The sequence below is a fragment of the Paenibacillus sp. FW126-R14 genome (genome assembly GCF_058789495.1).
The window spans coordinates 1-115343 of the sequence record NZ_JBYTBS010000006.1; the positions used below are offsets into that span (position 1 = coordinate 1).

Sequence of the window (115343 nt, forward strand, 5' to 3'; positions counted from 1 at the left end):
ACGACAATAGCCCCCCCCCTTCGCAGAACACGAATAAAAAAACCGCAGCCACCCGGCTGCGATTTCTTCCCCTACCCCTGCTCCTCATCCACCACAACCGAATCACGAATCTGTTCAAAAGAAACAGGCGTATAATCCAATTGCTCCACACTCACATTGTAATATTGGCGCCCTTCGTATTTCTGACCATGAATATGGCCGTGAACATTGACATAGGGCATTTGTTTATTCATGTACATAGGCTCATGCGACAGGAAAAAGAAGTTCATATAAATGAGCGGATACTCGCTCACTTCATCGAACCCGGCGTCCAGCCACCAGGATCTCGATCTCCCCCGATCGTGATTGCCGAGGATGAGAATTTTGTACCCGTTTAGCTGCGAAACGATCTCTTTTGTACGTTCTTTGTTCAAAAAAGAAAAATCGCCTAGATGAAAAATTTTATCCTCTTTGCCAACGACAGCATTCCATTTTGCGATCATAGTCGCTGTCATTTCATCTGTGTCTGCAAAGGGTCTGTTTTCGAAATCAATGATGTTCTTATGACCGAAATGATGATCTGATATAAAAAAGGTTGCAGGCACAGTATCTCCATCCTTTACTTGCTTTATTATCCAAGAGCTTTCCCGCGGCTTCTCCAAGCGTACGACCATACTAAGGTACATAAGGGCAAAGCCCAAAGAAACGGCGCATATCCAACATAGTGCTCAACAGGCACCCCAACGATCGTTCCACATACGATAGCCAGCATGTTCCACGGAATCATGGCAGCTAGAATGAGACTCGAATCAGCAACGACTCTGGCAAGCTGGCTGCGCGGAAACCGTTCCTCCCAGAAGGGGAGCAAGCTCCTCCCTGACATCATAATCGGCAAGGTTTGCGTGCAGGAAACAAGACCAAGTCCCAATCCGAATAAGGAGGTTCGAAACGTTGCCGAGAACAAGGAGGCGGAGCGTCCTCCCAACAGCTTTTGCATATAGGACTGCAGAACACGATTTTCCTCCAAAATACCATTGAAAGCTCCCGCAAGTCCAATAAGGACAATTAACTCGACCATGTTGGACAAGCCTTTGGTTTGCAAAGAATCGAATAATATAGAATGATAGCCAAACCACATCGCATGCAGCCACTCATACCAGGTAACCCCTTGATAAATGAAACCAATCCCAATCGCCGAAGCTATGGACAGGAGAAAACCGTTCCTCGTTTTAAACCTTAACAGAATCGAAAGAAGCAAAAGAATAACTGGCAATAAGAGCCAAATGCTATAGGTAAAACCCGTGCCAAACTGCTGCTGCAGCCATGCTTTTTCACCATGATGCCATCCCCCTTTTAGATCGGAGAACAAGAAAAAACCAAAGGTGAAGCCTCCGGCACCGATCGTGGTGGGCAGCAAAGCTTTAAACAAGTCTTTTACAGAAACACCGGTCGAAGAAGCAACAAGACGATTGGCACTTGAAAATGGCGACGTCCGATCGCCGACAAAAGCACCTGAAACGAGAGCGCCGGCAACCATCGGCAAAGGGATTTGCAGCAGCAACGCAAGACCGATCAACGGGATTCCGACTGAACTAAGCGTCCCCGTGGATGTACCAAGCAGCATCGAAATACACGCTGACAGCACAAAAGAAAACGTAAGAAAATAACTGGGATCCACAATGCGAAGCCCCAAATCGATCATATAAGGGATCGTCCCGCTAGCCGTCCACGTAGGGATCACGACGCCGACCAAGGCGAGAATCCAAATAACTTCTTTGGTATGTTTAACCCCCTCCCACATGCTTTGCAGGATGTTCCAAGGCGCGGCTCCGCCCCGCCATACAAACAACACTAAGGTTGACAGCCCGAAGGCAAAGCCAATCGCTAAAGCAAGGTGAAGCGCATATGCGGCCGCGAGTCCAAGAATGGTAATGATGATGGTTACGCCAAGCTGTCTATTCGTTAACATGTAGTTTTATCCCAGCATCCTTCGAATCGTTTTGAGGGTCTCGTTGATCGCCTGCTTGAGCGGTTGCGGCTCCCCTTGATAGGGATGAACCGAACCAAAGGTGTGATTCCCCTCAGGGATTCTGATCCATTGGATGGCCGGATTCTGCTCAATCAACTGCTGGGAGCCACGAATCAAGCGCTCTCCGTCTTCCGTACCTTGAATTAACGCGATTGGAAATTCAGCACCGCTAATCCGGTTGACAATATGGAATCTCTCGCTGTTACGCTCCATATCTTCCAGTATTTCAAGGTCTAACGGCATATTTTGCTTCGTGCGCCCGTTTAACGTGTGCGTTCTGCCCGTTCTGCGCATCTCTTCTTTATTCTCTTCTGTCAGCAGATCAACATTTGCAACGCCATTCCAACTGATAACACCGGCGATTCGTTCAGGATGATCGAGTGCATAAATCAAACATACGCCAGCTCCTCTGCTGTGTCCCAAAAGCAAGATTGGCTTCTCGTCGTCTCCGGACATGCTTGCCATACGACCAATCTCCTTCACGACTGCGTCCAGATCTTCCAAATCCTTGGAGTATGTATCCCGGGCAAACTTCTCAAGCTCCGTAAATTGGAGCAAGTCTTCCCCAACGCCATTGTGAGAGAAGTTGATGGACATCACATTCACATCTGCTGCCAACGATTGCGCCACATGGGGAAACATCCCCCAGTCTTTGAAACCTTTGTATCCATGGCAAATGACGATTGTCCCTAGAGCCGGCTGTGACGCAGCTTCATAGTAATCCCCTCTGACCGTGCGATTCTCCGCTATATGTAGTTCGAACGCCTTGCCTTCATTTAGCTGCATAAATTTCCCTCCCTTTCTTGTATGGCTATATTTTAGCACAAATGCATTTCGGACAGCATGTCCCTGCGGATTGTTCATAAATTTAAGGCAAATAGTAAAAACTTGACTATGGCGTCTCAGACTGTCCCTTACGGTGTGAATCGCTCTAAATACAATCCAGGAGGAAGCTTACCTATGCATCATACCCGAGCAACTCGCTTGCTCCGAACGATGATTTGCACCCTGTTGCTTTCAGTGCTATCCGTTGGTGTGTTAAGTCCGATGAACGAAAGCTTTGGCCGAGTCTACAGCACTCAAGAAACTGGCAACTCAAATACTTTCTTGCTGGTGGTCAAATCATCGCCACATGCAGCCTACCGAACAGAAGCATCCTTTCAAAATAAAAAATTGCAGCGAGAGCTTGAGAAAATAACGGCAGGCCCTCCCTATGCCGAAGCTTTGCTGCCGGATACCACCCTGACGTATGCCCAAAAAGGGCAGACGCAGAACTACGGTGTCACGGTAAACGGGGAATTGGTTGATCTCATGACGAAATCCACCATTGCACTGTCCTCCGGTACGCAGGACGCCCTCCGTCTGGAAGTCAGCGCCCTACGCGCCAAGCACTATGGCGAAATTCTGACATGGGAAGACGCAAGCAAGGTCATCCCTAAATATAGCAAGTTCACGATTACCGACGTGGAGAGCGGCCTCAGCTTCGAAGGACAGCGCCGCGCAGGCTCCAGCCACGCGGATGTTCAGCCGCTGACGAAGACCGATTCCGCGACGCTCAAAACCATCTACGGCGGCGCCTGGAGCTGGGACCGCAAAGCGGTCCTCGTGAAGGTTAACGGCCGCACGCTGGCCGGCTCCATGCACGGCATGCCGCATGGCGGAGACGGCATCCCCGGAAATGACTTCAACGGTCATTTCTGCATTCACTTCCTCGGGAGCGTCACGCACGGCTCCCGCTCCTCTGATCCGGCGCACCAGGTCATGGTGCACCGCGCCGCAGGCTTGCTGACGTCCTACATCAGCAAGCTTTCGCCTTGGGCGCTGATCGACGTCTGGATCAGCGGAGCGAACCAAGGTGACCTGCAGCTGCTGCAGGTCACTACAGGGCAAGAGCAGGCGGTGCATGTGCGCAGCATGCGCCGCCTGTCCAAGTCCGTGGAGCGGGATGTCTCCCAGCTCCTGGAGCTTGAGACCGCGGTCGACGTTACGGTTACACCGGCACGTGCTTCCGCGCCAGCCCACAGGCGTGTGCTCTTTCGGCTCGAAAGAGCGTCGCTCGATTCGCGCTGGTACATTCGCAGCGCGGTCATACAATGACAGAAAGCCCGTCATCTCCCCTTTCACATGAGATGACGGGCTTTCTTTTCTTATTGCAGCGGCTGGCCGGAAGCTTTCCGCAGTTCATTCGCCAATCGGTGGAACTCCGCGCGAGCCGGGAGCGAGGTCGTGGCATCGTAGCCGGCGGAAAGAAAAGGAATCATCACATTGGCATCTTTTGGTGCAAGCGGATACGTAACCGGCGTTGTTGCTGTGCTCCACCAACCTTCACTGCCATAGGACTCATCTTGATCGATTTGGATGCCATTCGCAGAAACATCGTTCAAATATTGATAAATGTGAATAAAAGAGGATTTCGCTCCGCCGCTCCAGGCATAGGTTTGCCAAAAATGCGAGCAAGCCCCCGCATTCCTAACGGCTTCCATCACCGCATAAGAGCCATATACCCCTGTGGTATAATCCGGTGTCGCCTCGCTTGCCCCTTGGATATATGCAATGACAGTCGCCATTTGGGCGCTTGTAGCATCAAAATCGACTGCAAAATAAATACAGCTTCCTGCAGGTTGTCCCAGCTGATCAGCCACCTGCAACGCAGCAGCGCCGTCAGCCAGTCCCGCGGTCCTTCCGCCAAGTGCCCGATCTGCCGTTGTTTCGAAGACGGATACGATTTCCAATCCTGCTTGGCTGATCGCTTCCGCTTCGCTCTTCGTTAATGCCTTGCTCCCGCTCGGAACGAGATATCTGGCCACAAACGAGTAGCCATCCTTGACGAAAGTAGCGGCGGTTTGTGCCGTTAAAGGTGTTGAGCAATCAAAACCTTTGGTCACTTTCTATCACCTAATTTCTACTAGTTTCCTACATCATATGCTCGTAGAAAATAGCTGCTACACATCTAATGAGTTACTTATCAAAGGAAAGCAAAAAAGGCCCCTACCTATGAAGGTAAGAAGCCTCTTGTTAAGGGTTAAGCTTTTGTACGGTTCCGAATCGTTTGGCATTTCTGGCGCGCGCACGCTCGATCTCAACGTCCCGGTTGCGCGGCTCCGCATTCGTTACAAGCGAATCCATCAATTGACGTGCAGCCTGCGCCACCTCGTGAACCGCTTGGTTGAACGCTTCCTCGTTCGCCTTCGAAGGCGCGGCGAAACCCGAAATCTTTCTCACGAATTGTAGAGAAGCTGCCCGAATTTCATCATCCGTTGCAACAGGATCAAAATTAAACAGCGGCTTAATATTTCGGCACATCACAAGCAGCTCCTTTTTCAAAATGGCGGGAAGGGTTAGGTGATTTAATTCCTTCAGTTTAACTTATCTACATATGTTTGTAAAACTCAAACCCCCGCCTTATCGGCTTGAACACTATTTTGCAGTGGCTGTAAGCTGCGCTTTTTACTTCTAACCGATAGGATGAAACAAATGAACAAGACTAGACACGCCAGCGTATACGGATAATTGACATCCAAGTCGAATAAAAAGCCAGCTGCAATAGGTCCGGCAATATTCCCGAGACTAGTAAAAGCAGAGTTCAGCCCGGCCACGTAGCCTTGCTGATCCTTAGCCACCATTGACATTTGCGTACTGATAGCCGGTCGTAAAATATCGATTGCCAGAAATACAATAAAAGTAACGGCAAAAATCATCCAAAATTGGTGAACGAATAGCGTCAGAAAAATAAACAAGCCTGCAAAGAAAAGACAAACGGAAATGACCCGCCGCTCCCCGAAACGGTTCAAGATCCAGCTGAAGGCCGTAACTTGAACCACGGCGCCAGCGATGGACCCGAATGTGATGATAAAGGCGATATCCTTTGGCTGAAACCCGAATTTCCGATCCACAAACAGCCCAAAGATCGTTTCAAAATTAGCAAGTCCGAACGACATCACGAAAACGATGATTAAGCCTAAAAAATAAGGCTCTCTATAGGCGTACCTCAATTGAGATAAAAGCCCTCTTTTTGGAGCTTCAAACGGTGGTGTATCTGATGCATTCTCTTGTGCAGGAAGCGACTCCCGAAGAACTAGCATGGTGATGCATGCCGCGAGAATCCCCGCCGCCGCCGCGAAATAGAAGGGCATGCGGATACCGAATTCAGCAATATAACCGCCAATGCCCGGTCCAATAATAAAGCCTGTTGTAATTGCTGCTGTAATATACCCCATCCCTACCGCACGCTCTTCCGGTGTCGTGATATCTGCTGCGTAGGCCATAACGGCCGGCATAATCATTGCCGCACTGATGCCGCCCAGCATCCTCGAAGCAAAGAGCAGGCTAGGCGAGCTGGCTAATCCAAACATGACCTCAGAGACAGCGAACACCATCATGCCGATCACAATCATTCTTTTTCTGCCGAAGGAATCGGCCAAACGGCCGGCGAGCGGCGAACAAAGAAACTGCGTCAGCGAAAATGCGGCGACCAACAGGCCGATAATCCCTCCTGTAATGCCCAGACTCTCCATAAACTTAGGCATAATAGGGATGACAAGTCCTATTCCGGAAAAGACCAGAAGCAGATTAAGCATGAGTATGAATAAAGCTCCCTGATGTTTTGTCAATAATTTCATTTCTAATATCCTCCCATTCCGATAATACTGAATAAATATTCAGGATTATAATAAAAAAAAGGGGCTAACGTGCCGGCTTGGCAATGCCCTGCAGAAACACATCCATAGCCGACCGATAAGCCGCTAGCGCTTCCTCACGTTCCATTCTTCGGCTATGTTGACTTAGCCCAAGCAGCAGACTGTCCAAAATAATCGCAAGAGTGGACACATTCGTAATTTCAAATTCATGATGATCGATCCCCGTCTGGAGCAACTGCCGATTAAAGTCAATATAGCCTTTGACCATTTCGTTAATCCGCTCCTCCACTTCCGGAGCTTTCTCTGCATTATTGAAGAACTCATCCGCGGCCTTCGTTAACGGATGACTCAGTTGATCATGCGCCAAATGCTCGGCCATGCCATATAATTTATCGGTTATGGTAAGGTACTGCTTTTCCTTGACCAACCAAGTCCTATCCCATTCCCTGTTCCAATCTTCAAGCAAGAATAAGAAAAGCCCTTCCTTGTTCTTGAAATGATAATAAATGTTACCGGCACTGCACCCGGCAGCTTTTACAATGTCTTCAATTGCGGTGGCTTTGTAGCCTTTTTGAGCAAATAAAGCCTTTGCCGCATCGGCGATCTTCCTCTTTGTTTGCTCGGTTTGCTGCTTCTTTTTATTCACACATGCTTCACCACTTTCCAGCTGACAGAACTTTAAATAATACTGAACATTTATTCAGTATTATAAGTGATAATTGAAGTCTTTGCAAACTCTTGTAAATGTGCACAAGCCCCTCAATCTCCACTTTGTATAAGTAGTAGAATGAGAGGCTTGCTTAATGTCCGAAAATAATAAAAAACCCTTATTTATCAAGGGTTTCCGTGCTATGGGCCCAGAGGGACTCGAACCCCCGACCAATCGGTTATGAGCCGACCGCTCTAACCAACTGAGCTATAGGCCCTAATGAAATTTGGTTGCGGGGGCAGGATTTGAACCTGCGGCCTTCGGGTTATGAGCCCGACGAGCTACCGAGCTGCTCCACCCCGCGTCATGTGTGCCGCTCAACAGCGACAAAAATAAATATACACTAAGCGCGAGTGGTAAGTCAAGCGTTAATTTTTAGAAGTCACGCAGAAATTTACGTATTGTAACGAACGCCGAAACGTCCCTTTTTCGACTTGAATACTTCCACTTCTTGCGGGCATTCATACCCATAAATCCACCAGTCTTCTTCCATTCTTTTCGCCAAACAGCCCGCTTGAAACTTGGAATCATATAATTTGGCCCAATATATCCAGTTCATCGCAATCACTCCGTTTTGTTTAAACTGATAATGCTATCTTATCCAAAATGAAACGGACTTATGAGTTCGTCGGAACTGACAGGAAGATGCAGCTGGCAAAACGATAAAAAAACCGCTTAGACTGTGCTTTCGGCACAAATTCCAAGCGGTTGTCTACGCATGCAGCTATTGTTTAAAAGAGGTCAGCAGCCGTTTAACGGTTTCTCCATATTCGTTTGTGAAGGTCTCATAAATTTTGACTTGAATCGGATAATCCAATTGACCGGATCTCACGTTGAAATCCATCGTATTCGTCCCACTGTGCAATCTTCCTTCGCCGGCCAAATCCTGCGTCGTTTTACCAATCGGATTTCCGACATTATCAAATATTTCAAAGGAAAGCTTGTTGTTATACTTATCGACTGTAACCAGTTCATCCGGTTTGATGTCCAGCTCCAGCTTCAATTTGTAGTCATAAGTCAAGGCAGCCAGATATAGCGCTGTAATGCTCCAGTCCTTAATTTTGATTTCATATGGATACACCTGAATAGCATTGTTCGTCATATCATTTTTCTGAACGGGCACTTTTGCCGTAGCCAGCAATGATTTGTATGTTGTATCTGAGCTTGTTTGTTGGCTGTAGAGATTCATTTTCAAGCCCTCGCCGGTTTCTGAGGCCGGAAGAGCATACGAGTAGCTGACAACATAGGAGGCCTTAGGAACGACGCTCAGAGCTGTAGCTGCCTGCCTTTTGCCGCCGTAAGCATATCCGTCTTTACTGACAAGCTCGGTTTGAATGGCCGGAATCGGGATCGGACGATCGCTGTTATTCGTCAATTTAAACTTGGCAATTGCCGTGTTGAAACCGTCGTCTTCATTATTTGTAATATGGAGCTCTACTAGCGATACATCGACATTGGACGGTACGAATTTGTTCGTCGAATCCAATTTGACAGGCGTGCCCAGCGTGTAGGCTGGAGCTGGAATGACGCCTTGCGTCGCTGCCCCAATCGGGAGCAGGATGTTCGCGCGCCCTACGCGGTACGTTTCCTCTTGAAACTTGCCGTCGCCCAGCGCCGTGACAAAGCTTTCCGGAGACACGACGTTCAAACTGGTGAATTCTGTGTCCAAATCGGTAGGGATGACGACATGGATATACTTTTTCTCACCCGGGTCAAGCACAACGGAAGCTTCGGCGCGGTTGCCGGAGTATACCGTGCTCTCCGTCCTGCCGTCGATTCCGAAATTCGGGACCGTTTGGCGTTCATTCGTCGGGTTTACGACTTGAATTTGCACGACGGTTGACACGCCTTTGGCTGTAATTTCCTTATGGATATCCACAGGGATGAATCCAATCGGGGACTTCAAGGAAGGCAGCGTGAAAGGCTCTCCCCATTTGAGGAGGGCGGATGATTTGGTAATCGTGCTGTCACTGCCATTCCACACCAGCGCCGCGTCAACAGGGACGCTTAGCAGTGTCGTTTCTTTTTTCGGATACACTTCCATATCAACATCAACAAAGCTAAGCTCACTTAGTTCAGCGTCATCGCTGCGCTCTACAGTACTCAAGTAACTGAGCTCTTGCTGCGATTTTGGTTGGATGGATTTTGGATTTTTGGCGCTTGGCTGTAGTGTATATACGGTACCATCCGCCATGCTGGCGCGTATTTCAAAATCAGGCACTCGAGTCACTTTGCCGCTTGTATTTTTAATCCGAATGACTGCGCCAAGCTTCGTTGAATTGGATTCATGGTCATTGAGCATGCTTTTGATCTCAACTTCAACGTTATTTGTCAGGACATAGCTCGTAATTGTGCTTGTTTGAGCAAAAGCAGCCGGGCTCACACTCTCCGCCGCCCATGCAGGAAAAGAAGCGGTAGTTAAAAGTGCAGCGGATAGTACAATGGTGGCCAGCGATTTCTTCATTTTCTTATTCACGTGGTTCTCCTCCTTGAGCTCATGTTAGTTGCTCACTTTAATTTTATCTCCATCTTTCAATTGGTGCTGTCCGGATGTAACGAGCATTTCGCCTTCTTTAACGCCGGATAACACTTCTTGATTCGTTTCATTTAAACGTCCAAGCTCAACCTTGCGCTTTTGAACCGTTTCCCCGTTCACGATGTAAACAAAGCTGTCTCCGCCTTCGCGAACGATGCTAAGACTCGGGATGACAGGCACGATTTGCTCGTCATCTTTTGTAAGCTCGACTTGAGCCTTGGATCCGGGCTTCAGCTGGCCATCCGGATTCGGAATTTCAAGCTCCAGATCGTAAGCTTTGGATTGCCCGTTTATCACATCGGATAAATACGTTACTTTGGCGTTGGCTTTATCTGTAGCCCCTGGAATGTAGAACGTTAATTCGCCTTTGCCGCGTACGAGATTGGCGGAAGCTTCGGTCAGCTGGGATTTGATTTTGACCGGATTCGTTTGCTGCACTTCACCGACACGGCCGCCCGGGGCTAACGTTTGGCCTACTGTTATGTTGAGATCCGTTAATACACCGGATGCAGGCGCTTTTACTTCGAGATTGCTAAGCGTTCTATCGATATTCCGTGCGCTAACTTGTGCAGATTCCAGGCTAGTTTCCACTTGCGCTAGTGAATTCGTCTCTTGCAATGTTTTCAGAGATCTACGAGCGCTCTCCAAATCTTTCTTCATATTCGTAAGTGCTGTTTCTGACTGCTCCAATTGCGTTTTGGTAGCTGTTCCTAGATCATAATCATTGCGAACCCTGTTATACGCTTTCCCTAGATCGCTAACTGCTGTTTCCAATTTCGAAACCCCGTCTTTGGCATCCGCGATTCCATTTGCTGTCTTTTGCTTAGCTTCGACAAGTCCTGCCTGAGCTCCTTTGATGCTCACAGCATTTAAATCTTTTTGAATCAACACATCCGTCGGATCCAAGCGGAAGAGTACATCGCCCTTCTCTACTTTATCTCCGCGTTTCTTTACTATTTCGATAACTTCCCCGCCCGACTTCGCCACTACATCCAATTGAACGGATGAAACAACGTCTCCTACTTGTTCAATCGGATTGCCAATTTTCTGCTTCGCAATTTTAGCCGTTTTCACAACTTTAACCCCTTGCTCGGCAGAGGCTGCCGGTGTGGCGCTGGGGCTTGCTGCCGGTGTGGCAGAACATCCCGCGGCGATCGCCGCGCTTAGCGCGACGACACCGAATAACTTGACACTTTGCTTAATCGTAAACAACTGACGTTTCATATTCGATTTCTCCTTTTCCCCTGTTCAGCTTATTGAAGCGCAGATGGTGCTTGCTCCGATTGAATGGAAGACGACTTCCCTTTTCTTTTGAACCAGCGGCCTTCTCTTTTCTTAAATAAAATCTCGTACATGATAGGCACGATAACTAATGTTAATAGAGTTGAAGTCGTAAGACCGCCAATAACGACGACAGCTAATCCTTTGGAAATGATCGTTCCTTTCGATAAGCCAAGTCCTAATGGCAGGAGGGCAATGATCGTTGCGCCAGCCGTCATAATGATAGGTCTTAAACGTGTAATCCCTGCCTCGATAAGGGCATCGCGAATGGAATAATTTTGCTCTCTTAGCTGCTGCACACGGTCTACAAGTACAATCGCGTTCGTTACGACGATACCGATCAACATGAGGAATCCGATCAGTGACGTAACATTGATGGATTCTCCGGTAATAAGAAGTCCTAGAAGCCCCCCAATCGCCGCAAGCGGCAGGGAGAACAGAATGGCTAACGGCGCTCTTGCGTTTCCGAACGCAATAACCATTACAATGTAAACTATGAAAATGGAAGCAAAGATAGCAATGAACATCTGCATGAAGCTTTTGTTAATATCATCGGAAACCCCTTTGACTTCACGGGAAACGCCCGATGGCAGCTCCAGCTTCGCCAATTCAGCGGTTATTTTTTGGCTCACGCCGCCTTTATCGGTGCTTTCGATTTTGGCTCTGACACTTACGATTTGCTCTTCATCTTCGCGGCTTATGCTGTTTGGTGCGTCAATTTGCGTTATACGTGCAACTTCATTCAACTGAATGGTTTGACCCGTTGGCGTTTTGATCAAGAAAGTGCCTAATTTATCAACGGAGTTCTTATAGACGGGATTCAGCATAACTTTGGTCGCATACGTGACATTGTTAAACTTCAAATCTCCGAGCTTCTCTTCCGCAATCCAGGAGTTAACCGATTGTAAAATTTGCGCGGAGGAAAGATTGTATAAACGCGCCTTGTTCTGATCGACCGTAATCTCAACTTCGGTTTTGGAGTCGCTCAAGCTGTCTTTAATATCGTTAAGCTCAGGGAATTCTTTCAGCTTATCTTTTACCATCTGAGCGGCTTGCTGGAGATATAACTGGTCATCGCCTTTTAGCGCATAGGAGAAATCTGCGCCTGTAGAAGTTGGCGGCCCTCCGGTAAACAACTGGATATTGACATCCGATCCGGGCGGCATCAATTTCAGCATATCTTCCTTGTACGTTTTGACGGCTTCCGTCGCATCTGTAGCAGGAGTTAGTTCAAAGAACATCATCGCTCGATAAGCATACCGGTCGCTGGTTTGGTTATAACCGACTAGCGATTCGATATATTTGAATGCAGGATTGCCCAATTTGTCTTTATGCTGCTTCAACTCTTTTTCGAGCTCTTTGGATTTCTCATTCATCATCTCTAGGGATGTTTCGCGCGGCATCTTAATTTCGATTGCGCCTTGTTTGACAGCTTCGCTGTTCGGCATGAATGCCACAGCCAGATTCGGTACGGTAATTACAATAGAAAGAATAAGTGCTACTAATGCAATCAACAGCGTTTTGATGCGGTTATTTAAAGACCAAATGATCGCTTTTTTGTACTTTTCACCCATAGGACCGACATGATGTTCGTCGTGATGGGTAAGTTTATTGGATTTAAGCACCATCAGCTTCGCCAACATCGGAATGACGGTCAAAGCAACAATCAAAGAAGATAACAAGGCTACAACGAGTGTAATGGCAAAAGGACGGAATACTTCGCCGACTACCCCGCTCACGAACCCGATCGGTCCGAATACACCTACCGTTGTAATCGTAGAAGACGTAATCGCACTGGATACTTGTTTCGTTGCCAACCGGATAACCGATTCATTGCGCTGCTGAGCGACTTGCAGTTGGCTGTAAATATTTTCGATAACGACGATACTGTCGTCCACGACCCTACCGACGGCGATCGCCATGCCTCCGAGCGTCATAATATTCAGGGAAATGCCCAGCGGCCCCATGACTAATAACGTGACGAGAATGGAGAGCGGGATGGAAACGAGTACGATAAGCGTCATACGTATATTACGGAGGAACAGCAAGATCATAACGGAAGCAAGAATTGCGCCTAATCCGCCTTCCTGTACCATACCATGGATAGAATCTTTAATATCGTTGGCAGAATTATAAATTTTGTGGAATTTCACGCCAGGCAGCGTCTTCGCCCAGTCTGACATTAATTTATCTGCACTGTCTGCAAATTCAACGGCATTCGCCGCTTTTGTTTTGTACAATAACACACCGATAGCCGGTTTATCGTCTAATCTGGCAATAAACTTGGACTCGCTGATGGCTTCAACCTTGGCAATTTGCTTAAGGAGCAGCGTATCGCCGGTTTTTGAGTTCACTTTTAAATTATCCAGATTGTAAATGGTATCCATTTCGCCCTTCACGCGAACCATCTGCTGATTTCCGTTGAAATCCACAGTACCCGCGGGGCTTGAAACTAATGCCGCTTTAATCATGCCTGAAACGTCTGCAGGCGTTAATCCATATTGGTTAATCGCAGGAGCATCCAGCTTAATCGTAAGCACCGCATCCTGATTGCCGACAGAATCTACATGGTCGATTCCTTTTAGTCCATTGAAGCCGGGAAGAATTGTGTTTTTGTAAGCATTATCGAGCTCTGCCTGGTTCATTCCCTCATCGCCGTAAACGGCTAAGTAGTAAACCGGTTCGGAAGCGAAGCCTGCCGTTAATACTTTAGGCTTTTCGGAGCCTTGCGGAAGCTTCACATTGGAGATGAGACTTTCGACGTCCTTTTTCACATCTTCAGGCTTCTTGTCTTGCTCCAGCTCCAAAATAATTTGTGAGTAATTGTCCTGCGAGCTTGAACTTAATGTTTTTAGCCCGTCTAATCCGGCAACCGCCTTTTCCAGCGGTTTCGTAATTTCGTCTAACACATCCTTCGGAGGGGCTACGTATGTAGTACTTACGATGACGACCGGAAACGTAATATCCGGGAAACTTTCTACTTTGAGCGTCGTTGTGGAATATGAGCCACCCACGACTAACAGCAGCATGAGGATGAAAATTGCTGCTACATTTTTCATTGAAAACTCGGTTAACTTGATCATTCTCACTTCTCCCCTATCACCAGCTTTAATACTCTGACACTCACTCAACCATCATACTTGGAATTTCTTAACAAAACATAAATTTTTTCCGAAAACTTTGTGTATTTTCGCGGCCTGGATTTATTATATATCGGCAAATGGATAAAAACAGGTGAGCGAAGTCATATTCCAGTCATAATTTGGGTCATATGGACGGCAATCTCGTTATGACTTCTTATGACCGGACACGAAAAAGGGCTGCTCATAGATCTTTGAAGACCGTTTGAGACAACCCTTTGGTGTATGCTTAATCCGTCGTAATAAACCATTCCGCTTTCTGTGAAGCAAGCAGTTTTCTCTGCCCTTGGAACTCATCATACACACTCAGTGTGTATTTCTGCAAAAATTTGGTGTTATAAATGAGACCCGGATCCGGGATCGCGATTTTGAAATTCTCTCTCTTCCCAAGCCGTATTTTCGTGTCTTCATCGGCTGTAGAATCCCCATTGAAAACGTCAAAGTCTTTGAAATCGAACTTTTTCTCAAAACGTTTGATACCGCCGCCATCCTCAAATACAAGCAGCAAATTATGGCCTTCCGTATTAATTTCAGTCAGCTTCTCTTTCGTTAACTCATAATTGAATCTAAGCGTAAAGACGTTATCTTCAATTTTGGTCCCGATTTTATCAATGGAAATGTTATAAGGGAATAAGTCCACATTTTTAAGCGTAGTCGCCACTGTCTTGCTTTCCGTTGGCAGCCAGTACGCAACCGGATTTACATAAGCGTCAGCGACCGTTTTGTCGCCTTCCGACAACTTGCCATCCGTAACGGCTTCCCCAAGAAGCAAATTCATGTTCTCGGTCGAGAAACCTTTCGGCACAGGCGCCCATACATGAAGCAGCGCTTTTCCCGATGGGGAGATTTTATTCTTCACTTCCGCAACGGAAGCCGGGAATACCGTTCCGTCTGACGAACGGAAATTCGCGACAAGCTTGGCCGTGTTCGTAAATCGTTTCTCCAGGTTCGTCACTTCGACCATAGCGGAATACATAATGCTTGTTTTGTCCTCGTAGGTGGATACATTCCGAATCCCATACTTCGCTTTGCGTCCAACATCATTGGTCGAGTAGGACTCGCCAAGACCAACGAAAGGAACCGATTGAAGCTCCGCTTGCGTAGAAAACTCCAGAACGTCTGTCGTTGCAGCACTGCTATTGTCCGTCCCTGCAGCTGGCGCGTCTCCCTCTTTTTCCTGCAGCACCAGCTTCACGCGGGAGAATTCATACGTATACGGCAATTTCCCCGCTAATTGGAGATTAACGTTCGTGCCTGCTCCAAGTCCAATCACTTTAGCTGTTTGGATCAGTTTGGCCTCGATTTTGACCGCATCGTCCAGCAGGAAATATCCGGTTAAATTCGGGATTGGCAGTGACTCATCCCCTTTGTTGCTTAGAACCAAATCCGCCGTCAATAAATCTTGATCCTCCCAAGGCAACCGATGAAGGCCGCCAAGCTGAACGGTGTAAACACCCGACTTATTGGTGAAAGAATACTCTTTGCCAATCGATCCGCCTTCCTGGGACGAAACGGCCGGCAGTTGGAAATTCGCTACGGCGACATTCAGCTTCAAATCAGCGATCGTTTCCGCAATGGACAGCTGCCATGCATCCGCGGCTACCGCCACGGGAATGGATCCGGAAAGTTGAATTTCCTTGCTTTCCTTTGGATTGATCTTCAAATCCTTGAGTCCTTTAGCTTCTAACGGGTACAGCAGCCCGTCCGGCGTCCGTATCGAGAATAAGTACGAGGGAATAGTGACGCTGTGATTGCCTGCATTCTCTAAAGTCAGATACACCGTAGGAACATGATATTTCTCATTCTTGTTGCTGACATACTTTTTAATTGAAGCATGTACCTCGACTCCGCCGACAGAGATGATCCCTGCGCGATCAGCTGAAGTGACATCCGTGTAATCATTCGGTACAGCAACTTCCCCAAGCACCTGCTCGAAATTGGTTTGACTAAAGTCCCACTTAATAAACTGGACAACGAGATCCTGCAGGTTTGTACTTGGATTCACGGTTGCATAGAACGTTAAATCGGTTGTTGAACCGGGAGCTACCCGGTTCTTATCCTTATCGGCAGGCAGCAAGCGCGCTGAGAATTGATTGCCAGATTTGCTTTTCAGCCTTGCCCAGTAATCGATAAATTGCAGCTCGCTGCTCCCTTCATTGTGAATCGTAATCGTGAATGTCGCGATCTTCCCGCTCTGATCGGGCAGAACGTGAATTTGCTTCAATTCAAAATAACTGCTTTTTGTAATCGGCACCTTACCTACCGCCGTCGCAACGACAGCCGGACTGCCGTCTGCCCAAACGGGCGTTATGGCGCCAAATGCCATCGTGGCAGACAAGGCAATGGTGGCCACGTATTTGTAGCCAAACTTGATGTTCATGGTGTGGATGGCCTCCTTCATCGTTTAACTAGCTTCGTATGGAACGTCCTGCTTATCCGGCAGGCACTGCTTGAATCATAGGATTTCCTGGTTCACCCGGATTTTCTTTCATTTGTTTCAGCATCGCGTCACCCTGGGTCTGCCATACTTTGAGCCCTTCGCGTGCAGTCGTTTTCCCTTGCAGAACACTGTTAAACTGCTGGCGTCCAATTTCCTGTACTTGATAAATATTCGGCTTGTCGCGGTAAATTTTGAAGCTGTTATCCATCGGCGCAGGAGTCACATTGTAAAATGCTTCCATATGGAAATCCATACCATCTTTAGGCTTCAAATATTTGGAACGTGCTACCAGGTTATAAGAGCTGTGTGATTTCAGCTTAGCCCAGTCATCGCCGTTCACGAATTTAATGAATTTCCAGGCATCGTCCGGATTTTGCGCCTTCGCGTTAATCCCCATGATGCCATTCATATAAATTGACCCGCCAACGCCTTTAGCCTCAGGATGGGAAGGAATCGTAACGACATCCCAATCAATCGGCGTGTATCCTTTATAACTCGCAGCGTTTTTATTTGCACTGGCAATCTGCTGAATTTGACCATAATTAATAATTCCCATCGCTAACCGGCTCGACATGAAATCGTCATAGGCAAAAGGATTCTCTTGATTGAATTGGCGATTCATCCCCTTTTGAGGATCCATCAGCTCAGGAAATACGTTATCTTTTTGCAGCTGCGCCATTTTCGTCCAAACTTTCTCCCACTGATCCGTATCCACCGTCATCTTTTCTCCGGCGTCATCAAACATCTTTAACTGAAGCGGAGCTGTGTACATTTGCATGCCATAGAACAAGTCGCCTTGCGCTTGCGTGGAGAATGAGAAGCCGTTAATGCGGTTATCCCCTTCACCTTTGGTAAGGCGTTTGGAAAGATCAAAAACTTCATCCCACGTCATGCCGTCTTTTGGGAAATCAACGCCGGCATCCGTAAACATTTTCTTATTATAAATGAGTGCGGAAGAGGAGAATGTTGGAGCAAGGGCATACAGTTTGCCGCTGCCCGCATTCTTGATGCCATCGATCACGGCAGGTACGATTCCTGTCGTATCGAATTTATCTTTCGTAATGAGCGGATCCAGCTGCGACAGCATGTTGCTTTCGATGATATCCGGCAGCTGCTCGAAGCCGACCATGACGACATCCGGCGGATTATCGCCTTGCATGACCTCTTTCAGCTTTTCCATCGGGTCCGGCATTTTCTCGCCCGGTTTCATACCGCCATACCGATATCTGTCGTCCATAGTTGGAATCATTTCAATCTTGATATTCGGATTGGCGAACTCAAACACTTCCGTAAATTGCTGTCTGAAATATTCGTCATCGCCGAAGCCCATCGATGTGGCGATTTTCAGCACTCTTTCCTGTTTGTCATCGGATTTCTCGCCTTTCGTACAAGCAGCGGCCAGTGGAACGACCATCGCCAATGTCAAAGATGTGGCGAGCATTTTGCGCGTTAATAATTTCATTTGGATTTACCCCCGTCAGCAATTAAATGCAATTTAGTTTCCTCTACAGCAGATATGGCTTTTGGTGCTTTAATCATGATTTTTTCACCGTCAAACTCCATCGTCGCTTTGCCCTCGATTTGCAGGGCGTTCAGATAAGCCTTCGGCACTTGCAAGCGTCCGGCACGATCCAACACAACAAACTCTTCATGATCCTCGTTCGCGAGTCCTCCGGCCATACGGCCTTCGCCGTCAAGCGACGGACTCCGGGCGATAAACTCCGAGCTGGTCATCCCATCCCGGATGGCAACGACCCGGCCCACTTTGCCGGCAATGGATAAATCATGCGTGACAATGACAATCGTCACGCCTAATTCTTTATTCAATCGCTGGAAAATAGATAGGATCATATCCGCTGTTCTCGAATCTACGGATCCTGTCGGTTCATCGGCGAGCAGCAGCCTTGGCCGGTTAGCGAGCGAAATGGCAATGGCCACGCGCTGCTGCTCCCCTCCCGACAGTTCCTGAAGCTTGTTATTCAACCGGTGGCCGAGTCCCACCCATTCCAGCAATTGCTTGGCATAGGCAGGATCATAATTCCCGCTGAGCATCATTGGCATTTCCACATTTTCGAGCGCGGTCAAGTAAGAAACGAGATTGCGCGCATTATTTTGCCAGATGAAGCCGACGGTATGCCGCTTGTATTCGACCAATTGTTTATCGGTGATTTTCAATAAATCCCAATCTCCGACCTTTACTTGGCCTGCGGAAGGACGATCCAGACCGCCCAAGATGTTTAGCAAGGTAGATTTGCCGCTTCCGCTGTTCCCGATAATCGCCATAAGTTCGCCGGCATCAACCTGAATGTTCAATCCTTGCAAAGCGACAACTTCAATTTCGTCTGATTTATAAATTTTGACCAAGCCCTCGCAGGTAATCATTCTATTTCTCCTCTCCGAGCTTCACGGCCTGATGAACCCGCAGCCTTCTAATGTGCAAGAACAGCAGTAAAGCTCCTGTTGCCATCATGAAAGCTACAACGAAATAGAGCTGGTACGTATCTTTGGAATCGAAAACGACCCGAAAAGGCGGTACCTGAGTCTTCACATTCTGAGACGTTTGCAGGAAAGGCAGGAAGAAATAGCTCGTCAACTTACCGATGGCAATGCCCAAAGCGATGGATAAACCTGCTGTAAAACCTTGCTCGAGCAGCAGCATGCCCGTCAATTGCTTGCGGGAAAGGCCCATGGCGCGAAGCACCCCGAACTGTACGACACGGCTCGATAAATTAAAGAACCAGTACAGCATGTAGCCGATTAAAGACACTAGGACCGATACGAGGAAGCCCAAGCTTAGAATTCCAAACACGCCGCCCCTAGCCGGAAGCTTATTCTGGACAATGAGTTCGTTGCGAACATCCTTGACGGAAGCCAGCTCGATCCCTTTCGCTTGCAAAGCGGTTACGATCGGCGCTACTTTCGCGTCCGGTTTCATTTTCAACCAAACCTCGTAAGGAACCATGGGCGCTTGATCGTACACATAGTCCAGATTCGTAATGAAAAATGGCATCTGATCCGGATACTGACTCGGCCAGTATGGTAGAATGCCGACAATGACAAATTCCACAGGCTGCTGGCTTAACGTTATGGATAGCAGATCTCCGGCTTTCAGCGAATACTTGCTTGCATAATTAGAAGGAATAATAACGGCCTGCTCATAGCTGCCAAGCAAATTCAAATATTGATGCGGCGGAGCCGGAAATAGATCAGGCCGGAACCATCCGACTTTGGCAAAATCAACGTTATCAATGCCCATGACCAACCCTTGGCCGGTCGATTTCCCTGACACGACGACATTTCCTTTGGTTTGCAAAACTCTTGCCGCAGCTTGAACGCCCTCTAGTTCCCGGAACACCTGAAACGGCGGCTCTACGTAGCGAATCTTCGAAGGCGTTCCTTCTCCGGGATTACCGCCTCCCTGGCCTCCTTGCCCACCGTTGCCCCCGGAGCCGCCATTGCCGGAACCTCCATTCCCGCCATTGTTGCCGCCATTGTTGCCGCCATTGTTGCCGCCCCCACCGCCTGAGCCTCCTCCTTGATTGCCGCCATTCGGATCCTTTGGCAGTTCATCGGAGAAACCTTCCCACACGGTTTGCAGCACAACGTCCGTTCCATATTGGTACAAGGTTCTTTCCGTCGAATTCAGATCAATCGTGCGTGCAGCCGAGGAGTTGTATACGCCGAGTCCCAACGTTAGGATCAGCAGCAGCATCAGCGGATAGTACGCTTTTGCTGAACGGGACAGTTGCACAAGCGTTAAATAGAGCGGTACGGGAAGAAATCTCCGCCCGAGCCAGCCAAACAAACGCAGCAGCCACGGGAAAATGCGCAGAAAAAACAGCCCCAGAGCAAAAATTGATAGTGCAGGCACAAAGAACAACAGCGGATGCACCTGAAGCTGATCGGTTGTCAAGCCCGTTTGTACGGACAATACTTGACGCTGATCGAATAAATAAAAGCCATAGCCCACAACGCCAAGCAGCATGATGTCCAGAAACCAGCGCTGCCAAAGCGGCGATCGATCGGATCGCGCAAGGAGCTGCTTGTAGTTCACGATGGAAGCTTTTGCGAACATAATCGCAGGAACCACACTCGCAAGAATCGCGATCAGCACAGCAAGCCCGCCATAGAGCATTGCTTCTTTCGTAAAGCTGACAGGAATCGACTTCCGGTCGACAAACGTTAGGAAACCGCTGGAAGAGCCGATGCTCTTGGCCATGAACCAGCCCATAAACGGTCCGACCACCAGCGCAACGATTCCTAGCGACAATCCCTCCAGAAAATAAATCCCAATGATCTGTTTCGTACTGCCGCCCCTGCTTCGCAGAGTCGCAATAACGCCACGCTGCCGGTCAAGCGATTGTCTCGCATTCATGACAATGTAATAGAAAACCATCGCAATCATTGGAGCAGCCAACGTGAATAACAGGATCTGCATCTGCAAGCTTTGCGCCTTGAATTCGGACAGCATCGGCTTAAACGAAACATCGACCTTCGTATTTTTGAGTTTCTGATACAGATTAATATCCAGCCTCTCCAGACGGTGGTCCAGCGGCGACAATTGGCTCGTTTGAATGTCGCGCAGATCGAATGCATAATACCAATTGGCCAATTGCAGAGGAATTTTCTTCTCTGTTAATAACGTCTTCATAAACACATCGTCACTTACGATAAGTGCGTTGATTAACCCTTCCAAGCCTTGGAACCAGTAGGCATCGGTGTCATTTTTCGGCTTAAAGGAACCAACAATTTTCACTTTCAGCAGTTGGCTTCCGCTTGCTCCGGAGACGGAATAGTTAAACACGTCGCCGATATGCAAATCGTTTCGGTACAAAGCTTCGTCCAGTACAACGGCTTCCAGAATGCCGTTTTGCACTTGGTTCGAAGCCATTTGTCCGCTTGACCAATCCACGTGCTCATTCAGACTGCTCCATGAAGTAAGCGTCATTTGCCGGCGTTTGCTGGGATCCACTTTCGAAGCGTCGACGGGAGTAATTTGGGCTCCCTTGATCGTGTAGCTTTTGGCAAACGTTTGGACCGGAAATCCGATCTCCTTGGGAATTTCGTCCCCTATGTAGACATTGACGTCTTTCAGCTCGTCTAACCCTGCACGTTCCGTCCCAACCGCTTGATAACGCATGAGCAGAGAGCCGGCAGGGAGTCCGCTGCTCTTCTCTTCAAGCGATTTGGCCACGACGCGCTTCAGCGATCCGTCCGCATACATCGGTATGCTCGTCGTGAAGGCAACAGCCATAATCAATCCAAGCAACGTGCTGAGGGTCAGCCAGCGGGTATTCCACATTTTCCGAAATAAAAACCGCAGCATCGGGATTGACATTAGCGACCCACTACTTTCTGTCCGGCGGTAAGACCTTTCACAATCTCCACATCCGTTGACGTCTGTTGACCGATTTCCACATCGACTTCCTTCTTATTCCCCTGGCTGTCAACCACTTGCACATAATTTCGTCCGGAATAGGATCGAAGGGCTGCCAGAGGAATCGTTGTCGCATTCTCTTTTCTTTGCGTCACAATCGTCACACTGAGCGGAGTTCCCCGGTTAAGCCCTTTTGGAAACTCATCCAATTGAACGACTAAATATTGGTCGATCGACTCCTGCTTGGTTTCTTGTCCGCCCCACGGGTAGCCGCCATTATTATTATTGCCTGCTGCTTGCGGATTCGGCAGCTGCTTCACTTTCCCTTTGTGCTGACCGGCAGAATTAATGTCCACTTGGACTTCCATGCCGACAGCCACTTTCTTCGCATCGTCTGCGCTGATGCTTGCCGCTACCGTTAATTCGTTCAAATCCGCCAGCGTAGCAACGGACTCATCCGACTTCACCGTATCGCCTTTCTTCGCTGTAACCGTAACGATCGTCCCGCTGAACGGCGCGAGAAGCTTCGCTTTACTTACCTGCGTTTCCAGCTTGGTCAGCTCTTCCCGCTTCAGTTCAAAATCAATCTTCGCCTGCTCAATCTGCTCGGGCGTCATTTCATCCGCCTTCCGCAGCGTTTCGATCATCGTCAGCTCATCTTTGCGGGTTTGAAGCTTCTTCCGCTTCAAATCGCTTTCCATATCCGAGAGATCCAGCTCAGCAACAGGCTGTCCCTTCTCAACGGTATCTCCGTTCTTTACAAGAATGGCGCTGATCCGTTTGGAAGTCATATCTTCGGAAAAGAACAGCTTCTCTTCCTGCAGCGCCATCAATCGGCCGCTCCCCCTTACTTTCGACTCGAGCGTTTCCGTTTTCACCGTATATTCGGGCTTCTTGGATAGCTTAGGCGGATTGATGCTGGGAAGCGCTTCTTCCTCCTGCTCCTTCGGGAGCAGCGAACAGCCGGAAGACAATAAAAGTGTAGTACTTACAAGTAGTGCAGTTACGGGCTTCCTCCAGCTAGGAGACGAATTTCCCGTCCACCATTTCGTAAACATGATCGGCAACCTCCAAAATAGTAGGGTCATGGGTCGTCATACAAATCGTTACTTGTTCCGTTGCAATCATATTTCGAAAAACGGACATGATCTGTGCCCCCATTTGGGAATCCAGTTCTGCTGTCGGTTCATCGGCCAAAATGAGCGACGGCTTGTGCGCAATCGCCTTGGCGATCGCAACACGCTGCTGCTCACCCCCGGATAACTCAAACGGACGGTGGTGCATGCGTTTGCCAAGTCCGACGAGTTCGAGACAGTAAGCAACTCTTTCTTTCCACTGCGATCGCGGAACACCCGCCATACGCAGCGCCAGCTCTACATTTTCCCAAGCAGATAACAACGGCATTAAGGCAAATGATTGAAAAATAAAGCCGATTTCTTTGCGCCTGACCAGCGTTCGCTCATTATCGCTGCCAAGATGAAAGGCATGGTTCAGGAACATGATTTCCCCCTCATCCGGCTGATCGAGTCCCCCAATCAAATTCAGTAGCGTCGTTTTCCCCGAACCTGACCGGCCTTTGAGCATAACAAGCTGAAGCGGCTTCAGTTCCATCTCAATTCCCTTCAGTACATCCAACCGCTCGCCGCCGACTTGAAAGGATCGCTGCACCCCGGTTACCGTCAACAGCGGCGAATCGAGATGTACCCGCGTAGGCACGTGAATCTCGTGGGGGATCACCTCTTCCATAGCTGGCGCTTCTGATGTGTTTCTTTTGCGAAACCAATTAGCCATATGGCACTTCTTCCTTTCCTTACCAAATCAGCTGTATGATAAATTAGACGGTACATGTTTTCAAAAAGTTACACGAAACTGAAAATTTCCTGAAAGTTTTTTGCGAGCACATGTATGAATCTATCAAAATATACTATTAATTTGAAAATATTGCCATACAACTTTATTCCTATTTCTTACAAATTATTAAATTACATATTAAATTCTATTGTTTTCAGTATAAAATAGCCCTATTGATTCTTTCTAAACGGATTATTAACAAAGTATTAACCTCCGATTGCAGGATTTCCCCCCAATTTGGGGAAGTTAAAAGGAGCAACGTTATTAGAATTGCTAACAAAGAAGGAGAATACCGACATGATTGAAACGATCAAAACCTATTTGGATGAGCAAAGAGATCAACACATAGAGGAATTGATGCAGTTCCTGCGCATTCCAAGTATTAGTGCTGTTGCCGAACACCAACCCGATATGAAGCGTTGTGCGGAATGGACGGCTGAAGCCCTTAAACAAGCCGGACTTGAGAACATTGAAATTATGCCGACTGGCGGTCATCCTGTCGTTTATGCCGACTGGCTGCATGCGGAGGGCAAACCGACGGTGCTTATCTACGGGCACTATGACGTTCAACCGGCCGAACCGCTTGAGCTGTGGGAAACGCCTCCTTTTGAACCCATCGTTCGCGATGGCAAGCTATTTGCCCGGGGCAGCACGGATGATAAGGGTCAGCTTTTGCTTTATGTCAAAGTGGTTGAAGCTTTCTTACGCACACAGGGCAGTCTGCCGGTAAATGTGAAATTCTGCATTGAAGGCGAAGAAGAAATTGCGAGTAAGAACCTGCCTCCATTTGTAGAAAAGTACAAAGATAAATTGCAAGCCGACGCCATCACCCTTTCGGATACGCAAATGCATGGACCTGGCAAACCGGCGCTCATGTATGGCCTGCGCGGTCTGGCCGGCTTTGAAATTACGATCGATGGGGCGAACAGCGACCTGCATTCGGGGTTGTACGGCGGGGCTGTCCAAAATCCGATTCACGCTTTGTCCAAGCTGCTGAGCTCGTTTCATGATGCCGAAGGCCGTGTAGCCGTTGCAGGCTTTTATGATCGGGTTATTGAACTGTCGGAGAAGGAGCGCGAAGCGTTTACACAAGTGCAGCCCGATGAAAACAAGGTGCGGGCGGATTTGGAAGTCGAGGCGTTATATGGGGAAAAAGGATTCTCGTTCTACGAACAAACAACATCGCGACCGACATTGGAAATCACTTCCGTAAGCGGCGGCTTTCAAGGAGAAGGCATTAAACCGATCATCCCGAACCGGGCTTCGGCCAAAATAGCTTGCCGCCTCGTTGCGGCGCAAGTACCGGAAGAAATCATGGATGCTGTTGAAGCGCATATTCATGGGCAAAATCTGCCAGGCGTCAAAGTTACGCTGGACCGTCAGCTGCGCGGCAATCCGTTTATTACTCCGATCGATGAGCCTGTGATGGTTGCAGCTGCGGAAGCTTACGAGGATGCCTATGGCGTATGGCCGGTGTACACCCGAAGCGGAGGATCGATACCGATCGTCGAAGTGTTGGGACGCGTGCTTGATGCCCCCGTTGTTCTGCTCGGCTTTGGCTTGCCTGGCGAAAACCTGCATGCGCCCAACGAGCATTTCCATTTGGCCAATTGGGATAAAGGAACAGAAACGATCAGCCGCTTTTGGTTGAAGCTTGCCGCACAGAATAACTAAGCATGGAGGATTGAGCCGCCCTATGAGCACATCAAATTTATCCCTCCGCGACGCCAACTTGGAAGATCTCGCGGAAATCGTACGCATCTATAATTCAACAGTCGCAGGGCGCATGGTTACCGCCGATACGGAGCCGGTTACGCCAGCAAGCCGCGAAGGCTGGTTTCACGAACACTCCGCCGATTTCCGGCCGCTATGGGTACTGGAAAACGGCAGCGGAATATGCGGTTGGCTTAGTTTTCAATCCTTCTATGGCCGTCCGGCCTATAATGGTACGGCGGAAATCAGCATTTATATCGACGAAGCATCCCGCGGCCAAGGGATTGGCCGATACCTTATGGAGCAAGCTTTAGCTGCTTGTCCAAAGCTAGGTCTTAAAACGGTGCTTGGCTTTATTTTCGGCCACAATGAACCAAGTTTACGGCTTTTCCGTAAATTCGGCTTCGCAAATTGGGCGCATCTGCCGGGAATTGCCGAGCTGGACGGCATCGAACGAGACCTTATTATTCTTGGAAAACGGGTAGGTTAAAGTACAATAACAAATAGCGCTTCTCCCGCTTGCTAACGATCCTGTATCGCAGCTTAGACGGGAAAAGCGCTATTTCACATTCAAGCTTTGCAGATCCGTTTAATTTTTGTCCACAACCGCCTCAACCTCGATCTCAATCATCAATGCAGGATCAATCAAAGCTTTCACTTCGACCATCGTCGCCACTGGCTGCACATCACGGAAATATTCCCCATGCGCCCTGCCGAACTCTTCCCACAGCGAAATATCCGTTACATACATACGGGTACGTATTACATCCGACATCCGGGCACCGAGCTCCGCAAGTGCTTGCTCGATCGTCTGAAGCACAAATCGCGCTTGCCCGTAGGCGTCGCCGGCGCCAACCACCTCGCCATCCTTCATCGCCGTCGTTCCCGCTACCTCAATGCGGTCTCCTACCCGAATCGCCCGGCAATAACCGACAGTCGGCTCCCAAGGTGAGCCTGTGAATACTCTCGTTCGACTCATAAATCAGTCAACTCCCCATTTTTATACATAAGATGCTAGTTTCGCGCGCAAGCCTTCCGTCACCGGCAGTAGAGGCAGCCGTAGGGTACCGGATTCAATGATCCCTTGCTGCTCCAGCAGCCATTTGATGGGAGCGGGGTTCGGCTCTTGGAATAAAAGGCGGATCAGTGGAAGCAATTCTTCAAAAGTCTCCCTGCTTTTCTCGTACTGTCCAGCCAGAAAGTGACGGTAAAACGCAACAAACCGCTCTGTCTCCACATTCGCCGAGGCGCTCATGACACCTCTGGCTCCCGATTGAAGAGCCTCAAAAAGCAGTGAATCTTCACCGCATAATACCGGCTTCGAGCCCAACCGGCTAAGCTCAGCAACCAACTGCGTGTTCGGCGTGCTGTCTTTCATCCCAATCACTCCCTCAAGCTCGAGGATCGCTCTTACGGTATCAAGCTCTAGCTTCACTCCTGTGCGGTGCGGGACTTCATATAAAATCACCGGCAGGCCAACGCTTGCTACCCGGCGAAAATGCTCAATAATGCCTTGCTGGCTTGGCTTATTATAATACGGCACCACGACCAAAGCTGCATCAGCGCCCAGTTTCCCCGCTTGCTCCGTTCTGCGCACCGTCGACAGCGTATCATTCGTACCCGTACCTACGACAAGGGGAACACTTACATTCGAAGCCTCTCTGGCAGCCTGTGCCGCCGCAAACAAAACGCCAAGCTCCTCACTCAGAATCGTCGGCGATTCTCCCGTCGTCCCGTTCACGACCAGTCCATCCACCTCATCCTGAAACAAGTTATAGGCTTGATTATAGAAAGACGCTGCATCCACCTCGCCTCCTTCATCGAAAGGTGTAACAATGGGTACATAAACGCCATTCAAATCTCTTTCTTTTAACATTTGTGCCATCTCCCCGCTAGTTTTATGATGTACATACACTTTAGCATGGAACATCACATCACAGTTAGCTATAATAAATGATAATACTCATCAATATTTTTGATAAAAGTGAGGGGGACTCTCATGGACTTAACGTACTTCCGGACCTTTCGGGAGGTTGCCCGCAGAAAGAGCTTTACAAAAGCTGCAGAAGAATTAGGGTATGCACAGTCTAGCATTACGATGCAAATTCAGAAGCTGGAGCGCGAATATGGCGTCTCTCTCTTTGAAAGGTATGGCCGGCAGCTGCGGTTAACCCTACCAGGCGAAAGCCTGCTGAAGCTGGCCGTCCAAATGCTCGATCTCTATGACCAGTCCAAAGAAATCGTTGCGAGCCAAGTCACGGGAACATTGACGATAGGAACGATAAACTCGCTTGCAGCCTATTATTTGCCTCCATTTTTACAAGCGCTCAAACAGCTTTATCCCGGTCTTAATATCCATCTTTATCCTGACAGCGAAGCTTCCCTCATAACGAAAGTCAGAGAAGGCGACTATGATTTGGGCTTATTGCTGGATCGCTACCCGGCCGACCCTCTCTTGACGTGCACTACAATCAAAGAAGAGCCTCTAGTACTTGTAGCGCCTTTGGCTCACCCGCTTACACACCTGGAACGCATACAGCTATCCGACTTTCAAGAAACGGAATTTATCGTAACGGAAGAAAGCTGCATCTATCGAGGCATGTTTGAAAAATTGCTCAAAGATCACACCATCCCGCTTCACATCGGCTTCGAGCTTGGAAATCTAGAAGCGATTAAACAATGCGTCATGAACGGGCTCGGCATCGCCCTGCTGCCACGAATCGCCGTTCAAAGTGAGCTCGAACAGAACAAACTGGCGTCGCTTCCCTTCTCGCACGAAGACTTAACTTTAGATATTCAACTGCTGCTTCATCCCAAAAAGTGGATCTCTCAGCCGCTGCAAGCCTTTATTGGGCTGTTGACCAAGGGGAGCGTATAGTTTCTGTATCCGTTAGCGCAATTTCGAGCCTCATGCAAAAAAAGCCCTCCTTTTCAAAAAGGTAGGGCTTCTTTCCTGTTTGCTTATATGCGGATGTCGAGATTGCTTCCCAAATGCGGCGCCGCCGATGCGGTAACCAACTGCTGGGATTTCGCAAAATCCTGTACGAGCGTACTGGCTGAAGCTGATTGCATATCGCTCGCTTTGCTAAGCAGTTGAATGCCAACCGCCTGCTTCAAAGCGTCTCCGCCGCTAATGGCATTAAAGACACTGCTGCTGATATTCATATAGCGCTCCTCCTCTCATCGTTCGGTAGCTGGCGAGCATTCGGCCATAGCCGGTTAGCCCCTGTAGCTTTGCGTCTGCCGCTTTCGCGTCATTTGCCGGTTCGCAGATGTTAGGCTGTACCTAGCACACTTCCAGTATAGGTTTTGCTTGCGCAATTCGTCAATCTTCGATTCGTTTCTACACGCCAAACGCTGCAGGATTCTCTCTCCAAGAACGCAGCAAGGCCATATCTTCCTCTTTGATTGCACCCTTCTCCAGCGCCACTTCAAGCAGTGCAGCGTAGTTGGAAAGCGTGTGAAGAGGCATGTCCGCCGCTTGGAACGCATCCGTCGCCTTGTCCAATTGATAGGAGAAAATCGCCAGCACGCCTAGAGCTTCCGCTCCCGCATCTTTGACAGCGATGGCCGCTTTCAAAGAGCTTCCTCCTGTGGAGATCAGATCCTCGATGACGATGACCTTTTGCCCTGGTTGCACAGAACCTTCGATCAGGTTCTCTTTGCCATGGCCTTTGGCTTTATCCCGAATATAAATCATCGGGAGACCCAGCTTCTGCGCGACCCATGCCGCATGAGGGATGCCGGCTGTTGCTGTGCCGGCTACGACCTCGGCGTCCGGAAATTTCGCTTGAATCAAGCTGACGAAGCCGTCAGCGATGACTTCGCGAATGGCCGGGTGCGACATGGTCAGACGGTTATCGCAATAGATCGGCGATTTCAAACCCGATGTCCATGTAAAAGGCTGCTGCGGTCTAAGCGCTACCGCACCGATTTCTAAGAGAGAAGCAGCAACGTGCTTCGCAATCGTTTCAAGCTGTTGACTCACGTTCTTCCACCGTTCCTTCCGTTGTTAGGTGCTACAGGATGGAATCGATAATCGATTCCATCGCAGCCCTTGGATCCGCCGCGCCAGTGATTGGTCTGCCGATCACGACGTAGTCCGTTCCCTGAGCGAAAGCCTCGGCCGGCGTCATGATGCGCGACTGGTCGCCCACATCCGCTCCCGCAGGGCGGATGCCCGGCGTCACGGTGACGAATCCGTCGCCGCACGCCGCCTTAATCGCGGTCACCTCCAAAGGTGACGCGACGACGCCCTGCAGCCCCGCGGCATGCGCCAAGCGGGCATAGCGAATGACGGCTTGCTCAACCGTTCCGGTCAAGCCGATTTCCTCATTCAGCACCGCTTGCGAGGTGCTGGTGAGCTGCGTCACGCCGATGACGATCGGACGTGCAGCGCCTGCGGCTAGCCCCTTGTCAACGCCTTCCAAGGCGGCTTCCATCATGTCCTTGCCTCCGGCGGCATGAACATTGAACACATCAACCCCCAGGCGCGTTACGCTTTCCGCGCCGCCTTTGACGGTGTTCGGGATATCATGCATCTTCACGTCAAGGAACACCTTATACCCGCGATCTTTCAAGCTCGCGACGAAGCCGGGACCTGCAGCATAGAACAGCTGCATGCCCACCTTCACGTAGCAAGGAATCCCTTCGAGCTGCTTCAGCAGCCCTTCGGCACTTGCGGCATTGGGATAATCGAGCGCCACCATAATGCGTCCGGCAACGTCCGTACGTGTAATTACTGACAAGTCCGCCACCTCTTCCTTAGACATGAACCGGCATAGCGCGTGAAGAGAAATTGATAGCTTCAAGCATATTAACGAGCGCTCTTACCGTATCCAAAGATGTCATACAAACCACGCCGTTCTCGACCGCTTCACGGCGAATACGGAATCCGTCGCGCTCTGGCGTTTTGCCTTTGGTCAGCGTATTTACGACGAACTGCGCGTCTCCGCTGCGGATCAGATCCAAGATATTAGGCGAGCCTTCGCTTAGCTTGTGTACCGTTGTTACCGGCAGACCGGCTTCTTCGATGGCTGTCGCCGTTCCGCCCGTTGCGATGATTTTATAGCCAAGACGGTAGAAGCCTTTTAAAATGTCAATCGCTTCTTCTTTGTCTTTGTCAGCGACGGTAACTACGACTGAACCGGCGGATGGAATTTTCATGCCTGCACCGATTAACCCTTTGTAGAGCGCCTTAGCAAAGTTCGTATCGCGGCCCATAACCTCGCCTGTCGACTTCATTTCAGGTCCGAGCGTTGTGTCTACACGGCGAAGCTTCGCAAAGGAGAAGACAGGCACTTTAACCGAAACATAGCTATCTTCCGGCCATAGACCGCTTTTGTAACCCATATCAGCAAGCTTTTGTCCCATAATGACGCGGGTTGCCACGTTAGCCATCGGGATGTTCGTTACTTTGCTTAAGAATGGCACCGTTCTGGAAGAACGCGGGTTAACCTCGATAACATACACTTGTTCGTTGTGGATAACGAACTGGATGTTCACCAAGCCGACGACGTTCAGTTCAAGACCGATTTTGGTTGTAATCTCGATAATTTGCGCTTTAATCGCATCCGAGATCGATTGCGGCGGATACACGGCGATGGAATCGCCGGAGTGAACCCCTGCGCGCTCAACGTGCTCCATGATGCCAGGGATCAGAACGGTTTCTCTATCGCAAATGGCGTCAACCTCTACTTCTTTACCAAGCATGTAGCGGTCGATTAGAACCGGGTGCTCAGGGTTGATCTTCACCGCATATTCCATGTAGTTCAACAATTCTTCATCGGAGTAGACGATTTCCATCGCACGTCCGCCTAGAACGTAGGAAGGTCGAACGATGACCGGATAACCGAACTTCGCTGCAGTACCAACCGCATCATTGACCGATGTTACTGTACCGCCAGGAGGCTGTGCAATGGAAAGCTTGCTTAGCAAAGCTTCGAATTTCTTGCGATCTTCAGCGGTGTCGATGCTTTCCAGATCGGAGCCCAGAATGCGAACGCCTGCTTTGTGCAGAGGAGCAGCCAGATTGATCGCTGTTTGTCCGCCGAACTGTACGATAACGCCGATTGGGTTTTCGCGCTCGATTACGTTCATGACATCCTCGAAGAACAATGGCTCGAAGTACAAACGATCGGATGTATTGAAGTCAGTGGAAACTGTCTCCGGGTTGTTGTTAATAATAACGGCTTCGTAACCGGCAGCTTGAATCGCCCATACCGCGTGAACGGTTGAGTAGTCGAACTCGATGCCTTGACCGATACGGATTGGACCGGAGCCAAGCACAACGACTTTCTCTTTGGCGGATTCCGTTACTTCATCTTCTTGCTCATAAGTTGAATAGTAGTATGGCGTTGAAGCTTCGAACTCCGCTGCGCAAGTATCAACCATTTTGTAGACCGGCTTGATGTTCATCTTCAAGCGATACGCTCTTACTTCAGCTTCGTTAATGAATGTCGTGCAGCCAGCAAGCGTACGAATTTCAGCAACTGCGCGGTCGGTAAAACCTTTACGCTTAATTTCGAAAAGCAGGTCAGCCGTCAGTTCACTCGCTGCGATTTCTTTCTCGAACTTGATCAGGCCTTCCAGCTTGTTCAAGAACCACCAGTCAATTTTCGTCAAATTTTGCAATTGTTCTACGGTATAGCCTCTGCGGTAAGCTTCCGCTAGTAAGAACAAGCGCTCATCGTCAGGCTTTTGCAGGCGGAATTCCAATGTTTCCGTATCCAGAAGGTCCGTTTCTTTCAGGAACAAACGGTGTACGCCGATTTCCAGCGAGCGGACAGCTTTATGAATGGACTCTTCGAACGTACGGCCAATAGCCATTACTTCGCCGGTCGCTTTCATTTGTGTCCCCAACTTGCGGTTGGCAGCTGTAAATTTATCGAACGGCCAGCGCGGAATTTTGGATACGATATAGTCAAGTGCAGGCTCGAAGCATGCATACGTTTGACCCGTTACCGGATTGACAAGCTCATCTAGTGTATAGCCGATCGCGATTTTAGCCGCCATTTTGGCAATCGGATAGCCCGTCGCTTTGGATGCAAGCGCCGAAGAGCGGCTTACGCGCGGGTTAACTTCAATGACATAATATTGGAAGCTGTGCGGATCAAGCGCATATTGTACGTTACAACCGCCTTCGATGTTCAAAGCGCGGATAATTTTCAGAGAAGCGGAGCGAAGCATTTGATATTCGCGGTCCGACAGCGTTTGGCTTGGCGCTACAACGATACTGTCTCCCGTATGTACGCCTACTGGATCAAAGTTCTCCATGTTACAAACGACGATACAGTTGTCGTTCGCGTCGCGCATAACCTCATACTCGACTTCTTTCATGCCCGCAATACTGCGTTCAACGAGACATTGGCCGATTGGACTGTAACGAATTCCGGAAGCTACGATTTCCGTCAGCTCTTCCATCGTGTTACAAATACCGCCGCCGGTACCACCCAATGTGTAAGCAGGGCGAACGATGATCGGGAAGCCGATTTCGTTAGCAAAATCGACAGCCTGAGCTACCGTTGTTACGATAACGCTATCCGGTACCGGCTGCTCCAATTCTCTCATCAAGTCTCTGAAAAGGTCGCGGTCTTCCGCTTTCTCAATCGCCGTCAGCTGAGTTCCCAGCAGCTTCACGTTCTCGCTCTCCAGAACTCCGGCGCGAGCCAGTTCTACCGCCATGTTAAGACCCGTTTGACCGCCCAGTGTCGGAAGCAAGCCGTCCGGACGTTCTTGACGAATGATTTGTGTTACGAATTCAAGCGTAATCGGTTCGATATATACTTTATCCGCCATGTTCGTATCCGTCATGATCGTAGCCGGGTTGGAGTTGATCAGGATAACTTCCATGCCTTCTTCTTTCAATGCTTGGCAAGCTTGCGTTCCCGCGTAGTCGAATTCCGCAGCCTGACCGATAACGATCGGGCCGGAACCGATCACGAGGATTTTTTTGAGTGTATTATTTTTTGGCATATTGCAGTTCCTCCTTACTTACAGATGACGATGCCGCGGACGCTTTCCACTGTGCAAGCATTTGCGCTTGGCGCGGCTGCTGCGGATTATCGCGTTTGTGCTGACGAATCAGCGAGATGAAATCATCGAACAGGTAGCTGGAGTCAAAAGGTCCAGGCGCTGCTTCCGGGTGGTATTGAACCGAAAACGCAGGGTATTCCTTATGTTTCAAGCCTTCGATTGTACGGTCGTTATTATTAATGTGCGTCACTTCAAGATCAGTTCCTGCGACGGACTCCTCTTTAACCGTGTAGCCATGGTTTTGCGATGTAATGTAGCAGCGTCCGGAAGCGAGATCTTTAACCGGGTGGTTGCCGCCGCGGTGGCCGAATTTCAATTTATCCGTGTCCGCACCGCAAGCGAGTGCGAACAACTGGTGGCCCAAGCAAATGCCGAAGAGCGGGATATCGCCCAGCAGGCCTTTGATCATTTCGACAGCGTGAGGAACGTCTTTCGGATCCCCAGGGCCGTTGGACAGCAGGACGCCGTCCGGTGCAAGGCGGCGAATTTGTTCCGCAGTTGCGTCTTGAGGCACAACGACAACGTCACAGTCGCGTTTGCTCAGATCGCGGATGATTCCGCTTTTTGCTCCGAAGTCAACGAGCACGATACGCTCTTTGTGACCAGGCGCGCCGTAAACACTTTTCGTGGAGACACGGGCAACTTGATCCGTCATGAGGGAAGTTCCTCTCAGGATTTCAGTCAGCTCTGCAACGGATTTATTGGATGTAGTCAGCAAGCTTTTCATAACGCCGTGATGGCGGATTTTACGAGTCAGCATGCGCGTATCGATGCCGCTGATGCCTACGATGCCATATTCCTTGAGCAGGCTGCCAAGCGTGTATTGCGCTCTCCAGTTGCTCGGAACTTCTTCATGCTCACGAACGACAAAGCCATGAATGAATGGGCGTACGGATTCAAAATCATCGCGAATCACACCGTAGTTCCCCACTAACGGATAAGTCATCGTCACGATTTGACCGCAGTAGGAAGGGTCCGAAAGAACCTCTTGATACCCTGTAATCCCCGTGTTAAATACAACCTCGCCGACGGACTCCCCTTCACTACCGAACGATTTTCCTGTAAAAAGCGTGCCGTCTTCCAGCAACAATCTTGCCTGCATGTATGTTCAGCTCCTTCACTATTGTCAGGCGATTCTCACGAATCGCGGATGTCCTGCTTGCATCTTATGAATGTCTCGCTCGCATAGACTTGCATAAAAAATTATCAGTTTGTATAAATATACACGAAAATAAGTTCCCCGTACAGATCGTTCTTGTCGTTTTTATGAATAAACGATTTTACCAGAGGCGATCGTGACGACCGGCCAGCCCTTCAGCTTCCATCCGATAAACGGTGTGTTTTTGCTGCGTGAAACGATCTCTTCTTTGATAACCTCGCGTTCGGTTTCCAGATCTACGATCGTAATGTCCGCTACGCTTCCTACATTCAAAGTTCCGTATGGAAGTCCGAATACTTCAGCAGGTTTTTTCGTCATTCGATCGACCAGGAAGCCCAGCGTCCATTGGCCTGTCAGAACAAATTTTGTATACAGCAGGTTGAAGGCTGTTTCAAAGCCAAGAATTCCGAACGGCGCAAGCATCATGCCTTTCGCTTTCTCCTCTTCCGAATGCGGGGCATGGTCCGTTACGATAATGTCGATCGTCCCGTCTTCCAGACCTTCGATGACAGCTTGCACATCGCGCGGCGTACGCAGCGGCGGGTTCATCTTCCAGTTGGCGTCAAGCCCCGGAATGTCTTCATCCGACAGCACCAAGTGATGCGGGCATACTTCTGCTGTCACTTTGATTCCGAACTGCTTCGCATGACGGATCAGGCGAACCGATTGCTCTGTGGATACGTGGCACACGTGGTAGTGAACCCCGGTCGCTTCAGCCAGCAGCACATCGCGCCCTACATGAATCGCCTCGGATTCGTTCGGAATGCCTTTGAGTCCGTGCTTCTTCGCGAAGGAGCCTTCGCTGACCGGCGCTCCGACAACTAGCGTATCATCCTCGCAGTGAGCGATGATCGGCATGCCGATGGATGCAGCCAGCGTCATGGCATCCTTCATCATTTGCGCGCTTTGCACGCCTACGCCGTCATCCGTGTAGCCGATAACACCGGCTTCTTTCAGCGCTGCAAAGTCGGTCAAATCGCGGCCAAGCTCATTCTTCGTAATCGTGCCGTATGGAAGGACGCGAACGACGCCTTCTGCAGCCGCTTTATCCAATATGTACTTCACCGTATCCACGGTGTCGATAACCGGTCTTGTATTCGGCATGCAGGCAATCGTTGTAAAACCGCCTCTTGCCGCGGAACGCGTGCCCGTCGCAATATTTTCCTTATGTTCAAAGCCAGGCTCTCTCAAGTGAACATGCATGTCGATAAAGCCTGGCGCTACCAGTTTGCCTGCCGCATCGATCACTTCATGACCTTCCGTTTGCGGAGCTGAACCGCCATCTGCGTCCAGAACCTGGGCAATTTTATCATTTTCCACAAAGATGTGTTTCTTCGCTTGTACATTATTTGCGTCAACTGTAAGTCCGTTTAGAATCCAAATGCCCATTGTGATGAAATCCCCCTGTTTTATGATAAAGCTCGTTCAATGACGGCCATGCGAATCGGAACGCCGTGAGCAATTTGCGTGAAAATTTTCGATTTTTCATGTTCGACCAGTGCATCGTCCAGTTCCACGTTGCGGTTGACCGGAGCAGGATGCATGATGATCGCGTGTGGCGCCATGCGGCTTGCGCGCTCTATCGTCAGACCGTACTGTTCGCGGTATTCTTCGGCCGAGCGCAGCAGTCCTGAGTTGTGGCGTTCCAGCTGTACGCGCAGCATCATCACGACGTCTGCTTTCAGCGCTTCGTCGAAGGACACATACGGCGCGAACTCTGCGAGCTCCGGAGCCTGCATGCTGGCCGGCGCGCAGAACTGCACTTTGGCGCCAAGTTCGAGCAAGCCCCACAGGTTGGAGCGCGCCACCCGGCTGTGCAGGATGTCGCCGACGATGGAGACGGTCAGCCCTTTGATGGCGCCGAACTGCTTGCGCATCGTGTAGAAGTCGAGCAGCGCCTGCGTCGGATGCTCATTGTTGCCGTCACCCGCGTTGATCAGCGGGATTTGGATGTGCTCGGCGAGCTCTTGGAGCACGCCATTGGGCTTCAAGCGGATGACACCTGCGTCGATGCCCATAGACTCCAGCGTGCGGACCGTGTCGTAGATCGACTCGCCTTTCTGTACGCTTGACTCCGCAGCAGAGAAATTAAGCACTTCCGCACCTAGACGCTTTTGCGCCATTTCGAAGGAAAACCGGGTTCTAGTACTATTTTCAAAAAATAAGTTGGAAACGAATTTGCCTTGGAATTGATTCGTCACTTTCGCAGGATACTGCTCCCAATGTGCCGCCCGGTCCAGGATGCTCATGATTTCCCCTGAGCTAACCCCTTTCAATCCCAGAAAATGCTTTGTTTGTGCACTCACTATGCTCACTCCTGTTTCCCCCTCTGTTGAAATATGATGACGCCGTCTTTCTCGTCGATTTCCGTTAGCAGCACTTCAATGCTTTCACTTTTGGAGGTAGGTACGTTCTTTCCTACATAATCAGGGCGAATCGGCAGCTCGCGATGCCCTCTGTCCACAAGCACGGCCAATTGAATCATTTGCGGCCTGCCCAAGTCGATTAAGGCATCCATCGCTGCCCGCACGGTCCGCCCTGTAAAAAGGACATCATCGAAAAGGATGATTTTGCGGTCTTGAATTTGGATGCGTCCGCCTTCTTGGACGTTTAGGGCGGATTTCACTTTAACCCGGTCGTCCCGATAGGAAGTGATATCAATCTCACCGACAGGAACCGGAATTCCTTCAATTTCTAAAATCCGTTCAGCGACTCGCTTCGCTAAATAAATGCCTCGGGTCCGAATCCCAATCAGGGTGCAATTTTCTACACCTTTATTCTTTTCAAGTATCTCATGCGCAATCCGTGTAAGAGCACGACGAATTCCCATTTCGTCAATAATCGTGTGTTCGGCTGCATCGTTCATTTGAATCGCCTCCTAAGCGTAGGAAAACTTGCAACGTAAGCTTTGGCTGAGTTTGGCCGAGTTGAGATATGCCAAAAAACTCCTTGCCCAATTTGGCAAGGAGTTAGCGTGCATAAAGATACAGAGCGGGGCATAAGGATGCGCACATCCCCAAGCTTGTTCATAAACCGAATCCGCGACCCGGTCTATCCCGTCTTTTCTCATCGACTACCTTGCCAGCCTCTCTGGACTGTTTTTAAAGGTACATATGTAATTAAAAGCATTATGCCACTTTCGACAAGACCTGTCAATATGCATAACGCTGAATTTTTGAGCAGATGATTTCCTATGTGTTATAATTTACATATTAAATAGGATTCCGCTTTGTTATGAAACTCTAAGGAGGAAAACATGTTCAAACTGTTCAAGCTTTTGAAACCGTACAGAATTTCAGTTGCTGCTATCATTACGCTAATGCTTCTGCAGTCGCTGGCCCAATTGTATCTCCCCACTTTGCTCTCGGACATCGTCGATGTCGGAGTCTTGAAAGGAGATGTTGCTTACATTCTCCGTTTTGGGGTTTATATGCTTTTAGTCGCTATGGGCGCAATGGGCTGTGTCATTATAGCAAGCTACTTGCTGGCCCGGACGGCCACCGGATTCGGCAGAGATTTGCGCGGCAAGCTTTTCAGCCATGTCGAAAGCTTTTCGTTGCATGAATTTGACAAGCTCGGCACCTCATCTCTGATCACAAGAACGACGAACGACATCGCGCAAGTCCAGCAGGTGATCGTTATGATGCGGATGTTTATCGGCGCGCCGACGATGCTGATTGGCGGTGTGATTATGGCCACCTACAAAGATGCCCATCTGGCGATTGTCCTGATCTCCGTTATCCCGATTCTTGCGCTGGCGATCATAGGCATCATGCTCAAAGGGCTCCCGCTTTTTAAATTGCTGCAAGTGAAAATCGACGGCATCAACCTCGTGCTTCGCGAGCATTTAACCGGCATTCGGGTCATTCGCGCTTTTAACCGTTCCGGACATGAAAAACAGAAATTTGAGAAAGCGAACCTCGATTACACTCAAACGGCCATCAAAGTAAACACCATTATGGCGACCATGATGCCGGTGATGATGCTCGTCTTTAACTTGGGCATTGTCGTCATCCTTTGGTATGGCGGAGTGCGGATCGACGATAACAAAATGATGATTGGCGATTTGATGGCTTTCATCCAATATGCGATGCAGATTATGTTCTCGATGTTCATGATGACGATGATCTTCATGATGATTCCTAGAGCATCCGCCTCTTCCGTGCGTATTCATGAAGTCCTATCCATGAACTCTACGATTCATGATGCCAATGAGGCAAAAAGCCTTTCTTCGAATCAAGCTGCGATCGAATTTAAGAATGTGACGTTCAGCTATCCTGGCGCTGAACAGCCGGCGATTCGGGACATATCCTTCCGGGCGGAGCCCGGTGAAGTAACAGCCATCATCGGAGGCACAGGCTCCGGCAAAACGACGCTGCTTAATTTGCTTTTACGCTTTTACGATATAAACGCAGGCAGCATTACGGTTGGTGGCCTTCCCTTGTCTGCTCTGAAGCTGGAAAGCCTCCGGCAGCATATCGGTTACGTGCCGCAAAAAGCAGCGTTATTCTCCGGAACCGTTGCCGATAACATCCGATTCGGACATGAGACGGCGTCGGACGAGGAGATCCGCCAGGCGGCAGCGACTGCCCAAGCGGCAGATTTCATTGCCGAGCTGAAAGACGGTTATGCATCGATTCTCGCCCAAGGCGGAACGAATTTATCGGGCGGTCAGAAGCAGCGGCTCGCCATTGCCCGGGCGCTCGCCCGCAAACCGGAGATCTATGTGTTCGACGATAGCTTCTCCGCGCTTGACTTCAAAACCGATGCCAAGCTGAGAGCAGCGCTTAAAGTGGAGACGGAACAAGCGACGAAGATCATCGTAGCCCAGCGCGTCAGCACCATTATGGACGCCAACCGGATCATCGTTTTGGAAGACGGGCGTATTGCAGGGATCGGCACGCATGCCGAACTGATGAGCACCTGCAGCGTATATCAAGAAATTGTGGCTTCCCAGCTGTCAGAGGAGGAAATTGCATGAGTGAACAATCGAAAAAGCAGCCCCCTTCTTCCTCGCAAGGAGTTAATCCGGCTCATTTTGGCCGTGGAGGCATGGGGGCAATGGGCAGGCCGGTTCAAAAAGCGAAAGATTTCAAAGGGACATTGCGCCGCCTTTTCAGCTATATGAAGCCGTTCCGGGTATCCATCTATTTTGTTATTGCGGCTGCAATCCTGAGTACGGTATTCAGCATCATCAGTCCCAAACTCATGGGGAACGCAACGACAAAGCTGTATGAAGGCTCCATGGCCAAGCTGAAAGGCGTAGCCGGCGCCAAAATCGATTTCGATGCGCTCCTTCAGATCGTTTTAATTCTCGCTGCGCTTTATGTATTCAGTGCTGTATTAACATTTATCCAACAGAGGATCATGGTTGGCGTCACTCAGAAAATCGTGTTTAATCTTCGTAAAGATATTAGCGAAAAACTGACCCGGGTCCCTCTTTCCTTTTTTGACACGCGCAGTCACGGGGATATGATGAGCCGTGCCACGAACGACGTGGATACGATCTCGTCCACCATGCAGCAGAGCTTGACGCAGTTGATCACCTCGATCGTAACGCTGCTGGGGATCATCATCATGATGCTGACCATCAGCCCTTTGCTCACACTTGCTACCATCATTACTTTGCCTTTAAGTATTTGGGGGACGAAGCTCATTGCTTCACGGTCTCAAAAGTATTTCAAAGGACAACAGCAAACGCTTGGCGAGCTAAACGGCCACGTCGAAGAGATGTATACCGGACATACCATAGTCAAAGCTTTCGGACGCGAGCACAAATCAATCGAGAAGTTCAATGAAATTAATAACCGGTTATATCACTCCGGCTGGAAGGCGCAATTCATTTCCGGGATGATTTTTCCCCTCATGTCGTTTATCGGCAATATCGGTTATGTGCTTGTCAGCGTTATCGGGGGGATCATGGTTACGCATGGCGCGATCAAAATCGGCGATATTTTGGCGTTCATTCAATACTCCGGACAATTTGGAATGCCGATCACACAGGTTGCCAACATCGCGAACATTATTCAGTCCACAATCGCAGCCGCGGAGCGAATCTTCGAGCTTTTGGATGAGCCTGAGGAAGTATTGGAAGAGGCATCCGGCAAAGCTTTATCCAACGTGAGCGGGCATGTGCAATTTAAAGACGTCGCTTTCTCCTACAAAGCGGATACGCCGCTTATCGAGCATATGAATATTGAGGTCAAACCGGGACAAACGGTAGCTATTGTCGGCCCGACCGGTGCGGGCAAAACGACGATCGTCAATCTGCTGATGCGCTTCTATGAATTGCAAAGCGGGACGATTTCCATCGACGGCATCGATTCACGCCGTATGTCCCGCAGCGATCTTCGCGGACTTTTCGGGATGGTTCTGCAAGACACTTGGCTGTTCAACGGGACGATTCGCGATAATATTGCTTACGGCCGGGAGGGCGCATCCGATGAAGATATTGTGAGCGCGGCGCGGGCGGCTTACGCGGATCATTTCATTCGAACGCTGCCGGACGGTTACGACACGGTGCTGAATGAAGAAGCCTCCAACCTCTCTCACGGACAGAAGCAGCTGCTGACTATTGCCCGGGCAATTCTCGCGGATCCTGCGATCCTGATTCTCGATGAGGCGACCAGCTCCGTAGATACTCGGACGGAAGTTTCCATTCAGAGAGCGATGAACAATCTGATGGAGAATCGCACGAGCTTTGTCATTGCGCATCGTCTATCTACTATTCGGGATGCCGATCTCATTCTTGTCATGAATCATGGCACTGTCATTGAACAAGGAACGCACGAACAGCTCATCTCGCAGCATGGCTTCTATGCCGACCTTTACAACAGCCAATTCGCCTCAAATGCCGTTTCATAATCAGAGGACTGCGTACCGAGTTCATCGGGCTCCTTACGCAGTCCTTTTCACCTCGTCCCCTATCTGCTAATATAGGAGAGTCAGTTTAATTTTGAAGGAGATGTCACCACATGAGCGAAATGAATACGCTAGAAATCATTCAGTTTATTAAAGAAAGCAAGAAAAAAACACCTGTGAAAGTATATGTAAAAGGAAACCTTGACGGCATTAACTTCGGAGAAGGCAGCCAATCCTTCATTTCCGGCGGCAGCGGCGTCGTATTTGGCGAGTGGAGCGAAATCTCCCCTGTGCTGGAAGCTAACAAAGAGCAAATCGCTGATTATGTGGTTGAATCAGACCGCCGCAACTCCGCGATCCCTATGCTTGACCTGAAAGGCATCAACGCCCGTATCGAGCCAGGCGCGGTTATTCGCGATAAAGTACATATCGGAGACAATGCCGTTATTATGATGGGCGCGCTTATCAACATCGGCGCATCCGTAGGCGACGGCACGATGATCGACATGAACGCGGTTCTTGGCGGCAGAGCGCAAGTCGGCAAAATGTGTCACATCGGAGCCGGAGCTGTTGTTGCCGGCGTCATCGAGCCTCCTTCCGCACAACCATGCGTAATCGAGGATGACGTGCTTGTAGGCGCGAACGCAGTGATTTTGGAAGGCGTGCGCATCGGTAAAGGTTCCGTTGTTGCCGCTGGTGCGATCGTTACTCAAGACGTAGAAGAATATACGGTAGTTGCAGGTGCTCCTGCACGTGTGATCAAAAAAGTTGACGACAAAACAAAATCCAAAACAGAAATCTTACAAGATCTTCGTACCCTGTAAGATCATCTGGAGGGAATGCTATGCTTAGCCCTTTCACGCTTTTGCGCCGTGAGCTGCACCAAATCCCGGAGCCTGGCTTCCAGGAATTCAAGACGCAACAGCTGCTTCTGGACAACCTTGCCAAGCTGCCGCAGGATCGGATGACTATCCGTACATGGCGTACAGGCATTCTGGTTTACATCAAAGGAACGAATCCGACCAAACGCTTCGGTTACCGGGCGGACATGGACGGGCTGCCAATCACGGAGGAAACTTCACTTCCGTTTCCTTCGCAGCATCCTGGTTACATGCATGCCTGCGGGCATGATTTCCACATGTCCATCGGCATGGGCGTTGTTGCTCATTTCGCTCAGCAGCCGATGCGGGACGACCTGGTTGTCTTGTTTCAGCCAGCGGAGGAAGGCCCCGGCGGCGCCCTGCCGATGCTTGCAGCGGAAGAGCTGCAGGATTGGAAGCCGGATCAAATGGTGGCTCTCCATATCGCTCCGGAGTACCCGGTGGGCACGATTGCCACACGGCCTGAAATCCTGTTCGCCAATACCTCTGAGCTGTTTATCGACCTCTTAGGCAAAGGCGGACATGCGGCCTACCCGCATCAGGCGAACGATATGATCATCGCGGCGACACAAATGGTTGGCCAGCTGCAGACGATCGTTTCCCGCAATGTGAATCCGCTGGATTCGGCTGTGGTTACTATCGGCAAAATGGAAGCGGGCACGAAGCAGAACATCATCGCCGAAAAAGGCCGCTTGGAAGGTACGATTCGCACCCTTTCCGCCGATTCGATGAACAAGATCAAGAAGCGGATCGAGGCGATCGCAGCCGGTATCGAAAGTTCCTTTGAATGCAAAGTCACGATCGATTACGGCTCCAATTATCGCCAAGTGTTTAATGATCCTGCCCTTACTTCGGAATTTATGGCGTGGCTGCGCACAAACGATCAGGTTCAGCTTGTGGAATGCACGGAAGCCATGACCGGTGAAGACTTCGGCTACTTTCTGGAGCAAATTCCCGGCTTCATGTTCTGGTTAGGGGTAGACACCCCGCACGGCCTGCATAACGCCAAGCTCGACCCGGATGAGCGCGCTATTGATGTCGCGATAGACACAATAACCGCATATTTCAGATATAAAGCCCAGCAGTAATGCAAAAAAACCTCCAAGCCTTGTGAAAGCAGGCTTTGGAGGTTTTTTGCGCAAGTTACAATTTGCTTATAAAGCGTTCTACACGGTTCAGCGACTCTTCCAATACTTCCTGCGAATAGGCGTAAGAAATACGAATAAAGCCTTCCCCGTAGGAAGTAAAAGCATCCCCTGGCACAACGGCGACATGTTCTTCTTCAAGCAGTCTCATCGCGAATTCCTGAGAGGATAGTCCGAATTTTGTAATGGAAGGGAACAGATAGAACGCCCCGTCCGGTTTATCCAGTTCAAACCCCATTGCCAGCAATCGATCATAGACATAGTCTCTGCGAGCTTCATACTCTTTCCGCATCGGCAGCGCATCGTCAATGCCGGCCGTCAAAGCTTCCAGCGCCGCATACTGGCTTACCGAGCTGGCGCAGGTCACATTGTACTGGTGAACCTTAACCATATGCTCCGTAATATTGGCTGGCGCCATTGTAAAGCCAATCCGCCATCCTGTCATCGCATGGGATTTGGACAACCCGTTAATAACAATCGTTTTTTCCCGCAGCTTGCCGATGGTCGCAATAGATTGATGCGATTCCCCGTAGACAAGCTCGCTGTATATCTCATCGGATAAAACAAACAATTCCCGGTCTTGAAGCAGCTGTGCCAAATCGCTCAATTCTTGCTTGCTCAGCACTTGCCCTGTCGGATTGGACGGATAGCACATAATCACGCAGCGCGTTTGATCGGTCAAATAAGGCGCAAGCAGCTCGGCTGTTAGTTTCAAACCATTCTCCCTCGTATCTACATATACGGGAACGCCGCCGGCTAAACGAATCAACGGCTCATACCCCGGATAAATCGGGGCTGGCAGGATGACTTCCGCACCTGGCGTAAGGATCGTTCGGAGCGCAATATCGACAGCTTGGCTGGCCCCCGCTGTCACGATAATTTCATCTGCCGCGCGGTAGGTTTGACCGTATTTCACTTTAACGAAGTGAGACACCGCTTCTCTTAACTCTAATAAGCCCGGATTTTGCGTATACACGGTTTTATTTTCATCCAGCGCCTTTTGTCCCGCTTCAATGATATGGCGCGGCGTCGGAAAGTCCGGCTGTCCAATCGTTAAGGTTAGCGCTCCTGGAATCGTGCTGACCAGATTGGATATTTTGCGAATACCTGAAATTTGAATCTCTTTCACTTGTGGATTAATTAAATGGTCCAAGTGATTCACTCCTCTCCCCAACAAGATGAACCCTAGGATTTTCGTATGGTTTGCAGCAGGTGCTCCATATCGGATGGAATCGGCGCTTCAAACTGCAGCCACTCCCCTGTCCGCGGATGCTCAAAACCAAGAATGGCGGCATGCAGCGCTTGACCGTCCATTAACATGCCTTTGCTTTTGCCGTACATCGGATCGCCGACTAACGGATGTCCGATAAATTTCATGTGTACCCGAATCTGATGCGTTCTCCCCGTTTCCAGCTTAAGCTCCACCAGCGTGAAATCGCCGAACCGCTCCAATACAACAAAGTGGGTCACCGCATGTTTGCTGTTCTTCTCCGTTACGGTATACATCTTGCGATCATGGGAATCGCGCCCGATCGGCGCATCAATGGTCCCTTGATCATGCTGCAAATTCCCATGGACCAACGCGATATATTTGCGATTGACTGTATGAGCCTTCAGCTGCTCGGCCAAACTGGCATGGGCTTTATCATTTTTCGCCGACATGATCAGACCCGAGGTATCCTTGTCGATCCGATGCACAATGCCGGGACGCAGTTCTCCGTTGATGCCCGACAAATCCTTGCAATGATGCATCAATGCATTGACTAGCGTACCTGAATAATGCCCGGGCGCAGGATGTACAACGAGTCCCCGCTGCTTATTGATCACAATGACATCCGCATCCTCGTAAACTACGTTCAGCGGTATGTCTTCTGCGACGAGCTCTACGCCCTGCGGGTCGGGGATTTGGAGCGTTATGACGTCCTGCTCGGACAGCTTATAGTTCGGTTTGATCGTCTTCTCATTGACTTTAACGTGCCCGTCTTTGACCCATTGCTGCACCAAGGTCCGTGACACATCTTCTTCCAATGCTTCGGTAATGAATTTATCGATTCTTTCATTGGCATACTGTTTGTCTACTGTCCATTCCACAACATCATTGGATGAGATCTCAGACGAGGTCTGATTTATGTTCATGTGCCGCTCCCTTTTTCTCTTTTCTCCAAGCAAGAATTGAATCTAAGAAAATGAGGATAACCCCGATTACGATAGCGGAATCAGCAATATTGAAGATCGGATAAATGTAGTAAATGTCCTTACCAAAAAAGCTGAAATCAAAAGTAACCTGCAGGAAATCCACAACTTCCCCAAATAGTGCACGGTCAACAAAGTTGCCGATCGCTCCCCCAAGCAGCAAACTTAGCGCACAAGTTAATAACGTCTTCCGCTCGCGGATCGTCCGGCGCATATACCAAAGGATCCCGATCAATACAAATGTCGTAATCACGATGAAAAACCATCTTTGGTTTTGCAAAATGCCGAAAGCCGCTCCTTTGTTACGATGGGAGGTAATCATGAAGAACTCGCCCAGTACAGAACGTTCTTCCCCGAGCGGAATCCTCTTGACAATGAACCATTTGGATACTTGATCCAAAATAAACACAACAAGCGCATAGAAATAATATTTCATGTTCTTTTCCTCCTAAGCGTTTTGCTTCAGCAAAACTTGCCTCGTACGCATTAACTTCTATCGAAAGCATGGGAGGTCCCTTATTTGCAAGGATTTACCTCACTAAAAACTACTGCCGCTCGGCATTATAACGGTAGGATCAGCTGTAAGAAGGGAGCTGTACGACCTATGAGCCATTTAACCGAGGAACAAACCAAACAATTATATTTGCAATTATTGGAGGAAAAGCTTGATCTCGAAAAACATTTTGCCACGAACGATCATTACGGCTTGTCCAACTCTTTCCGAGACGGTACAGGCGAGCTTTCGATGTACGATAATCATCCTGGCGATGTGGCTACAGAAATTTACGAGCGCGAGAAAGATATATCGCTTAATGAGCATGCCGAATTTCATTTGCAGCAGGTTGATGAAGCCTTAGCTCATATGGAAAAAGGGGATTATGGCCATTGTGTCTTTTGCAAAGCCCCGATTCCTTTTGAGCGTTTGCAGGCCATTCCAACTACGCTCTACTGTCTAGAGCACGTCCCTGATCCTGAACGATCGATCCGAAGACCCGTCGAAGAACAAATTCTGTTTCCGCCTTTTGGCCGGACAAGCTTTGACGAACGCAGCGACGAAACCGAATTTGACGGCGAAGACGCTTGGCAAATCGTCGAAAGCTGGGGGACATCCAACACGCCCGCCTTTGCGGAAGATCCTAACGTTGAAAACTACAATGAAATGTACATTGAAGCTGACGAAAATGAAGGCTACGTGGAATCTTTCGAAAGCTTCGTAGCCACGGATCTATACGGCGAACATGTCACGATCGTGCGCAGCAAGGCTTACCGGAATTACATGCACAGCGATGAAGGCGATCCGTTTCTGGAACCGGAAAAGCGTTCACTCGATGACGAGCTCCTCTAAAAAACAGGACAAACGAGCTTCGCTATCAGCGCAAGCTCGTTTGCTCGTTGATTACTCGTGGTAATGAGCAGCAACCACTTCATTACATCTGACACACAGGGTCGGATGTTCTTTACTTTGCCCAACCTCTGGGGTCACTATCCAGCAGCGTTCGCACTTCTCGCCGTCTGCAACAGCAATGGCAATCGCAATATCCTTCGACTGATAAGCTCCCTCAGGCGCTCCGGTACCAGGTTGATGAACATTTACAGCGGACACGATGAACAATTGATCCAACTGCTCAAGCTGTGTAAGCAAGCCATACGTTGCTTCGTTCGGATACAGGTGTACAGCTGCTCCTAAAGAGTTGCCGATCACTTTCTCTTTGCGCGCTTCTTCCAGAGCTTTCAAAACTTCGTCCCGAACATCCAGGAAGTTGTTCCATTTATTTTCCAATTCCTCGTTGTACAAGCTGGTATCTACTTCCGGCAGCTCAGCCAATTGAACACTGCTTAGCTCCACTCCAGGAATGTACTTCCACACTTCATCCGCTGTATGTGCTAAGATTGGCGAAATCAACTTCGTAACAGCGACTAAAGTAGCATACAAGACCGTCTGGGATGCTTTACGCGCAGCATCTTGCGGGGCATTGGCGTATAAGCGGTCTTTAATAATATCCAAGTAGAACGAGCTCATCTCAACTGCGCAGAAATGATGAATCGTTTGATATACAACGTTGAATTCATAAGCATCATATGCTTTTACAACTTTCTCAATCATACGGTTCAAACGAATCAATGCATAGCGGTCAAGCTCTGACAAACTCGCTGCGGCAACCCGGTCTGTCGCCGGATTGAAATGACTGAGGTTTCCGAGCAGGAAGCGCAGCGTGTTGCGGATTTTACGGTAAACTTCCGTCGTTTGATTCAAAATATTGTCCGAAATCCGGTGGTCGGACTGGTAATCCACGGAGGACACCCAGAGGCGCAAAATATCGGCACCCAGCTTGCCGCACACAACATTAGGATCGATCGTGTTTCCGATCGACTTGGACATTTTGCGTCCTTCGCCGTCGAGTGTGAAACCGTGACTCAGAATGCCTTTGTACGGAGATTGCTCTTTCGTCGCAACGCCTGTAATCAGGGAGGAGTTAAACCAACCACGGTATTGGTCGGAACCTTCCAAATACAGATCTGCCGGCCATTGCAGTTCAGGGCGGGCTTCAAGTACGGCCACGTGGCTGGAACCGGAATCGAACCATACGTCCATGATATCCGTTTCTTTACGGAATTCGCCATGACCGCATTTCGAACAGCAAGTTCCTTCCGGAAGCAGGTCCTTTTCTTCTTTAATGAACCATGAATTCGAGCCTTCTTGCTCAAAAAGCTGAGCGACATGCTCGATCGTTTGCTCGTTCACGAGCGGTTCATTACAGCTGCGGCAGTAGAAGATCGGGATTGGTACGCCCCATGCACGCTGTCTCGAAATACACCAGTCTCCACGATCGGCGATCATGTTGTGCAAGCGGGTTTCTCCCCACTCCGGCGTCCATTTCACTTTTTTGATTTCATCCAGCATCTCTTGTCTGAATTTATCGATGGAAGCGAACCATTGCTCCGTAGCGCGGTAAATAACAGGCTTCTTCGTCCGCCAGTCATGCGCGTACTGATGCTGAATTTCTCCCGCTTTCAGAAGCAAGCCTGATTCCTGCAGCTTCTCGATGATCAGCTTGCCGCCTTTTTCATAGAACAAGCCTTCGAAGCCCGGCGCTTCCGCTGTAAAGTGTCCTTGATCGTCAACCGGACAAAGTACGCCGATGTTGTAGCGCTGACCGATGGCAAAGTCATCTTCCCCGTGTCCTGGAGCCGTGTGTACGCAGCCCGTACCCGCTTCGAGCGTCACATGCTCGCCAACCATCACAAGCGACTCACGGTCATAGAACGGATGCTGACACGTTGCGTATTCAAGATCTTTCCCTTTCACCGTGGACAATACTTCGTAATCGTTCCAACCGATTTCTTTCGCTGCCGCATCTAACAGGCCTTTTGCCAGCACATACTTCTTCCCGTTTGCTTGCACCACAGCATAGTCGAATTCCGGATGCAGGGAGATCCCCAGATTGGCCGGAAGCGTCCATGCTGTCGTCGTCCAGATGACGATGGCCGCATCTTGAGGAAGCTTGTCTTTACCGTCTTTAACCGGGAAGGCTACATAGATCGATGAGGACGTTTTTTCTTTGTACTCGATCTCCGCTTCAGCCAGCGCACTCTCTGACGATGGGGACCAATAAACCGGCTTCAAGCCCTTATAGACGTAGCCTTTTTGGACCATTTTGCCGAATACGCGAATTTGTCCTGCCTCATACTCCGGTTGCAGTGTGATATACGGGTTTTTCCAGTCGCCGCGAATACCCAGACGCTTGAATTGACTTTTCTGCTTCTCTACGGATTGCAGCGCATATTCTTTGCAATATTCACGGAACTCAGGAACCGTCATTTTCTTGCGGTCGACTTTTCCACTGTTCGTGATTACTTGCTCGATCGGCAAGCCGTGCGTATCCCAGCCAGGCACATAAGGTGCATCATAGCCTTGCAGCGTTTTAAAACGAACGATAATATCTTTCAAAACTTTGTTAAGTGCATGCCCGATATGAATATCTCCATTGGCGTATGGAGGACCATCATGCAAAATAAATTTCGTTCTGCCCTTGCGACTCTCCTGCACTTTGGCATAGATGTCTTCGGCATCCCAATGTTCTTGAATTTTCGGCTCCGCTTGAGGCAGGTTCCCTCTCATCGGAAAATCGGTTTGCAATAAATTTAATGTTTTGCCATAATCCATTTCAACCACTCCATTTCTTACCCTTATCCTTTTTATTAACCAGAAAAACAAAAAAAGTCTCTCATCCCCAAAAGGGACGAGAAACTCTGCTCGCGGTACCACCCTCGTTAATAAGCTACCGGAAAGACGCTTGCACAGCGTACCGAACCTCGCTTAATCACTCGATCATGTGTAACGGCATGACCCGGTTCTCTCTACTTGATTCAAGAGACGCTCCTGGGGGATATTCGGCACGCTGCAGAGATTAGGCTCACACCAAGACCCCTAATTCGCTGACACTGCATGAACGTCCTACTCGTTCCAGTCATAGCTTTGTTGAGATACATTTAACAGGAGTATAACGAATTCACTAGACATAGTCAATATGACAGCCGCCTGGCAGCTATCTTCCTATGCTTCTTCCTTCTGATCAAACTGCATGCTCTGCCAGCCTTCATTGTTTAAGAGCTCCAATTGAGCTTCCAGCAGCGTCCGGAAACGCGTCCGGTAAATCGACGCCTGCTTCTTCAACTCCTCAATCTCCAAAGCAACCTTGCGGGAGCGCGTCAAGGATTCGTTAATAATCCGGTCAGCATTCTTCTCGGCTTCCTTCAGAATGAGCTGCGCTTCTTTCTTGGCGTTGTTTCTCACTTCATCCGCCGCCTCTTGCGCAACGATAATCGTTTTGCTTAACGAGTCTTCGATATTCGTGAAATGATCCAGACGCTCCTGCAGTGCCACCGTTTGATTATGTAAGTCTTTATTCTCACGAATCAACGCCTCATAATCCTTAATGACTTGATCGAGGAATTCATTCACTTGATCTTCATCATATCCGCGAAAAGAACGGGAAAATTCCTTATTATGTATATCTAACGGTGTTAATGGCATTCGTGCCCCTCCTTAGCGTCTTGCGCAGCAAAACGCACATCTATACAGAACACTTCGACAGAAAATAAGCAATTCCTGCAAAGTTCGTGGATAATTTATCCACGTTCAAGCGAACTTGCCTATTTTCACACGAATTCTACCTTTTTTCGTTATGCCTTCCACCTCAAGCACCTTGAATCGGCCGAACCCTTGCATAGAGACCATGTCGCCTTCTTTCAGCGGCTTGCTCGGGTCCTCCTCCGGCTTCCAATTGACGCGGCAGCGTCCGGCTTGGATAGGTATGAGCACTTTGGCCCTGCTAAGCCTGAATACATCGCTTACAATACCGTCCATTCGCATGGACGCAACGGACAGCGTAAGCTCGTCCAGCTTCGCGGAGGATAATTCCAACTTATCGAGTGGCAGCAGCTCGGTTTGGACATGCACCTTATGTACTTGGGATAAGTTTAAGTGCAGATAATCCGCAGCATCGCGCGTGACTAAACAGTGACATCCACCCTCAATAACATGAATATCGCCAACCTTGTCCCGCTTCATGCCGAGTCCAAGAATGGCGCCCATGTAATCTCCGTGTTCAAGTACTAGAAATTTGCCGTCTCCGGATGAAACGGAGAGGACAGCCATCTCCATCTCTTCCCCGTCCAAATCGCGGTAATCGGGGGCGATTAACGCCCTCCTGCGTTCAGCAGCCGCGTACCCGCCGTCCAGCCGGCAGTGCACATCCGGATGCCGATTGACCAATGACGTAAGAATAAAGGCTTGTCTGGGATCCAGAAAGTCCGTCAGTTTCACGGCATGATTCTGCGCAGCCCGCTCCACCCAATCCCAGGCTTTATCTACAAAGTAATGTTCGTCCGAATGAAAATGACTATAGAGTTCTTTATGCAAAGTTAAAACATCCCTACAATGAAATCTAGAACAGCCATAATCCCCATAACTACAAAACGCAATGCGATCAGAGCTACGATTGGGGAGAGATCAATGAACCCTATGCTGGGAATTATTTTTCGGAAAGGACTTAAATACGGTTCAACTAATTTCCCGAGCAAACCTCCGATGAAACTGTCGCGTGCATTCGGAAACCAGGAGAGAATTAAGTAACCGATGATCATGAAATAATAAATTTCCATCAAAATACTAAGATAATAGTGAACGTTATTCACGTACGCATCCACCTCTGTGTTAGGATATGCGCCTATTCCTCACCCATCATCTCGGAGATGTGGCCATGAATATCAACTGTGTCAGGGGTGCAAAGGAAGATATTCGGTCCTAGTTTGGAGATAGACCCATTCAAAGCATATACCGTACCGCTTAAAAAATCTACGATGCGTATGGCCTGATCGCCGCGAACACGCTGCAGATTGACAACCACCGCTCTTCGGGAACGAAGATGATCCGCGATGTCTTGCGTTTCTTCGTAGGTTCTAGGCTCACTCAGCACGACACGTGCATTCTTCTGTGAGTGAATACTGACGACATTAGCCTTATTTTTATTACGTAATTCATAAGGATTGGTTTCAGGTTCTTCCGCAGTTTCCACGATCCGCTCTCGCTCCACAACTTCTTCCTCTTCTTGCAGCCCAAGAAAATTCATAAAACGGTTATAAACTCCCATTATAATTCCCTCCTATCCGCTTCTTCAATCCTAAGCAACTTCTACGCTTCTTTTCCGACTAAAACAGTCCCCACGCGCACCCATGTAGCTCCTTCTTCGATCGCCACTTCAAAATCTCCCGACATCCCCATGGACAACTCTTTGATCTCGTAAGGGAAAATGGCCCGCTCATTCAAGCGGTCTCGCAGTTCTCGAAGCCCGCGGAACACAGGTCTAGTTGCATCGGCTTCCATTTCGTAAGGCGCCATAGTCATTAAACCGGAGATATGTATATGCTGCAACTTGCTGACTTCTTCAGCAAATTCGAAGAATTGCCCGGGATCCATGCCGTACTTAGACGCTTCTCCGGAAATGTTGACTTGCAGCAGACAGTTGACTTTGATGCCTAGCGCCGCAGCCTGCTTGTCCAGTTCTCTGGCCAAGGACATCCGGTCGAGCGAGTGAATGTAGGCGAATTTGCCAATGACATCCTTCACCTTATTCGTTTGCAAATGACCGATGAAATGCCAGGTTCCCCGCTCATGCAGCGCTTCCCACTTGGGCTTCACATCCTGCCAGCGGTTCTCGCCGATATGCAGAAGTCCGGCATCAAGTACGCTTCTCGTCGTCTCCAGAGAAACATATTTCGTTACAGCAATGATCTTGATCTCATTCTCATCTCGTCCTGACCGCTTGCATGCTGCGGCCGCGCGAGCTTCAACTTCTTCTTTACGCGCCAGTAAACTCATGATATGCAAACACCTCAATTCCAAACATCGATTGCCCGTCTCTTCCTAACGAAGACCAATCCAAGCAACCATTCTACCTGTTGAGCCGCCTTCTTTCCGATGAGAAAAAAAATGATCGGTGCTGCAGCTCGTACATAACTGAGTTACTTCGATATGGGACGACAAAATTCCTGCTTGGATCAACAATTTTCGGTTCAATTCTTGCAAATTCAGCATGTACTTGCCGTTTGCTTTCCTTCTGATGACAGTAAGCTGCTCACCCGGCTCAGCATGAATGTCGCTAAGGACCGTATAAACACGGCTTGCAACGGTGTCGTCAACTTCATAGCAGCAGATCCCGATGGAAGGCCCGATCGCAGCCCTGATGTCAGACGGCCGGCTTCCAAAAGTATGCGTCATTAAGGATATTGTAGCCATGGAAATGTTTAGCACAGACCCTTTCCACCCCGCATGGGAAAGCCCTATGGCTTGCTGAACAGGGTCGTAGAAAAACAGCGGCACACAGTCTGCAAACTGCGCACAGAGCACAATTCCCTTCTCCTGCGTGATGAAGCCGTCCTTCGCTTGAATAGCCGATTCTCTGGACGTTCTCCCTTTCCCCTTCTCATTCAGGCTGACGACGGCCACCTCGTTGCTGTGAACTTGCTCCCCATAGGTAAAAGCATCAAACGGCAGTCCGACGGCTTCAGCAAGCAGCTGACGGTTCCTGATCACGTGCTCCGGCTTATCCTGCACATGCAGGCCGCAATTCAGCGTTGAGTACGGAGCTTCACTAACCCCGCCATTGCGGGAGGTAAAGCCCGCCGTTAGTTCTTTGAACTGGTCCATCCAGCTATCTATCGTGAAAAGATCAGGTTGATTCTCTTGTATTTTTTTCACAAATGGTTCCACGTTGCTTCCTCTCCCTTGCATTCGCCTATCTCTACTTTAGCACAAAACAAAAAGACACACGATTGTCTCTTGGCTAACTGCGAGGCAGCAGCCTGCATTCGTGTGTCAGACGTTAATTGCGGAACTGCCGGTTGATCTCGTACACGCCTTCATTTTCATCGGTTTGACGATACGGCCGGACATCTTCGAGCTTTACGAGCACAACGTCAGCGCCGATTTTTACAATATGCTTCCATGGAATAATAACGTCCGTCCCCGAACCGAACAATCCGAAGAACCGGCTTTGGTTAGGCACTACAATCGATTCGATTCGCCCCTGGCGAAGATCCAGCTCCAAATCGCTGATCGTTCCGAGCTTTTTGCCGTCCACGATATTGATGACATCCTTCGTCTGAAAATCAGATATTTTCATGAGGCTTTTCACCACGAATCTCATTAGGATTTTTAACTGATTTGGTACTAGTATATGTGCGGGATGGGCAAAATGTCCTGAAAATTAAAAAAAGACCGTCACAGCTTGTCACAGCTGCGATCGGTCTTTATGTAAAGAATTACGATTTCACGTGTTTCTGCATCTGGCAAATCGCCGATTTCTCAAGCCGGGAAACCTGTGCTTGGGAAATGCCAATCTCATCGGCAACCTCCATCTGTGTCTTCCCTTCAAAGAAGCGCATGGAGAGGATCATTTTCTCCCTCGCATTAAGCTTGCGCATCGCTTCGCGCAGAGCGATTCCTTCAATCCAGGACATGTCCTTATTCCGCTCGTCGCTAATTTGATCCATCACATAGATCGGATCGCCGCCGTCATGATAGATCGGTTCGAATAACGAAACCGGATCCTGTATGGCATCGAGCGCAAAGACAACATCTTCCTTAGGTACGTTCAGCGCCTCGGAGATTTCATAAATCGTCGGCTCGCGCGAGTTCGCATTCGTCAGGCTGTCTCTGACCTGCAGCGCCTTGTAGGCAATATCTCTTAAGGAACGAGAAACGCGAATCGGGTTATTATCTCGTAAGTAGCGGCGTATCTCACCTATAATCATCGGTACAGCATAGGTTGAGAATTTGACATTTTGGCTCAAATCGAAATTATCAATGGCTTTCATCAGACCGATGCAGCCAACTTGGAAGAGATCGTCCACATACTCTCCGCGATTATTGAACCTCTGGATCACACTTAGAACCAATCTGAGGTTCCCGTTCACCAATTTTTCTCTTGCCGTTCGCTCCTGCTTGGTCTGCAAATCAGCGAACAGCTCGCGCATTTCAGCATTGGTCAGAACAGGCAGTTTGGCGGTATCAACACCACATATCTCAACTTTATTTCGGGTCACCGTGATTACCTCCCAAGGAGAAACATTACTGTTAATTATCCCCGCGAGCGAGTGATTTATTCCTCGTCCGACCGCTGTCCGGCCACTTGACAAAAGGCTCTCGACTCGCTCCCCCCTGTGACTCCTGAACAATTTCGACATTGCCTGCGAAAAAATATTTTTCACAAAAAAAAGAGAGGCAGGATGGCAACGCCATCCTCAGCTCTCCTTTTCCCTTATACCATCTTATTAAATTCCTTGCGAAGCCTTTTAATGATCCGCTTTTCCAGCCTTGAGATGTACGATTGCGAGATCCCCAGCAAATCGGCAACGTCCTTTTGCGTTTTTTCCTCGCCATCCTGTAAACCGAAACGCAGCTCCATAATTATTCGCTCACGCTCGCTTAGTTTATCCAGCGCCTTATGCAGCAGCTTGCGGTCGACTTGTTCCTCGATGTTGCGGTAAATGGTATCGTTCTCCGTTCCGAGCACATCGGACAACAGCAGCTCATTGCCGTCCCAATCAATATTCAGCGGTTCATCAAAAGATACTTCCGTTCGTATTTTACTGTTCCGCCGCAGGTACATTAGAATTTCATTCTCAATACACCGTGAGGCGTACGTAGCGAGCTTTATCTTTTTCTCAGGATCAAAAGTGTTCACCGCTTTAATTAAGCCAATAGCGCCGATGGAGACCAGATCCTCGATATTGATGCCGGTATTCTCGAATTTCCTAGCTATATAAACAACCAATCGCAGGTTGCGCTCGATCAGCATCGCTCGAATCGCCGCATCTCCGGACGGTAATTTTTCCAATAAGTATTCTTCTTCTTCTCTTGTTAGCGGAGGCGGCAATGCTTCGCTTCCACCTATGTAATAGATTTCTTCTCCCTTGAGGCCAAGAAGCATCAATATTCGGTAGTACGTTAGTTGAAAAAGCATTTTCCACTTCAAGAACATGATCGTTTCCTCCTAAGAGTTTTCCGTAGGAAAACTTGCATCGTAAGCATAAGCTGAGTTTTGCCTAAGCAAAACTAAACTTCGTAAGCACTCTCTGAGTTTTCCGTAGGAAAACTTGCATCGTAAGCATAAGCTGAGTTTTGCCTAAGCAAAACTAACTTCGAAAGCATTTGCAGAATCGTATGCGCTATGGAACTACTAACCGGCCGATACTAACGCCGGATGAATAATCGCTTGATAGGAGCCGTCGTTGCAAAGCTTGCCTCCGTCCAGACCGATGAGTACCTTCGATGCTTCAATTTGCGTATGATTATGGGTAATCACCACCTTATCCGGCTTGATGGCCAGCATGAATTGGGTGTTCCGGTTAACCCCCCGGTAAGGTACGAGACGCATGCGGTCCTGCCAGATAAACTCCTCCTCACCCAAACCGCTTATAATTTGGTCAACATCGGCTGAGCGAATCCTCTGAAGCCATTCCGCAGGCAGTACATCGCCCCATTCGGATACTTCCATCACCATGACAGGGGTGCGCGTTAACGGATCATACAATTGATTGCCGGTATCAATGAGCCCTTTGCAAGAGGCTGTGTATTCTCCTACGTGAATCGTAACCTCCGCTACAAATGTTGTCAGCACCTCACGCTGCTTCGAGCTTTGCAGCACCGTTCTGAACCACCACAGCAAAGGCATCAGCAACAACAAGACAAAAAGTACGCTGCCAATCTGTACTTGGAACACGGCCACGCCAGATTGGGTAAATACGATCCCTTTCATGACATCCGATGAGGATGCAAGAACATAATGGATGCCAAACATGCCGCCTGCGACAGCAAAATTTACTAAGAGGAACGTTCCGAGGTTTCTCAATAAATTTTGTAAAGAACCGAACCCGAAAGCAGTCATAATCATCCCTATACAAAACATACATTTCACAGAAAATGTAAAAAGAAATAAAGGCACCGGCAAGAACATAATGACGACATAGGAGGCTCCTAAGAACGACGAACCTGCAATTCTCCACCACTTGAACGGTATTTTCCGTGTTTTGGCCGTTACAATCAGCATGGCCGCATCCATCAGAAAGTTCAGCAGGAAGATGAGATCCGCGTAGACGATCACAATGTCCTCACCTCCATGAAAGATGCTTTTTCAACCATTTTCCTGACGAAACTTTCTGGTTCTAAATCAGTATAGGGCAATCCTAGTTCAAAGTCTGTCTAAACTTGCTAGTAGGGAGCTACTTTTTTTGTCAGTTGATGAAGCCTATTTCTCAACTAGAAAAGCCTTAAGAATAACAAAAAACCGAAGCCGCTACATGACGTAGGACTTCGGTCTCTTTACAAGTTTCGTGTAATTATTTGTCGTTATTCCGTCCGCGATTGCGCAGGAACGTCGGAATATCCAATTGATCGTTAGATGGCTGCGAGCCGAACGGCTTAAGGTTATTCAAGCGGTTGTCCGAAGCTGCGGATGACGATTGAGGCTGCTCTTGGTGACCGGTTACCGGACGCTTGGCAGGTTGACTTATATGGGAAGTCTTATGCTCGAACCCTGTAGCGATTACCGTTACTAGAATTTCGTCTTTCAGCTTCTCATCGATAACCGCACCAAAAATCATGTTCACTTCGATATCGGAAGCAGATGCCACGATATCCGCCGCTTCATTGACTTCGTACAAGCTTAGATTCACACCGCCCGTGATGTTCATCAAAACCCCGCGAGCGCCTTCGATGGACGTTTCCAAGAGCGGTGAGGAAATCGCCTTTTTCGCTGCTTCTGCGGCACGGTTCTCTCCTGTTGCCACTCCGATTCCCATTAGGGCGGAGCCGCGTTCCGTCATGATCGTTTTCACATCGGCAAAGTCCAAGTTAATAAGCCCAGGAACCGCGATCAAGTCAGAGATCCCTTGAACGCCTTGACGAAGTACGTTATCCGCTTCGCGGAATGCTTCGAGCATAGGCGTCTTCTTATCTACGATTTCCAAGAGACGGTCGTTTGGAATAATAATCAGTGTGTCTACTTTCTCTTTCAGAGCAGCAATCCCTTGCTCTGCTTGCAAGGAACGTTTGCGACCTTCAAATGTAAACGGACGCGTAACAACACCAACGGTTAATGCGCCCACTTCTTTGGCGATTTCGGCAATAACCGGCGCAGCTCCTGTTCCCGTACCGCCGCCCATCCCTGCAGTAACGAATACCATATCAGCGCCGCGAAGCGTGTTCAGAATCATCTCCCTTGACTCTTCTGCCGCTTTCTTCCCTACTTCCGGGTTTGCGCCTGCGCCAAGACCGCGCGTCAGCTTGTCGCCGATTTGCAGTTTATGAACCGATTTCGCGAGGTGCAGCGCTTGAGCGTCCGTATTCACGGTAATAAATTCAACGCCCTTTACGCCGTTCTCGATCATACGATTCACAGCATTGCTGCCGCCGCCACCTACGCCGATGACCTTTATTTGAGCCAACTGTTCCATATCCATATCAAATTCAAACATGTGAGTCATATCCCCCTAACGTTGCTTTCACTATATAAATTCACTGAAAAAACTTTTAACACGTTCGATAAAACCAGGTTTTGTGCTTTCGGAGGATTTTTTGGGTACAACCTTTGTTGCCATTTTTTTGGAGAAACCGGAATTCCGGTTTTTCATGTACTTGGAAACGAATTGAATGATGCCAACACCGCTTGTATAAGAAGGATCGCGCACACCGATGAAATCAGGAACGGCAATTCTTACAGAGGTAGCAAGCTCGGCTTGCGCGACGGAGAGTACGCCAGGCATACAAACGGTTCCGCCTGTGAGCACATACCCACCGGCTAAATCGCTGTATCCAAGACGATGCACTTCAGCACGGATCATTTGGAAAATTTCTTCAACGCGGGGTTCAATAATATTCGCGAGATCGACTTGCGAAAACTCTTTTTCCACATTGCTTCCCATTCTCGTAACCTTGAATACTTGATCGGGGGCTGAGTCTTCTACCGATGCGCAACCGTATTTCAGCTTTATTTTCTCTGCGATTTCGAGCTGAGTACGAAGGCCTATCGAGATATCATTGCTGATATACTCACCGCCGATTTGAATCGTTGATGTGGCTAGCAGATTCCCTTGTTCAAACACGGCGATCGTCGCCGCACCTGCACCTACATCAACCAAAACGGTTCCAACCGCTTTCTCATCCTTGGATAGTGCCAACTGACCGGAAGCAAGCGACATTAAGATGAGACCTGCGACCTTAAGTTCGGATTTCTCCACAACGCGGATTAAATTATGTATCCCCGTCTTCGCGCCTGTGATAATCGTCGCTTCAACTTCTAAACGAACGCCTATCATGCCGCGAGGATCGTTAATGCCTTCTTGTCCATCAACTAAGTACTGCTTAGGTACGACTCCAATAATTTCACGCTCGGGAGGTAATGCGATGACTCTGGCCGCTTGAATGACACGATCGATATCCTCTTCACCGATTTCTCGGTCTTCATTGGAGACAGCTACAACGCCGTGACTCGACTGAAGAGCAATATGATTTCCTGAAATTCCAACGTAAACCTCGGAAATTTGTACGCCGACCATTCGTTCAGCATGATCAACGGCGCTTCTTATGGAATGTACGGTTTGATCAATATCCACGATGGCGCCTTTACGAATACCCTCTGACTCGGCAGATCCCACACCTATTATATTAATGGTTCCGTTAACAACTTCCCCAATAATAGCACGAACCTTGGATGTACCGATGTCTAAACTAACAATGATGTCATTGTTGCTCAAGCCCCTGGCACCTCCTATAACTTGGATAATAAAGTGTTTTCATTACATTTACATAAATACGTATTCCACACAACCGCCATTTTCCCTCTTTTTTCAACATTTTTTTTGCCGGAAACAAAGTCGTTTTTTTAAACAGTTAATTTTCAAAAGAATATAAATTTATCATGTCTAGTAATTGCACTTACATTTCTAGGCTTTAATAGGATACTATTTAACCATAAAACTAATTTTAACATTAATTTTCATGCTTGAGTAGTCCATCAAACCGTTTTTTTCTCAGGAAGGACGCGAGGTTTCCTAGGATGACGATTTCGTCGTTCCTTTTGGAGGCTGCTTCGTTCCGGCCTTATTGCCATCCTTGTTAGGATCGGCCGTCTGGCTGTTCGAGCCGTTTCCAGCTTTTGGACCGGAAGCGTTGTTCGAATCGCTGCCCGATTCTTCGTTTGGTTCGAATGGCGCGTGATATTCTACTTCTAGCATTTTGATAATGCCGCTAGTAATATGATCCTCTTGTAAGCTTGCAATATAAGCAGGCAGATTGTCAATTTTCTCGGGCAAGTAGGCAATCGTGGTGTACACTTCAAACTGCGATCTCGTGTACAGCTTGATTTTGTCGGGATACGGTTCCGACGGATCCGGCTTAATCTCGGAAATATCCGAGAGCGCGCTCTCCGGGATTTCACTCAGCACTTTGCACAGTGCGGCCTTATTCGGATCTCCGTCCGTCCACCCTGTCAAAATGGGCATATCCAGCGGAATGCTGCTGCCGGCAGGCAGTTCGACGACAGCCCCGTCGGCAAGCACAGCTTGCTTCTTGCCGTCTGTACCGATTTGGAAGGCAACCTTCGGAAATTCCTGCACCGTAATTTGCACAACACCGGGGAAATGTTTCTTCACTACCGCCGTCTTCACCATAGGAAGCGCGGAAATACGCTGCTCAATCGTCCGGGAGCTGAACGCAAAGAAACGGTCGCCGACGGCAATTTGACTGGCTTGTCCGATCGTTTCCGTGGACATCAGTTCATTTCCTTCAACTTCAATGGCGCTTACACGGCTTAGCGATGACTGCATAAATAAAATGAATAAAATGATGGCGAAAAAAATAAATAAGAAAATGAGCAGCTTCCGATTGGTACGCGCTCGCGGCTTGGGAACTGGCGGCAGAGCGGGCACGTTGCGGTCGTCAGACAAGATGGGCACCACCTAATAGTTTCATGTGAAGGCTAATTTTGACAAACTTGTATGTAAAATCGAATGAAACCGTGAATCCCCGCCTGTGTCCAGGAAGGGATGCGCGGCACTCATTAAACTGTTCAGTCACTCGCTTGGAACAGGCGATTGGCGATGCACGGAGGCTCCCAACCTTGACAGCATATGTTCAATTCTATCATAGCCTCTATCGATATGATGAATTTGCTCAACGATCGTCGTACCATGCGCAGCCAGACCGGCGATAACAAGCGCTGCGCCAGCACGTAAATCCGTCGCCTCCACCGTCGCTCCGTACAGCCTCGGAACGCCCCGTATAAAGGCTGAGCTCATATCCACACGGATATCTGCGCCCATTCGGGACAGTTCATCTACGTGTTTGAATCTACCTTCGAAGATTGTCTCTTTCATTACGCTCAGTCCGTCTGCTAGAGATAACAGCACCATGACCTGAGATTGCAAATCGGTCGGAAAAGACGGATGCGGCGAAGTCACGATTCGTTCAACGGACTTCGGTCTTGTCGGACAGCTTACATGTATTATATCACCGTCCGTGATGATTTGAACACCTGCACGCTTTAGGACGTGAATGACAGAGGTTAAATGGGCGGGGTTAACCTTTTCCAAGGTAATGTTCCCCTTCGTTGCAGCAGCGGCCACCATGAAGGTTCCGGCTACAATCCGGTCTGGAATGATGCGGTAGGTGCACGGTGACAGAGAGGCCACGCCACGAATGGTAATCGTATCTGTGCCTGCTCCGATAATGTCAGCGCCCATGGCGTTCAGGAAGTTTTGCAAATCCTGAATTTCCGGCTCCCGCGCCGCATTATAGATCGTTGTGATGCCTTCGGCTTTCACAGCAGCCATCATGATATTTTCCGTAGCTCCGACGCTTGGAAAATCCAGAACGATTTCGCTGCCATGCAGCGATTCTGCCGTGCAAACAATTTTGTTTGCGAATTCTTCAATGTGGGCACCGAGAGCCTGAAGCCCTTTCAGGTGCAAATCGATTTTACGTTCGCCGATCGCGCAGCCGCCGGGTTGATACACCGTGACGCTGCCAAATCTGGCGAGCAGCGGACCCATTAGAAAGATGGAGGAACGCATCTGCCCCATCAACTCTTCAGGAATGTGCGAGGAATTAGCTGTGGATGTTGTGATGGATACCGTATCCCCTTGCTGTTCGGCACGACAGCCTAGCGCACAAAGGATGCGCAGCATCGTGTCGATATCCAGCAAATTAGGAACATTATGCAGAGTATGAGTGCCGCTAGCCAGGATGCAGGCTGCTAAGATTGGTAATGCGGCGTTTTTCGCGCCGTGTATCTGGATGGCTCCCGTGAGTGGTCTTCCACCTTCGATAACGAGCTTCTCCAAAATTCCACCTCCGATTTACCTCTCACCCATCACCAGTACTTCCGGTACAAGCGATATTCCGTACTGTTTCAGTACGATATCCTGCACCTCCGCTATGAGAGTGAGAACGTCCTCGGCTTTAGCATCTCCGGTATTCACAATGAAATTGGCGTGCAAGGTGGAAATTTCCGCACCGCCGACGCGTTTGCCTTTCAGGCCAGCCTCTTCGATGAGCTTTGCAGCGAATCCCCCTTTGGGGTTGCGGAATACACTTCCAGCACAAGCTAATTGAAGCGGTTGTGTGCGGAGACGCCGATCCCGGTAAGCCGCCATGGCCCCCGCGATTTCTTTGCGTTCCCCAACCTGTAATTCAAAGACAGCTTCTGTTACGATGCCGGGCAGTGTGTGCAGAATGGAATGCCTGTAGGCGTACTGCAAATCCTCCGCCTGCATCGTGACCAATTCTCCTGTGTCCAAGATGACTTCAGCCTGCTTGAGTATGCGTGACACATCAGACCCGTGAGCCCCTGCATTCATGTAGACGGCGCCTCCCACAGAACCGGGAATGCCCGAAGCAAACTCCAGTCCGGTTAAACCTTCTTTGGCCGCCAATACGGACAATTTAATGAACGAATAAGAGCCGCCGACATGAACTGTCGCACCTTCAAAGCGCAAAGTCTCCAGTGCCGTGCCGAGTTTGATAACGACTCCCCGGATTCCTTTGTCGCTGACAAGCAGGTTAGAGCCCCGACCGATGATCGTCCATGGCACTCCGCGTTGATGCAGGAAACGGATGACAGCGGCAACCTGCTCCTTCGTGTTTGGGAGAATCAGACAATCGGCCGGACCACCGATTTTCCAAGTCGTATAAGGGGCTAGTCGCTCATTCGTTCGAATCTCGCCAATATTTGCTGCCCGTAAGTCGGATATTAACTGCTGCATGGGAAAACCTCCTTCACAGAACGTAGGGCGAAATTATCGAAAAATCGGTTGGAAGCTCCGTAATTTCAAAAATACGGGCCAAATCTGAAGATGGCCGGGCTTCAAGCTTTGGCGCCGTATTAAGCCTTAGGTGTCTGTCACGGTTATAGTATAGTTTATGTAAGATCGGATAGAGTGTGACAATCGCCTATTCGCTTTCGCAAAACTAACCCGATAAGCTATAGGATTCAATCAGTTTAACGATCGCTGCAACGGCATCGCCGCCGCTTTGAGATTGCATGGCTGCCTTGTAAGTCTCTCTGTTTGCATAGAGAGCCTCCAGGCGGGTAAGCAGCGTCTCCGCTGTTAGTTCTTCTTCTTGCAGGACATCCGCGTATCCCGCCTTCTGAAACGATTTTGCATTCAGAATTTGGTCACCACGGCTCGCTTGCAGCGATAATGGAATCAGCAGCATAGGCTTCTCCAATGCCAAAAACTCGTAGATGGAAGTAGCCCCAGCCCGGGAAATAACCAGCTCCGTCATCGCCAGCACATCCGGAAGCTCATCGTTTAAGTACTCAAATTGCTTATACCCGCGCGTTCCTGCAAGCTCTTCGGCAACATTGCCTTTTCCGCACAAATGGACGATTTGGAACTGCTCCAGCAAGCGGGGCAGATTGGATCTGACGGCTTGGTTGATGACCTGGGAGCCTAAGCTGCCTCCCATAATCAAAATGACCGGCTTTTGCTTATGAAAATCGCACAGCTGGTAACCGCGCGATGCTTTGCCGACTGTCATATGCTTGCGGATCGGCAGGCCGGTAAGAACGGCTTTTTCTTTTTGTACATGCTGCATAGACTCCGGAAAAGTGACGCACACCTTTGTTGCCAAAGGAATGGAAATTTTGTTCGCAAGCCCGGGCGTCATATCGGATTCATGAATAATGACCGGTACTTTGTTCATCCGGCTGCCCAAAACAACCGGGACGGAAACGAACCCGCCTTTCGAAAAGACGATGGCGGGCTTCAGACGACGGAGCAGTCTATATGATTCATACACGCCTTTCATAACTCGGAAAGGGTCTTTGAAATTTTTCAGATCGAAATACCGGCGTAATTTCCCGGAAGATATCGGGTAAAAGGGAATCCCTTCGCGCTCGATAATGTCTTTCTCGATGCCTGCAGCCGAGCCTATGTATTTAATTTCCCAACCTAACTCCTTCAGCCTATGCATGAGAGCAATGTTAGGCGTAACATGTCCTGCGGAGCCTCCTCCGGTAAAGACAATTGTTTTCATTCCCTGTCACCTCGAATAGCGGGATATATTGAGCAGGATGCCGACCGATGTCAGCATAAGCGTCAATGACGAACCACCTGCACTTATGAACGGCAGTGTAATGCCCGTAACCGGAAACATTCCGATTACAACACCAATATTAATAATAACCTGAACGGCAATCATGCCGATAATGCCGACAGCGATTAGACTCGCAAACGTGTCCGGGGCCGTAATCGCCGCACGCATCCCCCGCCATACAAGGATGGTAAACAGCAGCAGCACTAAAGTTCCGCCGATAAATCCAAGCTCTTCCGCAATGATGGAAAAAATAAAGTCGGTTTGCGGTTCAGGCAAATAGCTGTATTTCTGGCGGCTCATCCCCAGGCCTAAACCTACTAAACCTCCGGGTCCGATCGCATACAGCGATTGAATCGATTGATAGCCTGCGCCGAGCGGATCCTGCCAAGGATCCAGAAAAGCCGTAATCCGCTTTAGCCGGTAGGGAGCGGCGATGATGAGCCCTATGAAACCGGCAACCCCTATCATACCCAGATACGAGAGATGAAGCAATCTTGCGCCTGAGATAAAGATGATCAGCAGCGATGCGCCGACAAGCACAGCGCCGGTTCCCAGGTCGGGCTGCAGCATAATCAAGCCGAAAGCAAGGCCCATAATCCCTAGAGGGGGCAATAGCCCCTTGGAAAACTGGGTGATTTTGGACTGCTGCTCGGACAGCATTTTGGATAAATAAAGAATCATGCCCATCTTCATAAATTCCGACGGCTGAATACCGAATGCGCCGATCCCCAGCCAGCTTCTGGCTCCGCCGCGAACGACCCCAATGCCGGGAATCAACACGATAATCAACATGATAAAACAGACAATTAACGTGATTCGGGCTATCTTTTTCCAAAGAAGATAATCGACATTCATCGTAAAGAACATGGCGATGATCCCCAAAACAGCGAAAATCAACTGTCTTTTCAAGTAATACAACGAATCTCCGAACTCGCGGAAAGCAAGTACGCTGCTCGCACTGTAAACCATAATAATGCCAATTGTCAAAAGCAGCAAGGTTGGAATAATAATCCAAATATCAGGAGCAGACCGTGATTTCCCCATAACAGACACCTCTTTATGTGTTCTGGGCCACATCCAGAGGATGTTCAGCCAAACAGGCAACGATACCGTCGCCTGCCAGCAAACACATGTGGATAAGCCCTATTTAAAGGTTATGCACGGACTCCTTAAACATGCGTCCCCTGTCCTCATAGGAGGGGAACATATCCCAACTTGCGCAAGCCGGTGAAAGCAGGACGATATCTCCGGGTTCGCTCATCCGCCAAGCAAGCTGAACGGCCTTAGCGACTGCATCCGCTGCATCCTTAGCAGTATCGACGGTTTGTATGGAGCTAATTCCTGCCAATTCGGCAATATGTGCAATTTTCTCTTTGGTCTGCCCCAATGCGACAACGCCTTTAATCCGTTCGCGGAATACAGGCAGCAGTTCCATATAATCGGAACCGCGGTCCAATCCGCCTGCGATCAGAATTAGCTTCTGGTCGAAAACTTCAATGGTTTTAATGGTTGCCGCAGCGTTGGTAGCCTTCGAGTTATTATAAAAGGTAACGTCCTCCAGCTCTCTCACAAGCTCCAGACGGTGTTCTACGCCTTGGAAGCTTCTGAGCACATCCGCTATGGCCGTAAGCTCAACGCCCGCTGTGAGGGCCGCTGCAGCTGCCGCCAGCGCGTTCTCAACGTTGAAGCTGCCGGGAATCCCTATTTCGCGCGCCGGCAAAATCGGCGTAACGTCGCCTCGTCCGTTCGCGTAAACCAGCATGTCAGACGTTGGATCGAAGTACATCCCGAACGGCAATGCTGCTTTCATCGAGAATGGAAACAGCTTCGCCTTCAGCGTTGGAAGGAGAGATTGGCAGACCGGATCGTCCCAATTCAATATTGCCGTATCTTCCTCCGTTTGATTGGCGAACAGCTTCGCCTTCGAAGCTATATAGTCATCCATCGAACCATGGTAGTCCAGATGAGTTTCGTACAAATTTAATAACAGCGCAATTCGCGGACGGAAGGATGTCGTGCCTTTCAGTTGAAAGGAGCTCAGCTCCACCACCATCCAATTGTCAGCTGTAACTTCAGGGGCCGCTTCCGTCAGCGCGCGTCCGATATTCCCCGCCACCACTGGCGACAGCCCTGCTGAATCCAACATTAATCCAATCAATGTCGTCGTTGTCGTTTTGCCGTTTGAACCTGTAATACCAATAATCGGAGCTTTGCAGAACTGAAATGCGACCTCCACTTCGGTAACGACTTCAATCCCCAATTCCAATGCTTTGCGGACCGGCTCTACTGCATACGGGATGCCGGGGTTTTTGACGACCAGCGCAACGCCCTCATGCACCAAGGACTCCGGGTGGAACCCGCATACAACAGAAATACCCAGAGCCTCCAATTCGTCGGCTTCAGGGCATGCGCTGCGCTCTTTTTTATCGTTGACCGTGACCAGGGCTCCTTTTTGATGAAAAAGCTTAGCCGCAGCGACACCGCTGCGAGCCAAGCCCAGAACAACCACTTCAAGTCCACGATATTCACGCGGATGCTTCATGTTCTACAACACCTCATTCATATATAATCCGAGTACGGCAAGTACGAGACCGACGACCCAGAATGTGATAACGACACGCCATTCCGACCAGCCGACCAACTCAAAGTGATGATGGATCGGACTCATTTTGAACACACGCTTGCCTCTTGTCTTAAAAGATACCACTTGAATGACTACGGAAAGGATTTCTATCAGGAATACGCCGCCAATGACCGCTAACAGCAGCTCAGCTTTGGTCAAAATAGCAACGGCCACCAAACCGCCGCCGATGCCGAGAGAGCCTGTGTCTCCCATGAACACTTTGGCCGGATGTGCGTTAAACACAAGGAAACCGAGCACGGCCCCCACCATGGCCGCCGAGAAAATCGCAGCTTCAGGCTGTGTGTTGTTCATCGCAATGACCGTATAAGCGCCAAAGGCAATCGCACTTGACCCTGCAAGCAAGCCATCCAGCCCATCGGTGAAGTTCACCGCATTGGAAGCTCCCAGCATGAGGATCGCCATCAGAGGGAAGTACAACCAGCCCGGATTGAAATGGAATTCCACAAACGGGATATATAAGTCCGTGCTATGTCCTTTCATTACAAGCAAGTAGCAGACAATAGCGGAGATCAAAAGCTGTCCGAACAGCTTCTGTTTGGCGGTAAGGCCAAGAGAGCGCTTGAAAATGATTTTGATGTAATCGTCGAGAAAGCCGACGAGCCCATACCCGAGCGAAGCGATCAGCAAGATCAACAGATTTGCATTTTTATCAGCAAAACGAAGCGTCGCCAAGGCGAGCGCCAGCAAAATAATGACGCCTCCCATGGTTGGCGTGCCTTGTTTTTTCAAGTGCGCCTGCGGTCCGTCCTCACGGATTTGTTGACCAAATTTCATACGCCGCAAAATCGGAATGAAAAGCGGCCCCATAATAAGCGCAAGCACGAATGCCACGCCTATTGTTAATAAAATTGCGTTTTCCACGTCGGTTCCCCCTGCTCGTTTCCGCCAACCGAAAACGATCTACTGTTTCGTATTAGTTATTTCAGCGCCTAATCAGGCGAGTAAGGCATTCACAACTTGCTCAAGACGCATCCCGCGCGAGCCTTTCACGAGCACAAGATCGTCCGCCCGCGCTTCAGCCGCAAGCTCGCGAGCGAGGAGCTCTTTGTCCTCGAAGGTTCGCACGCGATCCTTCGGGAAACGGGCCGCCGCTTCCTCGGCAATGAAGCGGCTGAGCCGGCCGAACGTGAACACGCTGTGTACACGTTCCGCAGACAGCATCGCGCCAATCTCGCGATGGAACTGCTCTTCGTGCTCGCCAAGCTCCAGCATGTCGCCGAGCACGAGGAACTTCCGGCCGAAGCCGCCCAGCTGCTCGGCCAATGTGATGGCCGCCCGCATGGAGGCCGGGCTGGCGTTATACGCATCGTTCAGCACCGTCAGCCCGGAGGCTGCCGTCAGCTTCTCGATGCGCATGCTTGTCATCTGCAGCGAGCGAAGCCCCGCTGCTGCGTCTTCCGGCTGAACGCCGAAGGCTTCGCCGATGGCGAGGGCCGCTAACGCGTTAATGACGTTATGCGTGCCGAGCAAGGGAATGTACAATTCCGGGTAGCCCGGTGAATTGAGCCGGAAGTGCGCGCCGTCCGCATCCATGCGGATTGCGGTCGGATGCTTCGCATTGCCTTCGCCGTGTCCAAAGCGGAGGCGGCGAAGCCCCTCCGGCAGGCTGCGCTCGGCGAGCGCCTGCTCGATGAGCGGCTCGTCGCCGTTGTACACGAGCAGGCTGCCGCTTGGCATGCCGCTTACGATCTCCACTTTCGCCCGGGCGATTTCTTCGCGCGAGCCGAGCTGGAGCATGTGCGACTCGCCGATCATCGTGATGATCGAAGCCTCCGGCTCGGCCAAATGGCTGAGCAGCTCGATTTCGCCGCGTCCGCTCATGCCCATTTCGACTACGGCAAATTCCGTCGTTTCTTCCAGCTGCAGCAGCGTAAGCGGCAATCCGATATGATTATTGAAATTCCCTTTTGTTTTATGCACCTTATACGTACTGCCCAAAACGGCAGCGACCAAATCTTTCGTCGTCGTTTTTCCGTTACTGCCCGTAATGCCTACGATGCGCACTGACAACTGCTTTCTATAGGCTTTGGCCAGCTGCTGCAAGGCAGTGAGCGTATCCGCCACACGGATATGCGGAACACCTGCCGGCGCCTCTCCGCGATTCTCCTGCCATAAAACAGCTGACGCCCCTTTATGATAAGCTTCCTCCGCATACGCATGTCCGTCAAACGTTTCCCCAATCAGCGGGACAAAAAGACTGCCGGCCGGAATCGAGCGAGTATCGGTTGAGACGCCCGCTATGTTCACGGTGCCGCCAACAGTCCCCAATACTTCACTCCCCAACATGTCTGCAATTTGTTGTAATGTACGTTGGATCATCGTGTTCTCCCCTTTATCGCAGCCTTAGCCACCAAACGATCATCGAAATCATGCTTGACCCCCATGATATCCTGATAAGTTTCGTGGCCTTTTCCCGCTATCAATATTACATCTTTGGGGCCTGCCCCATCAATAGCCTTTTGTATCGCTTTTTTGCGATCCGCAATCAATTCATACCGGCTCTCAGGATAACCGGCTTCCTGCAGACCTGGAACAATGTCCTGCAGAATCGCCTCCGGATTCTCGGTGCGGGGATTATCGGACGTTACATACAAATAATCGCTATAGGAGGACGTTACCTTCCCCATCAAAGGACGCTTCGTTCTGTCACGGTCCCCGCCGCAGCCAAATACGGTGATCACCTTGCCCTCCGCAAACTCGCGGACCGTGGACAGTGCGTTCTCGAGTCCATCCGGCGTATGGGCATAGTCAACCAGAACCAAATAATCCTGCCCCTCATCGACAACCTCCATGCGTCCGTCAACAACGGCAATGCTTTCTAAGCTATTCTTGATCGCCTCGAGAGAAACACCTTCCGCCAAAGCAGCTGCAATAGCACCTAGAGCGTTATACACATTGAATTTACCAACCAATTTCATTTGAAAATAAGCTTCACCGGCAAAAGAAACGAGCTTGAACGCCGTGCCTTTTGCCGTCATGCGGATGTCGGTCGCCCGTACATCGCAAGGATGCTCAATGCCGTATGTAATCACCTGCGCTGCCGTAAGTCTGTTGAAAGTTTCCGATGCTTCGTCATCCGCATTCAAGATTGCGTATTGACGGTCTTTGAGATCGCCGGAGAACCCGTTCCCCAATCTGGAGAAAAGAAGTCCTTTCGCAGCTGCGTAGGCTTCCATCGTTTTGTGATAGTCCAAATGATCCTGGGACAAGTTCGTAAAAATGCCCGAGCGGAAATGAATCCCTTTCACCCGGCCCATCTCCAAAGCATGGCTGGACACCTCCATGATGCAGTAATCCGTCCCCGCCTCGCACATGCTGCGGAAGCTGCGCTGCAGATCGACGGACTCTTGGGTCGTCCGTTCCATCTCGGTATAGGTATCCCCGATTTTCATTTGAATGGTTCCCATGAGGCCTGTCGCAAAGCCTTGATCCCGCAATATTTTTTCCAGCAAATAAGTCGAGGTCGTCTTGCCGTTGGTTCCCGTAATTCCAATAATCTTCAGTTCTTTGCTCGGATATCCGTAGAAATGGGCAGACAAAGCCGCCATCGCATATCTGGCATCCTTCACAACCAGCTGCGGAACCGGCACATCCAGCACCCGTTCCGTAACAAGCGCAGAAGCCCCAAGCGCAATCGCTTTTGGGGCATAGTCATGACCGTCAACTGTCAGTCCAGGGATGCACAAAAACAAATCGCCTGGTTTTATTTTACGAGAGTCTGCTTCAATCCCCGTAATCTCCGTATCCGAATTTCCATGTATGTGGGTGATGAGCAGTACCGAAGCAAGCTCCTGCAGTTTCATGAGCAACCCTCTCCTTAACATTTTTCCTATCTATTATGGACAATTTTATGCATATGGAAAAGCTAAACATGTCTTATTTGCCAATCTTTTTTCGAATGATATTTGAGCACCTCTATTGCGGCGGCTCATTGTTCGATAAAAAAATGCGAATCGTTGAACCTTGATCGACCCGTGTGCCTGCTTTCGGCGCTTGGCTGATCACATATTTGCCGTTTCCGGACTTCGCCAGCCTGAAATTCATGTTCAGATCTTCTAATATATCATCAACTGACGCTCCAACCAAGTCCGGCACCTCAACGACCGGCGTTTCTCCATACCGGTACTCTTTGTCGAGCTGCTGCTTGTTCGGCTCCACCTTCATATAGCGCAAAGCGTCAGCCATCATATTCTTCACTAAAGGCGCTGCGATCAAGCCGCCGAATTGAATGCCTTTGGGATCGTCCACAGCCGCATAAATCACAATCTTCGGGTTGTCCGCCGGGGCGAAACCGATGAAAGACACGATATGCTCATCCGGCGAGTACCGGCCGTTGATTACTTTCTGCGCCGTTCCCGTTTTACCGCCGACCCGGTAGCCGTCGATAAATGCATTGCGTCCAGTGCCTAGCGCCACTACGCTTTCAAGCGCTTCGCGAACCTGCTTCGAGGTTCCTTCAGAAATAACATTGCGCACCAGCTCGGGCTCTACGACATCTACGACCTCACCCGTATCTGGGTTTGTGAACGATTTGGCGACATAAGGCTTAAACAATTTGCCGCCGTTGATCGCTGCCGAAACAGCCGTAATTTGTTGAATCGGAGTGACGGATACGCCTTGGCCAAACGCTGTCGTTGCCAGCTCAACAGGCCCCACCTGTGACGGTTTGAACATAATGCCGTTTTCTTCCCCGCCAAGATCAATGCCCGTCTTTTTGCCAAAGCCGAACTTTGAAATATAATCAAACAGCTTTTCCTTGCCAAGCCGCTGTCCCATGACAACGAAACCGGGGTTGCAGGAGTTTTGAACAACTTGAAGCATCGTTTCGCTGCCATGCCCGCCGCGCTTCCAGCAGCGCAGTCTCGCTCCGCCAACCTCGATAAATCCCGGATCATAGAAGGGTTCGTTCTTGAGATCCACTTTCTTCTCTTCCAGGGCGGCTGCCAGCGTGATGATTTTGAACGTCGAGCCAGGCTCGTACGTTTTCCAAATCGGCAGGTTCCGGTTGTACGTCTCTGCCGGATAATTTTTATAATTGCCGGGTTCATAGGTCGGCCGGCTGCCCATCGCCAAAATTTCGCCGTTGTTCGGATCCATCATAATAGCGACGACATTTTGCGCTTGATACTGAACCATCGCTTGATCCAATTCTCTTTCCATGACAGACTGCAAATGGCTGTCGATCGTCAGCTTTACGTTCAAGCCGTCCTTCGGGCTTGTGTACTTATCCGTCGTGCCCTTTAACGGTCTGCCCGCTGCATCCGTCATATACGAAATGTTGCCGGGTATGCCCGTCAATTGACTGTCGTATTTCGCTTCAATCCCTGTTAAGCCTTTGTCTATGCCAGCAAAGCCCAGGATATGTGCCGCCAAACTGCCGAAAGGGTAGTATCGTTTATTATCTTCCGCGACAACGACGCCCGGGAGATGCAGATTGCGGACTTCCTGCGCTTTTTCAATCGTTATTTTACGCCCGGAAGGCTTGATGTCGACTTGGGACGTTTTTTTCGTAATTTGCTTATAAATATCGTCTGCATTGCCTTGAAGCACTTCTGCAAGCTTGGCTGCCGTACTTTGAGGATCTTGAATTTGCACAGGGATCGCCACGATCGTCGGCGTGCTCATACTATAGGTCAATGTGATCCCGTTGCGATCTTGAATCTCTCCTCTTTTCGGCGCAAACTCAATCTGTCTCCTCCAGCTGTCCTCCGCTTTATTCGCCAAGTCTTGTCCGATCCATAGCTGGACATAGGCCAACCGGAGAATAAGTGCGGTGAAAATGATCGTGCCGATGATGAGCGCAGTAAACAATCTGCGGCGAACAGTAACGTTAGAAGCACGCATGAACGTTCAGTCTCCCTTCCCAAGTAAGTCAGTCTCATTCCTAACATGACTATTCGGGACAAACAGGGGTTAGAACAAGCCTCTTGCTTATGGCGACTTTTTGGCTGTATTTCGCTGCGTTTCCGTCTTTCCATTCGGTGACGGCGTCGGAGCTTCCGACGTTGGCGGCGCCTGAGTGCCGAGCGATACGGTTTTATCGCTTAATGGCTTAAGTTGTAAAGTTGCGCTGCGCCCTTCGCCTTCGCCGGTTGTCGCTTGCTCGGTAACATAACCTTCACCAGACGTTTGGCAATCCACTTTAAAGAAGGAGCACGCTTCTACCGCATCCCGCAAGGACCGCCCCACTAAATTGGGAAGAGGCATATCACTGACGTTTTGCATCGCAATATAAATTCGTTGCGTGGACAAGATTTCAGTACCCGCTTTAGGGAATTGATCCATGACTTTCTCCCCTTTGCCGAATACTTCAAAAGATAAGCCGCTCTCTTTCGCCGCCGCTTTCGCGCTTTCGGAACTCATATCCATGAAATTAGGGACCGTCAGCTTATTCGCTTCTTTGGCAACCATTTGCGTCTGCTTCGTTGTTTTAACGCCCATATATTGCAGGGATGAACCGACGATTTCTTTGAAAGCCGGGGCAAGCACTTGACCGCCTAAGTGATAGTTCCCGCCAAGATCCGGTTGGTCCGCGATCAATGTGACGAGAATTTTAGGATCTTCCACAGGAGCATACCCAATGAACGAAATAACCCATGTATTAGTCGAGTACGTTTTTTCTCCAGGCAGTACCAAGTTCGCTGTCCCGGTTTTACCGGCCACACGGTAGCCTTCCATGAAAGCAAGCTTACCTGTTCCTATTTCTTGATCGGAAACGACTTGCTCCAAGTAGCCGCTGACGGTTGCTGCCGTCTTCTCACTAACGACTTGCCTGATCACTTGAGGAGCAAAGGATTGAATCGGCTTCCCAGTCTTGGGATCGACGATATCCTTTACGATATGCGGCCACATTAATTTGCCGCCATTCGCCATTGCCGCGTAGGCAGCGGTTTGCTGTATTGCCGTAACAACGACTTTCCCTTGTCCGTACGTTGCTGTCGCATACTCAGACGGGTACCTCATATCAATGAGTCCGGATACTTCATTCGGCATATCGATATTCGTTTTATCTGCGAAACCAAATTTTTCAATATAGCTCTTCAGCTTAGGCTGCGTCAGTTTCTCTAAACCTAGCTTCACGAAAGCTACGTTACTAGACCGCTTAAGTCCATCCAGATAAGAAATTTTGCCCCAACCGACGCGGTTGTGGTCATGCAGCTCCCTATCCTGCACACGAATCATACCGGATTGATACATCTCATTCGGATTGAATAAGCCTTCTTCCACCGTGCCGGCCAAAGTGACAATCTTGAAGGTCGAACCAGGCTCATAGCGGGAGGCGATGGCATTATTTTTAAAATCGCTTTGATCTTTAAAATTCCAGTACGTATTCGGATTAAAAGTAGGCGTGTTCGCCATGCCCAATATTTCCATCGTTTTCGGATCGACCGCGATAGCTGTCAAGCTCTTCGGATGCCACTTGTCATTCACTTTCGCCATCGCGCTCTCCAGGTAAAATTGAATGTTCTTATCGATCGTCAGACGGACATTGCTCCCGTCCTCCGCCGGTTTGAAGTTCACTTTGGCGTCCGGCAGCTCCACGCCTTTGCCGTCCTTCTCATAGCTCAGCATACCCGGAACGCCTTTGAGCATATCGTCCAGCTTCAATTCCAAGCCAAGCGCTGCTTTGCCTTCTTTGTTCGTATATCCGAGAATATGCGAAGCCAGCGTTCCTCCCGGATAATACCGTTTCTTTTCTTCGGCGATGCCTATGCCAATATTCGTTTTGGACGATTTATTCAGCCTCGTCTGCATCGTGGCAATGAAATCCCGCACTTGATCCGCTTTTTCCTTGTCAATTTTCCAACCTTCGTTGCGAATCTCAACATTGACTGCGAAATCGCTCCCGTCCGGCTTCTTTCTAGTAGCCAGCTCTCGTATCTTCGTTTCGAGCGCCGGTTTGGTCGCATCGGACTCTTTTAAAATATCAGCCAAACCGCGGGCGATATCATCCGCAGCATGCAAGCTGTCTATCATTTTGGGATTCAGCGTAACTGTGTAGGCTGTCCCTTCGACGGCAAGAACCTTGTCGTTCCGGTCCATAATGGTGCCGCGAACAGGCGCGATAATTCGGTCGGTTTCCCATCTTTGCTCGGCTTTTTCCAGCAGCCATGACGCATCTACCACTTGAATCCAATAGACTTTAACTATGAGGACAACAAAAAGAAGGGTAAAGAACCCTCCGATAAGTAAAGAACGCAGCTTAATTTTTTTAGTCATATCGATACCTGCCCGTTACGGTTTAGAAGCTGCTTTGGTAGTTTTGCCGCTATTGGTGCCTGACTTTGCTTTCCCCGGTGTCACTAGGCTTACTTGTTTCTCATCTTGCAGATTGAACCCGAGACGCACGGCTTCCTCTTTCAGCCGGTCCGGACTTTGCAGCTTCTCAACTTCCTGTTTGAGCGCGCTGTTCTGAGCTTGAATCTCGCGAATTTCCCCCTGCATTTTCAAGATACTTGCATTCATTTGATAGATGGACGCATATCGCCATATAATCACACCTGCTACGATGACACAGAGGAGAACTGTGAACAGATACAGCATTTTCTCTTGGGCCGGCAGCGATTTGTTGCGATAAACAACTTTGGTTGTCTCTTTAATCTTTACCTTAGCCTTTGGAACAGAACGTTTCTGATCAAGGGCCAAATTTCCCTGGATATAAGATGGCATATCAATTTCCTCCTTTTGGGTCAAAGCTTTTCTGCAATGCGCAGCTTGGCGGATCTTGCTCTCTGGTTCACCTCTAACTCATGCTCGCTTGGTATGATCGGTTTACGCGTAACTAATTTGAGATCACCGGATTTCTTGCAAACACACATCGGAAACCCCGGCGGACATGTACATTTTTCAACATTGTTGACGAAGAACTGCTTGCAAATACGATCTTCCAAAGAATGGAAGGTGATAACGGCGACTCGGCCTTTCGGAGCCAAACATCTCAGCGATTGCTCCAGCGCCTCTTCAAAAGCGCCCAGCTCATCGTTGACGGCAATACGCAGCGCTTGAAAGCTTCGCTTGGCAGGGTGACCGCCTGTTCTTCTGGCTGCCGCAGGAATCCCTTCCTTAATCAGCTCCACGAGTTCGCCTGTGGTTTCAATCGGCCCCTTGGTACGGGCTTCAGCAATAACGCCGGCGATTCGGCGCGAAAACTTCTCTTCCCCATACTCATACAAAATTTTCGCAATACGTTCAGGAGGCCATTCGTTGACGATCGTCTTGGCGGTTAATTCCGTCGTACGATCCATCCTCATATCGAGCTCAGCATCTTGATGATAGGAGAAGCCTCTCTCTCCGTCGTCCAGCTGCGGGGAGGATACGCCAAGATCGAAGAGAATGCCGTCGACCTGGGGTTTCCCGTCGCGTAGTGCTCTCGGCTCACTCATGAGGACGTGCTCCAAATCTCTGAAATTACTCTTCACGATTTTCACCCGATCCAGGTAGGGGGCCAGAACGGTCTGAGCATTGGCTAGCGCAACATCGTCCTGGTCAAGAGCAATGAGCAACCCATTCGGACCTAATTTAGATGCTATCAGAGAACTATGCCCCGCACCTCCCATCGTGCAATCCACGTAAACGCCATCGGGCTTTATATGTAATCCTTCAACTGATTCTTCCTTTAGTACCGTCACATGATGAAACATCTTGGTGTCCTCCTAAAAGTTTTGCTTTAGCAAAACTGTCTTCGTAAGCAATCTATAAATCAAAATTAAAATCGACGAGTTTCTCAGCTATTTCATTGAATGACTGTTCGGATTCATTCGCATAGCTTTCCCAAATTTGCTTGCTCCAAATCTCCACCCGGTTGGAAACACCGATAACCACACAATCTTTTTCAAGCTTGGCATGATCGACGAGATTGCCAGGAATGTTCGCCCGGCCTTGCTTATCAAGGTCGCACTCCGTTGCGCCGGAGAAGAAAAAACGAGTGAATGCGCGCGCGTCTGATTTCATTAGCGGCAGTGCTTTAAGCTTTTGTTCGAGTATCGCCCATTCGGAACGCGGATATACGAACAAGCACTGATCCAGACCGCGAGTGATAACGAAGGATTCGCCCAGGGCTTCACGAAATTTGGCCGGGATAATCATACGGCCTTTTTCGTCTATGCTATGTTGATATTCCCCCATGAACATAGCATGGCGCCCCCTTTCCCTCCACTTCCTACCACTTTTCACCACTTTTTAATCTTAATTCGCCAAATACGAAATAAATCCTGCTTCTTAAGCAGGATTTACGAATTTTTTTTCAATTTTAGGTCTATTCTGCGTCTATTGTTCCTTGTTTCTCTTCATCAAGTGAGTTCAAAGAAGCATTTTGTGCTTTGAGCTGATTTCTCATCGCCAGCAGCTCTTTGTTTCTTTTGCGCCTGTATACCCAAATCGGAACACCGATAATCAGGGCAATTACGATGATCGGAAAAGCCGCGGCCAGGAAAACAAGAATGCCCTGAAGCACCGCCACTAGTACATTTAGGCTAGAGTTCCATGCTTTCTGGAGCCGTTCTCCCAGTGTCATGTTGTTCGGATCCGACAGAAGCGGCTTCTTGTCCGTTTGCTGATACATGCGAATTTCAATCGTAGAGTACGCCACATTTTGATCCAAATATCTCATCCGGCCTTTGATCTGTTCGATCGTCTCCTGCACTTTGGACAGTTCGTTGGAGAAAGCGAGCAAATCATCCGTCTTAGATGCCTTCTCCATAAAACCGAGCAATCTGGTTTCTACCAGCTGCTTGGCTTTCAAACGTGAGCCAAGGTCCACGTACTCCTCTGTCACATCCTGCCCCTGAACGTTTCTTTGCAGCGACGGACTGATTTTCTCCAATCCGTCTAGCAAAGAAACAAAGCCGTTCGCAGCCACCTTGACGGTATAAGTGCCTCCTCGCTCTCCGGTAGTCGCACTCTCCGAAAACTGCAGGATGTAGGCTCCGCTCAAAGCAACCAGATCTCGCAGCGCCGTTTGGGCCTTGCTGTAATCTTCTACTGGCATGACTAGATTAGCGCGATAAATTAACTTGCGGTTAAAGCCGGCAGCTTCATCGCTTCCGATGGCCGGCATCACAGTTATCGCGCCATCCTTGGTATCTCCTGACGCATTTGCGGTCGTGGAGCCTGCCTCTTTTCCTTTGGCATCGCTGGCCGCTTGCGCCTGAACTGCAGACTGTGCTTCCGCGCGAGGCGAATCCATCTTCGCAGTGTCGCTGGTTCCACTCATTTGCAGCCCTGTAGACGAAGACGTGTTGTCGCTTTTGGACGAACTGCAGCCTGCCAAGAGACTGCCTGCCAGCATACATACGGCAAGCAGCAATGAAAACTTTTGAATCCACTTCATGACCCCCATCATGCCATCTCCTCACTACCAAATTTAGGTTATACACCCTATAAACGGAGGCCAGGCATGGAAAGTTGCAGGTAGTGTCCATAAGTTCCATACATTTCGGACACAGCGGCCGTTATCTTCGCGAAAAGCGTTGTATCACTCTGCGGGCGGACACCAGAGAACTTTATTTGCCGATCATGGGGCAAATAAGGTCCCCCAGAAGGCAAGTAACAGCGCTGGTGTCCGCTGCATGTTCAAAGAGACCCTTTTCCATCGAATAAGGGCCTCTCTGTCCGTTAGCGAGGACAAAAAAAAACCTCCCGAACCGCGCTAAGCGGTCCGAAAGGTCATCATGTTCTTAATGCTCTGCCCAGCTGTCAAGGTATACCTTTTGCTCTTCCGTCAATGAATCGATACTCGTGCCTAGTGATTCCAATTTGAATCTAGCCACTTGCTCATCCAAAACATACGGCACATTGACAACCGTTTTTCCTAATTTCTCGTATTCATCATTCACATATTTCAGAGACATCGCTTGGAGCGCAAACGTCATATCCATAATTTCAGCCGGATGGCCGTCACCTGCAGCCAGGTTGACGAGACGACCTTCAGCAAGCGCATAAATTTTGCGGCCATCGGTCAGTTGGTATTCTTCGATATTGCGACGAACGGTGCGCTTAGACACAGATTGCGCTTCAAGCTCAGGCTTGTTGAATTCTACATCGAAGTGGCCGGCATTCGAAAGAATGGCGCCATCCTTCATCACTTTGTAGTGCTCGCCGCGAATCACATCACGGTTCCCTGTTACCGTTACGAAGAAGTCGCCTAATTTAGCAGCTTCAATCATCGGCATGACCGCAAAGCCGTCCATGTAAGCTTCAACGGCTTTAATAGCGTCGATTTCCGTTACGATGACATTAGCGCCCAAGCCTTTGGCACGCATAGCCACACCTTTGCCGCACCAGCCATAACCGACAACAACGACGGTTTTACCGGCTACGACTAAATTCGTCGTACGGTTAATGCCGTCCCAAACGGATTGGCCTGTACCGTAACGATTATCAAACAAATATTTGCAGAAGGCATCGTTCACGGCAACCATCGGGAACTCCAGCTTGCCTTCCTTCTCCATCGCTTTCAAACGAAGGATACCGGTTGTCGTTTCCTCCGCACCGCCGCGCACTTGAACGGCAAGATCCTTACGCTCTGAGTGAAGAATGGAAACCAGATCGCCGCCATCGTCAATAATGAGGTCAGGCTTCGTTTCAAGCGCCTTAATCAACAGCTCTTTGTACTCTTCCGGAGTCGGATTGTATTTCGCGAATACCGTGATGCCGTCCTCAACAAGCGCTGCACAAACATCATCTTGCGTCGACAGCGGATTGCTGCCTGTAATTGTAACTTCTGCTCCGCCCGCTTGAACAACTTTAGCCAAGTAGGCCGTTTTTGCTTCCAGATGCAAGGAGATTGTTACTTTCAGCCCTTTAAAAGGGAGCTCTTTCTCAAATTGCTCACGAATGCGGTTCAAAACAGGCATATGGGCCTGGACCCAATCAATTTTCAAATGGCCTTCCGGCGCCAATGCGATATCGGCAACAATACTTTTTTCAATCGTTGTCATGTCCAATTCCTCCTACAAATAATAAACACGGTGCAAACCATCGACTGGAATCGGCGTCTCCAAAAGCTCTTTAAGCCAATCATTCCCATATCGATTCATATAAGCACACCCATTATACACTCTTTCTTGCGGCTTTGCTAACGGTAATATCGTTAACCGGATGCGCTCCAGCTGCCTTAACGCGGCATCAAACTGCGTTTTATACGCATCTGCCGCTTTGTGCTGCAGAAACTCGATCTGCTCAATAATTTTTGCCATGTTCGTATCTCCGAGCTTTTTGACACCTTGATTAATAACGGCCAAGGAGTCCACCAGCGGCGCGTAGCTGTCGCGGAATTCGCTTTTCACCCGATCAAAACGCTCATTTAACCGCAACGTATCCTGGGCGTCCAACCAATCTTGCTTTTTTTGCTCAAAACGATGCATGACATCCTCAAATGTAAAATCATACTTATGCATTTGCTTCTGCACGGTGCCCTCGATTAAGGTGAACTCCAGGCGCGGCGCCACAATCGGCATCTTCATGCCAAAATGGTCGAAAGCCTGCTTGATGAGTGCCCAATAGGCAATTTCACCAGGACCTAATACAGTCGCCAGCACAGGAAACAAAAACTCCTGCATGAGAGGACGGGACATAACGTTATTGCTGAGCTGCTCAGGGCTCGTTACCGCTATATCTTGCAGCTGCTCTTTGGTGAAGCGGTATTCCTTTTTCTTATCTGTAAAATAGTCGCCTTCCCGGTGCAGCAGCAAACGATGTCCGCCGGCATACACGAAAAGATTAGCCGCGTCATTCGGCACGTCCGCTTGAGAATTGTATCCGGCCTGCTGCACATCGTCCTGACTCTTCAGCAGAGACGTTGCAAAAGCTTCATTTTGCCTCACAAGCTGTTCGAACATCGGGGATTCAATCGCGCGCAAAGAAGGTTCGTCCGAATCAATCAGGATAAGTCCGTACTCGCCAAACAAGGTAGCCATCCAGCGGGCAAAAGCGTCCGACAGCGTTGCTCCGCCTTCTGCAGCGCTTTCTAATTTCGCCATCAGAGCGGCTTTGAACTCCGTATCCATCAAAGACTGATCCAGAGCCGCCAAAGCATCTTTCCACGATTCCCGCTCAAGCGGCAGCTTGCTGACGGACGTGCGCTGTCCGGTCGGATGGTCAACCTTGATTTTATCAATCTGCTGCGTATTCGACAGCGCAAATAGATGATTGACCTCGTCAAAATCATGATCCTCGCCGGCGATCCAGAAAATCGGAACGACTTGACGGCTTAATTTGGCGCTCCATTCCCGCGCTAGCTGAATGATCGTTATAGCTTTGTACAGAACAAGCAGCGAGCCGCCGAACAATCCTGCCTGCTGACCGCCTACAATAACAAGCGTCTCTTTGCCCTCAAGTGCGGCAATTTGATCAAACGCCGCTTCGGCGTTCCCGATTCTCTTGTTATAGGCTCGCAGCACTTCCACCAAGCGTCCGCGATCAGCCGATAAGGCGGGCTGCCCTTCGTCCAACCACTTTACGCGGGACTGCCAATCTTCTTGATGACCGAAATGATAAGGAAATAAGGCTGCAGCTTGTGCAGATTGATGAATATAATCTTCAGCTAATTTCTGATTCTTTTTCCAATGAAAAGTTTCCATTTGCATATGCGACTAGTGTCCCCTCTTCATACCAAATAAAACGACTATTCTTTGATTGTACACGGTAGGCCCGCAATCGTCAAAACTGTATTTCAAATAATTACAATTGAAATATTCAAATGCCAAAAAGCCGCCCCATACGGGACGGCTGGACAAAACTTAGTACAAATGGCAAGCCACGAAGTGATTCGGTTCCACTTCTTTGCTTGGCGGCATGGATTCCGCGCATTGCGGCATCGCTTGCGGGCAGCGTGTACGGAACGGACAACCGCTTGGCGGGTTGAGCGGACTCGGTACGTCGCCTTGCAGAATGATGCGCTCGCGCGTGCGCTCGATTTCCGGATCCGGGATCGGAATCGCGGACAAGAGCGACTGTGTGTACGGATGCAGAGGCTTCGCATACAGGTCATCTGAGGTTGTTACTTCAACCAGATTCCCTAAGTACATAACCCCGATCCGATCGGAAATGTGCTTCACCATCGCCAAGTCATGCGCGATGAATAAATAGGTCAAGCCCATTTCTTTCTGTAATCTTTTGAACAGGTTAACAACCTGAGCTTGAACGGAAACGTCCAAGGCAGAGATCGGTTCGTCCGCAATAATGAATTTCGGTTCAATCGCAAGCGCGCGGGCAATCCCGATACGTTGACGTTGACCACCGGAAAACTCATGCGGGAAACGGTTCGCATGCTCATCGTTCAGACCAACAGCGCGAAGCAGTTCCATTACGCGTTCCTTGCGTTTAGCACCGGAGTATAACCCGTGGATATCGATACCTTCGGCAATGATATTTCCTACTGTCATACGCGGATTTAACGATGCGTAAGGATCTTGGAATACCATTTGCATATTCCGGTTAAATTCTTTCAGCTTTTTGCCCTTTAGTTTATGGACATCCTCACCGTCGAAAATAACTTCGCCTTCTGTCGCATCATACAGTTTAATAATGGTTCTTCCTGCCGTGGATTTACCGCATCCGGATTCTCCTACGAGACCGAATGTTTCACCGCGGTTGATTTCGATGGAAAAATTGTCAACGGCTTTCAACACTTTACCGTTGCCAAGGTTAAAATGCTTCTTCATATTGCGAATTTGCAAAATTGGTTTATTGGCATTAGACATGTTGATGACCTCCCACTCCTACAGGACGTTCAACTTTCGGCGCATCCGGGTGCAGCAGCCAGCAAGCGGAACTATGCGTCTCGGAGAGCGTTGTGTGTTCCGGATCTACTTCCAAGCAATGATTCATCGCGTATGGACATCTAGCTGCAAAGGCACACCCTACTGGAGGTGCAAATAGATCTGGCGGCGTACCTGGGATCGGAACAAGCTCTTCATTCGCATTTGTATCCAAGCGAGGCACCGAACGAAGCAAGCCCCATGTGTAAGGATGCTGCGGATTGTAGAAAATTTCATCTACGGTTCCTTGCTCGATAATTTTACCTGCATACATAACCACGACGCGCTGCGCCATATCGGCTACAACACCGAGATCATGCGTAATTAGAATAATGGATGATTCCGTCTTCTCGGAAATGGTTTTCATCAAATCGATGATTTGAGCTTGAATCGTAACATCAAGAGCCGTTGTAGGCTCGTCCGCAATAAGAAGCTTAGGCGAGCACGCAAGTGCAATCGCGATCATGACACGCTGACGCATACCACCGGAAAGCTCATGCGGATATTGATGAATACGGCCTTCAGGCGAGTTGATACCGACAAGCTTTAGAATCTCAATCGCTTTCTCGGTTGCCGCCTTCTTGCTTAAGCCTTGGTGCTTGATAAGACCCTCAGTAATTTGGTCGCCGATTTTCATCGTCGGATTGAGGGATGTCATCGGATCTTGGAAAATCATACCGATTTCGGATCCGCGAATTTTTTCCATTTGTTTGTTGGAAAGTTTGGTAATATCCGTTTTCCCGTCAAACATGATAGAGCCGCTTTTTATATAACTAGGCGGAGTAGGAATTAAACGCATGAGCGTTTGTGCCGTAACGGATTTACCGCAACCGGATTCGCCTACAATCGCCAACACTTCACCTTTTTTCAAAGAAAAAGATACGCCGCGAACAGCTTGAACTTCCCCCGCATACGTGCGGAAAGAAACTCGCAAATCTTTCACTTCAAGCAAATTGTTTTTGGTGCTCATCATTATTCACCCCTTCTTACTTGCGCATTTTTGGATCAAGCGCATCGCGAAGCCCGTCGCCGAGCAAATTGAAGCTTAACAAAATTAAGCTGAAAATAATGGTCGGGAAAATCAGGCGATGCGGATATAACCGGATATAGTTGGCGCCGTCAGACAGCAAGTTACCGAGCGATGCAAGCGGCGGCTTAACGCCAAGACCGATGAAGCTTAAGAACGCTTCGGTAAAAATTGCCGATGGAACGACGAAAGTGATTTGTACAATGATAATCCCAAGCGCATTCGGAATCAAGCTGCGCAAGATGATACGCATTGGCGATGCGCCAAGCGTACGGGAAGCCAGTACGAATTCCTGTTCTTTAAGCGTAAGCATTTGACCGCGAACCAGACGGGCCATTGGAACCCATCCCGTTATGGCCATAGCCAAAATAATTGACGAAATACCGGAACCGATAACCATAATAAGCAGAATTGCGATGAGCAAGAAAGGAATCGCATAAACGATTTCAATTGCACGCTGCATCACTTCATCGACTTTTCCGCCATAGTAAGCAGAAATACCGCCGTAGATAACACCAACAACCAAATCAATTAAAGCTGCAACAATCCCGATGAACAAGGAGATACGGGTTCCCCACCATACACGTGTCCAGATATCGCGGCCGAAGTCGTCCGTACCGAACCAATGCTGGGCATTAGGAGAAATATTTTTTATTTTAAGATCCTGCGTCTGATAATCGTAGCTTGAAACAAAAGGTACAATAATCGCTAGTACGATTAAAGCAACCAATATAATTAAGCCAGCCATAGCCAGTCTATTTTTCTTAAGTCGTCTCCAAGCGTCCTGCCAATAATTGAGCGAAGGTCTTACGATTCTTTCGCCAGCCAATGCTTCTTTTGCAACGGGAGCAAACTTGTAGCTATTCTCTGTTGCGTTATTCGGAGTTTGCATGAATTATTTCCCGCCTTTCCCAAGACGAATTCTAGGGTCTACAAAACCATACACGATATCTGTGATAAAGATAACCAAAATAAGAATGGCTGAATAGAAAATCGTTAATCCAGAAATCATGGTGTAATCGTTGGAATAAACCGATGAAACGAAATGTTTACCCAAGCCTGGCACTGAGAAAATTTGTTCAACTACAAGGGTACCTGTAATAACGTTTACAAATATTGGGCCGATAATCGTGATAACCGGTAATATCGCATTTCGAATTGTATGCTTCACAACAACCGTAACATTGGACAAACCTTTAGATTTAGCCGTTTTAATGTAATCTTGATTCAAAACGTCCAGCATCGATGTACGCATCAAACGCGCCAGAATGGCAATGGTACCGAATGAAAGGGCAATCGCCGGTAAAACACGGTAGCTTGGTCCTTTCCACAAACCTGCAGGAAGAATCCCCCATTTAACACCAACATAGTACGAAAGCAATGGACCTAAAACAAATGATGGGATGGAAACACCCAAAATCGCGATAAACATAGCTGTGTAGTCGCCTGCTTTATTATGCTTCAGCGCTGCAATAATCCCTAATGCAAGACCAACAATAATCGCAATCGCGATCGAAATCAAACCAAGTTCTAGTGAAGACGGAAACGCTTGTTTGATAATGTCTGTAACTTTATGTGCAGGGAATTGAAAGGAAGCTCCTAGATCGCCATGGATGATGTTGTTCATGAATGTCAAATACTGTTCCCACAATGGCTTATCTAATCCGTATTGCTTAAGCAGCATATCTCTCGTAGCTTTAGGAATCCGTTCAGCGCCTTCTCCTAGTGGATTACCTGGTAAGTTTTTCATCAATACGAATGTAAATGATGCGATCAGCCATAACGTGACAAGCGCATATAAGAAACGGCGAAGAATGAACTTAACCATATTGCTCCTCCTTTAATAATTTAAAGCTAAGAAATTTAGAAGGGGCCGCTCCCACGAGGTGCGAACGGCCCCTTCCCTTCATACACAAATCTATTTGATCAAAAATTACTTAACGGAAGTCCATTTCAATTCCCACTCTTGACCGAAGGAAGGAAGGATCAAACCATCGATACTTGGTTTTTGCAAGTATGCGCGAGTACGGAAGTAAAGTGGAGCTACGCCTTGATCATCCATCAGGATTTTCTCAGCTTCGATCATTGCTTTCGCACGTTTGGAAGGATCAACTTCTGTTTGAGCTGTCTTGATCAGAGCGTCATACTGCGGGTTGCTGTAGTCGCCTTCGTCAAACTCTCCGCCAGTTACCCACATATCCAAGAATGTCATTGGATCGTTGTAATCTGCGCCCCATAGGGAAAGTGCGATTTCGAAGTCATGTTTGGAAGACAATTCGATACGCAGTGCGTGCGGAACCGGGTTCGCTTCAGCTTCGTAACCAAGGTTTTGTTTCCATTGTGCAAGGATGAACTCAAGTGATTTTTTCGCAGTTTCTGTATCGTCTGCGTTCACTTTCATTTTTGGAAGAGCTGTCAAGCCAGCTTCTTTCAAACCTTCTGCAAGCAATTGTTTTGCTTTAGCTGCATCGAACTTAGGTTGTGTATCGCCAGCAGATTTACGGAAGTCGCCGCCTGCACCGTCAGAAGTACCGCCAGGCACCAGACCTGTGGAAGCTACTGAACCGTTAGCAAGAACTGTATCTACGTAAGCTTGACGATCGATTGCCATACCTAGAGCTTGACGAATTTTCTTGTTAGCCAAGGCTGGAACTTTTTTCGTTTGGTACATCAAGTAGGAGTTAGTCAACTCTGGTTTAGGACGGTTGTCCGGCTTACCAGCGTATAGTTTCAATTGATCGCGGTTGATTTCAGTCAAATCAGCTGCGTCAGTTTCATACAAGTTAAGACCTGTGTTTGGATCTTTTACAATGTTGATTGTTGCTTTCGTAAGTTTAACGTTAGCAGCATCCCAGTACTTTTCATTTTTAACAAGTTCAAGTGTTTGGCCGTGATCCCATTTGCTAAGGATGAATGGACCTGCACCGATAACTTTGTCAGCTTCTGCACCATATTTATCGCCAGCTTTAGTTACGAAATCTTCTCTTTGTGGCAAGAAAGTTCCGAACGCAAGCATTTGTGTAAAGAATGTAACTGGTTTCTCAAGTGTAATTTCAAGCTGTTTGTCGCTGATTGCTTTTACGCCAAGAGCATCTTGAGCTTTTTTAACTTCTTCAGGAGTTTTCGCTTTAGTTACAGCTTCTCCACCTTTAATCCAAGCTACTACGAAGCTATATTGCCCTTTTGTAGCAGGATCCAATGTACGTTTGAAGGAGTATACGAAATCTTGAGCTTTTACCGGTTGGCCATCAGACCAGTTTGCGTTGTCTTTAATGTCGATTGTGTAAGTCAAACCATCTGCAGAGATTTTAGGGAAATCTTTTGCAAGACCTGGAGTTGCTTTACCGTCTTTGTCAGTACGGAACAAACCTTCGTTAAATGCGCTAATAAATGTAAAAGCAGCATTTGCTGTTGCTTTGGAGCTATCCATAACTGGCGGCTCTGCGGAAAAGTTAATTTTAATTTCTTGCGGTTTGTTCGATTTAGCTGGAGCTGAAGTTCCTTTTGTATCTCCGGACGGGGATGCAGAAGGACTTTCTTCACTCTTCGCGCAACCAATCGCAACGCTACCCATAAGCGTTAATGCTACTGCTGTTGAAACCCACTTCGTCGCTTTCATAAAACGCCTCCTCTAAAATTATGTATGTCTAGAATATCTATGGCTAGGTGTTTGATAGTTTTTATGACATAAACCTTACACCTTTAACCCAAAAATAATTGAAACCGCTTCAGACATGTCATAACATCTTACTTTAACCTCTGGTAAAAAAAATTACTAGACTCTACGCAAGGAATTATAACATAAAACCAAGCTTTGTCCAGACTTAATTTACCTTAGTAAGAATATTTGTTAAAAAAGAATGAAGATGAAGTGCCTCACGGATTCTAATTATACAACCATCGGTCAATAAAATCTAGACGATTTTCATTGTTATTTTCTACAAATCTCAAATAAAATATTACAAAGACCTTCGAAAAATCTCACCTTCTGCTTAATTCCAACAAAAACGCCCTTTTTACGTCGAGAATATATAATTTTTGCCGATATGCAAGAAGAAAAGCAGAATATAAAGAGCAGAGAGCCCTAAGAAGCTGAGCCTCCAGACGACTCTGCCTACTTTTAACAAATCCGTTTGACCTTTCAACTGCGTTTGATACCCGCCAATGACGCCAAACGCGATGAGCAGGATGAGCGTAATGAGCCAGAACCCAAAGTTCGTATGGAATAATTGATTCCACATCAAAGAAACTGAACCGAGGAGAAAGATGTTCGTAACGTCCATGGTCAGTCTAGTCGTCATTTTTTTATCGCGCAGAAAAAAGAACACCGCAAACCATAACAAAACAAACGTAATAAACGGCGCTACAGCCAGAACCGCATAAAGTGTGGAAATCCAACTTACCAATACATCCATCATCTTCAACCACCTACTATTCTAGAGCTTTCACTAATCGATACACTGTGAGATGTGTTGGAAGCTCGAGGTTCAGTTCTTCGGCCATCTGTAGAAAGCTTCCGTTTATTCGGTCAATTTCGGTCGTTCTGGAGAGCTCGATATCCTGCAGCATGGATGAATGATTCCCGCTGGTCGCTTCACAGACCGTTAGAATGGTTTGCCATAAATCGTCTGGCAGCTCGATGCCTTTTGCCTTCGCGACCATACAAGCTTCCCGGTAAAGGTCTTGCATGAGCAATCTTGTCCAAGCGGAATCCAGCAGCTCCCCATTTTTCACACGCAAAATAGCTGTAAGAGGGTTGATCACGGCATTGATAATCAATTTGTTCCAGATCCTTGCTTCCATGTTCTTCGACATAAAAGTTTGAAATCCTGCCTTATTGAGCAAGTTTACGATTAAAAATTCCATCGAATTTGCGTCATCCTGATCCATTAGACCTGGGACCCCGATATAGGTAGTGCCGTGGCCTGTGTGGGCAACGGCCGTAAGCCCTCTCCGCTTCGCCCCCTCAGTTGTTACTGCGAGCAGGAGCTTGTCCCTTCCGGCTGCTTGACTCAGCATTGATTCATGTCCGATTCCATTTTGGAAACTTACCAAATAAGTGCCGGAAGAACTTTGGGTATATATATAATGAACGAGTTCTTGCGTAATTGCAGGCTGTTTGACCATGAGAAAAATATAATCATAAGGCCGGACGGCGATATCAGTCGCTCCTGCTTCCAATTCCGCTTCCGCTTCCGTTTGATAATATCTAAAGTCTATTGAACCCCCGCGCGTAGTTCTATAGCTCTCCGGTGTCCCCTCTAACCGTATGCCTTCTTGAGCCAGACGGTCTGCCTGCTCCTTCGTACGCGCAACAACGGTCATATGCTCACACCATGCAGACAGTTTCGCAGCAAATAGAAGCCCCAAAGAACCTGCCCCAATTATCATCATACGCATCCCGATTCCTCCACTCCTAACCTTTGTCAATCATTATACAACAAAAAAGCCTCAGTCCAAGGTTTCCCTTAGGTCTGAAGCTTTTTCTTCTACCGTAACAACTGCCAACTTACTCTACTCTTTCTAAATTACCGTTTGCGTCCATCTTGAACCGCGGCTTCTCGTCTTCCTCTTCTTCCACTAAAAATGCCATCTTCCGGGCCCGGTCCATAATCTGGATCAACGCTTTGTAATCGTCATTGACGACGCGATAATCCGTTTCCACTTCATTGACTTGTTTATTGAGCTTGTTATTTTCTCTGCCCAGTCTATCTAGTTCGTCTTCCTTGTCTTGCAGCTCTTTTTCCAAGTTTTTAATATGACGATTCATATCTTGATACGTATTTCTCCATTGTCTCAGGAAGCGGATCACAGCATCGATCGATAGTGTTTCTTCCGTAAAGGATTCATTTTTGCCTGTTGACAATTCAGGAGCATCCAACACACCGACGGCCGAGGAGCCTGAGATGGAAACGGCAGCATGTTTTTTGAGCTGCGTTCTTTTTTGGCGCTGCGCTTTCGCAATCTGGATCGCCGCTTCATATTTTTTTCTCACAAAACTGTTCCATCGAAATCCGCACGCCGCAGCAGTACGTCCAATACGTTCCCCAACTTCCTCAAACGCGGATAATTGCGTACTTCCCTCTCTAATGTGACGCAGAGTCACTTCCGCTAAGATCAGATCGTCTTCATCGCTCCAAGCATCTTGTCTTATAGCCGACATAAGGTTAAACCTCCTAACATAATGTACAGAAAGAAGAATCAATTCGCAGGTACCGAAGTATAAATTGATTCGTGCCATTATTACTATTTCTATGCCCGTACTAGAGTTCATAGAATCTATTTGATACTAAATGGTATTGCCAAATTTTTTAACACTCATACATGGGATTCGGATAAAAAGACATACTACATCTATACGATGAAATGTTTGCAATTTCGTCACCGTTTGACGGTTTACACTGCTCGCTTCAAAAGGTATAATGTGATGTAGTTAAAAGTGCAACGTGGTACGAGAGGGGGATGTAACGAGAATGGATCGCATGTTTCGGGTTTTAGGTTTTTGGACACTTGTTATCGCACTGATGAGTTTAGCCGGCGATATGATACCTATGTCTCTGATTTTCTTTTTCCAAACAGCCGTATTCGTCATTCTAGGCTATATGCGCTTGTCAGAACGAACTTACATATTGTTGTTCTGGGGATATATGATTATTTCCTTCAGTGGGTTTACGTACTGGTCATTTTTCAAAATGTCCATCTAGTACAGAAGCAAACAACGAACAAAAAGGTGAACCGATGGTTATCCATCGGCTCACCTTTTTTTATTTGACGGCAAGGAACACTTTGAACAGCTCACTCATTTGATCGCTCAAGAGCAGCTGCCGGATAGCTCGGTTTCTTTTGGAAACTTCGCTGAACGGATTGGGATCGAAGTGATTTTGCAGCCGTTCCAAAATGCCTTGTTCCACCAGGAACTCCTTTTGCGTCTGCAGCTTAGTAACAGGAAATCCACTCTGCCGTGCAGCTGTTGCCAAATCGCTGAAGTTCACATGAGAGGTCAAATCCTGTTCCCCCTGATAGATCAACGGGTTATCCTGTGCCTGATGCTTCCGATACCCCATCAAAGTTCCTTGGGAGCGATGCGCGGCATACAGTTCTTCTTCGACATCTCCGTAATCAATAACGATGCAGCACCCGCTCTTCATGCGCCGCGATACCCGGGAGATCCAAGCCGCACTCTCCAGGTTAAGTTCACCGATTTGGCCTTCCAACCATTGAACCTTTGACCGCGCTAAGGTGTCTACTAATTGCCCGGAGAGATTGGGAAGCCATATTTCCGTGAACATCTCATCTTGTTCCAGCCAAGTCACATAGGCTTCCTCATATTTCCCCTCTTTATAGCGGATTCGGTGAACCGGGAAAGCATCCAATAGTTCGTTGGCAACAATAAACAAATGCTCCTCTGGCTCTTGAGCGATCCATTCAGCTTCGCTGGCAAATGCAATCAGCTGCTCATGCGCCTTCAAAGCAGTGAGCTGAAGCGCTCGGTGATAGGCACTTGATTCAATTAGCGTATAAGTTAATCGATCATAGACTGCAGGAGAACTTCTTTTCAATTCATCCAAAAGGTGCAGGGCCATTCGTCCGTTTCCCCCACCCCACTCAACCAGATGAATCGGCTCCGTGCCCGAAAGCTCGCCATGCTGCCTCAGCTGACCGTTTATGAAGGTCGCTATCATTTCCCCCATCACAGATCCGATGGAAGAGCTGGTATAGAAATCTCCTTCCTTGCCTATCTTGACGTTTTCATTGCGATAATAGCCATAAGGCTCGCTGTAAAGACAAATTTCCATATAGTCACGGAATGAGATTGCTTTTTTTTCTGCAGATTGTATGGCTTGAATGATCGTTGCAACAACTTCCGGATGTCCGAGCTGAAGATTCAAGAGAACCCCCTCCAATTGTTTACTTAAAGACAAAGCTGCAGGAAACCATTATAATGAAGATGAATGATGGAAGGAGAGACAAAATTCGCATGTCTAAGAAGTGGATCACCCTTACAGCGGTAACGGCAATCAGCCTGCTATCGTTGACAGCTTGTACAGACAATACGCAAGTGAAAGAAGCTTTCGAACAAGCGCTCAGCAAACAAAACGAAATGAAATCTTACACCTTTGAAGGCAGCACAACGCTTGCCATTAGCGATGCCTTATTGAAATCGTCAAACCCTTTAACGAATGGACTTCTCTCTTTAATGAAAGAAAGCACCCTGGATTGGAAAGGGATCAGCAATGTAGAACCGCTCGAATTCCAAACGGATTTGAAAATTACTCCTAAAGGCTCTACGTCGCCTATCGAGATTCCGATTCTCATTAAAGATAGCAAATTGTATTTTAATATGCCAGCATTAAATAAGACGCCTGACGAGTACTATACCGTTGATTTGCAGCAAATGAGCCAAAACGGCAAGAGCGCTTTATCGCTAGACACTTTGAAAAACACATCCCAGCTGTCCAGCGCGCTTAGTAAACTCGTTTTTGACGGCATTGATCCAAAATGGTACAAAGAAGCCAAAGAACCCGTCAAACTAAAAGACGGCTCGTCCGCCAAATCGATCAGCGTCGAGCTTACAAGCAAAAACGAAAAAGAAATTAATACATTATTCCAAACAAAGCTGCCTGAATTTTACGGATACCTGCAAAACAACGGACTTCTTACCGCAGACAAAGCCGAACAGCTCAAAAAATCGCAGCCTTCTGCCACTCAGCTGAAAGCACCGAGCAAGATGGTTGTCGCGATTGATGATAGCGGATTTATCCGGGAGCAAACCTTCGATATCGCCTTTCAAATGACTGTCGACGGCAAGGCGCAAGACAATCATATCGTCCTTCACCAGACGTATGACGCGATTAATAAAGCTGCCCCGTTAACCAAAGAAGTACCGAAGAAAGTGAAAAGCTTTGACGACATTTTGAAACTCCTAGCGCCAGCCAAAAAATAGATATCGCGCTTAATACTTACTTCTTCCCCGGAGGTAAGTATTTTTTTGTGCTTCATTTAATAGAAATATATGATAATCTGTTCATAGGGGGAGAATGCGTTCGATGAAATATAAATTCATAACAGTGATGACGTCCTTGTTATTGCTGCTGCAGCTGACACTGCCGGTTCATACAGTAATGGCTGAAGAAAATAATCCGGGGGCTGATGAAGCCAAAGCACTCGTACAAAAAGGACTTACCATCTTTGAGATCGACAAAGAAGTTAGCCGGCTCAATGAGCAAGATGCCAAGATCGGCCTGCAAATTAAGCAAAACGAACAAGATATTGCGAAGCAGAGCAGCAATGTGGACAGCACGCGAAAGCATGCAGGCAAAGTGATGAGGGCTTATTACACCGGAGACCGCGATTCGATCTGGATGCTGCTGTTTTCCGTTAACTCCTTCTCGGATGCCTTGCGCATGTTCGAATATTTGCAAATGATTATAACGAATGATCATCGCGCCTTAACAGCTTTTACGGATTCGTTTAATAAATTGAAAAGTTTGCAAGGTGAGCTGCAGGCTTCTCGTGCCGAGCTGCAAAAGACGAAAGATAAATATTTGGAGCAGCGGGAAAGGCTCGTAAAGCTGCAAGAAGAGCTGGATAAACAACTTGCCGTCAGCGCCCAAGCGCCCGCTATCGAGGCTCAAATTAAAAGTTTAAATGAGCAATGGAAAAAAGAGGGGATCCCTTTATTCCGCGAGTATTTGAATAATTTATCCGCAGCGTTCCGGGAGCTTCCGCAGTATGTAACGAAAGAAAATAAATTTATGGACTTATCTTCGATTAAAAACCCTGTTATTACAATCAGCGATACGGATTTTAACGCCTATTTGCATGACAAAAACGAGCTGCTGCAAAACTTGAACTTCCAGTTTGCCGATGATGCCATTATTGCCAAGGGTCAAAAGGATCAAGTGCAGGTAACGATCGCCGGCAGATTCATATTGAAAGAAAATCCAGACATGAATGAGGTCCGTTTTGTCGTGGATATCCTTGAATTCAATGGCTTCCAACTGCCCGACACCACAATCGAAGATTTCTCAAAGGAATTTCAGCTCGGTTTCGTGCCGAAAAAAATCGTCAGCTATCTGGATGTCGTTAGCGTGCAAACGAAGAATGGCACCGCAGTTGTGAAACTCAAATTATCCTTGTAAACTAGCTATGGATAAACAAATGAAGCGAGGACATACGATGCAATCGAAAATTGGACTTTTAATGGATGTACCCGAAGGAAGACTGATCAGCTTTTACGCTGAAATTGAGAAAGCGCTAGCCGGCAAAGCGGAAATATTCGACCGCGACAACGAAATGTTAATTGTCAGCAATGAAGCGCAGAAGTTTGCCGTTCTGGAGGTCATGGCGCAGCACAACGTCGATACGGACCAAATGGCGCTGGGCCTGCTCCCCGAAGACGCGGAATTGACGGACCTTTTCAGCGATTATGGGTTTACAAGCGAAGGCGAGCACAATTACTTGTACGAGAAATTAGTTGTCCCTTTCCGCTTTACCGAAGATAGCAAGCAGGCGGATGTCGATCAGGCTTCGCTGCAAATCGAAGAACACCTGCTAGCCCTCTACAAGGACGAGCAGCGCGATGTTTACGTCGTAGACCGCCAGCTTGAAGAGCTTATGCACGGTATTGCCAAAGCTTATCGGTGCCGCATCGAAATTCTTGCCTAAATCAAACAAACCCCTCATTCCCACTTCAATGTGGGGTGAGGGGTTTTCCTTTGATCAGATCAGAGCAAATCAGCCGCTAACTGCGCCAGATGCGAACGTTCTCCCCGCTCCAGCGTAATATGCCCGCTAATGCCTTCCTGTTTAAATCGTTCCACCACATACGTTAATCCGTTGCTTGAAGCATCGAGATACGGATGGTCGATTTGGTCAGGATCCCCTAGCAGAACTATTTTACTTCCTTCGCCTACGCGGGAAACGATCGTTTTGATCTCGTGCTTGGATAAGTTTTGCGCTTCATCGATGATGATGAATTGTCCCGGAATGGAACGTCCGCGAATATACGTGAGCGCTTCGACTTGAATGCTGCCCAGGCCGGCAAGCACCTTCTCGATGTCACCCGGTTTTTTCGTATCGAATAAATACTCCAAATTATCATAGATCGGCTGCATCCATGGACGCAGCTTTTCCTCTTTTTCACCAGGCAAATAGCCGATATCCTTGCCCATGGGTACAACGGGACGAGCAATAAGCAATTTCTTGTATTTCCGGTCATCTTCAATCTTCATAAGGCCTGCGGCCAGCGTGAGCAGCGTCTTGCCTGTTCCCGCTTTCCCAGTGAGGGTGACGAGCGGGATATCGTCATTGAGCAGAAGCTCAAGAGCCATGCGCTGCTGCGCATTACGCGCGGCAATTCCCCAGATGGGATCGTTACTCATAAAGAGCGGCTCAAGTTTTTTGGCATCCGTCGTGACTTTCAGCAAAGCGGATTTGGAGGAACCTAGTTCATCGCGCAATATAACAAACTCATGAGGATGAAGCATGTACCCCAAATTCAAGGAAGTCACGGTTAAGAAACGATATGAGTAAAATTCGTCGATCACAGACGGGTGAACATAGAGTGTGATACATCCTGTGTACATATCCGTCTGAGCTACGATACGGTCAGTTAAATAATCCTGCGCAGGAATGCCAAGCACATCCGCTTTAATCCGCACCAGCGTATCTTTACTAACGATCACGACCGGTCTCGGATAATCATTGGCTTGCTCCTCCAAATGGTAATTGAGGGCAACCGCAAGTATTCGGTTATCATTCGTCAACTCGGAAAATGTATCCTGCAGTTTAGCAAAACTGCGGTGGTTAAGCTCAACTTTAATGCTTCCGCCTTGTTCAAGCGCGATGCCATCGGATAAGGTACCCTTGGTCCTTAATCCATCGAGCAGCCGGGAAACATGTCTCGCATTTCGGCCTATTTCATCCGCATTTCGTTTCTTAGAATCGATTTCCTCCAACACCACGGCGGGTATGACTACTTCATTATCTTCGAACGCGAACAAGGCATTTGGGTCCTGAAGCAGTACATTGGTATCTAACACGTAAATTTTTTTCATTGGTGTGTCCCCTCCCAGATTTGGCGTCAGATCATTGGTTATATTCCATACATACAACCTAGCTGTACAGGACAAACTAAACGCGAGATTCAAGGAAAGGATCGATTCTAGTGAGACTATTGTGCGTATTTTCGTTGGTACTAACCCTCGCGGTTGGCTGTAGTCAAGCGCCGAAAAGCGGTGCCCCCTCTCAAGATACAAATCAAAGACAAGTGAAGGTTCAACAAATTGCCCCTCAAAAACTAGAAATAAAAGATTCTAAAGCAGTTGCAGAGCGTTTGGAAAGCCTAGCCACCAGTATTCCTAATGTTGAAAGCGCGCATTGTGTCGTATTCGGCAATACCGCCGTGGTTGGCATTAACCTTAGAAAAGATTTGGACCGCGCGAAAGTCGGTACCGTCAAATATTCGGTCGCCGAAGCGCTCAAGAAAGATCCCTACGGTGTGAATGCCATCGTGACAGCAGATCTCGATTTGGATCAGCGGCTGCGCAACATCCGGGATAACATCAGTGCAGGAAGGCCGATTACCGGTTTCGCTGAGCAAATGGCGGATATCATGGGCCGGGCGATGCCGCAGCTGCCGCGTGATATTCGCAATCCCCAAGACAACACAGGACCGGGTCCTAATGATGCGAATCAGGCCCTTAATCCACAGCCATAATTCACGGAAAGATGACAAAAAGCCTGACTGCACAGAGCAGATCTAGGCTTTTTTTATCGCATCAAAAACTTGGCCGATTCGCTTATCCGTTACTCGGCACGCAAAAGTTTTCTCATATTCATCTGTTGTCATCATTAGGGCGCTGTTCATCTTATGCTCCGGTAAAGCTGTGATGTGTTCAGCCATATCGCTTGCGCCTCCTACAAAGGTGGTTGAAAACGATCCTTACACTAACAGTATAGCATAGCCGGTGGCAAGCGTTCCACCATTATGTATCTATTTTCAGGTCATGCGAACACTCCTTTATCATCCAGATATACCTTATTGTACGTCGGATTAAAAAAGTTATGTCCCCAAATGTCCCGCCTACTGATTATTGTAAATCGGATTGGCATTAATATCATCCAGCAGCTTTTCCGCGGCTTCGCGGTCAAAACTTTGTATGCTCTTCATCCCCTCGCGCTCATAGGAAATGTGAATTTTCATGGGATCGGATTCATTCACAAGTTCAACATGGCTGACTCCATGATCTTCCTGCAAAATCATAGCGAAGAAATCGAGCGTTTCTTGGGCCGCTTCATCGCTTGGCCTCGCTTCGCTGACAATGTGCATTTGGAGCCAATTGAAAAACGTATCCTGGAGATTCATCTTAATGCCCATCCTCCCTAAGTAAAATAACGTCGCAGCCGGACTCCAGCCAACGCAGCCATTGATTTTTCCAATCGACAGACGCTGCACCCAAATCACTTTCATTCAAGGCGGAAACCAGTTCCGCAGCTTCCTTGCGCGTGAGCAGACGGTCCAGAAAAGCTTCTGCACAGTGTGAAAGGTGAAAAGGATTGCCGTCAAAATGAATCGCATCAGCATGCCCTAAATCCACTTCCGCAAGGTCAGAACCGCATAACTCCTCGTCATCGCTTAGCAGCAGACTGGATTTAAACATAGCGAGCAGTCTCGGATGCTTTCCGTTGGCTTGCTCTCGAAGCTTCTCTAATGCACTCAGCGGCGTGCAGTTGATCCGGTCAGCCCCAAACACCAATGGCGAATAGCTGACAATCGGAGTTAACCAATACCGCGTCATTCCGGGTTACCGCTCCCGGTTCTTTTCTCGATAAAATAGCGAATTCGAACCAGGAACATTAAAGAAATAGCGACAGTTAAGCATAGTACAATCGGCAATCCCACAAGCTGAAAACCAAGCAGCATGATCGAACCGATGGCCATAAGCAAATAAACGATGGCTGTCTTTAGAACCGGCAATTTGCGTGTGCGGAAAACTTTGTTATACACGTAAGACATGAATATAAAGATTAACAAATAAGTGATGTAAATGTGATTACCAAACCACTCGTTCAAAGCCGTCAACACCATACACTCCATTTCGCTGCAAAAAGTAATGTCAACTCTCATTATCGCTTAAATGCGCAAATAAATAAAGGGAAATGCAGCCGGTTGGCTGACATTTCCCCTATTAAGAACACTTTGTGAACTAAACGTTCGCTTCAGCCATTTTACGTTGTTTCTCAGCACGTTCACGTTCGCTCTTGTTCAAGAGCTTCTTACGGATACGAACCGATTTTGGCGTAATTTCACAATACTCGTCATCGTTCAAATACTCGAGCGCTTGCTCCAAAGAGAATACGCGCGGAGTTTTCATTTTCACTGTTTCTTCTTTGTTCGCGGAACGGATGTTGTTTACCGCTTTTTCTTTACAAATATTTACAATGATGTCATTGTCGCGCGTATGCTCGCCAACGATCATGCCTTCATAAACTTCTGTTTGCGGATGAACGAACAGGATACCGCGGTCTTCGACGGAAAGAATACCGTACAGCGTGGATACGCCCGTTTCACTGGATACAAGCACGCCTTCATGACGTCCGCCAACGTTAGCTCCTTGGTATGGACCATAGCTGTCAAACGCATGGTTCATGATTCCGTAGCCGCGAGTCAGCGTCAAGAAGTTCGTTCTGTAACCGATCAAACCACGCGCCGGAATCAAGAACTCAAGACGAACGTTTCCGCTGCCGTTATTGATCATGTTCACCATTTCGGCTTTACGGGAACCTAAGCTCTCCATAACGGAACCCATGCTGTCTTCCGGAACGTCGATGATCAAGCGCTCGATCGGCTCCATTTTTTGACCTTCGACTTGACGAATGATAACTTCCGGCTTGGAAACTTGCAATTCAAAGCCTTCACGACGCATGTTCTCAATCAAAATACCCAAGTGAAGCTCACCGCGGCCGGATACGATGAAAGCATCGGGGCTGTCTGTATCTTCAACGCGCAAACTTACGTCTGTTTCCAGCTCTTTGTACAGGCGCTCACGGATTTTACGGGAAGTGACCCATTTGCCTTCACGGCCTGCAAAAGGTGAGTTGTTCACGACAAATGTCATTTGAAGTGTAGGCTCATCAATTTTCAATACAGGCAATGCTTCCGGATTCGCCGGATCTGCTACGGTTTCACCGATATTGATATCTTTGATACCCGCGATCGCAATGATATCTCCAGCTGCCGCTTCTTCGATTTCAATCCGTTTCAATCCGTTGAAACCGAACAATTTCTCAATTCTGGCTTGCTTTTGTCCGCCTTCGCGTGTCATTACTGCTACAGTTTGGCCTTGACGAATTTTACCACGGTTCACACGGCCTACGCCGATACGGCCCAGGTACTCGTTGTAATCCATAAGGGTAACGAGGAATTGAAGAGGTTGGTCAACATCTTCTGTCGGAGAAGGGATGTGAGTAACGATCGTCTCATAGATAGCTTCCATGTTCTGATCTTGTTTTTCCGGGTCAAGGCTTGATGTGCCTTGCAATGCGGAAGCATAAACTACGTGGAAATCAAGCTGCTCATCGGATGCGCCCAGCTCAATGAATAGATCCAATACTTCATCCACAACTTCAGCGGGACGAGCATTCGGACGGTCGATTTTGTTAACTACGACTACAGGTTTGAGGTTGCTTTCCAGCGCTTTGCGAAGTACGAATTTCGTTTGCGGCATAGTACCTTCGAAAGCGTCTACGACTAGTAGAACGCCGTCAACCATTTTCATGATACGCTCTACTTCACCGCCAAAGTCGGCGTGTCCAGGCGTATCTACGATGTTAATCAGGTAGTCTTTATAGTTAATAGCTGTATTTTTGGCTAGAATGGTAATACCGCGTTCTCTCTCGAGATCGTTGGAGTCCATCGCTCTTTCTTGGATAGCTTCATTATCGCGGAATGTACCGGATTGTTGAAGCAATTTATCTACGAGTGTTGTTTTGCCGTGGTCAACGTGTGCGATAATTGCAATATTGCGAATCTTTTCTCTTGCCTGCATGAATGTCAAACCCTCTCTACCCTATAATTTTCGTCTCTGTTCATAAAACAAGCGTCGGACAAAAGCGCCGACGCTTGACATTTATGTTTATTATACGCAGTTTCTCGACATTATGCAAGGAAAATGACAATCAACATAAAACTTTTACATGCGGCACACGGGGATTACCACACATTCTTCCTGCGGAAAATCATAAGAAGCCCAATTGCAACAAGGATCAAAGCGATTACATATATCCCTAATTTAACAAGCAGCGTGATCCCGAATAATACAACGGAAACGATCCCCAGCACGACTGCGCCTATCCAAACCCCCCGGTCACTCCCGCGGTCAAACAGATGAAGCTCATATAATCCGATGGCGACGCCGAGGATGAAGCCAGGCCAAAGATAGCTCATGGATCCCCAACCGAAAATATTGCAGAAAAAAAACATCAAGCCATACGTCGTCAATATGCCGCCAGGCACGAGCACGCCGGCCGGCCATGTGCGATTGAAGTACAACACGTGGAAAAGCAGTCCCGGAGCAAGCAAAACAAGCGGCCAGAAAAAGGAAAAAATAAAGTGAAAAACGCCTAATTTCCCGAGTAGCAATAAAACGGCCAGGCCAATTAACAGGATACCGATGGAGTAGCTATTTCTAGCCATGCGAATTCCCTCCTATTTCACTTGTCAATGCGGTGTCCGTTTCGACACCATTCAACATGTAGTTTATCGCAACTGGCTCAAAAATGCTAGCCTGCGGGCTATTTGCGGCCTCGCCGTTTCGCTTCCAGCAAACGGCTCATGCTGTCCGGCGGCGCGGAGTCTGCCGCAGGAGGCGCCGGCGCAGCAGGCTCCGGAGCCACTGGCTGCGCCGCAGCCGGAGGAGCGCCGCCGGCGGCCCGGCGCTCGCGCTGCAGCTTGTGCTCCGCAAGCTGCTTCCGCTGCCGGAGACGCGCCAGCGGCGTCTCCGCGGAGGGCGGGCCCGCCGCAGCGGCCCGCCGGGATAACGCCCGGCCCCGCAGGCCGGACGGAAGGGCAATGCGCCGCGCTGCGATGTCCATCAGCAGCAGCGCGAGCGCGGCCATCAGCAGGTACTCGCTGATGGGGGTGTACCGCTTCTGCGCGGCGGAAGCGAAGGCGAAGGCGGCCTCCGGATGCTCCAGCGAGAGCATCCGGCCGCCGGTCAGTTCGGCCAGCTGCTGCAGCCTGCTGAGCCCGGAGCCGTCCGTGATCCGGTATTCCGGGGAATACGGGATCACGAAGCCGGTCGTGGAGCTGCCGATGACGCGCCGCTCCGCCCCTTCCTGCTCGCTGCCGGGAGCGAGCAGTTCGGTTTTCGCCACATAGACGCCAGACTTATCCACAGATAGCTGTGCTGAATATTCACCGGGAGCTGTAGACGTAAAGGTGACTTCATGTGTCCCCAAAGCTTCATCCGTCAACGTAGCCCGGAGCTCCGCTTGACCACTACTCGTATTGTCCGGCTCGGCATCTCCGGTCTTTGCCTGAAGCGCCAACTCGTCACCGGACAAATGCCCGTTCAATTCAAGCGGTGAAGCTTGAAATTGCGGGAATGTCCACTTGACCATGCCGGCCAGCATCTGCGCGAAGGAAGGCCAAGTTACCCAGTTCGCGGACCAGGCGCCTGTCATATCGCTCGTCCAGGCGACAGACCGGCCCGAACCGTACTGCCATCTCGCTAAAACCGGATCAGGCTCAGGGCTGGACAGCACCACCTCCGCTGCCTCCTTAGGCGTAGCGGCAATATAGCCTTGCAGCTGCGGCAGCCCTCCGCCCAAGAAGCTTGCCCAGTCCGAACCCCCTGTCAGGGCAGGAACGAACGGCTGATTCACGACATAGGTACGGGAAATGAGCACCGCTTCCCGGCTAAAAATCGCCGGGATCGTCGTCTGATCCACCGCAGCGTAGTATCTGCCCTTCGCCAACTCCGCCAACCTGCTCAGCAAAGCTTGATCCGCATCCGTACCAATGGCTACCGTCGACATGGTCATGTTCATCTTTTGCATATCAGCGGTCAAAGTCTCATAGCTTTGCGTCGTCGCCGACTGACCATCCGTAAGCAAAATGATATGCTTCCGCTGGGCGTCAACCTTCGAGAGCTTCTTAAACGCCTCTTCTACCGCCGTATAAATTTCGGTACCGCCGTCCGCAGGAATGGCGTTGATTTTTTGAATGACGTCCGGCTTCTGAGTCAGCTTTTGCGGCTCCACATACCAATTGGGCGAGGCATCGAAACCAAGCACGCCCAGCGTATCTTTGTCCCTTAGAAGGTCCACGGTCCGCGATGCCGCTTCTTGCGCCAGCTTCATTTTCTCCCCGGACATGCTGCCGGATTTATCGATAACGAGTACAATGCCCAATGACGGAATTTCCCGCTTGCCGCGCAAATCCATATAAACAGGCAGCGCACGCTCGATCGGTGTCTTGAAGTACCCGCCAAGCCCGTAACTGTTATCTCCTCCAAGCATGACGAGTCCAACGCCATAATCGCGGACGCCTCTTTCGATCATTTCCATTTTGGTCTGAGAGATTTGCGTAGCCGCCACATTGTTAAGAATAATGCTCTCAAAGCTTGTGTAAGACATGAAATCATTAGACAGAAGCTCCGGCTGAATCGTTTCATACGGGATCAGAGCAGCTTGCAGCGCGCCCTCCACATTTTGGGAAGTGCCGGCCTTCCCTTCGACAATAAGCACCTTCGGCGGACCTTGGACCTTGCTGAAAGCATAGTGCGTATTGTTCGCTGAAAGCTCATCGCCTTCCATATACACTTCAGCGCGATAGCGATGAAAGCCCGGCTCTTTGGCTAACGACTGCACCGCAAAACGATTCTCTCCCTTCGCAAGCTCCAGGGATTCTACCGTCATTTCCCGATTGTCCTCAAATATCCGCAATTGCGCCGGTCCGGAATGCGTGGAACGAATGACGACTTCGATTGTGTAGGCTTCGGCTTGAAAAAGCTTATCGGGAACGCGCACGGCTTCGACCGCTGCATCCTTGCGTTCTTTGCCGGCAAGCGGAACGATATCCACCTGAATCCCGCGATCGCGCAGCAGTTTTCCTTGGCGCAGCATATCGCCGACATTTTCTTCGCCGTCCGACATGAGGACAATGCGCCCGGCATTTCCTTGTCCGAGCAAGCCGTAAGCCAACTGCAGGCCTGAGGCCACGTTCGTAAACTGCGGGTTAGCTTTGGCGGCGAATTGAAAACTGTCCATGTCCCTGGCATCGAGCGGTTTTTCAATCGAAGCCTGAAGTGCCAGCGAAACGACACCGGCTTCGTCCTGTCCGGACGTGCGCGCCTTTACGGCATCCCTGATCCACTGCGCCTCTTTGGCTTCTTCCTTCACACTGTCGGAGCGATCGACGACAAACACAACGCTCTTAAGATTCGGACTTCTAAACAGCTGAGCGCCAGCCAGCACCAACACCAAAAGGAGCAGCACAGCGGCGCGCAGTGTGGCGACGACTCTTTTTCTCGTCCCTTGCAGCCTGTGCAGCGTTCTCCAAAGCCACCAGAGGTAGGCTGGCAAAAGCAGAAGCAAGAGCAGCACAAGCGAATGCTCAAACTGAATGCCCACGCCGGTACACCTCCCATTCCGTCACAAGCAGCATCATTAACACCATCACGATCCAAGGAACTAGCGAAGCAACTGCTGCGCCGGAGTCATTTCCCTTATCGGTCACAGCCAGCACTTCAGGATTTGGCTTGTAGCTCAGCTTGCTTTCGCTAAATGCATTCACATTGGATTCCCTTGCATCCATCACCGCTTCCAACAAACGCGCCCCAACCACATGCCCTCCTTCGTCAAACTCCTTAAACGTGTACAGTCCCGGCAGCTTGGGAACCGTTTGCCTGGAAGCCAGCGCATTGCCGTTTCGCTCTGCCGGTTCCCCGGAATCCTCCTCTGGATCCGTGGTCCAAACCGCTTTCACCGCCTGAGGATGAAGAGACACGTCAATCCGTTCGCCTGCTGTAACGCGGCCAAGATTACCTCCTTGATGCTGGGTTAGCCAGGCCACGGCATTTTGCACAAGAATGGGAAATTCCGACCGCAGTGCCAGATCCGATTGATCCAGCGGAAAAGTGAAGGACAGTCTTGGAACGCCATCCTCCGTACCTGCCAAGATCAACGGAATTCCGGATGAGGAGACGATCGCTTTCTCCCATGGAAGAGCAGTTCTGCTCTGAGACTGTGCAATATTGACATCCTGCAAACGAATATAGCGCATAATCGGATGATCCTCGATCGTATAGGGATTTTTGAGCGTCACCGCTTTAGCCGATTCTGAAGAAGCAAAGCGCCATATGGGTTTGGAGGCGAGAATATCCCGCCATTCTTTCGTCGCCAAGCCCGCTTCATCCACACCGTCCAAAATGATGAGATGGGGAGACCGCCCAATTGGCGGCGGATAAGTACCGTCCCCGCTCTTTTGAATGTGAAGGACGTCCGCTTTGGCCAACATGAGTGCTTTTTGAAGAAAAAGACTGCCTTCCCCCACATACGCAATTTGCGTTCGCCCTGTTTCTTCCGAAAAAGCATAGGCCGTATTATCGGCCTCCAAAGCATCCTTCGTCACAATCTGAAGCTTGTACACCTGGCTGCTTGCCAACTTTTCAAAATAAATCGACTTTTGTTCGCCGGCCTTTAGCTGCAGCGTATCTGTACGAACGGCCTGCGAATCCGCATAAAGCTTGGTTTCCACAGCAGTGCTTACCGCCCCCCAATTTTTCAGCACAGCGACAGCTCTGCTCTCCGTCTCACTGTTTTTTACGCCGAATTGGGATATGGATACGTTAAGGGCTGCGTCCTCTATAGATGGCGGAAGGTTTGCTCCTGTCCCCTGTACGTTTACGATGGCAACAGGAACTGTAAAAACGATTTCCTCCACTTTCTCGAACCACTGGCTGTCCGTATAGATGCGCACTTCCCCATCGGACTCTTCGCGGGTTAGTGCGGAAGCCAAGGACAGGGATTCCTGTACATTCGTCCTTCCATAGAAAGGGGTTACCTTATCCAATGCGGCCCGAAGCGCTGGCAGAGCCGGCTCCTTTTGCAAAAGCAGCTCAGGCTGATCCTTGATGACCATAAGCGAATAGGTGCGGTTTGATGCTTCATCGCGTACATAGGACAAAATATCCGCTTTGGCTTGCTCCAATCTGGTTGAGCCTTGATTCGTTAACGTTTGCATGCTTGCCGACGCATCAAGGACGAAGAAAACATGAGATTTCGCCGTTTGGTGCCCCCGGATATAAGGCTGCATCAAGGCCAGCACGAGCAAGGAGGCCGCCAGCAGCTGAAGCAGCAGCAATAATTGGCGTTTGAGGCGCTGCCAAGGCTGATTGGCCTCCTGCTCGCGGAGTACGCGCCGCCACAGCATATGGCTGGATATCTCGGTATCGAGATATCGGCGTTTCAACATATACAGCAGCAAGATGAAAGGTATGGAAAGCGAGAACCATAGCCCGCTTAATGTTGCGAAGTGCATGAAAGACCCTCCTTTCCGAAGCAATGACCGTCAGCATGACGCCCGCGTTCAAATGCTGATCTTTGGGCATACTTAATGGCGTGCAGTCCGATTTTCCCCTGGCTAACAGGTTTGCCTATGTCCAACTTAGGAGGTCACATGAAATCTTTATCGGGAAGTGAAAAGAAATATCAGAAACCGCTTTGGACCAAAGCTTTTCTCATCACGTCATTGTCCAATTTGCTGCTTTTTTTTAGTTTTCAAATGTTGATCCCGACCATCCCTACGCATATCTCGCAGTTAGGGGGAAATGACGTGCAAGTCGGACTCGTTATCGGTATCTTTACCATTTCGTCGCTGCTCACCCGACCTTTTGCCGGACGAGCACTCGATCTGTTGGGGCGAAAGCATGTGCTCCTTGTGGGATTGGCAATTTGTACGCTTACGATAGCCGGTTATTCGTATATGGCTGCCATTACACTCATTCTTGCGGCCCGGTTCGTCCACGGCATCGGTTGGGGCATATCCACAACGTCATTAGGAACGGTCATCGCAGATATCATTCCGCCCGAGCGACGCGGGGAAGGAATGGGCTACTACGGATTATCCAACACCTTTGCGATGGCTCTCGCTCCGCTTACCGGACTATGGATCTTGCAGCAGTACGGATTCCACCGCGTATTGCTGCTATCCACGATTTTGGCCTTGCTATCCTTATTCAGCTCTCTCTTTATTCCATATACGAATTCTGTACGTCTCGAAAAACCGGCTCAACGTCCGAAGCTCATGGACCGTTTGTGGGAACGGACGGCCTTGCTCCCTTCCGCATTATTGCTGTTCACCGCTATTTGTTACGGAGGGATTGTAACTTTTATTACCCTGTTCGGCCATGAAGCCGGCATTTCGAATGTCGGTTGGTTTTTCCTTTGCAATGCTTCCATGGTACTCATCGTGAGACCGGTAACAGGCGTGCTATTTGATCGGAAAGGGCCTGAATGGGTGCTGCTCCCCGGCGCGTTATTCACGATAACCGGACTGTTCTTGCTCTCCTATGCACATTCAGAGCTTAGTCTGGCAATGGCCGCGCTTTGTTACGGCATCGGCTTTGGCTCCATACAGCCTGCTCTGCAGGCGTGGACGATTGCGCGTGCAGCCCCAAACCGGCGCGGCGCAGCGAACGGAACCTTCTTCTCAGCCAATGACTTAGGCATAGGACTTGGCGCCATGGTTCTGGGGGCGCTGGCCAACTTTAGCGGCAGCTACGCCCTCATGTACCGTTTCTCAACGGTGCTTATTCTTGTCTTTCTGCTTATTTACGGCTGGAGCTTTTGGCAAGCTCGCCGGGTGCAAGCAGCACAGAAATAACGTTACTAGCGGACCAAGCCGCTGCGCCGAAGCTCTCCGAGTAGAAAGTCTCCCGGCGAAACATCGGTTACAGCCAGCAAATACGTAATTCCGCGTCCATGACAGAAAGCTCTCAGCGTTTGCGTATGCTGCACTGCAGCCTCTCTGTAGGCTTGCAGCACTTTACTGCTCATCGCCACTTCCCTCGCCGCTTTGGACTCACTGTCAATGAGCCGCAACTCGCCTGAGAGCTTTGGATCCAGTTCCTCGGGAGCAAGCACTTGGACGGCAACGACTTCCTGTTTGGCCGCTTGTATGTATTTTAAAGCTTCCTCAATCCCGTCCTCATACAAAAAGTCTGAAAACACCCACGTCATTCCTGCTTGACGAGGCAAAACGGCCGGATTCCGGAACACCGCACCCATATCGCCCGCTCCTGACGGATGACATTTCTCCAGAAATTCGAAAAGCCGGTGAGAGCTTCCTTTGCCGCGGAGAAGCCTCATCTGCTTTGTTATTTGCGTCGTGAACGCAGCGGCGCTTACGCGATCATAGCGGTTCAAGGACAAATATCCGATGCCGGCAGCGAGCTGCCTGGCGTACTCCCATTTGGAACAACGAACAGGAGCAGTACCCTCTACCCGGCCAAAATCCATCGAAGCGGACGCATCTAACCACAGGTTGACCAGAAGCTCCTGTTCGTCCATAAAAAGCTTGATGAACGGCTTGCCGGTTCTGCCATAAGCATGCCAATCCAATTGGCGCGTATCATCTCCGGGGGAATACAGCCGGTAATCCGCAAACTCAAGCGAAGTTCCCAAGTCCTTGGAGCGCCTTCTTCCCTGCATCGTTCCTCTGATTCTGTTTTTCGCGGCAATGCTTAATTGATCCAGACGGCGCATCAGGGCTGGATCGAGCAGATGCCCTCCGCTGCTCATCGGCTCCGCTCCATCGAGCTGATAATAGCGGCGATGATGCTGTCGGGCGATATCCCCATCGCCTGTCCTTCGAAGTTGAGAAACAAGCGGTGCCTTAATGCCGGTAAGGCTACGGCATGAAGGTCTTGTTTGGAAACGTGAAAACGCCCGGCCAGAAATGCCCGTACTTTCGCTGCCGCGATCATCGCCTGAACCCCGCGAGGCCCTGAACCGAAGCGCACATATTGTTTAACCTCCACGGGAGCAGTCAGCTCTTCGGGATGTGTGTTCATCAGCAATTGCACCGCATAATCCAACATCTCCTCGGCAACTAAAATCTCTTTCAATCCTTGCTGAATTTCTTGAATCAAGGCGCCATCCGCCACTTTCTCCGCTTGGAGGCTGTGTGCCGAAGTGGTGCGCAGCACAATTTGTTTCAGTTCCTCTTTCGTCGGATAGGTGACATGAATTTTAAGCAAAAACCGGTCCAATTGCGCTTCCGGCAGCGGGTACGTCCCCTCCTGCTCCAACGGATTTTGCGTAGCCAACACAAAGAAAGGAGAGGGCAGACGGTGCGTTTCCGAGCCCACGGTAATTGTCTTCTCCTGCATGGCTTCGAGCAGAGCGCTCTGCGTCTTCGGTGTCGCACGGTTGATTTCATCGGCGAGTACGACATGACCAAATAAGGGTCCTTTTTGGAACTTATAGGAGGTTTCTCCCTGAGTGCCAAACTGAATGACATTGGTCCCCGTCATATCCGCCGGCATCAAATCAGGCGTGAATTGAATCCGCGTAAAACTAAGGTCAACCGTGTCCGCGATCGTTTTCACGAGCATCGTTTTGCCGAGACCCGGTATGCCCTCCAGCAGAGCATGTCCCCCGGCGAATATGCACCAAAGCAGCTGCTCAACGACCTCCTCCTGTCCGACGATGACACGGCCTATTTGCTCTTTCATCCGGGAAACTGCCGCCCCCCATGCTTCTAATTGCCCTTTCGATTCGACCATCCGCTTCCGTTCTCCCTCCAGAATCCGTATCTTCATTACCGTTGTGGTTGAATTTCCAGAAAATAATCGCGAACCAAATTCTGCATATGCTGAGGCAGCTCGGAACGATTCAGCGCACTCGAAGCCTCCGCTGCATAATCGGCATACACATCCTCGTAAGGTCGTGAAGCCCCGTCTATGGCAGGCGCAGAGCCGCCTTGGCTCACTTCACCGCCGCTGCCGGCCGTAGGACCGCCGTCGACGAACGTCCCCCCGGTGCCCGACCGTTCGCGCGGCGTCGTCACAAGCCCGCGCGAGCCCGCGCCGGTGCCGCCCTGCGTGCCGCTGGCTCCGCCCACAGCGCCGGCTCCTCCTCCGGCCCCGCTGCCTGCAGCGCCGCTTCCCTGCGCGCCGGCGCCTGCGGCTGCCCCGCTCTGGCCCTGGCCTGCGGCGCCTGCGCTCGGCGCTGCGCCAGCGTTCGCCGCCGCGCCGCTTCCGGCCGCGGCCAGCTGCTCCGCGCGGCCCCCGGGCGCCCACGCCTGCCCCGGCTGCGCCCCGCTCGCGGCAAGCTCGCGCGCTTGCGGCAGCGCACCGGCGGCAAGGCTGGCGGCCGCCTCCGCGGCCTGCGCCTGCTGCTGCTCCAGAGCTTGCTGCGCAGCGCTGGCAGCCGTCAGGCCAGCCTGCAGCCGGCTCAGCTGCGGAGCAGCATCCTCGCCGCTGCGCAGCGCGCCTGCGGCCTGTTGGAGCTGCTCGCGGAGGAGGAGCTCCGCTTCCGGCGATGCGGCTGCTGCGGATGCCGCGAGCCGCTCAAGCTCGCTGGCGAGGAGCTGCTTCTGCTCCGGCGTCAGCTGCTGCACTTGCTCGCTCAGCTTCGCAGCCTCGCGCCGGATGCCTTCCGGGCTCCGCTGCTGAAGCGCCTTGCCCAGCTCGCGAAGCGCTTGTGTCCGCTGCATCGACTCCGCCCACTGCTCCGAGCGCTGCTTCTGCTTCTCCAGCTCGCTTATGCCTGCTTCCATCTTTTTCAGCGCTTTTTCCAATTCGTCCAACGCTTTTGCCGATGTTGGGGCTTGCCCCAGTCTGCGCTCCAATTCCTTCAAATCCTCCGTCATTTGCTTCATGGCCGGAAGCGGAGACGGCTTGGCTTGCCATTGATTCAGGAGCTCATCTGCCTGCTCCTTCTGATTTTGCACCCAAGCCTTGTCTTTTGCGGCCTGTTTCAAAATCGCATCATGCGAGTTGGGCACAAGCAGAAAGAGCACTAACGCCGCTAATAAACTTCCGCCGGCTAGCCATTTCTTTCTCCCTACACGCGGCCGAACGATATGATGTAACTGCGTTTCAACGAAATAGGCTCCTTTTTCCAGCGCATCCTGCCTTTGCAGTTCAGCCATCGGTGAAGCTTGCCCTTTATAGAGCAGCGCCGTCGTTATTCGATCTTCCAAGCCGTTTGCATCGAGCAGCTTCGCCGCGTCAAGAACATTCGGACGCCGGACGAATAGCCAAATACCTCCGCAGACTAACGCTGCCGACAAGCTAATCATCGCGCCAAGCCGGTATCCGTTCATTAGAAATAAGCGTCCCAGCCCCATCCACAAACAAGCAAGCCCAAGCCCGACGATCAAACTGCGCAGCATAAATGCCATTCCTTTTACTTGCAACAAACGCCGTTTGACCGGGAGCAGCAGCTCATCCAGCGATGAGAATTTCATATCGGGACAGCTCCTTTCTTAACTTTGTTATGACTTTCTTTTCATAATGGGGCGCAAATATCTCACGCTAAGCCAAATCAGTACAATGGAGAGCAGCGTGTAGGAGGCAATAAATATATGCCACATTTGCAGGTAGGTGTGTCCTTTAAATACTTGTTTGGAAAAATCAGGAACCATCAGCGAGACAAGAACAGCCATAGGATTAAAGCTCAAAAAATAACCAAGCACTTCTTCATTCGTTCCCGCTCTTCCGATGTTGCTGAAAAACAATCCTGCCAGCGCAGTAAATCCAAAAACAAACAATACGAACCCGTATGTAGCAATGACGGAGATCACCGTTTTCTTCAACATCGTGGAAAAGAAAATCCCGACCGCTCCAAAGAGCACCATCACGAAAACATAGAACACAAATACCGCAAGAACTTGTTTAGGCGAAACTCCCCCGTATAGGAAAACAATACTGTAGAGCGGCATTGTCGCCACGACTGTTAACAACATAAAACTAAGCGAAGCGAACAGTTTGCTGAGAATAATCGTTCCCGAGCTTTGCTGCGTCGTCAACAGCATGTTTAACGTTTGCTTTTCACGCTCGCCGCTCACAACCCCAGCCGTCAGGCCCGGCGTCATAAACGCGATCAGCACAAGCTGCGTGCCGCTGAGAAAATAAAATAATTCACTGCTTCTTTCCGTACTCAGTACGCCAGCCTGGAGATGGCTCATGTTAATATAAGCGAATCCGAGCGCAATCAGGCCGATAGCCAGGAGATAGGCCAGAATTGAAAGCGGTGAGCGAACGGTCCGCATGCGCAGTCTGAACTCTTTTTCCAGAACGGGATTAATCCAGTTTAACTTGCTGTTCATCGTGTGCGCCGCCTCCTTTCGTAATTTCCAGGAACACATCTTCCAAATTCGTCAAGGCTTCGCTGAACGAAAGGAGCGGAAACCCTTCTCTCACAAGGCGTGCAAGCAGTTCAGACTGATCTTCATCCGCCCCGCCAAAGTGAACATGCAGCCCTTTCTCATCTTGCATCGCCATCGTGACATGCTGCTGCTGCCGCAAGTAAATCAAAGCCTCTTCCATTCTGCTTGCCATGCGGATTTGCAGCACGCGATTGGCTTTCATACGGCTTTGGATCTGGGCTACTTTCCCTTTGGCGATCAGCTTTCCGTATTCGATGACCCCGATTTCATCCACCATCTCGGCCAGCTCCGGTAAAATGTGCGAGGAAATAATGATCGTTTTCCCCATCGCCTTGAGCTCTTTCAAAATTTCTCTCATTTCAATCCGCGCCCGCGGGTCTAATCCCGATGCCGGTTCGTCCAGAATCAGCACTTCCGGTTCATGAACCAAGCATCTGGCCAAACAAAGCCGCTGCTTCATGCCTCTTGACAACGAATCCACATAGAAGTCAGCTTTTTCCGATAAATTGACAAGGTCCAGCAGTTGCGGAATCAGCTTCAACCTATCCGCTCTTGGAATGCCATAGCTCGCTCCGTAAAAATCCAAGTATTCCGTTGTTTTGAAATTGTCATAAACTCCAAAAAAATCAGGCATGTAGCCAATCAGCTTACGTACCTCTTTCGGCTTCTCCGTAACGTCGTAGCCGCCGACCTTGGCTGTGCCCGAGGTTGGATTTAACAGCGTGGCAAGGATGGACATCGTGGTCGTTTTGCCCGCTCCGTTCGGACCCACAAAGCCAAAAACCGTCCCTTTGTCAATGTCCATCGTCAGCGAATCGAGAGCTGTAAAGTTCCCGTACTTTTTCGTCAATTCCGTAATGCTAATCATCGTTTTACAACCCCTTCCAAGGAAACGGCGGGGATTCGGAACATCGTGTTATTTTGAACCGTCGTCACTTTCATTCGAATCGACTTTCCTTCTACGAGATAAGGCTGCAGTTTGTCTCCCTCCCAAGTTTGATATGATTTGAGCGTGACCGCTTCCCATGCTTTCGTCTCCGAATTCCATAGCTCCGTGGTTACATCCGGGTTGGGATCGCCGGTCATTTCCATGGTTAGATAACTCGCTCCCGCCAGGGCCGGAAGTTGATAGTCCAGTGTCACATCGCCGCTTCCCATTTGCATGAAAGGACCATTCTGGAATTGAATCGCGCTCATTTTCAAATGATTATCGATGAATGCCGGTACAAGCGCCGTACTTGGAATGACGATTTTACCCTCCGGCGTCACATAGTTGATCTTCATTTCTTGGGAAACCAGTGTCAACTGCTCTGTCGGTATGCTTCCGCCCGATGTGAGCGGGAAGGACGTTTGATCTTTCATCCACCCGATAATCATTGGCGTAATCCCCCCTGAGAAGTTCGCCTTTTGATTCAAATGGCCGGTTAACAGCGATCGCTGATGCAAATTAACATCGATGTTGTTGTTCGTCCCATATGGAAAAGCAAGCTGCGGAATATCAAATCCGTTCGTCATCCCGAATCCGCCTGCCGTATCGAAGCTCGCGGAAGCGCCGGCCGGAACGTTGCCGATTTTGACATACGATTGATTGATCAGTACCGCTGCATCTTTCAGCTCTTTGGTTGTGTTGTTTGTAATCTGGCCTTTGGCTCCCTTCGCAGACAGCTCTGTAATACTGTAATCAATCTTGCCAAAAGAAACTAATTGCTCTTCCATTATGGCCAGTTTGCTGATGGAAGAGTATGGAATGCCCTGCAGCCGAACAATTGCCGCATCGAGATCGTTTCTGATGACAAGCTCACTTTGGTCATGCAGCAGCAAGGACGGGTAGACACCGGAGCGCAGCAGCGGAGAAACAACCGGCTTGCCTGCAAGTTTAAGCTCCAGATCGCCGCCCTTTGGAAGAAATACGGATACGGCGGATTGTTTCACGCCCGAACCTGTACCGTTCAGCGTTACGGTCGACAACGATTGCGCCATCATGCTTCCGCGATTGCTCGCTCCGAACTGAAATACACCGATGCTGGTCACAATAGCCGCTACCGGAATTACAAACCAAGCCCATTCTCTGCGGTCCAGCCGCTTCAAGACTACATACAACAGCGGTCCGACAAGAATGGCGTACAACAGCAAGACAAGTGCAAGTATTGGCAGCTTAGGCGGCTGTAAAGCCGGGAAATATTCGAGAGCGCGGTCCATTTCCCAAAAAGGATCATTCCCGAATCTCATCTGATTCGCATTGTTCGCATGCGCCGACTCGATCGCCCCGGCCAGGATCTGCTCCCATAGCCGCTGATTTCCGTTCCACGAGGCAAGCGGGTTCAACGATAAATCGTAGGCCGCATAGGTGACGATCCCGCTCCCATAGGCGCTGCGCGCAAATACGGGAAGCGTACCCTCGGATATGATCGTTTCCGCTCCCCCCGCCAGCTTGCCTTGAGATAGCGTGAACGGCTGTGGGAATACAAGCTCCTTCTCCCCTATCTTTTCAACCTGCGGGAGCTCCTTGACCGAGGCTGTTCCCTCATAAATAACCGGCGATTCTTTCGTAAAAGGAGCAGCTGTTTTCGGATAGCCCGCACCGCCTGCCAAGAGGAGATTGCCTCCCCTTTGCGTCCACAATTGGATGGCTTGTACTTGCTCCTTCGTCAGTGTATCCGAGGCAAAATCATTAATCGCAAGCACATCAAGACTATCTAAGCCCAGCGATTCTTTGGGAATTTCTTCTTGCTTCAGATGAATAACATTCACATTCTTGCCGGACTGGTTCAGGAGTGTTAAGAAGTTCATCGTATCCACGTCCCGGGCTAACACACCGACCTGCACAGTTTCCTTCGGCAAGCTGAACGCCTCCAAGTAGGCATTGCCAGCGAGCGCTATTTTCTTTCCGTTTTTTTGCGATTTTTCGTAAAACGTTATTCGATTATTGCTTTTCGTATATGCATTGCCGGGTAAGAGCATGGTCACGACTTTGACGCTGCCTTTGGGAAGCTCGACATGCTGGACATAGCTAAAATCTTTACTTCGATTGGGATTCGCCACCTGAATGACAAGATCGCCGGACACATCTCCGCCTTGGTTGCGGAGCGTCATTGTAACCGGGGACCATTTCCCCTGCTTCACGTTGGAAGCCCCAAAGCCAATTTGGGATTCAATTTCAATATTCGCTGCCTCTTCTGCCCGAGCAGTGCCAAGGAAGGGCCCGGCGCATTGCATCCATACGAACAGTAGAATTGCGCCAATCAAATAAGTAAGCCGAGACGATATTGTAAGACATAATCTGGATTTCACTCGTGCAACTCCCTCCTATTCTATCTCATATCTAGACGACAAAATTGGAAAAAAGTTTCAATTGACTGTCCAATAAAAAATAAAACCGCTTCGCTG

99 protein-coding genes, 2 tRNA genes, 1 riboswitch and 1 other annotated feature are annotated in these 115343 nt (G+C 49.3%); of the genes, 15 read left to right on the plus strand and 86 right to left on the minus strand.

Going from position 1 to position 115343, the window contains the following annotated elements; all coding sequences use genetic code 11:
- Window positions 1-71: 71 nt before the first annotated feature.
- Genes AC3WRW_RS05765 through AC3WRW_RS05775 form a run of 3 tightly spaced genes read right to left on the minus strand, consistent with a single transcriptional unit; the run spans window position 72 to window position 2794 of the window.
- Window positions 72-584, minus strand: a complete 513-nt coding sequence (locus tag AC3WRW_RS05765; RefSeq protein WP_492545403.1) for a metallophosphoesterase — start codon at window positions 582-584, stop codon at window positions 72-74.
- 26 nt (window positions 585-610) lie between these two features.
- Entirely contained in the window at window positions 611-1948 is a 1338-nt protein-coding gene (locus tag AC3WRW_RS05770) for a Na+/H+ antiporter NhaC family protein (RefSeq protein ID WP_492545404.1), read from the minus strand.
- A 6-nt stretch (window positions 1949-1954) separates the two neighbouring features.
- On the minus strand, window positions 1955-2794 hold the full coding sequence (locus AC3WRW_RS05775) for an alpha/beta hydrolase family protein (protein ID WP_492545405.1): 840 nt from the start codon (window positions 2792-2794) through the stop codon (window positions 1955-1957).
- Between the two features lie 108 nt (window positions 2795-2902).
- On the opposite strand from AC3WRW_RS05775, the gene AC3WRW_RS05780 reads away from it, so the two are divergent.
- The gene (locus AC3WRW_RS05780) at window positions 2903-4105 is read left to right on the plus strand and encodes a hypothetical protein (RefSeq protein WP_492545406.1); all 1203 of its coding nucleotides are present in this window, start codon (window positions 2903-2905) and stop codon (window positions 4103-4105) included.
- Window positions 4106-4155: 50 nt separating this feature from the next.
- Here the strand turns inward: AC3WRW_RS05780 and AC3WRW_RS05785 are convergent, their stop codons facing one another.
- The 16 genes from AC3WRW_RS05785 to AC3WRW_RS05860 all read right to left on the minus strand — a co-directional run bounded on the left by AC3WRW_RS05785 (window position 4156) and on the right by AC3WRW_RS05860 (window position 23874).
- The gene (locus tag AC3WRW_RS05785; protein ID WP_492545407.1) at window positions 4156-4893 is read right to left on the minus strand and encodes a DUF1906 domain-containing protein; all 738 of its coding nucleotides are present in this window, start codon (window positions 4891-4893) and stop codon (window positions 4156-4158) included.
- Window positions 4894-5023: 130 nt separating this feature from the next.
- On the minus strand, window positions 5024-5311 hold the full coding sequence (locus AC3WRW_RS05790) for a DUF2277 domain-containing protein (RefSeq protein WP_492545408.1): 288 nt from the start codon (window positions 5309-5311) through the stop codon (window positions 5024-5026).
- 86 nt (window positions 5312-5397) lie between these two features.
- The gene (locus AC3WRW_RS05795; RefSeq protein ID WP_492545409.1) at window positions 5398-6627 is read right to left on the minus strand and encodes an MFS transporter; all 1230 of its coding nucleotides are present in this window, start codon (window positions 6625-6627) and stop codon (window positions 5398-5400) included.
- A gap of 64 nt (window positions 6628-6691) precedes the next feature.
- Window positions 6692-7291, minus strand: coding sequence for a TetR/AcrR family transcriptional regulator (locus AC3WRW_RS05800; protein WP_492545410.1), 600 nt, complete (start codon window positions 7289-7291; stop codon window positions 6692-6694).
- Window positions 7292-7497: 206 nt separating this feature from the next.
- A tRNA-Ile gene (locus tag AC3WRW_RS05805) sits at window positions 7498-7571 on the minus strand.
- Window positions 7572-7581: 10 nt separating this feature from the next.
- A tRNA-Met gene (locus tag AC3WRW_RS05810) sits at window positions 7582-7658 on the minus strand.
- Between the two features lie 90 nt (window positions 7659-7748).
- A complete protein-coding gene (locus AC3WRW_RS05815; RefSeq protein WP_164484139.1) occupies window positions 7749-7913 on the minus strand; it encodes a hypothetical protein in 165 nt (54 codons plus the stop codon).
- A 165-nt stretch (window positions 7914-8078) separates the two neighbouring features.
- Entirely contained in the window at window positions 8079-9830 is a 1752-nt protein-coding gene (locus tag AC3WRW_RS05820) for a hypothetical protein (RefSeq protein ID WP_492545411.1), read from the minus strand.
- A 24-nt stretch (window positions 9831-9854) separates the two neighbouring features.
- A complete protein-coding gene (locus AC3WRW_RS05825) occupies window positions 9855-11114 on the minus strand; it encodes an efflux RND transporter periplasmic adaptor subunit (protein WP_492545412.1) in 1260 nt (419 codons plus the stop codon).
- 29 nt (window positions 11115-11143) lie between these two features.
- A complete protein-coding gene (locus AC3WRW_RS05830) occupies window positions 11144-14254 on the minus strand; it encodes an efflux RND transporter permease subunit (RefSeq protein ID WP_492545413.1) in 3111 nt (1036 codons plus the stop codon).
- A 286-nt stretch (window positions 14255-14540) separates the two neighbouring features.
- Window positions 14541-16691: a COG1470 family protein gene (locus AC3WRW_RS05835; RefSeq protein ID WP_492545414.1), complete on the minus strand. Its 2151-nt coding sequence runs from the start codon at window positions 16689-16691 to the stop codon at window positions 14541-14543.
- 52 nt (window positions 16692-16743) lie between these two features.
- Window positions 16744-18213: an ABC transporter substrate-binding protein gene (locus AC3WRW_RS05840; RefSeq protein WP_492545415.1), complete on the minus strand. Its 1470-nt coding sequence runs from the start codon at window positions 18211-18213 to the stop codon at window positions 16744-16746.
- A complete protein-coding gene (locus AC3WRW_RS05845; protein WP_492545416.1) occupies window positions 18210-19133 on the minus strand; it encodes an ABC transporter ATP-binding protein in 924 nt (307 codons plus the stop codon). Before AC3WRW_RS05845 ends, AC3WRW_RS05840 begins: the two co-directional genes overlap by 4 nt.
- 1 nt (window position 19134) lies before the next feature.
- Window positions 19135-22089, minus strand: coding sequence for an ABC transporter permease (locus tag AC3WRW_RS05850; protein ID WP_492545417.1), 2955 nt, complete (start codon window positions 22087-22089; stop codon window positions 19135-19137).
- Window positions 22089-23186 carry an efflux RND transporter periplasmic adaptor subunit gene (locus AC3WRW_RS05855; RefSeq protein WP_492545418.1) on the minus strand — a complete coding sequence of 366 codons (1098 nt, stop codon included), beginning with the start codon at window positions 23184-23186 and terminating at the stop codon, window positions 22089-22091. The genes AC3WRW_RS05850 and AC3WRW_RS05855 overlap by 1 nt, the downstream gene beginning before the upstream one ends.
- Window positions 23149-23874 carry an ABC transporter ATP-binding protein gene (locus tag AC3WRW_RS05860; RefSeq protein ID WP_492545568.1) on the minus strand — a complete coding sequence of 242 codons (726 nt, stop codon included), beginning with the start codon at window positions 23872-23874 and terminating at the stop codon, window positions 23149-23151. Before AC3WRW_RS05860 ends, AC3WRW_RS05855 begins: the two co-directional genes overlap by 38 nt.
- Before the next feature lie 402 nt (window positions 23875-24276).
- On the opposite strand from AC3WRW_RS05860, the gene AC3WRW_RS05865 reads away from it, so the two are divergent.
- The gene (locus AC3WRW_RS05865) at window positions 24277-25653 is read left to right on the plus strand and encodes a dipeptidase (RefSeq protein ID WP_492545419.1); all 1377 of its coding nucleotides are present in this window, start codon (window positions 24277-24279) and stop codon (window positions 25651-25653) included.
- A 22-nt stretch (window positions 25654-25675) separates the two neighbouring features.
- Complete coding sequence (locus tag AC3WRW_RS05870) at window positions 25676-26182, plus strand: GNAT family N-acetyltransferase (RefSeq protein ID WP_492545420.1); 507 nt, start codon at window positions 25676-25678, stop codon at window positions 26180-26182.
- Between the two features lie 99 nt (window positions 26183-26281).
- Here the strand turns inward: AC3WRW_RS05870 and AC3WRW_RS05875 are convergent, their stop codons facing one another.
- On the minus strand, window positions 26282-26671 hold the full coding sequence (locus tag AC3WRW_RS05875) for a RidA family protein (RefSeq protein WP_492545421.1): 390 nt from the start codon (window positions 26669-26671) through the stop codon (window positions 26282-26284).
- A 21-nt stretch (window positions 26672-26692) separates the two neighbouring features.
- Window positions 26693-27568: a 4-hydroxy-tetrahydrodipicolinate synthase gene (dapA, locus tag AC3WRW_RS05880; RefSeq protein ID WP_492545422.1), complete on the minus strand. Its 876-nt coding sequence runs from the start codon at window positions 27566-27568 to the stop codon at window positions 26693-26695.
- 123 nt (window positions 27569-27691) lie between these two features.
- On the opposite strand from dapA, the gene AC3WRW_RS05885 reads away from it, so the two are divergent.
- On the plus strand, window positions 27692-28570 hold the full coding sequence (locus tag AC3WRW_RS05885) for a LysR family transcriptional regulator (RefSeq protein ID WP_492545423.1): 879 nt from the start codon (window positions 27692-27694) through the stop codon (window positions 28568-28570).
- An 83-nt stretch (window positions 28571-28653) separates the two neighbouring features.
- Here the strand turns inward: AC3WRW_RS05885 and AC3WRW_RS05890 are convergent, their stop codons facing one another.
- From AC3WRW_RS05890 to pyrR, 8 genes are all read right to left on the minus strand, one after another.
- Window positions 28654-28857 (minus strand): YjfB family protein, encoded by a 204-nt coding sequence (locus AC3WRW_RS05890; protein WP_492545424.1) that lies wholly within the window; start codon window positions 28855-28857, stop codon window positions 28654-28656.
- Between the two features lie 21 nt (window positions 28858-28878).
- Window positions 28879-28965, minus strand: a riboswitch (cyclic di-GMP riboswitch).
- Window positions 28966-29035: 70 nt separating this feature from the next.
- Entirely contained in the window at window positions 29036-29680 is a 645-nt protein-coding gene (gene pyrE, locus AC3WRW_RS05895) for an orotate phosphoribosyltransferase (RefSeq protein ID WP_492545425.1), read from the minus strand.
- Between the two features lie 31 nt (window positions 29681-29711).
- Window positions 29712-30401, minus strand: coding sequence for an orotidine-5'-phosphate decarboxylase (gene pyrF, locus AC3WRW_RS05900; RefSeq protein WP_492545569.1), 690 nt, complete (start codon window positions 30399-30401; stop codon window positions 29712-29714).
- A gap of 55 nt (window positions 30402-30456) precedes the next feature.
- The gene (gene carB / locus AC3WRW_RS05905) at window positions 30457-33666 is read right to left on the minus strand and encodes a carbamoyl-phosphate synthase large subunit (RefSeq protein ID WP_492545426.1); all 3210 of its coding nucleotides are present in this window, start codon (window positions 33664-33666) and stop codon (window positions 30457-30459) included.
- The gene (carA, locus tag AC3WRW_RS05910) at window positions 33653-34828 is read right to left on the minus strand and encodes a glutamine-hydrolyzing carbamoyl-phosphate synthase small subunit (protein WP_492545427.1); all 1176 of its coding nucleotides are present in this window, start codon (window positions 34826-34828) and stop codon (window positions 33653-33655) included. The genes carB and carA overlap by 14 nt, the downstream gene beginning before the upstream one ends.
- 162 nt (window positions 34829-34990) lie before the next feature.
- Window positions 34991-36274, minus strand: a complete 1284-nt coding sequence (pyrC, locus tag AC3WRW_RS05915) for a dihydroorotase (RefSeq protein WP_492545428.1) — start codon at window positions 36272-36274, stop codon at window positions 34991-34993.
- 20 nt (window positions 36275-36294) lie between these two features.
- Window positions 36295-37200 carry an aspartate carbamoyltransferase catalytic subunit gene (locus AC3WRW_RS05920; RefSeq protein ID WP_492545429.1) on the minus strand — a complete coding sequence of 302 codons (906 nt, stop codon included), beginning with the start codon at window positions 37198-37200 and terminating at the stop codon, window positions 36295-36297.
- Entirely contained in the window at window positions 37197-37751 is a 555-nt protein-coding gene (gene pyrR / locus AC3WRW_RS05925; protein ID WP_492545430.1) for a bifunctional pyr operon transcriptional regulator/uracil phosphoribosyltransferase PyrR, read from the minus strand. Before pyrR ends, AC3WRW_RS05920 begins: the two co-directional genes overlap by 4 nt.
- 390 nt (window positions 37752-38141) lie before the next feature.
- Between pyrR and AC3WRW_RS05930 the strand changes: the two genes are divergently transcribed.
- From AC3WRW_RS05930 to AC3WRW_RS05945, 4 genes are all read left to right on the plus strand, one after another.
- Window positions 38142-39866: an ABC transporter ATP-binding protein gene (locus AC3WRW_RS05930; protein ID WP_492545431.1), complete on the plus strand. Its 1725-nt coding sequence runs from the start codon at window positions 38142-38144 to the stop codon at window positions 39864-39866.
- On the plus strand, window positions 39863-41749 hold the full coding sequence (locus tag AC3WRW_RS05935) for an ABC transporter ATP-binding protein (protein ID WP_492545432.1): 1887 nt from the start codon (window positions 39863-39865) through the stop codon (window positions 41747-41749). Before AC3WRW_RS05930 ends, AC3WRW_RS05935 begins: the two co-directional genes overlap by 4 nt.
- Window positions 41750-41859: 110 nt before the next feature.
- Window positions 41860-42570, plus strand: a complete 711-nt coding sequence (gene dapD, locus AC3WRW_RS05940) for a 2,3,4,5-tetrahydropyridine-2,6-dicarboxylate N-acetyltransferase (protein ID WP_171686183.1) — start codon at window positions 41860-41862, stop codon at window positions 42568-42570.
- A gap of 20 nt (window positions 42571-42590) precedes the next feature.
- Window positions 42591-43715: an N-acetyldiaminopimelate deacetylase gene (locus AC3WRW_RS05945; protein ID WP_492545433.1), complete on the plus strand. Its 1125-nt coding sequence runs from the start codon at window positions 42591-42593 to the stop codon at window positions 43713-43715.
- Window positions 43716-43770: 55 nt separating this feature from the next.
- Here the strand turns inward: AC3WRW_RS05945 and AC3WRW_RS05950 are convergent, their stop codons facing one another.
- Genes AC3WRW_RS05950 through lspA form a run of 3 tightly spaced genes read right to left on the minus strand, consistent with a single transcriptional unit; the run spans window position 43771 to window position 46401 of the window.
- A complete protein-coding gene (locus tag AC3WRW_RS05950) occupies window positions 43771-44925 on the minus strand; it encodes an aminotransferase A (RefSeq protein WP_492545434.1) in 1155 nt (384 codons plus the stop codon).
- A gap of 32 nt (window positions 44926-44957) precedes the next feature.
- A complete protein-coding gene (locus AC3WRW_RS05955) occupies window positions 44958-45908 on the minus strand; it encodes an RluA family pseudouridine synthase (RefSeq protein WP_492545435.1) in 951 nt (316 codons plus the stop codon).
- On the minus strand, window positions 45883-46401 hold the full coding sequence (gene lspA / locus AC3WRW_RS05960) for a signal peptidase II (protein WP_492545436.1): 519 nt from the start codon (window positions 46399-46401) through the stop codon (window positions 45883-45885). The genes AC3WRW_RS05955 and lspA overlap by 26 nt, the downstream gene beginning before the upstream one ends.
- Before the next feature lie 168 nt (window positions 46402-46569).
- Between lspA and AC3WRW_RS05965 the strand changes: the two genes are divergently transcribed.
- A complete protein-coding gene (locus tag AC3WRW_RS05965) occupies window positions 46570-47310 on the plus strand; it encodes a TraR/DksA C4-type zinc finger protein (RefSeq protein ID WP_492545437.1) in 741 nt (246 codons plus the stop codon).
- Between the two features lie 51 nt (window positions 47311-47361).
- Here the strand turns inward: AC3WRW_RS05965 and ileS are convergent, their stop codons facing one another.
- The 38 genes from ileS to AC3WRW_RS06155 form a co-directional block, all read right to left on the minus strand.
- Window positions 47362-50130, minus strand: a complete 2769-nt coding sequence (ileS, locus tag AC3WRW_RS05970; protein WP_492545438.1) for an isoleucine--tRNA ligase — start codon at window positions 50128-50130, stop codon at window positions 47362-47364.
- A gap of 69 nt (window positions 50131-50199) precedes the next feature.
- Window positions 50200-50447: a binding site (T-box leader), on the minus strand.
- 73 nt (window positions 50448-50520) lie between these two features.
- Window positions 50521-51000, minus strand: coding sequence for a DivIVA domain-containing protein (locus AC3WRW_RS05975; RefSeq protein ID WP_167063776.1), 480 nt, complete (start codon window positions 50998-51000; stop codon window positions 50521-50523).
- 105 nt (window positions 51001-51105) lie between these two features.
- Complete coding sequence (locus tag AC3WRW_RS05980) at window positions 51106-51888, minus strand: YlmH family RNA-binding protein (protein WP_492545439.1); 783 nt, start codon at window positions 51886-51888, stop codon at window positions 51106-51108.
- Window positions 51889-51890: 2 nt separating this feature from the next.
- A complete protein-coding gene (locus AC3WRW_RS05985) occupies window positions 51891-52163 on the minus strand; it encodes a YggT family protein (RefSeq protein WP_492545440.1) in 273 nt (90 codons plus the stop codon).
- Between the two features lie 32 nt (window positions 52164-52195).
- A complete protein-coding gene (locus tag AC3WRW_RS05990) occupies window positions 52196-52618 on the minus strand; it encodes a cell division protein SepF (RefSeq protein WP_171686191.1) in 423 nt (140 codons plus the stop codon).
- A gap of 41 nt (window positions 52619-52659) precedes the next feature.
- Window positions 52660-53346 (minus strand): YggS family pyridoxal phosphate-dependent enzyme, encoded by a 687-nt coding sequence (locus AC3WRW_RS05995; RefSeq protein WP_492545441.1) that lies wholly within the window; start codon window positions 53344-53346, stop codon window positions 52660-52662.
- A 45-nt stretch (window positions 53347-53391) separates the two neighbouring features.
- Entirely contained in the window at window positions 53392-54237 is an 846-nt protein-coding gene (gene pgeF, locus AC3WRW_RS06000) for a peptidoglycan editing factor PgeF (protein ID WP_492545442.1), read from the minus strand.
- A gap of 112 nt (window positions 54238-54349) precedes the next feature.
- Entirely contained in the window at window positions 54350-54649 is a 300-nt protein-coding gene (locus AC3WRW_RS06005) for a YlmC/YmxH family sporulation protein (RefSeq protein ID WP_171686194.1), read from the minus strand.
- A gap of 139 nt (window positions 54650-54788) precedes the next feature.
- Window positions 54789-55571: an RNA polymerase sporulation sigma factor SigG gene (gene sigG / locus AC3WRW_RS06010; protein ID WP_127451991.1), complete on the minus strand. Its 783-nt coding sequence runs from the start codon at window positions 55569-55571 to the stop codon at window positions 54789-54791.
- Window positions 55572-55786: 215 nt separating this feature from the next.
- Entirely contained in the window at window positions 55787-56509 is a 723-nt protein-coding gene (sigE, locus tag AC3WRW_RS06015) for an RNA polymerase sporulation sigma factor SigE (RefSeq protein ID WP_171686195.1), read from the minus strand.
- Window positions 56510-56707: 198 nt separating this feature from the next.
- Window positions 56708-57631 (minus strand): sigma-E processing peptidase SpoIIGA, encoded by a 924-nt coding sequence (gene spoIIGA / locus AC3WRW_RS06020; RefSeq protein ID WP_492545443.1) that lies wholly within the window; start codon window positions 57629-57631, stop codon window positions 56708-56710.
- 235 nt (window positions 57632-57866) lie between these two features.
- Window positions 57867-59003 (minus strand): cell division protein FtsZ, encoded by a 1137-nt coding sequence (gene ftsZ / locus AC3WRW_RS06025; protein WP_492545444.1) that lies wholly within the window; start codon window positions 59001-59003, stop codon window positions 57867-57869.
- Between the two features lie 30 nt (window positions 59004-59033).
- The gene (gene ftsA / locus AC3WRW_RS06030) at window positions 59034-60281 is read right to left on the minus strand and encodes a cell division protein FtsA (RefSeq protein ID WP_492545445.1); all 1248 of its coding nucleotides are present in this window, start codon (window positions 60279-60281) and stop codon (window positions 59034-59036) included.
- A 297-nt stretch (window positions 60282-60578) separates the two neighbouring features.
- The gene (locus AC3WRW_RS06035; protein WP_492545446.1) at window positions 60579-61472 is read right to left on the minus strand and encodes a cell division protein FtsQ/DivIB; all 894 of its coding nucleotides are present in this window, start codon (window positions 61470-61472) and stop codon (window positions 60579-60581) included.
- A gap of 126 nt (window positions 61473-61598) precedes the next feature.
- Complete coding sequence (gene murA / locus AC3WRW_RS06040) at window positions 61599-62867, minus strand: UDP-N-acetylglucosamine 1-carboxyvinyltransferase (protein WP_492545447.1); 1269 nt, start codon at window positions 62865-62867, stop codon at window positions 61599-61601.
- Between the two features lie 15 nt (window positions 62868-62882).
- Complete coding sequence (gene murB / locus AC3WRW_RS06045) at window positions 62883-63788, minus strand: UDP-N-acetylmuramate dehydrogenase (protein WP_492545448.1); 906 nt, start codon at window positions 63786-63788, stop codon at window positions 62883-62885.
- A gap of 205 nt (window positions 63789-63993) precedes the next feature.
- Window positions 63994-65064: an undecaprenyldiphospho-muramoylpentapeptide beta-N-acetylglucosaminyltransferase gene (murG, locus tag AC3WRW_RS06050; protein WP_492545449.1), complete on the minus strand. Its 1071-nt coding sequence runs from the start codon at window positions 65062-65064 to the stop codon at window positions 63994-63996.
- Window positions 65065-65070: 6 nt separating this feature from the next.
- Window positions 65071-66168, minus strand: a complete 1098-nt coding sequence (gene spoVE, locus AC3WRW_RS06055) for a stage V sporulation protein E (RefSeq protein WP_492545450.1) — start codon at window positions 66166-66168, stop codon at window positions 65071-65073.
- A gap of 103 nt (window positions 66169-66271) precedes the next feature.
- Window positions 66272-67666, minus strand: coding sequence for a UDP-N-acetylmuramoyl-L-alanine--D-glutamate ligase (gene murD / locus AC3WRW_RS06060; RefSeq protein WP_492545451.1), 1395 nt, complete (start codon window positions 67664-67666; stop codon window positions 66272-66274).
- A 3-nt stretch (window positions 67667-67669) separates the two neighbouring features.
- On the minus strand, window positions 67670-68575 hold the full coding sequence (gene mraY, locus AC3WRW_RS06065; RefSeq protein WP_492545570.1) for a phospho-N-acetylmuramoyl-pentapeptide-transferase: 906 nt from the start codon (window positions 68573-68575) through the stop codon (window positions 67670-67672).
- Window positions 68576-68701: 126 nt separating this feature from the next.
- Window positions 68702-70087 carry a UDP-N-acetylmuramoyl-tripeptide--D-alanyl-D-alanine ligase gene (locus tag AC3WRW_RS06070; protein ID WP_492545452.1) on the minus strand — a complete coding sequence of 462 codons (1386 nt, stop codon included), beginning with the start codon at window positions 70085-70087 and terminating at the stop codon, window positions 68702-68704.
- Entirely contained in the window at window positions 70084-71571 is a 1488-nt protein-coding gene (locus AC3WRW_RS06075) for a UDP-N-acetylmuramoyl-L-alanyl-D-glutamate--2,6-diaminopimelate ligase (protein ID WP_492545453.1), read from the minus strand. Before AC3WRW_RS06075 ends, AC3WRW_RS06070 begins: the two co-directional genes overlap by 4 nt.
- A 112-nt stretch (window positions 71572-71683) precedes the next feature.
- The gene (locus AC3WRW_RS06080; RefSeq protein WP_492545454.1) at window positions 71684-73612 is read right to left on the minus strand and encodes a stage V sporulation protein D; all 1929 of its coding nucleotides are present in this window, start codon (window positions 73610-73612) and stop codon (window positions 71684-71686) included.
- Window positions 73613-73699: 87 nt separating this feature from the next.
- Window positions 73700-75988 carry a penicillin-binding transpeptidase domain-containing protein gene (locus AC3WRW_RS06085; protein ID WP_492545455.1) on the minus strand — a complete coding sequence of 763 codons (2289 nt, stop codon included), beginning with the start codon at window positions 75986-75988 and terminating at the stop codon, window positions 73700-73702.
- A 15-nt stretch (window positions 75989-76003) separates the two neighbouring features.
- A complete protein-coding gene (gene ftsL2, locus AC3WRW_RS06090) occupies window positions 76004-76438 on the minus strand; it encodes a cell division protein FtsL (RefSeq protein ID WP_492545456.1) in 435 nt (144 codons plus the stop codon).
- Window positions 76439-76458: 20 nt separating this feature from the next.
- Complete coding sequence (rsmH, locus tag AC3WRW_RS06095) at window positions 76459-77409, minus strand: 16S rRNA (cytosine(1402)-N(4))-methyltransferase RsmH (protein WP_492545457.1); 951 nt, start codon at window positions 77407-77409, stop codon at window positions 76459-76461.
- A gap of 52 nt (window positions 77410-77461) precedes the next feature.
- On the minus strand, window positions 77462-77899 hold the full coding sequence (mraZ, locus tag AC3WRW_RS06100) for a division/cell wall cluster transcriptional repressor MraZ (protein WP_127451955.1): 438 nt from the start codon (window positions 77897-77899) through the stop codon (window positions 77462-77464).
- A 124-nt stretch (window positions 77900-78023) separates the two neighbouring features.
- Window positions 78024-79106 (minus strand): DUF4349 domain-containing protein, encoded by a 1083-nt coding sequence (locus tag AC3WRW_RS06105; RefSeq protein WP_492545458.1) that lies wholly within the window; start codon window positions 79104-79106, stop codon window positions 78024-78026.
- Between the two features lie 337 nt (window positions 79107-79443).
- Window positions 79444-80706 carry an adenosylhomocysteinase gene (locus tag AC3WRW_RS06110; RefSeq protein ID WP_492545459.1) on the minus strand — a complete coding sequence of 421 codons (1263 nt, stop codon included), beginning with the start codon at window positions 80704-80706 and terminating at the stop codon, window positions 79444-79446.
- A 12-nt stretch (window positions 80707-80718) separates the two neighbouring features.
- Window positions 80719-82347, minus strand: a complete 1629-nt coding sequence (bshC, locus tag AC3WRW_RS06115) for a bacillithiol biosynthesis cysteine-adding enzyme BshC (RefSeq protein ID WP_492545460.1) — start codon at window positions 82345-82347, stop codon at window positions 80719-80721.
- A gap of 159 nt (window positions 82348-82506) precedes the next feature.
- A complete protein-coding gene (locus AC3WRW_RS06120) occupies window positions 82507-83469 on the minus strand; it encodes an ABC transporter ATP-binding protein (RefSeq protein ID WP_157321594.1) in 963 nt (320 codons plus the stop codon).
- Window positions 83462-84496, minus strand: coding sequence for an ABC transporter ATP-binding protein (locus AC3WRW_RS06125; RefSeq protein ID WP_492545461.1), 1035 nt, complete (start codon window positions 84494-84496; stop codon window positions 83462-83464). Before AC3WRW_RS06125 ends, AC3WRW_RS06120 begins: the two co-directional genes overlap by 8 nt.
- Window positions 84497-84512: 16 nt before the next feature.
- Entirely contained in the window at window positions 84513-85445 is a 933-nt protein-coding gene (locus AC3WRW_RS06130) for an ABC transporter permease (RefSeq protein ID WP_171686217.1), read from the minus strand.
- Between the two features lie 3 nt (window positions 85446-85448).
- Window positions 85449-86381 (minus strand): ABC transporter permease, encoded by a 933-nt coding sequence (locus AC3WRW_RS06135; RefSeq protein WP_492545462.1) that lies wholly within the window; start codon window positions 86379-86381, stop codon window positions 85449-85451.
- Window positions 86382-86486: 105 nt separating this feature from the next.
- The gene (locus tag AC3WRW_RS06140) at window positions 86487-88172 is read right to left on the minus strand and encodes a peptide ABC transporter substrate-binding protein (protein ID WP_492545463.1); all 1686 of its coding nucleotides are present in this window, start codon (window positions 88170-88172) and stop codon (window positions 86487-86489) included.
- 397 nt (window positions 88173-88569) lie between these two features.
- Complete coding sequence (locus tag AC3WRW_RS06145) at window positions 88570-88971, minus strand: DUF3397 family protein (protein ID WP_492545464.1); 402 nt, start codon at window positions 88969-88971, stop codon at window positions 88570-88572.
- Window positions 88972-88984: 13 nt separating this feature from the next.
- Complete coding sequence (locus AC3WRW_RS06150) at window positions 88985-89953, minus strand: ketopantoate reductase family protein (protein ID WP_492545465.1); 969 nt, start codon at window positions 89951-89953, stop codon at window positions 88985-88987.
- Window positions 89954-90062: 109 nt separating this feature from the next.
- Complete coding sequence (locus tag AC3WRW_RS06155; protein WP_492545466.1) at window positions 90063-90716, minus strand: RsfA family transcriptional regulator; 654 nt, start codon at window positions 90714-90716, stop codon at window positions 90063-90065.
- Between the two features lie 310 nt (window positions 90717-91026).
- On the opposite strand from AC3WRW_RS06155, the gene AC3WRW_RS06160 reads away from it, so the two are divergent.
- Window positions 91027-91257, plus strand: coding sequence for a DUF2626 domain-containing protein (locus AC3WRW_RS06160; protein WP_028558057.1), 231 nt, complete (start codon window positions 91027-91029; stop codon window positions 91255-91257).
- A 60-nt stretch (window positions 91258-91317) separates the two neighbouring features.
- Here the strand turns inward: AC3WRW_RS06160 and AC3WRW_RS06165 are convergent, their stop codons facing one another.
- On the minus strand, window positions 91318-92442 hold the full coding sequence (locus tag AC3WRW_RS06165; protein WP_492545467.1) for a class I SAM-dependent methyltransferase: 1125 nt from the start codon (window positions 92440-92442) through the stop codon (window positions 91318-91320).
- Window positions 92443-92531: 89 nt separating this feature from the next.
- On the opposite strand from AC3WRW_RS06165, the gene AC3WRW_RS06170 reads away from it, so the two are divergent.
- The 3 genes from AC3WRW_RS06170 (at window position 92532) to AC3WRW_RS06180 (ending at window position 95221) form a co-directional block, all read left to right on the plus strand.
- On the plus strand, window positions 92532-93497 hold the full coding sequence (locus AC3WRW_RS06170) for a hypothetical protein (protein WP_492545468.1): 966 nt from the start codon (window positions 92532-92534) through the stop codon (window positions 93495-93497).
- 103 nt (window positions 93498-93600) lie between these two features.
- The gene (locus AC3WRW_RS06175) at window positions 93601-94695 is read left to right on the plus strand and encodes a hypothetical protein (RefSeq protein ID WP_492545469.1); all 1095 of its coding nucleotides are present in this window, start codon (window positions 93601-93603) and stop codon (window positions 94693-94695) included.
- Between the two features lie 37 nt (window positions 94696-94732).
- The gene (locus AC3WRW_RS06180) at window positions 94733-95221 is read left to right on the plus strand and encodes a hypothetical protein (RefSeq protein ID WP_492545470.1); all 489 of its coding nucleotides are present in this window, start codon (window positions 94733-94735) and stop codon (window positions 95219-95221) included.
- A gap of 59 nt (window positions 95222-95280) precedes the next feature.
- On the opposite strand, the gene AC3WRW_RS06185 is transcribed toward AC3WRW_RS06180, so the two are convergent.
- On the minus strand, window positions 95281-96612 hold the full coding sequence (locus AC3WRW_RS06185; RefSeq protein ID WP_492545471.1) for a PhoH family protein: 1332 nt from the start codon (window positions 96610-96612) through the stop codon (window positions 95281-95283).
- A 134-nt stretch (window positions 96613-96746) separates the two neighbouring features.
- On the opposite strand from AC3WRW_RS06185, the gene AC3WRW_RS06190 reads away from it, so the two are divergent.
- Entirely contained in the window at window positions 96747-97274 is a 528-nt protein-coding gene (locus AC3WRW_RS06190) for a YhcN/YlaJ family sporulation lipoprotein (protein WP_492545472.1), read from the plus strand.
- Between the two features lie 42 nt (window positions 97275-97316).
- On the opposite strand, the gene AC3WRW_RS06195 is transcribed toward AC3WRW_RS06190, so the two are convergent.
- From AC3WRW_RS06195 to AC3WRW_RS06230, 8 genes are all read right to left on the minus strand, one after another.
- A complete protein-coding gene (locus tag AC3WRW_RS06195) occupies window positions 97317-97460 on the minus strand; it encodes a hypothetical protein (RefSeq protein WP_492545473.1) in 144 nt (47 codons plus the stop codon).
- Between the two features lie 180 nt (window positions 97461-97640).
- Window positions 97641-97922 (minus strand): hypothetical protein, encoded by a 282-nt coding sequence (locus tag AC3WRW_RS06200; protein WP_492545474.1) that lies wholly within the window; start codon window positions 97920-97922, stop codon window positions 97641-97643.
- A gap of 1 nt (window position 97923) precedes the next feature.
- Window positions 97924-98355: a hypothetical protein gene (locus AC3WRW_RS06205; RefSeq protein WP_492545475.1), complete on the minus strand. Its 432-nt coding sequence runs from the start codon at window positions 98353-98355 to the stop codon at window positions 97924-97926.
- Window positions 98352-98630: a YlaH-like family protein gene (locus AC3WRW_RS06210; RefSeq protein WP_171686387.1), complete on the minus strand. Its 279-nt coding sequence runs from the start codon at window positions 98628-98630 to the stop codon at window positions 98352-98354. The genes AC3WRW_RS06205 and AC3WRW_RS06210 overlap by 4 nt, the downstream gene beginning before the upstream one ends.
- A 133-nt stretch (window positions 98631-98763) precedes the next feature.
- Window positions 98764-100605: a translational GTPase TypA gene (typA, locus tag AC3WRW_RS06215; protein WP_492545476.1), complete on the minus strand. Its 1842-nt coding sequence runs from the start codon at window positions 100603-100605 to the stop codon at window positions 98764-98766.
- Between the two features lie 164 nt (window positions 100606-100769).
- Window positions 100770-101252 (minus strand): LiaF transmembrane domain-containing protein, encoded by a 483-nt coding sequence (locus AC3WRW_RS06220; protein ID WP_492545477.1) that lies wholly within the window; start codon window positions 101250-101252, stop codon window positions 100770-100772.
- Window positions 101253-101350: 98 nt separating this feature from the next.
- Window positions 101351-104191 (minus strand): VWA domain-containing protein, encoded by a 2841-nt coding sequence (locus tag AC3WRW_RS06225; RefSeq protein WP_492545478.1) that lies wholly within the window; start codon window positions 104189-104191, stop codon window positions 101351-101353.
- On the minus strand, window positions 104175-106100 hold the full coding sequence (locus tag AC3WRW_RS06230; RefSeq protein ID WP_492545479.1) for a vWA domain-containing protein: 1926 nt from the start codon (window positions 106098-106100) through the stop codon (window positions 104175-104177). Before AC3WRW_RS06230 ends, AC3WRW_RS06225 begins: the two co-directional genes overlap by 17 nt.
- Before the next feature lie 138 nt (window positions 106101-106238).
- Here AC3WRW_RS06230 and AC3WRW_RS06235 point away from each other — a divergent pair, with 138 nt between their 5' ends.
- Window positions 106239-107444 (plus strand): MFS transporter, encoded by a 1206-nt coding sequence (locus AC3WRW_RS06235; protein WP_492545480.1) that lies wholly within the window; start codon window positions 106239-106241, stop codon window positions 107442-107444.
- 5 nt (window positions 107445-107449) lie between these two features.
- Here the strand turns inward: AC3WRW_RS06235 and AC3WRW_RS06240 are convergent, their stop codons facing one another.
- The 6 genes from AC3WRW_RS06240 to AC3WRW_RS06265 are packed head-to-tail and all read right to left on the minus strand — an operon-like array spanning window position 107450 to window position 115247.
- Window positions 107450-108361, minus strand: a complete 912-nt coding sequence (locus tag AC3WRW_RS06240; protein ID WP_492545481.1) for a DUF58 domain-containing protein — start codon at window positions 108359-108361, stop codon at window positions 107450-107452.
- Window positions 108358-109347: an AAA family ATPase gene (locus AC3WRW_RS06245; RefSeq protein ID WP_492545482.1), complete on the minus strand. Its 990-nt coding sequence runs from the start codon at window positions 109345-109347 to the stop codon at window positions 108358-108360. Before AC3WRW_RS06245 ends, AC3WRW_RS06240 begins: the two co-directional genes overlap by 4 nt.
- A 35-nt stretch (window positions 109348-109382) precedes the next feature.
- Window positions 109383-111035, minus strand: a complete 1653-nt coding sequence (locus tag AC3WRW_RS06250; protein WP_492545483.1) for a DUF8809 domain-containing protein — start codon at window positions 111033-111035, stop codon at window positions 109383-109385.
- A 27-nt stretch (window positions 111036-111062) separates the two neighbouring features.
- The gene (locus AC3WRW_RS06255; RefSeq protein ID WP_492545484.1) at window positions 111063-111896 is read right to left on the minus strand and encodes an ABC transporter permease; all 834 of its coding nucleotides are present in this window, start codon (window positions 111894-111896) and stop codon (window positions 111063-111065) included.
- Complete coding sequence (locus tag AC3WRW_RS06260) at window positions 111871-112824, minus strand: ABC transporter ATP-binding protein (protein ID WP_492545485.1); 954 nt, start codon at window positions 112822-112824, stop codon at window positions 111871-111873. Before AC3WRW_RS06260 ends, AC3WRW_RS06255 begins: the two co-directional genes overlap by 26 nt.
- Window positions 112821-115247: a DUF8726 domain-containing protein gene (locus tag AC3WRW_RS06265; RefSeq protein WP_492545486.1), complete on the minus strand. Its 2427-nt coding sequence runs from the start codon at window positions 115245-115247 to the stop codon at window positions 112821-112823. Before AC3WRW_RS06265 ends, AC3WRW_RS06260 begins: the two co-directional genes overlap by 4 nt.
- Between the last annotated feature and the right edge of the window lie 96 nt (window positions 115248-115343).

What these genes read in the sequence shown, in the direction of transcription:
- murB (WP_492545448.1), bottom strand. Translation starts at nt 63,788, where the DNA reads ATGCAGCAGTTAATATCCGACTTACGGGCAGCAAATATTGGCGAGATT.
- mraY (WP_492545570.1), bottom strand. Translation starts at nt 68,575, where the DNA reads ATGGGGCCGCTTTTCATTCCGATTTTGCGGCGTATGAAATTTGGTCAA.
- AC3WRW_RS06130 (WP_171686217.1), bottom strand. Translation starts at nt 85,445, where the DNA reads ATGCAAACTCCGAATAACGCAACAGAGAATAGCTACAAGTTTGCTCCC.
- bshC (WP_492545460.1), bottom strand. Translation starts at nt 82,347, where the DNA reads ATGGAAACTTTTCATTGGAAAAAGAATCAGAAATTAGCTGAAGATTAT.
- AC3WRW_RS06255 (WP_492545484.1), bottom strand. Translation starts at nt 111,896, where the DNA reads ATGAACAGCAAGTTAAACTGGATTAATCCCGTTCTGGAAAAAGAGTTC.
- AC3WRW_RS06120 (WP_157321594.1), bottom strand. Translation starts at nt 83,469, where the DNA reads ATGTCTAATGCCAATAAACCAATTTTGCAAATTCGCAATATGAAGAAG.
- AC3WRW_RS05935 (WP_492545432.1), top strand. Translation starts at nt 39,863, where the DNA reads ATGAGTGAACAATCGAAAAAGCAGCCCCCTTCTTCCTCGCAAGGAGTT.
- AC3WRW_RS05770 (WP_492545404.1), bottom strand. Translation starts at nt 1,948, where the DNA reads ATGTTAACGAATAGACAGCTTGGCGTAACCATCATCATTACCATTCTT.
- AC3WRW_RS06240 (WP_492545481.1), bottom strand. Translation starts at nt 108,361, where the DNA reads ATGAGCAGCGGAGGGCATCTGCTCGATCCAGCCCTGATGCGCCGTCTG.
- AC3WRW_RS06105 (WP_492545458.1), bottom strand. Translation starts at nt 79,106, where the DNA reads ATGGGGGTCATGAAGTGGATTCAAAAGTTTTCATTGCTGCTTGCCGTA.
- AC3WRW_RS05775 (WP_492545405.1), bottom strand. Translation starts at nt 2,794, where the DNA reads ATGCAGCTAAATGAAGGCAAGGCGTTCGAACTACATATAGCGGAGAAT.
- pyrF (WP_492545569.1), bottom strand. Translation starts at nt 30,401, where the DNA reads ATGGTGGCGCTCGATTATCCCAATGCCGCAAGTGCCGAAGGGCTGCTG.
- AC3WRW_RS05780 (WP_492545406.1), top strand. Translation starts at nt 2,903, where the DNA reads ATGGCGTCTCAGACTGTCCCTTACGGTGTGAATCGCTCTAAATACAAT.
- ftsZ (WP_492545444.1), bottom strand. Translation starts at nt 59,003, where the DNA reads ATGTTTGAATTTGATATGGATATGGAACAGTTGGCTCAAATAAAGGTC.
- AC3WRW_RS05965 (WP_492545437.1), top strand. Translation starts at nt 46,570, where the DNA reads ATGAGCCATTTAACCGAGGAACAAACCAAACAATTATATTTGCAATTA.
- AC3WRW_RS06195 (WP_492545473.1), bottom strand. Translation starts at nt 97,460, where the DNA reads ATGGCTGAACACATCACAGCTTTACCGGAGCATAAGATGAACAGCGCC.
- AC3WRW_RS06170 (WP_492545468.1), top strand. Translation starts at nt 92,532, where the DNA reads ATGTCTAAGAAGTGGATCACCCTTACAGCGGTAACGGCAATCAGCCTG.
- AC3WRW_RS05850 (WP_492545417.1), bottom strand. Translation starts at nt 22,089, where the DNA reads ATGTCAATCCCGATGCTGCGGTTTTTATTTCGGAAAATGTGGAATACC.
- carA (WP_492545427.1), bottom strand. Translation starts at nt 34,828, where the DNA reads ATGCAGGCAAGATTGTTGCTGGAAGACGGCACGCTTTTTACAGGAAAA.
- mraZ (WP_127451955.1), bottom strand. Translation starts at nt 77,899, where the DNA reads ATGTTCATGGGGGAATATCAACATAGCATAGACGAAAAAGGCCGTATG.
- AC3WRW_RS06200 (WP_492545474.1), bottom strand. Translation starts at nt 97,922, where the DNA reads ATGAATCTCCAGGATACGTTTTTCAATTGGCTCCAAATGCACATTGTC.
- carB (WP_492545426.1), bottom strand. Translation starts at nt 33,666, where the DNA reads ATGCCAAAAAATAATACACTCAAAAAAATCCTCGTGATCGGTTCCGGC.
- ftsL2 (WP_492545456.1), bottom strand. Translation starts at nt 76,438, where the DNA reads ATGCCATCTTATATCCAGGGAAATTTGGCCCTTGATCAGAAACGTTCT.
- spoVE (WP_492545450.1), bottom strand. Translation starts at nt 66,168, where the DNA reads ATGGGGAAATCACGGTCTGCTCCTGATATTTGGATTATTATTCCAACC.
- AC3WRW_RS06180 (WP_492545470.1), top strand. Translation starts at nt 94,733, where the DNA reads ATGCAATCGAAAATTGGACTTTTAATGGATGTACCCGAAGGAAGACTG.
- AC3WRW_RS06080 (WP_492545454.1), bottom strand. Translation starts at nt 73,612, where the DNA reads ATGCGTGCTTCTAACGTTACTGTTCGCCGCAGATTGTTTACTGCGCTC.
- AC3WRW_RS06125 (WP_492545461.1), bottom strand. Translation starts at nt 84,496, where the DNA reads ATGAGCACCAAAAACAATTTGCTTGAAGTGAAAGATTTGCGAGTTTCT.
- AC3WRW_RS05855 (WP_492545418.1), bottom strand. Translation starts at nt 23,186, where the DNA reads ATGTTTACGAAATGGTGGACGGGAAATTCGTCTCCTAGCTGGAGGAAG.
- pyrC (WP_492545428.1), bottom strand. Translation starts at nt 36,274, where the DNA reads ATGGGCATTTGGATTCTAAACGGACTTACAGTTGACGCAAATAATGTA.
- AC3WRW_RS06110 (WP_492545459.1), bottom strand. Translation starts at nt 80,706, where the DNA reads ATGACAACGATTGAAAAAAGTATTGTTGCCGATATCGCATTGGCGCCG.
- AC3WRW_RS05995 (WP_492545441.1), bottom strand. Translation starts at nt 53,346, where the DNA reads ATGAGTTTACTGGCGCGTAAAGAAGAAGTTGAAGCTCGCGCGGCCGCA.
- AC3WRW_RS06075 (WP_492545453.1), bottom strand. Translation starts at nt 71,571, where the DNA reads ATGAAACTGCAGGAGCTTGCTTCGGTACTGCTCATCACCCACATACAT.
- AC3WRW_RS05790 (WP_492545408.1), bottom strand. Translation starts at nt 5,311, where the DNA reads ATGTGCCGAAATATTAAGCCGCTGTTTAATTTTGATCCTGTTGCAACG.
- AC3WRW_RS05955 (WP_492545435.1), bottom strand. Translation starts at nt 45,908, where the DNA reads ATGAACATAAATCAGACCTCGTCTGAGATCTCATCCAATGATGTTGTG.
- dapA (WP_492545422.1), bottom strand. Translation starts at nt 27,568, where the DNA reads ATGTTAAAAGAAAGAGATTTGAATGGCGTTTATGTACCCATTGTTACA.
- AC3WRW_RS06205 (WP_492545475.1), bottom strand. Translation starts at nt 98,355, where the DNA reads ATGACGCGGTATTGGTTAACTCCGATTGTCAGCTATTCGCCATTGGTG.
- AC3WRW_RS06250 (WP_492545483.1), bottom strand. Translation starts at nt 111,035, where the DNA reads ATGAAATTCTCATCGCTGGATGAGCTGCTGCTCCCGGTCAAACGGCGT.
- AC3WRW_RS05875 (WP_492545421.1), bottom strand. Translation starts at nt 26,671, where the DNA reads ATGAGTCGAACGAGAGTATTCACAGGCTCACCTTGGGAGCCGACTGTC.
- murG (WP_492545449.1), bottom strand. Translation starts at nt 65,064, where the DNA reads ATGAAAACAATTGTCTTTACCGGAGGAGGCTCCGCAGGACATGTTACG.
- AC3WRW_RS06155 (WP_492545466.1), bottom strand. Translation starts at nt 90,716, where the DNA reads ATGTCGGCTATAAGACAAGATGCTTGGAGCGATGAAGACGATCTGATC.
- AC3WRW_RS05885 (WP_492545423.1), top strand. Translation starts at nt 27,692, where the DNA reads ATGGACTTAACGTACTTCCGGACCTTTCGGGAGGTTGCCCGCAGAAAG.
- AC3WRW_RS05845 (WP_492545416.1), bottom strand. Translation starts at nt 19,133, where the DNA reads ATGATTACCTGCGAGGGCTTGGTCAAAATTTATAAATCAGACGAAATT.
- dapD (WP_171686183.1), top strand. Translation starts at nt 41,860, where the DNA reads ATGAGCGAAATGAATACGCTAGAAATCATTCAGTTTATTAAAGAAAGC.
- sigE (WP_171686195.1), bottom strand. Translation starts at nt 56,509, where the DNA reads ATGTTCTTGAAGTGGAAAATGCTTTTTCAACTAACGTACTACCGAATA.
- AC3WRW_RS06175 (WP_492545469.1), top strand. Translation starts at nt 93,601, where the DNA reads ATGAAATATAAATTCATAACAGTGATGACGTCCTTGTTATTGCTGCTG.
- AC3WRW_RS05835 (WP_492545414.1), bottom strand. Translation starts at nt 16,691, where the DNA reads ATGAACATCAAGTTTGGCTACAAATACGTGGCCACCATTGCCTTGTCT.
- AC3WRW_RS06260 (WP_492545485.1), bottom strand. Translation starts at nt 112,824, where the DNA reads ATGATTAGCATTACGGAATTGACGAAAAAGTACGGGAACTTTACAGCT.
- AC3WRW_RS05865 (WP_492545419.1), top strand. Translation starts at nt 24,277, where the DNA reads ATGATTGAAACGATCAAAACCTATTTGGATGAGCAAAGAGATCAACAC.
- AC3WRW_RS05990 (WP_171686191.1), bottom strand. Translation starts at nt 52,618, where the DNA reads ATGGGAGTTTATAACCGTTTTATGAATTTTCTTGGGCTGCAAGAAGAG.
- AC3WRW_RS06235 (WP_492545480.1), top strand. Translation starts at nt 106,239, where the DNA reads ATGAAATCTTTATCGGGAAGTGAAAAGAAATATCAGAAACCGCTTTGG.
- AC3WRW_RS06140 (WP_492545463.1), bottom strand. Translation starts at nt 88,172, where the DNA reads ATGAAAGCGACGAAGTGGGTTTCAACAGCAGTAGCATTAACGCTTATG.
- AC3WRW_RS06070 (WP_492545452.1), bottom strand. Translation starts at nt 70,087, where the DNA reads ATGATCCAACGTACATTACAACAAATTGCAGACATGTTGGGGAGTGAA.
- AC3WRW_RS05815 (WP_164484139.1), bottom strand. Translation starts at nt 7,913, where the DNA reads ATGAACTGGATATATTGGGCCAAATTATATGATTCCAAGTTTCAAGCG.
- AC3WRW_RS05830 (WP_492545413.1), bottom strand. Translation starts at nt 14,254, where the DNA reads ATGATCAAGTTAACCGAGTTTTCAATGAAAAATGTAGCAGCAATTTTC.
- AC3WRW_RS06145 (WP_492545464.1), bottom strand. Translation starts at nt 88,971, where the DNA reads ATGATGGATGTATTGGTAAGTTGGATTTCCACACTTTATGCGGTTCTG.
- AC3WRW_RS06245 (WP_492545482.1), bottom strand. Translation starts at nt 109,347, where the DNA reads ATGGTCGAATCGAAAGGGCAATTAGAAGCATGGGGGGCGGCAGTTTCC.
- AC3WRW_RS06085 (WP_492545455.1), bottom strand. Translation starts at nt 75,988, where the DNA reads ATGACTAAAAAAATTAAGCTGCGTTCTTTACTTATCGGAGGGTTCTTT.
- AC3WRW_RS06220 (WP_492545477.1), bottom strand. Translation starts at nt 101,252, where the DNA reads ATGGCTAGAAATAGCTACTCCATCGGTATCCTGTTAATTGGCCTGGCC.
- AC3WRW_RS06005 (WP_171686194.1), bottom strand. Translation starts at nt 54,649, where the DNA reads ATGAAAATATCTGATTTTCAGACGAAGGATGTCATCAATATCGTGGAC.
- rsmH (WP_492545457.1), bottom strand. Translation starts at nt 77,409, where the DNA reads ATGTTTCATCATGTGACGGTACTAAAGGAAGAATCAGTTGAAGGATTA.
- AC3WRW_RS06185 (WP_492545471.1), bottom strand. Translation starts at nt 96,612, where the DNA reads ATGAAAAAAATTTACGTGTTAGATACCAATGTACTGCTTCAGGACCCA.
- AC3WRW_RS06150 (WP_492545465.1), bottom strand. Translation starts at nt 89,953, where the DNA reads ATGCGTATGATGATAATTGGGGCAGGTTCTTTGGGGCTTCTATTTGCT.
- AC3WRW_RS06135 (WP_492545462.1), bottom strand. Translation starts at nt 86,381, where the DNA reads ATGGTTAAGTTCATTCTTCGCCGTTTCTTATATGCGCTTGTCACGTTA.
- AC3WRW_RS05975 (WP_167063776.1), bottom strand. Translation starts at nt 51,000, where the DNA reads ATGCCATTAACACCGTTAGATATACATAATAAGGAATTTTCCCGTTCT.
- ileS (WP_492545438.1), bottom strand. Translation starts at nt 50,130, where the DNA reads ATGGATTATGGCAAAACATTAAATTTATTGCAAACCGATTTTCCGATG.
- AC3WRW_RS06160 (WP_028558057.1), top strand. Translation starts at nt 91,027, where the DNA reads ATGGATCGCATGTTTCGGGTTTTAGGTTTTTGGACACTTGTTATCGCA.
- AC3WRW_RS05890 (WP_492545424.1), bottom strand. Translation starts at nt 28,857, where the DNA reads ATGAATATCAGCAGCAGTGTCTTTAATGCCATTAGCGGCGGAGACGCT.
- AC3WRW_RS05825 (WP_492545412.1), bottom strand. Translation starts at nt 11,114, where the DNA reads ATGAAACGTCAGTTGTTTACGATTAAGCAAAGTGTCAAGTTATTCGGT.
- AC3WRW_RS05870 (WP_492545420.1), top strand. Translation starts at nt 25,676, where the DNA reads ATGAGCACATCAAATTTATCCCTCCGCGACGCCAACTTGGAAGATCTC.
- AC3WRW_RS05795 (WP_492545409.1), bottom strand. Translation starts at nt 6,627, where the DNA reads ATGAAATTATTGACAAAACATCAGGGAGCTTTATTCATACTCATGCTT.
- lspA (WP_492545436.1), bottom strand. Translation starts at nt 46,401, where the DNA reads ATGAAATATTATTTCTATGCGCTTGTTGTGTTTATTTTGGATCAAGTA.
- murD (WP_492545451.1), bottom strand. Translation starts at nt 67,666, where the DNA reads ATGAAGCATCCGCGTGAATATCGTGGACTTGAAGTGGTTGTTCTGGGC.
- AC3WRW_RS05840 (WP_492545415.1), bottom strand. Translation starts at nt 18,213, where the DNA reads ATGAAATTATTAACGCGCAAAATGCTCGCCACATCTTTGACATTGGCG.
- typA (WP_492545476.1), bottom strand. Translation starts at nt 100,605, where the DNA reads ATGCAGGCAAGAGAAAAGATTCGCAATATTGCAATTATCGCACACGTT.
- AC3WRW_RS06230 (WP_492545479.1), bottom strand. Translation starts at nt 106,100, where the DNA reads ATGCACTTCGCAACATTAAGCGGGCTATGGTTCTCGCTTTCCATACCT.
- AC3WRW_RS05945 (WP_492545433.1), top strand. Translation starts at nt 42,591, where the DNA reads ATGCTTAGCCCTTTCACGCTTTTGCGCCGTGAGCTGCACCAAATCCCG.
- AC3WRW_RS05930 (WP_492545431.1), top strand. Translation starts at nt 38,142, where the DNA reads ATGTTCAAACTGTTCAAGCTTTTGAAACCGTACAGAATTTCAGTTGCT.
- pyrR (WP_492545430.1), bottom strand. Translation starts at nt 37,751, where the DNA reads ATGAACGATGCAGCCGAACACACGATTATTGACGAAATGGGAATTCGT.
- AC3WRW_RS05860 (WP_492545568.1), bottom strand. Translation starts at nt 23,874, where the DNA reads ATGGAAGAGGTGATCCCCCACGAGATTCACGTGCCTACGCGGGTACAT.